Origin of the sequence: Streptomyces sp. 4N124, assembly GCF_052245395.1 — a bacterium.
Lineage (GTDB): Bacteria > Actinomycetota > Actinomycetes > Streptomycetales > Streptomycetaceae > Streptomyces.
In genome coordinates, this window is record NZ_JBQQBS010000025.1 from 1 (window position 1) to 112,085 (window position 112,085).

General features: G+C 68.8%; 104 protein-coding genes and 13 pseudogenes (1 of these 117 running past the window's edge). 56 read left to right on the plus strand and 61 right to left on the minus strand.

The window, feature by feature from the left end; translation table 11 throughout:
- From ACTWQO_RS24405 to ACTWQO_RS24425, 5 genes are all read right to left on the minus strand, one after another.
- A partial coding sequence (locus tag ACTWQO_RS24405; RefSeq protein WP_443239484.1) for a HAMP domain-containing protein occupies positions 1 to 1,161 on the minus strand: 1,161 nt, incomplete at its 3' end.
- Entirely contained in the window at positions 1,158 to 1,841 is a 684-nt protein-coding gene (locus ACTWQO_RS24410) for a response regulator transcription factor (RefSeq protein ID WP_443239597.1), read from the minus strand. The genes ACTWQO_RS24405 and ACTWQO_RS24410, both read right to left, overlap by 4 nt.
- Positions 1,842 to 1,971: 130 nt before the next feature.
- A complete protein-coding gene (locus tag ACTWQO_RS24415; RefSeq protein WP_443239485.1) occupies positions 1,972 to 2,226 on the minus strand; it encodes a hypothetical protein in 255 nt (84 codons plus the stop codon).
- Positions 2,227 to 2,981: 755 nt separating this feature from the next.
- Complete coding sequence (locus tag ACTWQO_RS24420) at positions 2,982 to 4,217, minus strand: MFS transporter (RefSeq protein WP_443239486.1); 1,236 nt, start codon at positions 4,215 to 4,217, stop codon at positions 2,982 to 2,984.
- Positions 4,218 to 4,567: 350 nt separating this feature from the next.
- Positions 4,568 to 5,563 (minus strand): alpha/beta fold hydrolase, encoded by a 996-nt coding sequence (locus tag ACTWQO_RS24425; protein WP_443239487.1) that lies wholly within the window; start codon positions 5,561 to 5,563, stop codon positions 4,568 to 4,570.
- Between the two features lie 324 nt (positions 5,564 to 5,887).
- Here ACTWQO_RS24425 and ACTWQO_RS24430 point away from each other — a divergent pair, with 324 nt between their 5' ends.
- The gene (locus tag ACTWQO_RS24430; RefSeq protein WP_443239488.1) at positions 5,888 to 6,160 is read left to right on the plus strand and encodes a hypothetical protein; all 273 of its coding nucleotides are present in this window, start codon (positions 5,888 to 5,890) and stop codon (positions 6,158 to 6,160) included.
- A gap of 606 nt (positions 6,161 to 6,766) precedes the next feature.
- Complete coding sequence (locus tag ACTWQO_RS24435; RefSeq protein ID WP_443239489.1) at positions 6,767 to 7,417, plus strand: hypothetical protein; 651 nt, start codon at positions 6,767 to 6,769, stop codon at positions 7,415 to 7,417.
- A 46-nt stretch (positions 7,418 to 7,463) separates the two neighbouring features.
- Here the strand turns inward: ACTWQO_RS24435 and ACTWQO_RS24440 are convergent, their stop codons facing one another.
- Positions 7,464 to 8,789, minus strand: a complete 1,326-nt coding sequence (locus tag ACTWQO_RS24440; RefSeq protein WP_443239490.1) for an RNA-guided endonuclease InsQ/TnpB family protein — start codon at positions 8,787 to 8,789, stop codon at positions 7,464 to 7,466.
- A gap of 26 nt (positions 8,790 to 8,815) precedes the next feature.
- Between ACTWQO_RS24440 and tnpA the strand changes: the two genes are divergently transcribed.
- Positions 8,816 to 9,247 carry an IS200/IS605 family transposase gene (tnpA, locus tag ACTWQO_RS24445; protein ID WP_443239491.1) on the plus strand — a complete coding sequence of 144 codons (432 nt, stop codon included), beginning with the start codon at positions 8,816 to 8,818 and terminating at the stop codon, positions 9,245 to 9,247.
- Positions 9,248 to 10,794: 1,547 nt separating this feature from the next.
- Here tnpA and ACTWQO_RS24450 read toward each other — a convergent pair.
- Together ACTWQO_RS24450 and ACTWQO_RS24455 are read right to left on the minus strand one after the other, a co-directional pair.
- Positions 10,795 to 11,355, minus strand: a complete 561-nt coding sequence (locus ACTWQO_RS24450; RefSeq protein ID WP_443239492.1) for a DinB family protein — start codon at positions 11,353 to 11,355, stop codon at positions 10,795 to 10,797.
- 230 nt (positions 11,356 to 11,585) lie between these two features.
- A complete protein-coding gene (locus tag ACTWQO_RS24455; protein WP_443239493.1) occupies positions 11,586 to 12,611 on the minus strand; it encodes a 6-phosphofructokinase in 1,026 nt (341 codons plus the stop codon).
- A 269-nt stretch (positions 12,612 to 12,880) separates the two neighbouring features.
- Here ACTWQO_RS24455 and pstS point away from each other — a divergent pair, with 269 nt between their 5' ends.
- On the plus strand, positions 12,881 to 14,026 hold the full coding sequence (pstS, locus tag ACTWQO_RS24460; protein ID WP_443239494.1) for a phosphate ABC transporter substrate-binding protein PstS: 1,146 nt from the start codon (positions 12,881 to 12,883) through the stop codon (positions 14,024 to 14,026).
- Positions 14,027 to 14,102: 76 nt separating this feature from the next.
- On the opposite strand, the gene ACTWQO_RS24465 is transcribed toward pstS, so the two are convergent.
- Entirely contained in the window at positions 14,103 to 14,735 is a 633-nt protein-coding gene (locus ACTWQO_RS24465) for a response regulator (protein WP_443239598.1), read from the minus strand.
- 14 nt (positions 14,736 to 14,749) lie between these two features.
- Positions 14,750 to 15,889, minus strand: coding sequence for a sensor histidine kinase (locus ACTWQO_RS24470; RefSeq protein ID WP_443239495.1), 1,140 nt, complete (start codon positions 15,887 to 15,889; stop codon positions 14,750 to 14,752).
- Between the two features lie 239 nt (positions 15,890 to 16,128).
- On the opposite strand from ACTWQO_RS24470, the gene ACTWQO_RS24475 reads away from it, so the two are divergent.
- Entirely contained in the window at positions 16,129 to 16,758 is a 630-nt protein-coding gene (locus tag ACTWQO_RS24475) for a hypothetical protein (protein WP_443239496.1), read from the plus strand.
- 237 nt (positions 16,759 to 16,995) lie between these two features.
- Here ACTWQO_RS24475 and ACTWQO_RS24480 read toward each other — a convergent pair whose 3' ends face one another.
- The 3 genes from ACTWQO_RS24480 to ACTWQO_RS24490 are packed head-to-tail and all read right to left on the minus strand — an operon-like array spanning position 16,996 to position 19,316.
- The gene (locus ACTWQO_RS24480) at positions 16,996 to 17,757 is read right to left on the minus strand and encodes an isocitrate lyase/PEP mutase family protein (RefSeq protein ID WP_443239497.1); all 762 of its coding nucleotides are present in this window, start codon (positions 17,755 to 17,757) and stop codon (positions 16,996 to 16,998) included.
- Between the two features lie 41 nt (positions 17,758 to 17,798).
- Entirely contained in the window at positions 17,799 to 18,578 is a 780-nt protein-coding gene (locus tag ACTWQO_RS24485; RefSeq protein ID WP_443239498.1) for an SDR family NAD(P)-dependent oxidoreductase, read from the minus strand.
- A 15-nt stretch (positions 18,579 to 18,593) separates the two neighbouring features.
- Positions 18,594 to 19,316 carry an SDR family NAD(P)-dependent oxidoreductase gene (locus tag ACTWQO_RS24490; protein ID WP_443239499.1) on the minus strand — a complete coding sequence of 241 codons (723 nt, stop codon included), beginning with the start codon at positions 19,314 to 19,316 and terminating at the stop codon, positions 18,594 to 18,596.
- A gap of 163 nt (positions 19,317 to 19,479) precedes the next feature.
- Here ACTWQO_RS24490 and ACTWQO_RS24495 point away from each other — a divergent pair, with 163 nt between their 5' ends.
- Positions 19,480 to 20,466, plus strand: coding sequence for a sigma-70 family RNA polymerase sigma factor (locus ACTWQO_RS24495; protein ID WP_443239500.1), 987 nt, complete (start codon positions 19,480 to 19,482; stop codon positions 20,464 to 20,466).
- Between the two features lie 77 nt (positions 20,467 to 20,543).
- Positions 20,544 to 20,960: an NUDIX domain-containing protein gene (locus ACTWQO_RS24500; RefSeq protein WP_443239501.1), complete on the plus strand. Its 417-nt coding sequence runs from the start codon at positions 20,544 to 20,546 to the stop codon at positions 20,958 to 20,960.
- A gap of 28 nt (positions 20,961 to 20,988) precedes the next feature.
- On the opposite strand, the pseudogene ACTWQO_RS24505 reads toward ACTWQO_RS24500, so the two are convergent.
- Positions 20,989 to 21,779, minus strand: a pseudogene (locus ACTWQO_RS24505) (IS5 family transposase).
- Positions 21,780 to 21,784: 5 nt separating this feature from the next.
- The gene (locus tag ACTWQO_RS24510; RefSeq protein ID WP_443239502.1) at positions 21,785 to 22,960 is read right to left on the minus strand and encodes a serine hydrolase domain-containing protein; all 1,176 of its coding nucleotides are present in this window, start codon (positions 22,958 to 22,960) and stop codon (positions 21,785 to 21,787) included.
- Positions 22,961 to 23,019: 59 nt separating this feature from the next.
- On the opposite strand from ACTWQO_RS24510, the pseudogene ACTWQO_RS24515 reads away from it, so the two are divergent.
- Positions 23,020 to 23,642 (plus strand): annotated as a pseudogene (locus ACTWQO_RS24515) (transposase); the annotation flags it as partial.
- 26 nt (positions 23,643 to 23,668) lie between these two features.
- Here ACTWQO_RS24515 and ACTWQO_RS24520 read toward each other — a convergent pair.
- Both ACTWQO_RS24520 and ACTWQO_RS24525 read right to left on the minus strand, forming a co-directional pair.
- A pseudogene (locus tag ACTWQO_RS24520) lies at positions 23,669 to 23,824 on the minus strand (transposase); the annotation flags it as partial.
- 173 nt (positions 23,825 to 23,997) lie between these two features.
- A complete protein-coding gene (locus ACTWQO_RS24525) occupies positions 23,998 to 24,195 on the minus strand; it encodes a hypothetical protein (RefSeq protein ID WP_443239503.1) in 198 nt (65 codons plus the stop codon).
- 307 nt (positions 24,196 to 24,502) lie between these two features.
- Here ACTWQO_RS24525 and ACTWQO_RS24530 point away from each other — a divergent pair, with 307 nt between their 5' ends.
- Together ACTWQO_RS24530 and ACTWQO_RS24535 are read left to right on the plus strand one after the other, a co-directional pair.
- Complete coding sequence (locus ACTWQO_RS24530; protein ID WP_443239504.1) at positions 24,503 to 25,543, plus strand: hypothetical protein; 1,041 nt, start codon at positions 24,503 to 24,505, stop codon at positions 25,541 to 25,543.
- 62 nt (positions 25,544 to 25,605) lie between these two features.
- Positions 25,606 to 26,562 (plus strand): hypothetical protein, encoded by a 957-nt coding sequence (locus ACTWQO_RS24535; RefSeq protein WP_443239505.1) that lies wholly within the window; start codon positions 25,606 to 25,608, stop codon positions 26,560 to 26,562.
- A 92-nt stretch (positions 26,563 to 26,654) separates the two neighbouring features.
- Here ACTWQO_RS24535 and ACTWQO_RS24540 read toward each other — a convergent pair whose 3' ends face one another.
- The 5 genes and pseudogenes from ACTWQO_RS24540 to ACTWQO_RS24560 all read right to left on the minus strand — a co-directional run bounded on the left by ACTWQO_RS24540 (position 26,655) and on the right by ACTWQO_RS24560 (position 29,302).
- Positions 26,655 to 26,801: a hypothetical protein gene (locus tag ACTWQO_RS24540; RefSeq protein WP_443239506.1), complete on the minus strand. Its 147-nt coding sequence runs from the start codon at positions 26,799 to 26,801 to the stop codon at positions 26,655 to 26,657.
- Between the two features lie 41 nt (positions 26,802 to 26,842).
- Positions 26,843 to 26,905 (minus strand): annotated as a pseudogene (locus ACTWQO_RS24545) (hypothetical protein); the annotation flags it as partial.
- A 67-nt stretch (positions 26,906 to 26,972) separates the two neighbouring features.
- Positions 26,973 to 27,449, minus strand: coding sequence for a cupin domain-containing protein (locus ACTWQO_RS24550; RefSeq protein WP_443239507.1), 477 nt, complete (start codon positions 27,447 to 27,449; stop codon positions 26,973 to 26,975).
- 98 nt (positions 27,450 to 27,547) lie between these two features.
- Complete coding sequence (locus tag ACTWQO_RS24555) at positions 27,548 to 28,519, minus strand: alpha/beta fold hydrolase (protein WP_443239508.1); 972 nt, start codon at positions 28,517 to 28,519, stop codon at positions 27,548 to 27,550.
- A gap of 222 nt (positions 28,520 to 28,741) precedes the next feature.
- Positions 28,742 to 29,302 carry a MarR family winged helix-turn-helix transcriptional regulator gene (locus tag ACTWQO_RS24560; protein WP_443239509.1) on the minus strand — a complete coding sequence of 187 codons (561 nt, stop codon included), beginning with the start codon at positions 29,300 to 29,302 and terminating at the stop codon, positions 28,742 to 28,744.
- Between the two features lie 78 nt (positions 29,303 to 29,380).
- On the opposite strand from ACTWQO_RS24560, the gene ACTWQO_RS24565 reads away from it, so the two are divergent.
- On the plus strand, positions 29,381 to 30,073 hold the full coding sequence (locus tag ACTWQO_RS24565) for a DUF4386 domain-containing protein (RefSeq protein ID WP_443239510.1): 693 nt from the start codon (positions 29,381 to 29,383) through the stop codon (positions 30,071 to 30,073).
- 48 nt (positions 30,074 to 30,121) lie between these two features.
- Positions 30,122 to 30,886 (plus strand): SDR family NAD(P)-dependent oxidoreductase, encoded by a 765-nt coding sequence (locus tag ACTWQO_RS24570; protein WP_443239511.1) that lies wholly within the window; start codon positions 30,122 to 30,124, stop codon positions 30,884 to 30,886.
- A 205-nt stretch (positions 30,887 to 31,091) separates the two neighbouring features.
- Here the strand turns inward: ACTWQO_RS24570 and ACTWQO_RS24575 are convergent, their stop codons facing one another.
- Positions 31,092 to 32,057 carry a helix-turn-helix transcriptional regulator gene (locus tag ACTWQO_RS24575; protein WP_443239512.1) on the minus strand — a complete coding sequence of 322 codons (966 nt, stop codon included), beginning with the start codon at positions 32,055 to 32,057 and terminating at the stop codon, positions 31,092 to 31,094.
- A 92-nt stretch (positions 32,058 to 32,149) separates the two neighbouring features.
- On the opposite strand from ACTWQO_RS24575, the gene ACTWQO_RS24580 reads away from it, so the two are divergent.
- Complete coding sequence (locus ACTWQO_RS24580) at positions 32,150 to 32,515, plus strand: VOC family protein (RefSeq protein WP_443239513.1); 366 nt, start codon at positions 32,150 to 32,152, stop codon at positions 32,513 to 32,515.
- A gap of 541 nt (positions 32,516 to 33,056) precedes the next feature.
- Here ACTWQO_RS24580 and ACTWQO_RS24585 read toward each other — a convergent pair.
- Together ACTWQO_RS24585 and ACTWQO_RS24590 are read right to left on the minus strand one after the other, a co-directional pair.
- Positions 33,057 to 33,725 carry a response regulator gene (locus tag ACTWQO_RS24585; protein WP_443239514.1) on the minus strand — a complete coding sequence of 223 codons (669 nt, stop codon included), beginning with the start codon at positions 33,723 to 33,725 and terminating at the stop codon, positions 33,057 to 33,059.
- Positions 33,722 to 34,837, minus strand: coding sequence for a sensor histidine kinase (locus ACTWQO_RS24590; protein ID WP_443239515.1), 1,116 nt, complete (start codon positions 34,835 to 34,837; stop codon positions 33,722 to 33,724). The genes ACTWQO_RS24585 and ACTWQO_RS24590 overlap by 4 nt, the downstream gene beginning before the upstream one ends.
- 131 nt (positions 34,838 to 34,968) lie before the next feature.
- Here ACTWQO_RS24590 and ACTWQO_RS24595 point away from each other — a divergent pair, with 131 nt between their 5' ends.
- The gene (locus ACTWQO_RS24595) at positions 34,969 to 36,234 is read left to right on the plus strand and encodes an alpha/beta fold hydrolase (RefSeq protein WP_443239516.1); all 1,266 of its coding nucleotides are present in this window, start codon (positions 34,969 to 34,971) and stop codon (positions 36,232 to 36,234) included.
- Positions 36,235 to 36,401: 167 nt separating this feature from the next.
- On the opposite strand, the gene ACTWQO_RS24600 is transcribed toward ACTWQO_RS24595, so the two are convergent.
- Positions 36,402 to 37,568, minus strand: coding sequence for an NAD(P)/FAD-dependent oxidoreductase (locus tag ACTWQO_RS24600; protein ID WP_443239517.1), 1,167 nt, complete (start codon positions 37,566 to 37,568; stop codon positions 36,402 to 36,404).
- Positions 37,569 to 37,714: 146 nt separating this feature from the next.
- Positions 37,715 to 38,407 carry a winged helix-turn-helix transcriptional regulator gene (locus ACTWQO_RS24605; RefSeq protein WP_443239518.1) on the minus strand — a complete coding sequence of 231 codons (693 nt, stop codon included), beginning with the start codon at positions 38,405 to 38,407 and terminating at the stop codon, positions 37,715 to 37,717.
- 121 nt (positions 38,408 to 38,528) lie between these two features.
- On the opposite strand from ACTWQO_RS24605, the gene ACTWQO_RS24610 reads away from it, so the two are divergent.
- A complete protein-coding gene (locus tag ACTWQO_RS24610) occupies positions 38,529 to 38,894 on the plus strand; it encodes a DsrE family protein (RefSeq protein ID WP_443239519.1) in 366 nt (121 codons plus the stop codon).
- A 454-nt stretch (positions 38,895 to 39,348) separates the two neighbouring features.
- Here the strand turns inward: ACTWQO_RS24610 and ACTWQO_RS24615 are convergent, their stop codons facing one another.
- From ACTWQO_RS24615 to ACTWQO_RS24625, 3 genes are all read right to left on the minus strand, one after another.
- Positions 39,349 to 39,732 (minus strand): VOC family protein, encoded by a 384-nt coding sequence (locus ACTWQO_RS24615; RefSeq protein ID WP_443239520.1) that lies wholly within the window; start codon positions 39,730 to 39,732, stop codon positions 39,349 to 39,351.
- Positions 39,733 to 40,426: 694 nt separating this feature from the next.
- The gene (locus ACTWQO_RS24620) at positions 40,427 to 41,326 is read right to left on the minus strand and encodes an LAETG motif-containing sortase-dependent surface protein (RefSeq protein ID WP_443239521.1); all 900 of its coding nucleotides are present in this window, start codon (positions 41,324 to 41,326) and stop codon (positions 40,427 to 40,429) included.
- A gap of 705 nt (positions 41,327 to 42,031) precedes the next feature.
- Positions 42,032 to 42,457: a hypothetical protein gene (locus ACTWQO_RS24625; protein WP_443239522.1), complete on the minus strand. Its 426-nt coding sequence runs from the start codon at positions 42,455 to 42,457 to the stop codon at positions 42,032 to 42,034.
- Between the two features lie 154 nt (positions 42,458 to 42,611).
- Between ACTWQO_RS24625 and ACTWQO_RS24630 the strand changes: the two genes are divergently transcribed.
- From ACTWQO_RS24630 to ACTWQO_RS24665, 8 genes are all read left to right on the plus strand, one after another.
- On the plus strand, positions 42,612 to 43,328 hold the full coding sequence (locus ACTWQO_RS24630; protein ID WP_443239599.1) for an AraC family transcriptional regulator: 717 nt from the start codon (positions 42,612 to 42,614) through the stop codon (positions 43,326 to 43,328).
- Between the two features lie 177 nt (positions 43,329 to 43,505).
- Entirely contained in the window at positions 43,506 to 43,679 is a 174-nt protein-coding gene (locus ACTWQO_RS24635; protein WP_443239523.1) for a hypothetical protein, read from the plus strand.
- Positions 43,676 to 44,662, plus strand: coding sequence for an AMP-binding protein (locus tag ACTWQO_RS24640; protein WP_443239524.1), 987 nt, complete (start codon positions 43,676 to 43,678; stop codon positions 44,660 to 44,662). The genes ACTWQO_RS24635 and ACTWQO_RS24640 overlap by 4 nt, the downstream gene beginning before the upstream one ends.
- A gap of 8 nt (positions 44,663 to 44,670) precedes the next feature.
- On the plus strand, positions 44,671 to 45,012 hold the full coding sequence (locus tag ACTWQO_RS24645; protein WP_443239525.1) for an AMP-binding enzyme: 342 nt from the start codon (positions 44,671 to 44,673) through the stop codon (positions 45,010 to 45,012).
- 45 nt (positions 45,013 to 45,057) lie between these two features.
- The gene (locus tag ACTWQO_RS24650; protein WP_443239526.1) at positions 45,058 to 45,942 is read left to right on the plus strand and encodes an amidohydrolase family protein; all 885 of its coding nucleotides are present in this window, start codon (positions 45,058 to 45,060) and stop codon (positions 45,940 to 45,942) included.
- The gene (locus ACTWQO_RS24655; protein WP_443239527.1) at positions 45,942 to 46,742 is read left to right on the plus strand and encodes an SDR family oxidoreductase; all 801 of its coding nucleotides are present in this window, start codon (positions 45,942 to 45,944) and stop codon (positions 46,740 to 46,742) included. The genes ACTWQO_RS24650 and ACTWQO_RS24655 overlap by 1 nt, the downstream gene beginning before the upstream one ends.
- 22 nt (positions 46,743 to 46,764) lie before the next feature.
- Positions 46,765 to 47,796 carry an LLM class F420-dependent oxidoreductase gene (locus ACTWQO_RS24660; protein WP_443239528.1) on the plus strand — a complete coding sequence of 344 codons (1,032 nt, stop codon included), beginning with the start codon at positions 46,765 to 46,767 and terminating at the stop codon, positions 47,794 to 47,796.
- A 284-nt stretch (positions 47,797 to 48,080) separates the two neighbouring features.
- Positions 48,081 to 48,218 (plus strand): hypothetical protein, encoded by a 138-nt coding sequence (locus ACTWQO_RS24665; protein ID WP_443239529.1) that lies wholly within the window; start codon positions 48,081 to 48,083, stop codon positions 48,216 to 48,218.
- A 532-nt stretch (positions 48,219 to 48,750) separates the two neighbouring features.
- Here ACTWQO_RS24665 and ACTWQO_RS24670 read toward each other — a convergent pair.
- Entirely contained in the window at positions 48,751 to 49,323 is a 573-nt protein-coding gene (locus ACTWQO_RS24670) for a TetR family transcriptional regulator C-terminal domain-containing protein (protein ID WP_443239530.1), read from the minus strand.
- A 202-nt stretch (positions 49,324 to 49,525) separates the two neighbouring features.
- On the opposite strand from ACTWQO_RS24670, the gene ACTWQO_RS24675 reads away from it, so the two are divergent.
- On the plus strand, positions 49,526 to 50,245 hold the full coding sequence (locus ACTWQO_RS24675; RefSeq protein ID WP_443239531.1) for a hypothetical protein: 720 nt from the start codon (positions 49,526 to 49,528) through the stop codon (positions 50,243 to 50,245).
- A gap of 145 nt (positions 50,246 to 50,390) precedes the next feature.
- Here ACTWQO_RS24675 and ACTWQO_RS24680 read toward each other — a convergent pair whose 3' ends face one another.
- Together ACTWQO_RS24680 and wrbA are read right to left on the minus strand one after the other, a co-directional pair.
- Positions 50,391 to 51,011, minus strand: a complete 621-nt coding sequence (locus tag ACTWQO_RS24680) for a TetR/AcrR family transcriptional regulator (protein ID WP_443239532.1) — start codon at positions 51,009 to 51,011, stop codon at positions 50,391 to 50,393.
- A 133-nt stretch (positions 51,012 to 51,144) separates the two neighbouring features.
- Positions 51,145 to 51,756 (minus strand): NAD(P)H:quinone oxidoreductase, encoded by a 612-nt coding sequence (gene wrbA / locus ACTWQO_RS24685; RefSeq protein ID WP_443239533.1) that lies wholly within the window; start codon positions 51,754 to 51,756, stop codon positions 51,145 to 51,147.
- Between the two features lie 292 nt (positions 51,757 to 52,048).
- Between wrbA and ACTWQO_RS24690 the strand changes: the two genes are divergently transcribed.
- From ACTWQO_RS24690 to ACTWQO_RS24715, 6 genes are all read left to right on the plus strand, one after another.
- The gene (locus ACTWQO_RS24690) at positions 52,049 to 52,762 is read left to right on the plus strand and encodes an SDR family NAD(P)-dependent oxidoreductase (RefSeq protein WP_443239534.1); all 714 of its coding nucleotides are present in this window, start codon (positions 52,049 to 52,051) and stop codon (positions 52,760 to 52,762) included.
- 164 nt (positions 52,763 to 52,926) lie between these two features.
- A complete protein-coding gene (locus ACTWQO_RS24695; protein WP_443239535.1) occupies positions 52,927 to 53,292 on the plus strand; it encodes a YybH family protein in 366 nt (121 codons plus the stop codon).
- 72 nt (positions 53,293 to 53,364) lie between these two features.
- A complete protein-coding gene (locus ACTWQO_RS24700) occupies positions 53,365 to 53,667 on the plus strand; it encodes a muconolactone Delta-isomerase family protein (RefSeq protein WP_443239536.1) in 303 nt (100 codons plus the stop codon).
- Positions 53,668 to 53,894: 227 nt separating this feature from the next.
- Complete coding sequence (locus ACTWQO_RS24705) at positions 53,895 to 54,614, plus strand: SDR family oxidoreductase (RefSeq protein ID WP_443239537.1); 720 nt, start codon at positions 53,895 to 53,897, stop codon at positions 54,612 to 54,614.
- 67 nt (positions 54,615 to 54,681) lie between these two features.
- On the plus strand, positions 54,682 to 55,431 hold the full coding sequence (locus tag ACTWQO_RS24710) for an SDR family oxidoreductase (RefSeq protein WP_443239538.1): 750 nt from the start codon (positions 54,682 to 54,684) through the stop codon (positions 55,429 to 55,431).
- A 59-nt stretch (positions 55,432 to 55,490) separates the two neighbouring features.
- A complete protein-coding gene (locus ACTWQO_RS24715) occupies positions 55,491 to 55,934 on the plus strand; it encodes a VOC family protein (RefSeq protein ID WP_443239539.1) in 444 nt (147 codons plus the stop codon).
- 63 nt (positions 55,935 to 55,997) lie between these two features.
- Here ACTWQO_RS24715 and ACTWQO_RS24720 read toward each other — a convergent pair whose 3' ends face one another.
- Together ACTWQO_RS24720 and ACTWQO_RS24725 are read right to left on the minus strand one after the other, a co-directional pair.
- A complete protein-coding gene (locus ACTWQO_RS24720; protein WP_443239540.1) occupies positions 55,998 to 56,234 on the minus strand; it encodes a hypothetical protein in 237 nt (78 codons plus the stop codon).
- The gene (locus ACTWQO_RS24725; protein ID WP_443239541.1) at positions 56,231 to 56,368 is read right to left on the minus strand and encodes a hypothetical protein; all 138 of its coding nucleotides are present in this window, start codon (positions 56,366 to 56,368) and stop codon (positions 56,231 to 56,233) included. Before ACTWQO_RS24725 ends, ACTWQO_RS24720 begins: the two co-directional genes overlap by 4 nt.
- A gap of 261 nt (positions 56,369 to 56,629) precedes the next feature.
- On the opposite strand from ACTWQO_RS24725, the gene ACTWQO_RS24730 reads away from it, so the two are divergent.
- Positions 56,630 to 58,084, plus strand: a complete 1,455-nt coding sequence (locus ACTWQO_RS24730; protein WP_443239542.1) for a dihydrolipoyl dehydrogenase family protein — start codon at positions 56,630 to 56,632, stop codon at positions 58,082 to 58,084.
- 57 nt (positions 58,085 to 58,141) lie between these two features.
- Here ACTWQO_RS24730 and ACTWQO_RS24735 read toward each other — a convergent pair whose 3' ends face one another.
- Positions 58,142 to 59,167, minus strand: coding sequence for an alcohol dehydrogenase (locus ACTWQO_RS24735; protein ID WP_443239543.1), 1,026 nt, complete (start codon positions 59,165 to 59,167; stop codon positions 58,142 to 58,144).
- A 214-nt stretch (positions 59,168 to 59,381) separates the two neighbouring features.
- On the opposite strand from ACTWQO_RS24735, the pseudogene ACTWQO_RS24740 reads away from it, so the two are divergent.
- Positions 59,382 to 59,651: pseudogene (locus tag ACTWQO_RS24740) on the plus strand (transcriptional repressor LexA); the annotation flags it as partial.
- 124 nt (positions 59,652 to 59,775) lie between these two features.
- Positions 59,776 to 60,453, plus strand: a pseudogene (locus tag ACTWQO_RS24745) (transposase); the annotation flags it as partial.
- Here ACTWQO_RS24745 and ACTWQO_RS24750 read toward each other — a convergent pair.
- Positions 60,446 to 60,851 (minus strand): annotated as a pseudogene (locus tag ACTWQO_RS24750) (hypothetical protein). The pseudogenes ACTWQO_RS24745 and ACTWQO_RS24750 sit on opposite strands and share 8 nt — an antisense overlap.
- Before the next feature lie 717 nt (positions 60,852 to 61,568).
- Here ACTWQO_RS24750 and ACTWQO_RS24755 point away from each other — a divergent pair.
- Positions 61,569 to 62,582: an RNA polymerase subunit sigma-70 gene (locus ACTWQO_RS24755; protein ID WP_443239544.1), complete on the plus strand. Its 1,014-nt coding sequence runs from the start codon at positions 61,569 to 61,571 to the stop codon at positions 62,580 to 62,582.
- Between the two features lie 46 nt (positions 62,583 to 62,628).
- Here the strand turns inward: ACTWQO_RS24755 and ACTWQO_RS24760 are convergent, their stop codons facing one another.
- Entirely contained in the window at positions 62,629 to 64,344 is a 1,716-nt protein-coding gene (locus ACTWQO_RS24760) for a DHA2 family efflux MFS transporter permease subunit (RefSeq protein WP_443239545.1), read from the minus strand.
- A gap of 213 nt (positions 64,345 to 64,557) precedes the next feature.
- Between ACTWQO_RS24760 and ACTWQO_RS24765 the strand changes: the two are divergent.
- A pseudogene (locus ACTWQO_RS24765) lies at positions 64,558 to 64,939 on the plus strand (hypothetical protein); the annotation flags it as partial.
- 917 nt (positions 64,940 to 65,856) lie between these two features.
- Here ACTWQO_RS24765 and ACTWQO_RS24770 read toward each other — a convergent pair.
- From ACTWQO_RS24770 to ACTWQO_RS24780, 3 genes are read right to left on the minus strand one after another with little or no spacing between them, the layout of a single operon-like run.
- The gene (locus ACTWQO_RS24770) at positions 65,857 to 66,330 is read right to left on the minus strand and encodes a hypothetical protein (protein WP_443239546.1); all 474 of its coding nucleotides are present in this window, start codon (positions 66,328 to 66,330) and stop codon (positions 65,857 to 65,859) included.
- Positions 66,327 to 67,742, minus strand: coding sequence for an ATP-binding protein (locus ACTWQO_RS24775; protein ID WP_443239547.1), 1,416 nt, complete (start codon positions 67,740 to 67,742; stop codon positions 66,327 to 66,329). Before ACTWQO_RS24775 ends, ACTWQO_RS24770 begins: the two co-directional genes overlap by 4 nt.
- Positions 67,739 to 68,413, minus strand: coding sequence for a response regulator (locus tag ACTWQO_RS24780; protein ID WP_443239548.1), 675 nt, complete (start codon positions 68,411 to 68,413; stop codon positions 67,739 to 67,741). Before ACTWQO_RS24780 ends, ACTWQO_RS24775 begins: the two co-directional genes overlap by 4 nt.
- Positions 68,414 to 68,626: 213 nt before the next feature.
- Here ACTWQO_RS24780 and ACTWQO_RS24785 point away from each other — a divergent pair, with 213 nt between their 5' ends.
- Both ACTWQO_RS24785 and ACTWQO_RS24790 read left to right on the plus strand, forming a co-directional pair.
- On the plus strand, positions 68,627 to 70,003 hold the full coding sequence (locus ACTWQO_RS24785) for a M1 family metallopeptidase (RefSeq protein WP_443239549.1): 1,377 nt from the start codon (positions 68,627 to 68,629) through the stop codon (positions 70,001 to 70,003).
- Between the two features lie 170 nt (positions 70,004 to 70,173).
- Positions 70,174 to 70,257: pseudogene (locus ACTWQO_RS24790) on the plus strand (LuxR C-terminal-related transcriptional regulator); the annotation flags it as partial.
- Between the two features lie 255 nt (positions 70,258 to 70,512).
- Here ACTWQO_RS24790 and ACTWQO_RS24795 read toward each other — a convergent pair.
- The 8 genes from ACTWQO_RS24795 to ACTWQO_RS24830 form a co-directional block, all read right to left on the minus strand.
- Positions 70,513 to 71,970, minus strand: coding sequence for an alpha/beta hydrolase family protein (locus tag ACTWQO_RS24795; RefSeq protein WP_443239550.1), 1,458 nt, complete (start codon positions 71,968 to 71,970; stop codon positions 70,513 to 70,515).
- A 27-nt stretch (positions 71,971 to 71,997) separates the two neighbouring features.
- Complete coding sequence (locus ACTWQO_RS24800; RefSeq protein ID WP_443239551.1) at positions 71,998 to 72,327, minus strand: DUF4387 domain-containing protein; 330 nt, start codon at positions 72,325 to 72,327, stop codon at positions 71,998 to 72,000.
- Positions 72,320 to 73,705: an acyclic terpene utilization AtuA family protein gene (locus tag ACTWQO_RS24805; RefSeq protein ID WP_443239552.1), complete on the minus strand. Its 1,386-nt coding sequence runs from the start codon at positions 73,703 to 73,705 to the stop codon at positions 72,320 to 72,322. Before ACTWQO_RS24805 ends, ACTWQO_RS24800 begins: the two co-directional genes overlap by 8 nt.
- 71 nt (positions 73,706 to 73,776) lie before the next feature.
- Positions 73,777 to 74,763, minus strand: a complete 987-nt coding sequence (locus ACTWQO_RS24810) for a phosphoglycerate dehydrogenase (protein WP_443239553.1) — start codon at positions 74,761 to 74,763, stop codon at positions 73,777 to 73,779.
- Between the two features lie 61 nt (positions 74,764 to 74,824).
- The gene (locus tag ACTWQO_RS24815) at positions 74,825 to 76,099 is read right to left on the minus strand and encodes an MFS transporter (RefSeq protein WP_443239554.1); all 1,275 of its coding nucleotides are present in this window, start codon (positions 76,097 to 76,099) and stop codon (positions 74,825 to 74,827) included.
- Positions 76,096 to 78,180 carry a hydantoinase/oxoprolinase family protein gene (locus ACTWQO_RS24820; RefSeq protein ID WP_443239555.1) on the minus strand — a complete coding sequence of 695 codons (2,085 nt, stop codon included), beginning with the start codon at positions 78,178 to 78,180 and terminating at the stop codon, positions 76,096 to 76,098. Before ACTWQO_RS24820 ends, ACTWQO_RS24815 begins: the two co-directional genes overlap by 4 nt.
- Positions 78,177 to 79,856: a hydantoinase B/oxoprolinase family protein gene (locus ACTWQO_RS24825; RefSeq protein ID WP_443239556.1), complete on the minus strand. Its 1,680-nt coding sequence runs from the start codon at positions 79,854 to 79,856 to the stop codon at positions 78,177 to 78,179. The genes ACTWQO_RS24820 and ACTWQO_RS24825 overlap by 4 nt, the downstream gene beginning before the upstream one ends.
- On the minus strand, positions 79,853 to 81,007 hold the full coding sequence (locus ACTWQO_RS24830) for a tartrate dehydrogenase (protein ID WP_443239557.1): 1,155 nt from the start codon (positions 81,005 to 81,007) through the stop codon (positions 79,853 to 79,855). Before ACTWQO_RS24830 ends, ACTWQO_RS24825 begins: the two co-directional genes overlap by 4 nt.
- 207 nt (positions 81,008 to 81,214) lie before the next feature.
- Between ACTWQO_RS24830 and ACTWQO_RS24835 the strand changes: the two genes are divergently transcribed.
- The 5 genes and pseudogenes from ACTWQO_RS24835 to ACTWQO_RS24855 all read left to right on the plus strand — a co-directional run bounded on the left by ACTWQO_RS24835 (position 81,215) and on the right by ACTWQO_RS24855 (position 88,465).
- Positions 81,215 to 82,141, plus strand: a complete 927-nt coding sequence (locus tag ACTWQO_RS24835; protein WP_443239558.1) for a LysR family transcriptional regulator — start codon at positions 81,215 to 81,217, stop codon at positions 82,139 to 82,141.
- A gap of 130 nt (positions 82,142 to 82,271) precedes the next feature.
- Positions 82,272 to 84,518 carry an MMPL family transporter gene (locus ACTWQO_RS24840; RefSeq protein ID WP_443239559.1) on the plus strand — a complete coding sequence of 749 codons (2,247 nt, stop codon included), beginning with the start codon at positions 82,272 to 82,274 and terminating at the stop codon, positions 84,516 to 84,518.
- Positions 84,519 to 84,618: 100 nt separating this feature from the next.
- Positions 84,619 to 85,338 (plus strand): response regulator transcription factor, encoded by a 720-nt coding sequence (locus tag ACTWQO_RS24845; RefSeq protein ID WP_443239560.1) that lies wholly within the window; start codon positions 84,619 to 84,621, stop codon positions 85,336 to 85,338.
- Positions 85,335 to 86,750 carry an ATP-binding protein gene (locus ACTWQO_RS24850; protein ID WP_443239561.1) on the plus strand — a complete coding sequence of 472 codons (1,416 nt, stop codon included), beginning with the start codon at positions 85,335 to 85,337 and terminating at the stop codon, positions 86,748 to 86,750. The genes ACTWQO_RS24845 and ACTWQO_RS24850 overlap by 4 nt, the downstream gene beginning before the upstream one ends.
- Before the next feature lie 177 nt (positions 86,751 to 86,927).
- Positions 86,928 to 88,465: pseudogene (locus ACTWQO_RS24855) on the plus strand (AMP-dependent synthetase/ligase).
- 75 nt (positions 88,466 to 88,540) lie between these two features.
- Here the strand turns inward: ACTWQO_RS24855 and ACTWQO_RS24860 are convergent.
- A complete protein-coding gene (locus ACTWQO_RS24860; protein ID WP_443239562.1) occupies positions 88,541 to 88,801 on the minus strand; it encodes a response regulator transcription factor in 261 nt (86 codons plus the stop codon).
- 578 nt (positions 88,802 to 89,379) lie between these two features.
- On the opposite strand from ACTWQO_RS24860, the gene ACTWQO_RS24865 reads away from it, so the two are divergent.
- From ACTWQO_RS24865 to ACTWQO_RS24915, 11 genes are all read left to right on the plus strand, one after another.
- Positions 89,380 to 90,099, plus strand: coding sequence for a GntR family transcriptional regulator (locus ACTWQO_RS24865; protein WP_443239563.1), 720 nt, complete (start codon positions 89,380 to 89,382; stop codon positions 90,097 to 90,099).
- Between the two features lie 220 nt (positions 90,100 to 90,319).
- Complete coding sequence (locus ACTWQO_RS24870) at positions 90,320 to 91,567, plus strand: MFS transporter (RefSeq protein ID WP_443239600.1); 1,248 nt, start codon at positions 90,320 to 90,322, stop codon at positions 91,565 to 91,567.
- Between the two features lie 43 nt (positions 91,568 to 91,610).
- Entirely contained in the window at positions 91,611 to 92,972 is a 1,362-nt protein-coding gene (locus ACTWQO_RS24875; protein ID WP_443239564.1) for an acyclic terpene utilization AtuA family protein, read from the plus strand.
- 3 nt (positions 92,973 to 92,975) lie between these two features.
- Positions 92,976 to 93,308: a DUF4387 domain-containing protein gene (locus ACTWQO_RS24880; RefSeq protein ID WP_443239565.1), complete on the plus strand. Its 333-nt coding sequence runs from the start codon at positions 92,976 to 92,978 to the stop codon at positions 93,306 to 93,308.
- Entirely contained in the window at positions 93,305 to 94,180 is an 876-nt protein-coding gene (locus tag ACTWQO_RS24885; RefSeq protein ID WP_443239566.1) for a poly(aspartic acid) hydrolase, read from the plus strand. The genes ACTWQO_RS24880 and ACTWQO_RS24885 overlap by 4 nt, the downstream gene beginning before the upstream one ends.
- Positions 94,181 to 94,288: 108 nt before the next feature.
- Positions 94,289 to 94,414: an alpha/beta hydrolase fold domain-containing protein gene (locus ACTWQO_RS24890; RefSeq protein WP_443239601.1), complete on the plus strand. Its 126-nt coding sequence runs from the start codon at positions 94,289 to 94,291 to the stop codon at positions 94,412 to 94,414.
- Positions 94,368 to 94,817, plus strand: a complete 450-nt coding sequence (locus ACTWQO_RS24895) for an alpha/beta hydrolase fold domain-containing protein (RefSeq protein ID WP_443239567.1) — start codon at positions 94,368 to 94,370, stop codon at positions 94,815 to 94,817. Before ACTWQO_RS24890 ends, ACTWQO_RS24895 begins: the two co-directional genes overlap by 47 nt.
- Entirely contained in the window at positions 94,814 to 95,299 is a 486-nt protein-coding gene (locus ACTWQO_RS24900; RefSeq protein WP_443239568.1) for a MarR family winged helix-turn-helix transcriptional regulator, read from the plus strand. Before ACTWQO_RS24895 ends, ACTWQO_RS24900 begins: the two co-directional genes overlap by 4 nt.
- A 68-nt stretch (positions 95,300 to 95,367) precedes the next feature.
- Positions 95,368 to 96,705 (plus strand): MFS transporter, encoded by a 1,338-nt coding sequence (locus tag ACTWQO_RS24905; RefSeq protein ID WP_443239602.1) that lies wholly within the window; start codon positions 95,368 to 95,370, stop codon positions 96,703 to 96,705.
- A 76-nt stretch (positions 96,706 to 96,781) separates the two neighbouring features.
- Positions 96,782 to 97,186, plus strand: coding sequence for a PaaI family thioesterase (locus tag ACTWQO_RS24910; protein WP_443239569.1), 405 nt, complete (start codon positions 96,782 to 96,784; stop codon positions 97,184 to 97,186).
- Between the two features lie 28 nt (positions 97,187 to 97,214).
- Positions 97,215 to 97,859 (plus strand): TetR/AcrR family transcriptional regulator, encoded by a 645-nt coding sequence (locus ACTWQO_RS24915; RefSeq protein WP_443239570.1) that lies wholly within the window; start codon positions 97,215 to 97,217, stop codon positions 97,857 to 97,859.
- A gap of 292 nt (positions 97,860 to 98,151) precedes the next feature.
- Here ACTWQO_RS24915 and ACTWQO_RS24920 read toward each other — a convergent pair whose 3' ends face one another.
- The 9 genes and pseudogenes from ACTWQO_RS24920 to ACTWQO_RS24960 form a co-directional block, all read right to left on the minus strand.
- Positions 98,152 to 98,994: a helix-turn-helix transcriptional regulator gene (locus tag ACTWQO_RS24920; RefSeq protein WP_443239571.1), complete on the minus strand. Its 843-nt coding sequence runs from the start codon at positions 98,992 to 98,994 to the stop codon at positions 98,152 to 98,154.
- Between the two features lie 607 nt (positions 98,995 to 99,601).
- Entirely contained in the window at positions 99,602 to 100,741 is a 1,140-nt protein-coding gene (locus ACTWQO_RS24925) for an XdhC family protein (protein WP_443239572.1), read from the minus strand.
- A 169-nt stretch (positions 100,742 to 100,910) separates the two neighbouring features.
- Positions 100,911 to 103,097: a xanthine dehydrogenase family protein molybdopterin-binding subunit gene (locus tag ACTWQO_RS24930; protein WP_443239573.1), complete on the minus strand. Its 2,187-nt coding sequence runs from the start codon at positions 103,095 to 103,097 to the stop codon at positions 100,911 to 100,913.
- A complete protein-coding gene (locus tag ACTWQO_RS24935; protein WP_443239574.1) occupies positions 103,094 to 104,074 on the minus strand; it encodes an FAD binding domain-containing protein in 981 nt (326 codons plus the stop codon). Before ACTWQO_RS24935 ends, ACTWQO_RS24930 begins: the two co-directional genes overlap by 4 nt.
- A gap of 12 nt (positions 104,075 to 104,086) precedes the next feature.
- A complete protein-coding gene (locus tag ACTWQO_RS24940) occupies positions 104,087 to 104,737 on the minus strand; it encodes a (2Fe-2S)-binding protein (protein WP_443239575.1) in 651 nt (216 codons plus the stop codon).
- 780 nt (positions 104,738 to 105,517) lie between these two features.
- Entirely contained in the window at positions 105,518 to 105,724 is a 207-nt protein-coding gene (locus ACTWQO_RS24945) for an HAD-IA family hydrolase (RefSeq protein WP_443239576.1), read from the minus strand.
- Positions 105,725 to 105,786: 62 nt separating this feature from the next.
- Positions 105,787 to 106,119, minus strand: a pseudogene (locus tag ACTWQO_RS24950) (transposase); the annotation flags it as partial.
- 599 nt (positions 106,120 to 106,718) lie between these two features.
- Positions 106,719 to 106,994, minus strand: coding sequence for a hypothetical protein (locus tag ACTWQO_RS24955; protein WP_443239577.1), 276 nt, complete (start codon positions 106,992 to 106,994; stop codon positions 106,719 to 106,721).
- A gap of 93 nt (positions 106,995 to 107,087) precedes the next feature.
- Positions 107,088 to 107,987 (minus strand): replication-relaxation family protein, encoded by a 900-nt coding sequence (locus ACTWQO_RS24960; RefSeq protein ID WP_443239578.1) that lies wholly within the window; start codon positions 107,985 to 107,987, stop codon positions 107,088 to 107,090.
- 20 nt (positions 107,988 to 108,007) lie between these two features.
- Between ACTWQO_RS24960 and ACTWQO_RS24965 the strand changes: the two are divergent.
- Positions 108,008 to 108,316, plus strand: a pseudogene (locus ACTWQO_RS24965) (transposase); the annotation flags it as partial.
- A 46-nt stretch (positions 108,317 to 108,362) separates the two neighbouring features.
- Here ACTWQO_RS24965 and ACTWQO_RS24970 read toward each other — a convergent pair.
- A pseudogene (locus ACTWQO_RS24970) lies at positions 108,363 to 109,006 on the minus strand (response regulator).
- Positions 108,997 to 110,727 (minus strand): sensor histidine kinase, encoded by a 1,731-nt coding sequence (locus ACTWQO_RS24975; RefSeq protein WP_443239579.1) that lies wholly within the window; start codon positions 110,725 to 110,727, stop codon positions 108,997 to 108,999. Before ACTWQO_RS24975 ends, ACTWQO_RS24970 begins: the two are co-directional and overlap by 10 nt.
- Positions 110,728 to 111,113: 386 nt before the next feature.
- Here ACTWQO_RS24975 and ACTWQO_RS24980 point away from each other — a divergent pair, with 386 nt between their 5' ends.
- Entirely contained in the window at positions 111,114 to 111,929 is an 816-nt protein-coding gene (locus ACTWQO_RS24980; protein WP_443239580.1) for a CPBP family intramembrane glutamic endopeptidase, read from the plus strand.
- Positions 111,930 to 111,939: 10 nt separating this feature from the next.
- A protein-coding gene (locus tag ACTWQO_RS24985; protein ID WP_443239581.1) for an MMPL family transporter crosses the window boundary here: on the plus strand, positions 111,940 to 112,085 show its 5' portion. 2,059 nt of this gene lie beyond the right edge of the window; 146 of the gene's 2,205 nt are visible here — the first part of the coding sequence; the start codon lies at positions 111,940 to 111,942; the stop codon falls past the right edge of the window.

Consider the following 112,085-nt stretch of genomic DNA (forward strand, 5'->3'; position numbering starts at 1 on the left):
ACGGAGCCGGACCTGGACCGGCTGGTCCGCGGGGGACCATTTGCCGGCGTTGTCGATGAGGTTGAGCACCGCCCGCTCGAGCGCAGCGGGACGCCCGCTCACCCACACAGAGGTCACGTCGAGCGCGACCTCGATGTCGGGCACGCGGGAACGTGCCCGGGTCGCGGCGGCCGCCACCACGTCGGCGAGGTCGAGCACCTCGGTGCTCTCATCGCTGACGTCACCGCGCGCCAGGTCGGTCAGCTCGGCGACAAGGGTGCTCAACTCGGCCACCTGGGCGCCGAGATCGTTGAGCAGCCGGGTCCGGCTCTCCGCCGGCAGTGCGCTGTCCAGGGTGCCGCGCCGATCCAGCCGGATCAGCAACTCGACGTTGAGGCGCAGGCTGGTGAGCGGGGTCTTGAGCTCGTGGGCGGCGTCCTCGGCGAGCAGCCGCTGGGCCCGCCGGGAGTCCCGGAGCGCGGCGAGCATGTCGTTGATCGACTGGATCAGCCGCCGGATCTCCCCACCGCCCTCATCCGGGATGTCGGCGTCGAGATCCCGGGTGTGCGCGACACGTACCGCGGCGGCGGTCAGCCGGTCGATCGGTGCCAGCCCGGTCCGCGCCACGGTCCGCCCGACAAGGGCACCGCCGACCACGCAGAGCAGCCCGATCAGCAGCATGCCGAACCCGAACTGGTTGATCGGGCTGTCGTCGGCGACCTGGGCCACCTGGACCGCGCCGTCGCCCGCCCGCAGCGTGTAGATGAGGTAGCCGTCCTCGTCGCTGTCGTTCGACTCCATCAGGTCGGCCGACGCGCCCTGCGCCACGCGCCCGGCGTGCTCGCTGACGGGGGGCAGCGCGGGTTGGCCGACCGGCGTCCGGGTCGAGCCGTCGGGCAGGATGACCCGCACCAGCCGACCGGATCCGGGATACGGCGGTAGCTGGACCTGCGCCAGACCGGCGCGCTGCGCGTTCGTCGCCAGGACGCGGGAGTCGGCGCGCAGCTGATTCTCGGCGGTGTCCCGCAGCTCCCAGCCCAGTAGTTCGCTGGCCACCTGGAAGGCCACGAACACGCTGACCGCGATGGCCGTCGCCGCGATCACCGTCAGCCTGGCCCGCAGGGACCGCCGGCGCCACCATCGGGTCAGCCGACGCGGTTCCCGGCCGGCGGGCCTGCTCACGGAGGAGTCTCCCGCAGCACGTAACCCAGGCCACGCAGCGTGTAGATCAATCGCGGCTCACCCTCGGCTTCCATCTTGCGGCGCAGGTAGCTCACGTACACCTGGAGGTTGTTGGCGGTGGCGCTCATGTCGAAGCCCCAGATCGCCTCGAACAGCGCGTCGCGGGTCAGGACCCGGGTCGCGTTGCTCACGAGGACCTGCAGCAGGGAGAACTCGGTCCGGGTCAGGCGGAGCGGCCGCCCGCCCCGCCACGCCTCGAACCTGTCCGGATCGACCCGGACGTCGGCGAACGACAGGATCTGCGACTCCTCGTCGCCCGGCGCGCGGCGGCGCAGCAGGGCCCGCACCCGGGCCAGCAACTCCTCGGTGGCGAACGGCTTGGGCAGATAGTCGTCGGCGCCCGCGTCCAGCCCCGCGACCCGGTCGAAGACCTGATCCCGGGCGGTCAGCATCAGCACCGGCAGATCCCGGCCCGCCGCCCGCAATCGCCGGCAAGTCTCCAACCCGCCGAGGCGGGGCATCATCACGTCGAGGATCAGCAGATCCGGCGCGTCGCCACCGACCCCGTCGAGCACGGCGAAACCGTTGGCGACGGTGCTGGTGTCGTAACCCTCGACCTGGAGCACCCGCTCCAGCGACTCACGGATGGCCGCCTCGTCATCCGCGATCATGATCCGCACGCCGGCCCGCCCCCTCCAGTCGATGCTTTTGCCGCTCATTCTCCCCGATCAACCTGAGGCCAGGATTAGAGCGTCGCCGCCGTGGTGCCCGCGGGCCGTGCTCTTACGGATGCCTAAGTGGTCCGCGCCGTTAGTTCGTCGGGGGTAGGGACCAGCCGGTGGGGTCGTCGAGGTAGCGGCCGCAGACGCAGTCGAGGGCTTCTTCGGGGCTGCCGGCGGGTAGGCCGCTGGGCAGGATGTTGTCTTCGTATCCGTCGCGGCTGGCCAGGTAGATCGCGAAGCCCCAGATGCTCGCCGAGCCGTTGTATCGCAGCCGGTACAGCGGCAGGATCGTCCCGTCGCTGAGGTGCCCGTCGATATAGGCGAGCACGCCTCGGTAGCGCACGCTGACAGCAGCAGGACGGGCCAGCGGGTCTGGACGTGCTGGGTCAGGCGTTGCCGCAGGCTGATCTTGGTCGACTCGGGTGGCGGCTTGGGCACGACCTCGATCCTGCCCCACCCGGGGGCGGCGTGTCGCTGCCGAGACCGGCGGCTCGTTCTGGCAGAACATGCCGATGCCTCCGTCCAGCCGATACCAGATCCAGCTTTCCATCGATGAACGAGCCGTTCTGCTCGCGTTGATGCGAAGCGGCTGCGGTGCTCGACCTGTATGCCCGGCTCTTCGACGCTGAGCCGCTCGGCCCAGGCGATTACGTGGTGTGCTCCGACGAGAAGACCTCGATCCAGGCCCGCTGCCGTTGTCATCCCACTCTGCCTCCCGGCCGGGCCAGGACGATGCGCGTGGAACACCAATACGATCGTGGCGGGTCGCTGGCCTACCGGGCCGCCTGGACGCGCACCGCGGCAAGGTGGAATCAGCCTAGCCGGAAGAGCGGGACGGTGGGTATCGACACCCTTCATTTCAGCGGCAGTTGACGGAACCACACTGGCCGATCCGGAACTCCTGGCGAGGGCGGTCGCCGCCAACGAACGTGCCATGGCCGAGTGACGGACACCACGACCCACCCCTACATCGGCTTGGCCACCTGACGGTGCACCACGAGTCGGCACCGCCCGAACCCCTGACACTGTCGTCGAGGGCCTCCCCCAGGCCGTCGGGAGTGTTGGCGATGGCGTCGTAATCGAAGAAGCAACGATTTCTTATGCCGTGAGGTTTTCAGTGGCCTGTTGCTGTGGGAGCGCTGAAGGCTCGCCGGTGCGGGTGGCGCGGAGGGTGGTGAGGGTGAGTAGTGGCACCAGGCCGAATGCGATCATGATCGTGCCCACCGTGGCCGGCCCCCGCAGGCCCAGCGAGGAGTCCAGCGCGATGCCGGCGGTGAGAGAGCCGATCGCGATGCCGAGGTTGAAGGCCGAGGCCGACAGCGCGTAGGCGAGGGTGGGCGCGTTGCTCGCGAAGCGCACGGCCAGGGTGGTGGAGACCGGCGGTACCGCTTGGCCGGCCAGACCCATGAGTACCAGCAGTACGACGGTGGCCACCGGGTTGGTGGACAGCGGAGTCTGCAGCAGGACCAGAGCCAGGAGGGCAAGCAGGGCCGCACCGATCAGTGAGGCCAGGGGCTTGCGGTCGCCGAGGCGTCCGCCGATGTTCGTACCGATGAGGGCTCCGATGCCGTATCCGACGAGGATCAGGGAGACGGCGCTGGTGGGGATGCCTGCCCGGTCGGTGAGTAGTGGTGCGACGTAGGAGTAGACGGCCATGACTCCGCCCAGCAGCAGCACGCCGGCAGCCCATGTGAGCCAGAAGGGGCCCGAGCGCAGCGCCGCGAACTGCGACCGTACGGTGGGTGCACTGTCGGTGTGGGACACGGTGGGGATGAACCGGCCGATGATCAGGGCGACGCCGCTTGCGAGGACGGCCAGGGCCCAGAAGGCTCCGCGCCAGCCGATGTGGTTGCCGACCAGCGAGCCGAGTGGGACACCGATCACGGTGGCCAGGCCGATACCGCTGATGATCATGCCCGAGGCGCGGGCGCGGGCCGTGGGGGCGACGGCGCCGACGGCCACGGCGCCCGCGACGGCCCAGAAGGTACCGGTGGCGAACGCTGTGATCACACGTGCGACCAGCACGAGGAGGAAGGAAGAGCTGAGTGCGGCCATCACATGGCCGAGAGCGAAGACGGTCAAGGCCAGTACCAGCGTGGACCTTTGGGGCAGCCGCAGCGTGGCGATCGCCATCGCGGGCGCGCCTAGAATCATGCCGAGGGCGAAGAACGTGATGAGCAGGCCGCCTCGGGAGACGCTGACCCCGAGATCCGAGGCCATCTCGGGCAGGATGCCGGCGACGATGAACTCGGTGGTGCCCATCAGGAACGTGCCGAGCGTCAACAGCCAGACGACGAACGGAAGTTTGGCGGATTTCTGCGCAGCAGAAGACATCGGTGCAGGGAACCTTCGTGGATGGCCGTGGATGTAAGTGGATGTCAGTGGATGGAAACTGTCCGATGAAGAAGCGCAGGGGTTGGCCGCCCGGACGGGCGCCGCGTCACGAGCAGTCGACGTCGGGCCATGTCCTGCACCTTTGAGACCTGTTGGGAAACCGGGCCTTGTAGCCGGTGGCGAGCTTGTCGCGCAGCGCGATGGGTGTCGCCCATGCCAGGTCCGGCTGACTTGAGGGCCCGCAGGCGGGTCCCCGTCGGCCGGGGGGCCGGTCCGAAGACCGGCCCCCCGGTTCGCGGTCAGGTCAGATACCTCGAGAGGTCATTGCCTGCGCTCGTCAAGGTTTGGGGTTACGCGAAGAAGGTGGTGAGTTCCCGCACGATGTCGTCAGGGCGTTCCTCAGCCAGGTAGTGACCCGCTCCCTTCAATTCGACGTAGCGCGCATCTGCCGCCAGTCCGTCCATCTGCGCCAGAAGGAGCTCGTAGTATTTGCCGCCGATTCCGAGCAGGGGCATGGTCAGTACCGGGTAGTTCTTGAGGTCGGCTATGTCCTGCTGAAAGGTCTGGTACCAGCCGTTCCCGCCGCGGATCGCATCCGGCGTGTTGTACGCGGCGGCATAGATGGCTCGGGTCTTCTCGCTGAAGGCCTTGGGATTCCCGCCCTGGAGGTCGATCAACCAGTCGATGACGAACCGGAAACGCCCTTCAAGGAGTTGCTCGGGCAACTGGTCGAGCTGGTTGAACGCGAACCACCACGGTGCCGGTTGGCCTGGCTGGGGCAGCATGCGCATGTCGTTGAATATCTCGGTGGGATGCCCGGCCTCCCACAAAGCGACCTTCCGGGTCGCTTCGGGGTGGTTCGCGGCGAAGCTGTGCGCCACCATCGAACCGATGTCCTCGCCTGCGATAAATGCCTGGCTGTGCCCGAGGGCGCGGAGCAACTCGTAGATGTCACGGGCCATGGTTTTCTTGTCGTACCCGCTCACGGGCTTGTCGGAGTCGCCCATGCCGCGCAGGTCCGGGGCGATCACCTGGTAGTGCCGCGCCAGGGGCGGCATGATCTTGTGGAACTGGTACCAGGTGCGTGGCCACCCGGGGAGCAGGACGAGGGGGTCACCCTGGCCCCCGGTGACATAGTGCAGCCGCGTGCCGTTGACTTCGGCGAAGCGGCTCCTGAAACCCTTGACCATCGGTGTCCTTGGCCACCGGGCCCTCGGGGCGGCGGCTGCGGTGCCGGCCGGCAGGCCGAGTAGGGCCGCTGCGCCCGTACCCGCGGTGAGGCCGAGCAGCTTGCGTCTGCCAAGTCGGTGAGAGAGCCCGGGGTTGTCGGACTTCTTGGGGCTCATATGCGGAACTCCTTCGCGTTTCAGGGGCCTTTGTCATGTTCGGTTGCGCGGAAGTGGCAATACGCAGGTAGCTATTTCGGCAGGTGAGTGCGTGCGCCGAGTCCCTCGGTAAGAAGTGGTTCTGGCCGCCGTTGACCTGGTATTCGCCGCTGGTGACGGCAGCCGTCTCGCCATAGTTCCGTCCGCGGCCTACTGCCTCCGCACACTTAAGTACCGATCGGTACTGATCGACACGGAGGTCACTGTAGCACTTCTGCACCGGTCGGTACGGAAGGCGTTGCGGCGGGGGCCGGTCGCGGCAGAAGCCACCGGCCGCCCCAGACCGTGCCTGCCGAGTCCCGCCGCGTCGCCCTCGCGCTCTCCCGGATCGCGGGCAGCAGCGCGATGATCGTGGGCGCCTCGCTGGGCGGCGTACTGGTCGCCGCGGTCGGCCCCGGCTGGGGCCTGGCCGTCGACGCGCTCAGCTTCGCGCTCGCCGCCGCGTCCTCCGCGCTGGTCCGTGTCCAGGTCGTGCCGCCCGCGCCCAGCCCCGGCCTGGTACATGAACTACGCGTCGGCTGGCAGGAGTTCACCTCCCGCAGCTGGGTGTGTGGGTGATCGTGGTGGCCCTCTGCTTCCTCAACGTCGGCATCACCGCCTCGTTCACCGTCCTCGGCCCGGCCGTCGCCGAACCACCGGGATCGGCCGCAGCGGCTGGGGCTTGGCCGTCGCCGCGGGCTCGCTCGGCACGGTCGCCGGCGGCGTACTGTCGCTGAGATGGCGGCCCCGGCGCGCGATCCTGGTCAGCTGCGCGCTGATGGGCCTGACGGCGATGGCACCGCTGCTGCTCACGCTCGCCCCGTATACCTGGGTGCTGGTCGTGGCCAACTTCGTGGCGGGCGTGGGTATCGAGCAGGCCGGCGTCGCCTGGTACTCGATGGGTGGGCGGTGGCCTCGGCTAAGACCGTCCTACCTTCTTGCTCGGGTTGAGCGAGCCATTCGTAGGGTTGGTTCGCCCTGGAGTAGTGGCTGGTCTCCCTCGTCACGGCGGCTTCCCTGGCCATGGCCATCGCCATCGCCATCGGGGTCAACCTCGGATCCGAGATCCCACGGCTGTTCCTGCGGGCGCCGGGGGCGCGGTGCGCGCGGCAGGGCGGCGGGCCGTGAAGCGGACGCAGGGCTTCTAGGCGGCCCCGCCAGACCCCAGTGCCATGATGTTGAGCCATGACCTCAGCCAAGGATGCAGAACAAGGCCGTGCAGGCGTCACGGATTCTGTCAACGCCTTATTGTGGCGATGGGCGGATCATGTCAACGGCAATCCCTACAGGGCCGTAAGCAGGCCGGAGTGGTTCGCCCGCACGGGAGAGTTGACGCTGGAGAAGGACATCACCTGGTGGGGAATGGGCAGCGACGTCCTGGCCCATGACACATTCCCCCCGGGGCTGAGCAAGGCTCCGGTATACACGGGCTTTTACTGGGTGCGCGAGGACGGCAAGCCTGCGGCGGCCCGGGCCTGCATGGTCGTTGTGCCGCTGGCGGACCCCGACCGTATCGCTGCGGCGGAGTGGGACGACGGATATAGCGACTACGTACCGGCCGCGCTGGAGGGATACGCCGTCCTGTGCAGTTCCCCCTTCGACCCGAAGCGGTCCGGCGACGAAGCCGCCAAGGCCCACCTCCGCGAGGCCAAGCGCATCATCGAGGCCGGCGACCGTGAGAGCCGCCGCGCCAACTACGCCGAGATCATCACCGATCCGGACCGCGGCGGTAACGCACTGTTCTTTCCGGTCTGCGGCGAGGACAGGACCGCGTACGAAGCGGCGGAGCCGGACGGAACCACCGTTTGCCTCGCCTTCGTCGACTACGACATGTAATTGAAGTTCTCCCCTCCCTTCGCAAGCTCAGGAAGGGGATTCCCGTCTACCTTGCAGCGACAGGCTTGACGGTCTTAGCCGCCCTGCGACCGCGCCTTCCGGCGGCCGGGACCTCCACGATGTCGTGGCCGATCCGGTACAGGTGCAAGATGTTCCTCGCTGCGTTCCAGTCGGCGTTGCACTGGAAGTCGCAGTCGGGGTTCTTGCATACGAACGTGGCCTGGTCTTCCCTGCTGCCGGGGACGGTGAATCCGCATGCGGAGCAGCGTCGGGAGGTGTTCGGGGCGGGAACCTTGACGAGCTGGCCGCCGTAGCGGGCGAGCTTGTACGTCAGTATCGTGACCGTGCGTCCCCACGCCTCTTGTGCGATGGAGCGGTTGAGACCGGCCTTGGCTTTGACGTTCTTGCCCGGCTCCTCGATGGTGCCCCGGGCGGACTTGACCATGTTCGTGATGTTGAGCTGTTCGACCACAATCACGCCGTACGTACGGGCGAGGTAGGTGGTCGTCTTGTGCTGCCAGTCCAAGGCTCGTCGCGTGGCTTTTGCTCGGAGCTGCTTGATCTGGTCGTAGGTGTGCTGCAAGCGGCGGGAGGTCTTCTCCCCCTTCTTGCGCAAGCTCTTGCGGTGTGCGGCCTGCCGTTCCAGCTTGAGGAGTTTGGCCTTCTCCTTCGGGGTGAGCCATTTGTCCCGGTCGGCGGTGCCGTCCGGCAGGCGTGGAGGACGCCCGTGGTCCTGGTGGTCCTTGTTGGACAAGGCGAGGGGGATGTTCACTCCGGCGTCGATGCCGACTTCCGGGCCTTGGTGGGGCTGCGGCTTGGCTTCGAGGGTCTGGATACGGAAGGCGATGTGCCAGCCAAGCGCATCCTTCACCAGCCGGGCGCCGGTGATCCGGTTGTCGGTGCCTGCTCGCTTGCCCACGGGGAGGTCTTTAGTCCAGCGGAAGCGGACGCGGCCGATCTTCGGCAGGTTGACCATGCCCCAGCGGCGGTGGACGCGGACGACGTTCAGGTCACGGCCCTGCGGGATGTCCACAGACATTGCTGACCGGAACCGGGCCTTGAAGTTCGGCTCGTCTGCCCGGCCTTCCCAGCAGTTCACCCAGGCGCGGAAGTACGTCTTCAGCACCGCCTGGGATGCCTGCGCGGGCAGCTCGGCGAGGAAGTCGAGCTCTTTACGGGCTTCCCGTATCGCCGCATCAGCGGCGGCGAGGGTCCGCTTGTCCTTCGGCATCATCTGCCACCAGGCGTGCAGGCAGTTCCACATAGTGCGGGCCGCGTGCGCCTGGTCGTCCATGACCCGGATCTCGGCAGGGCTGAGCGCCAGTCGGGCACGGTGCCCGAACTGCCGCTTCACCAGGCCGAGTTCACTCATGGCGATCACTGTACTACATTTGGTTTATGTCACCTCGCTGGAATCCGAATCCTGATGTCAGAACCGGTCGCCACGTCGTCTACAACCTTCACGTCCACTTGGTGTTTGTCACCAAGTACCGGCGCAAAGCATTGACCAACGAGATGATGACGCGGTGCGAAGAGATCATGCGAGAGGTCTGCGCGGACTTCGAGGCCGATCTGAAGGAGTTCAACGGCGAAGAGGATCACGTACACCTGCTCGTGCACTACCCGCCGAAGGTCCAGCTCTCCAAGCTGGTCAACTCACTCAAGGGAGTCTCCGCCCGCCTGCTGCGCAAGGAGTACGACGCGCACGTCCGCAGATACCTGTGGGGCGGACACTTCTGGTCCGGCTCCTACTTCGCCGGAAGCTGCGGCGGGGCGCCCCTGACCGTCGTGATGCAGTACATCGAGAACCAGAAGCGCCCCGTGGGCTGAGCTGAATACTGCGGACCCGTGCTCATGCGCGGGTCAGAGCAGTTCTGAGATGGCCTTCACCCCCGGCGTAAACGCCGGAGCACTGGCCAAGATCAAAGGTAGAAGCCGGGGTCGATCGGCTTCACACCGGGCGGCCTTTGGCACGTGACCAGGCGAGCAGGTAGACCGTGTCGCCAAGCAGCACGGCGTTGCGCTAGGCGTGCTGCATCCGCATCCACAGCTGTTCCGACTGCGCCCACTCCCGCAGGAGCGCTTCCCGCTTCTGCGCCGCGGTGTCCTCGTCGGTTCCCTCGATCACGATCTGCTGGGTTTCGCCGAGGAGGTGGCTCAGCGTCTGGTCGACGATCAGAGAGGCATCCCCGTACTCGCGGCGGTCGTCGCCGTCCTCGCCGAGGAGGCGGCGGCCTGGTTGGTGTCGTAGGCAGCCAGCAGCGTGTACGCGGCGAGGCGTCGGCGGTCAGCTTCCGGCAGCCACGATGAACCGACCGGGCCGGGCAGTCGCGCAGGGCGGCCCGATGCTGCCTCCTGGAATGCGGGTTTATACGCCAAGGCTCCCCAAGTATCGATGCCATCTGCCGCCAACGCCGCATACTGCACTCCCGGTTGCGGCCACATCGAGGGCAGCGCGGCCCAAGCGGACGTCGGAGTGCGTCCTGAGACGGGGGATCACATGGCGAAGACATTGCAGGTCAGCAACCTGACCTGTCGGCCGTTAGGCCAACACGCGTTTCAATGGCCCAAGCCGAACAGGGCGTTCCACGTGTCGTATCCGAAGTTGCAGGATGCCCCCGGGACCGACCACCGGGCATCATCGGGCCCCCCAGGCGCCCGGGACAACGGGCGCAGCACCGTAGGCGACGAAGCACTCCTCGCGCTCACCACCGCAGCCGCGGCTGGTTGAGCGCCATCATCAACCGGAGGTCGCCATGCCTACGCTCTACAAGCCCTTCCTGGGGCAACTACGGAATCGTTCGCTGCTGCCGTGGCGATCGGCAGGCGCGCCCCGGGGCACCCGATCCGGCGACGGACGGCACCGCCCCGCACCCACCAGAGCGATGGGTGCGGGCATCGGACCGTCCAGGCCCGACCGGGCACCCGGGGCGTGAGGGAAACCGCCCCCGCATCCCCGGACCGCGGACACGATCACCCAACACCGTACGGGGCGTTCGGCTGAGCATGAGTCCTGGCAACGGTGCCCTCCCCCACCAGGCCCTGCGGCCCGGCCATGAGGGGGCAGCACTGGGCGCGGAACTCCACCCGCACGCTCACGCTTCCCCACCCCGGCGGGCAGAACCACACCGGCCCCTACGGTCCGCAAGGAATCGCTCAGCTGATCAGAGACGCTGCGCTCATTGCCCCGCCTGTGAGACCCCGGCGGCGCATACGCAGGGCCAGCCACGCAAAAAGCCCAGGACTGCAGCAAGGCCGGCAATCAGCACCAGGAACGGTAAGAACGCATCCACGGCCGCGACTCTAATGGCCGGCCGTGGTCAAAGTGGCTTCCCGTTACGTCGCCTCAACTTCGCTCACCCAACCCTCCGCCCTTGTCACTGGCCGACCCTTCCGTCGATGCACTCGCGCAAGAGGTCGGCGTGGCCGCAATGGCGGGCATACTCCTCGATCCGATGCACCATCAGCTCCCGGACCGATGTGCCGTCCTTCCCCACACGCTCCCCCAGATCCGGGTGCTCGGCCAGCGCGGCGTCGGTCGCGGCCTGCTCACGCGCCAGATCGGCGTACGCGGCGTCGACCTGGGCCTGGTCGGCGACGGCTCCGTCGAAGTCCGCGTCGCGCTCGCCGTACAACTTCGGCAGCGGATCTCCGTCGCTGATCCAGTTACGCCAGTCCCGCTCCACCTCCGCGAGGTGCCGCAGCAGGCCGAGCAACGACATCGTGGACGGCGGAACCGAACGACGGGCCAGCTGCTCCGCATCCAGACCCTCGCACTTCATCGCCAGGGTCATGCGATAGCCCGTCAGGAAGTCCAGCAGCGTCGGCAACTCCCCGTCCGGACTGGCTCCTTCGCTGTTGCGGGGGTCGTCGTCCGGGTCAGCCCACATGTCGGGGTAGACGGTTGCCTGGCTCCAGCGTGCGGGGTGGTCATTCATGCGTGCCATATTCGCCGGTCAGGGTTCAAACTCGCTAGTGCAGCGGGCTTGAAGTGTTCACGACGCGCCACGTCAGGGTCGGGGCAGGCAACCCGGGAGGCGGTTGGATGCCAAACCGAACGGTCGTGGGCCGCTTCACCGATCCGTAGGCCGCAGAGCGCCGACGCGGTCGCTCACGCACACGGTTCTGCACCATGGTCCCACGGCGATTTGGCGAGCGCCGCGGCCAGTCAGCCGAAGAACACCTCGAACTCGTCGTACAGCGACGGGTCGACCATCTTGGGCTGTGCTGTGGCCTCGGCGAGCGGAAGGCGGACGATCCTGGTGCTCTGCAGGGCGACCATGACGCCGAAGTCGCTGTCCTTGACCGCGTCGATGGCGTGCAGCCCGAAGCGAGTGGCCAGCCACCGGTCGAAGGCGCTCGGTGTGCCGCCGCGTTGGATGTGGCCCAGGACCGTGGTGCGGGCGTCCTTGCCGGTGCGGTCCGAGATCTCCCGGGCCAGCCATTCGCCGATACCGGACAGCCGCACATGGCCGTACTCGTCCAGCGTCTGATCCTTGAGGATCATCTGTCCCTCCTTGGGGACTGCCCCTTCGGCGACCACGACGATCGGCGCATAGTTGATCTTGAATCGGCTCTTCACCTGCTCACAGACGTCATCGATGTCGAAGGGCCGCTCCGGGATGAGGATCACGTTGCCGCCGCCCGCGATGCCGGCGTGCAGGGCGATCCACCCGGAGTGCCGCCCCATCACCTCCACCACCAGGGTCCGCATGTGCGACTCGGCGGTGGTGTGCAGACGGTCGATGGCCTCGGTCGCGATGCCTACGGCGGTGTCGAAGCCGAAGGTGTAGTCGGTGCCGGACACGTCGTTGTCGATGGTCTTCGGCACGCCGACCAGATGGATCCCCTGTCGGCTCAGCTCGGTGGCCACACCGAGCGTGTCCTCACCGCCGATCACAACGAGCGCGTCCACGTCGTGCGCGGCAAGGGTGTCCCGCACGCGCTGCAAGCCGTCCTCGTGTTTGAAGGGGTTGGTACGAGAGGAGCCGAGGATGGTCCCGCCACGGGGGAGGATCCCCCTCACGCTGGAGATGTCCAGCGGCATGACATTGCCCTTGAGCAGACCGAGCCAGCCGTCCCGCACACCGACGAAGTCGAAGGCGTATTCCTGGACGCCTTTGCGGACGACGCTGCGGATCACGGCGTTGAGTCCGGGACAGTCGCCGCCACCGGTCAGAACTCCGACCCTCATGGCTTCCTCCCATCCGCAGGTCACCCCGCCTGATCGCCCCCTTCCAGCCTCCCTCCATTCGATCCGCAGTGGCCACTCGACGTGAGCAGGAGCCGGGCGGCTCGCTCGAGGGAACTCGGCCCGTACTTCGGGTCGACCCGTGTGATTACTCAAAGCGACTGACACGCTACACATGGTTATTCTGAGGGAGCGGTCATGACTGCTACCCGATCCACAGTCACCCCCGTACTGCGCCGACCCTGGCGGCCTACAGAATGGAGCACCGAAGAGTGAAGCTTCAGCGGAAGAGCGGGCTGCGCACGCTGGCGGTCACCTCGGCGGGTGTCTCCGTCGCTCTGCTCCTGACAGCCTGCGGCTCAAGCGGCGGTTCCCGGCCCTCCGGCAGTACGCCCATGGCTGCCTCGCCCGCCGCCACCACGGGTGCCGGCGGCGTCAGGTGCGGCAAGGCGGCCACTGTGTCGGCCTCCGGCTCGACTGCCCAGGAGTTCGCGATGCAGTTCTGGATCAAGAACTACATGCGGGCCTGCCCCGGTAGCCGGATCAGCTACGAAGGCAACGGCTCGGGTGCCGGCCAGACCGATTTCCTGAAGGGCAGGACCGCCTTCGCAGGTTCCGACTCCGCACTGAGCGCCACCCAGATCACCCAGTCCAAGAGCGTCTGCTCCGGCGGTCGAGCCGTCCACCTGCCGATGCTCGGCGGCCCCATCGCAATCGCCTACAACCTGCCCGAGGTCAGCAAGCTGGTCCTGGATGCCCCCACCCTCGCCAAGGTCTTCGACGCGAAGATCACGAAGTGGAACGATCCCGCGATCGCGAAGCTCAACCCCGACACCAAGCTGCCGTCGACGCCGATCCAGGCGTCACACCGCTCCGACTCCTCCGGCACGACGGACAACTTCACCTCCTACCTGAGCGCCGCCGCACCGAGCGCCTGGTCGCACGGGCACGACAAGGAGTGGATGGCCAAGGGCGGCCAGTCCGCCAAGGGTTCATCGGGCCTCGCCGAACACGTGAAGAAGACCGAGGGTGCGATCGGCTACGTCGAGTTGTCGTATGCGCTCGCCCGCACCATTCCCACGGTCGCGATCGCCACCGGCGCCCCCGCTCCTGTCGACGCCAGTGTCCTCACGGCCTCCAAGGCGCTCGCCGATGCCAAAATCGCCGGCACCGACGACGACCTCGTGCTCAAGCTCGACTACGCGACCAAGGCCCCGGGCGCCTACCCGATCGACCTGGTCACGTACGAGATCGTCTGCGACAAGGGCAACAGACCGGCGACGTGGTCCACCACCAAGGCATTCCTGACGTACATCGCCGGCGCCAAGGGCCAGGAGGACCTGAGTTTCCAGGGCTACGCGACGCTCCCGGCCACCATTGTCAACAAGGTCCGCAGCAAGATCAACAACCTGTCCTAGCTGTACTGCCCAGGCAGGTTGGTCGAGTTTGTGCTCCAGGCTAGTGGCTCGCAGAGAACTGGTTTCGCGGTGGGCTTCACAGCAGGCCCAGCTCGTGGGCGCGCAGTGCGGCCTGGGTGCGGTCGCGCAGGGCGAGGCGGCTGAGGATGCGGGAGATGTGGTTCTTGACGGTGCCCTCGCTGAGATACAGCTGCGTGGCGATCTCCCGGTTGGTCCGGCCACGCGCCACGAGCCGGAGGATGTCGATCTCGCGCGGGCTGAGGGCGACCGTCGGGGCCGGGACGGGGGCAGGTGGCGGCAGGGCGGCAGCGAGGCGGCCGGCCACCGAGGAGTCGAGCTGGGTGACTCCGGCGTGTGCCAGGCGGATCGCGTGGGCGAGTTCGTCGGCCGGCAGGTCTTTGAGCAGATAGCCGCTGGCGCCCGCCCGCAGCGCCTGGACGACGTACTCCTCGTCGTCGAACGTCGTGAGCATCACGACCCGGCACTCCGGCGCCCGGCCGCGCAGCACGGCGACGGCCTCGACGCCGTCCAACTCCGGCATGCGTACGTCCATCAGCACGACGTCGGGCCGTAGTTCCACCGCCTTCGCGACGGCCTCCCGTCCGTTCACCGCCGTGCCGACGACGGTGATGCCGGGCCTGATGGAGAGCAGCGATGCGATGCCGTCCCGGATGAGCTGCTGGTCGTCCACCACCAGCACCCGCACCATCGTCGGCTCCTCACTCACCGCTCGCCTCCGCCCCGCGGGACGACAACCGTGAGGCGCGTGCCCTCGCCCGGTCTGCTGTCGATGTCCACGCTGCCTGCCACCAGGTGCACCCGTTCCTTCATGCCGGTCAGGCCGAATCCGGCGGTGGTCGCGTCCGGCGTGAAGCCGCAGCCGTCGTCGGCCAACGCCAGCCGCGCGCCGTGTTCGGTCAGCCGGACGGCCACCGACACCCGCGAGGCTCCCGCGTGGCGCAGCGCGTTGGTCAGCCCCTCCTGCGCGGCCCGGTACAACGCGGTCAGTTCCGCCGTGCTGTATCCGTCCTCGTCGCCGGTCACCTCGACGGTGACGCACGGTCCCGTATCGCCGTCGCGCGCCCAGCTCTCGAGTGCGGCTGAGAGTGACGGGCGTGCGGCCTCGTGGCGCAGCGCGCGCACGGATTGTCGTACGTCTCCCAGCGCGAGTTTCACCGAGTGCCTAGCCTCGGTCATCGCCCGTCCGGCGGCGTCCGGGTCCAGGGTGCGGAACTCCGAGGCGATCTCCAACTGCACCGAGATCGCCGTGAGATGGTGGCCGAGGCTGTCGTGGATGTCCCGGGCCAGCCGGTTTCGCTCGGTCGCGGCGGACAGCTCCGCGACCCGCGCGGCGTACTCCTGCAGTTCACGCCGGGCCCGCTGTTCGCCGACGGCGACGGCGGCCATCGAGATCGCCAGCACCAGGCCGATGCCGAGCATGAGCAGGTCGGACACGTACTCCATGTCGCGGTACCAGCCGGGGGCGGTCAGCAGATAGCCGGTGAGCAGTCCAGCCACGCACAGCGCCGCCAGCGCGAGCGCGACCGTGCGGCCGAACGCGAAGTAGGCGGTGAACGGCAGCAGCACGAACAGCACTTGGGACAGTTCCGAGGCGTCCAGGGCGACCACGGCGGCCGTCAGGCCGAACCGGGCCAGCAGGAGCGGCACCCTGGCCTCGCTCCACCGGCGCCCCACCGCTTCCACTGCGAACAGGGCCGCGAGCCCCGCCACGAAGCCGGCCGTGCGCCAGGACACCAGCCCGGGACCGTCGCCCAGATCCGCCGCCAGGTAGTAGAGACCGCCGACGAGCACCGCGCCGTACAGCAGCGGCGACACCCACGGGACAGGAACATACGCCGCCATGCACACCCCCACCCACCCGACGCTGCCGCCAGGCTAGGCCGGGTCCGCACCCGGAGCGACACGGACGGGAAAGCTCCGGACAGGTATGGCCGAACGGCACATGCCGAACGGCACCCGTGCCGCCCGTGCGATGGTGACTTCCCGCGGCCGCTTTCGCCGCTGTGCACCTCCCTCCGCTGACGCGCCACTCCCTACCGTTGCGGCCCTGACCTGCCCCTCGACGAACCGGAGTGGCCCACATGTCCTCACCGATCAGCACCGCACCGGTCTCCACCCGGCTCACCCGTCTCGGCGCCCTCTGCGGGGCGCTGTGCGGCCTACTCATCGCCCTGCCCTCACTGGTCGAGGCGTTCACCGGGGAAACCGCCGCGACCAGCTTCCTCCTCGCCCTCTCCCCCGCGTTCTCCCTGCCGTTCCTCAGCGCGCTCCACCAGCGACAGAGCCAGGCAACCGGCCGCTTCGGAGAGACCGCCTACGTCGTGAACCTCATCGGCCTCGGCCTGTTCGGCGGGGCCGCGTTCACCTCGAATCTGGTGCTGTTCTACCTCGACGAGGACGTCATCGACGCGGAGCTTACGGGCCTCACCATTCCCACACTCCTCGGCTCGGCCGTCGTCTTCGCGGTGGGCTGCGCCCTGTTCGGGGCGGCGACGATCCGCGCCCGCAGGTTCCCCAAGGTGCCGTCATGGGCGTACGCCGTCGCAGTGCCGCTGTTCGCGTTTCTGATCGCGCTGCCCGACTCGGTGTTCACGAGCGCGCTGCACATCGTCGTCGGCGCCACGTTGATATGGCTCTCGGCGGCGCTGTGGCAGTCCTCCCCGACGACCGACCGGGCCGGCGTTCCACGAAGTGATGCTCACGCTGCCTGACGACTCCCCGCAGAACCACTGCGAAAGCCTGCGCGGGCTGATGGACGCCCGCTTCGACCGGCTCGACCGTGCGCGCCGCCGGACACGAAGATCGGGGCCGGGACAACGAGTTCGGCTGCTCCGCGAACCGCGCGTCCCCTCCGCGGTGGCTGACCCAACGGCTCACGCCGCGCACCACGACGAATGGTGCGCGGCGTGAGCGCTGCGCGGAGGACCACACGCCGGTCGGGCTCGTCGTCAGGTCAGCAGTTCCTGACGAACCGCGGCCTTCAGACCGGCCAGCGCTTGGCGGTAGAACCGAGGGCCATAGGAGACTCGCGCTACGCCCAGCGCACTGAGTTTGGCCAGGTCAAGCACATCCGGCCTGGTGTTGGCGTTGATCGGCCCGGGCAATTCGGCGACCAGGGTGGCGAGGTCCCGCTCGTCGCCGACACCGATCGGGTAGACGCAGTCAGCCCCTGCCTCCAGGTAGCGGCGGCCTCGACGGACCGCTTCCGCGACCCGCTCCTCCTCGGCCACCCCGGCTCCCGGCAGGAAGGCGTCGACGCGCGCGTTGACAACGATGGGGACCCCGGCGTCGTCCGCGGCGGCTCGGACGGCCGACAGCCGTTCGGCATGCGCACCGGCGTCGACGAGTCCGCCCGCGGGGTGGTCGGTGTCCTCCAGGTTGCAGCCGACCACACCGATCTCCAGCAACCGGTCCACCAGTTCCCGAGGCCGCAATCCGTATCCCGCCTCGGCATCCACCGTGACCGGGACCTCCACCACGCGGGCGATCCGGCCGGCCGCGGCGAACATCTCCTGCCAGGGCGCGCCCTGGCCGTCGGGGTAACCGAGCATCTCCGCGATCGCGGCGCTCGTGGTTGCCACCGCGGGGAACCCGGTCTCAGCCATGATCCTGGCGGTGGCCGCGTCCCACGCGTTCGGCAGAACGAGCATCTCATCGGCGTGATGCAGCTCGCGGAGCCTAACGGCATACGCCTTCAAGTCAGCGGTCATGTTTTTCCTTCAAGTCGTGCGGACGCACCGTCAATCGGTGATCAAACCGCCGGTGACGTTGGTGATGGCCCCGGCCATCGCGCTGCAGCGGTCCGAGGCGATGAAGGCGGCGACGTTGGCGATCTCGGCGACGGTGGCAGTTGCTTGCGCAGCGTCAGGTCGGCCATGCGGCCGCTGAACGCGTCGCGGCTGATGCCGTAGGCAGCGGCGTGCAAGCCGTACACCTCGGTCAGCTGCGGCGTTTCCGGCATCCCCGCCGCGTTCAGGCACACGACTCGGACACCGTGCGGTCCGAGTTCGGCGGCCAGCCCTCGGGACAGTGCTTCGATCGCCGCCCATGCCGGTGCCATGCCTCCCATGAGTGGGACGGCCGTCCGTGACGGGCTCGCCGTGAGCGTCACGATCACGCCTGTCCCTTGCTCGGTCATCCGCCGTGCGCCGGCTCTGGCGGTCAGGAAGTTGGCCCTGGAGTACGTGGCGATGGGCAAGTCGAAGGCGTCGGGGGACAGATCGACGATCCTGGTGCCCTGAATGCCCGTCTGGGGCAGGCTGATGGCGTTGAAGCTGATGTCGAGCGAGCCGGCGGCCTCGACCACCGCATCGGCGTGCGCTTCTACGGCGTCCTCATCCAGCGCATCCACCGTGGCAACCTCGGCGACGGCACCCGAGGCGCGGATCTCGTCGGCGATCACCTCCAGTGCGGCGCTGGTTCGTCCGGTGAGGAAGACTCGTGCTCCCTCTGCGGCGAAGGCCTGAGCGACGGCGCTTCCGACGGCACCGCCGGCTCCGTAGACGATCGCGTTCTTCTTTTCGAGCAGCACTATTGCTCCTGGTTGTCAGGTGGCCGGCACTGCGTCGAGCAGTGCCGTGTTCTGGCGCTCGAGCGCCTTGACCGCACCGGTGCGCCAGCTCTCCGCCAGCGCCGCCGACAAGGGGTCGGGGAAGATTTCGTCCTCGCCGTTCTCCACGCCGTCGGCGATGGCTTGCGCGACGGCCTGCGGAGAGGTCTTCGGGATGTCCCAGTCTCGGATCATGTCGGTGTCCACGGGGCCGGGCAGGGCGGCGTGCACGGTCACGCCCTGCTGCTTCAACAGGGCACGCAGCGACTGGGACAGGGAGAACGCCGCCGCCTTGGAGATCGCGTATGCCGGAGTGATCGGCACCGTGGCGAGTGCCGCGAGCGACAGCACGTTGACGATGGCTCCCTGAGAACGAATCAGCAACGGCAGGAAGGCTTGGGTGACGCCATAGGTGCCGAAGAGGTTGACGGCGAGGTGCTGTTCGAGTGCGGAAGGATCGCTGAGGTCGTCGGGGAGACACACGCCGGCGTTGTTGATGAGGACGTCGAGCGAATCCACGCTCTGGGCAGCTGCCCGCACCTGCGCCGCGCTGGTCACATCCAGGGTCACGGGAGTGACCCGCTCGTCCGGATGAGCCACGGGCCGGCGCGCGGCGGCGTACACCCGCTTCGCGCCTCGCCGCAAGGCTTCCTCGACCAGCGCCTGCCCGATACCGCGGTTGGCGCCGGTGACCAGAATGGTTCTGTCTGCGATTGTCATGCCGTTCTCCCGATGGATGCGGACCGTCCACTGCGGCGGCTGCCGCTGCGGACACGTTCACCAGGACAGACACAGCGCCCCCCGTAAATTGGGCACCCCAAGAGCGACCAGTTCCGCTGCCCGCCGGTGTCAGTACGACGGAGGATCCAGACGGAGGTGGCAGATGGAACTGCTCCAACGGGCGCGAGCCGGCGACCGGGACGCGTTCAGCGCCCTGGTCGAGCCGCACCGGGGCGAACTGCGGGTGCACTGCTATCGCATGCTCGGTTCGCTGCAGGACGCCGAGGACGCGCTGCAGGAAACGCTCCTGGCAGCGTGGCTCGGCGTGGACGGCTTCGAGGGGCGCTCGTCCCTGCGCACCTGGCTCTACCGCATCGCGACGAACCGGTGCCTCAACCTGCTGCGCTCGGCCAGCCGGCAGCCGGTGACCGCTCCGGTGTCGGTACCGCTGCCGGAGCCAAGCCGCCTGGGTGAGGTGCTCTGGCTGCAGCCGTATCCCGACGCCCTGCTGGAGGAGTTCTCCGATCAGGCGCCGGGACCCGAGGCCCAATACGAGACCCGCGAGGCGATCTCGCTCGCGTTCGTCACCGCGGTCCAGCTCCTGCCGCCGAACCAGCGCGCCGTGCTCCTGCTGCGCGACGTGCTCGGGTACCGCGCCGGCGAGACCGCCAAGCTGCTCGGGCTCACCGAGGACGCGGTCACCAGCGCCCTCAAACGCGCCCGCGCGACGATGAACGCGACTCGCTCCCCCGTCCCGCCACCACCCTCACCCGGTGGGCCGGAGGAACGTGCGCTACTCGACCGCTTCGTCGCGGCCTTCACTCAACTCGACGTCGACGCGCTCATCGCGCTCATGACCGACGACATCTGGGTACGGATGCCGCCTCTTCCGTTCGAATACCGCGGGAGCGACGACGTGCACCGCTTCTTCAGCGTCATCCGCACCCTGCTGGGGCGCATCGATCGGATGGTGCCCGTCCGGGCGAACGGCCAGCCCGCATGGGGCGAGTATGTGCGCGACCAGATCACCGACGGCCTCCACCTCGCCGGCGTCATCGTGGTCGGGCTCGCCGGCGACAGGATCTGCGAGCTCACCCGGTTCGAGACGGCGGTGGCGCCGTACTTCGGCCTGCCTCGGACACTCGACTAAGAAGTCGTCTCAGTTGGTCGTCCGTCGGTGGAAGATGAGTAGAGAACACTGCCCCGCCGTCGACCCCAAGGATCGCGATGGCTGCCTCGCTGAACTGGCCGGTCTCGGTCAAGGCCGTGGCCATGGACGCCCGTCGGCGCGTGCTGCTGCTGCAGAACGAGCGGGAGGAATGGGAGCTGCCCGGCGGTCGGCTGGAGCCGTCCGACGCAACGCCAGAAGCCGCCCTGGAACGCGAGTTGGAGGAAGAGACCGGCTGGACGGTCAAGGCCGGGCCGCTGCTGGACGTGTGGATCTACCAGCCGTTGCCGCAGGCGCTTCCTGAGCGCCGGGTGGTCATCGTCACCTATGGCTGCAACGTGCTTACCCCCGAGGTGGCACCCGTCGTCAGTCACGAGCACAAGCAGATCGGCCTCTTCGCGGCTGAGGAGGTGGCTGGCCTGCGCATGCCAGACAGCTACAAGCATTCGATCGCCGACTGGTACGCCCGCACCTAGCTCCCCAGCAGAGCCGGGCTGGAGGTCGTCACACGATGGTGCGGCGGTAGCAGATGAGGGTGCTGGCGATGCCGACGAAGGCGAGGAAGTGCTCCGCCCTACGCTCGTATCGGCGGTGCAGGCGTCGACATCCGTTCAGCCAGGACATGGTGCGCTCGATCACCCAACGGTGCCGCCCCAGGCGGCCGGCGGTCTCCTTCCCGCGGCGAGCGATACGAGGCACGAACTGACGCCGCCGAAGCCAGTTGCGCAGGTGGTCGAAGCCGTAGCCCTAGTCCGCGTGCAGCTTGGCCGGACGCCGACGCCTGGGCCCGTAGCGGGAGCGGATCGGCGGGATGCCCCGCATCAGCGGCACCAGGGCCTGGCTGTCGTGGAGGTTGGCGCCGGAGATCCCGATCGAGATCGGCAGCCCGTTGCGGTCACCGATGACATGGATCTTCGACCCCAACTTGCCGCGATCGGTCGGATTCGGTCCGGTCAAGGGCCCCCTTTGACCGCGTGGACGCTGACCGAGTCGATCGCACAACGCGACCAGTCCAGCTCACCGTTGGCACCGAGCCGATCCAGCACCACCCGGTGCAACTTGGCCCACACCCGAGCGGCCGACCAGTCGGTGCACCGTCTGCCAGGAGGCGCCGAAGACCGGCGCAACTGCCGCCAGGTGCGGCCGGAGGTGGCAACGAAGATGATCGCAGCAAGCACCGCGCGGTCATCGCACCTCCGTCGGCCTCCGCTCTGAGCGCGTACCGGTGGCTCCGGTCGGATCGACGGCCATGCCGATCTCGGTGCCCCTGCGCGCCTCGACCACGCGCGGGGCACCGAGATCAGGGTCCGGTTATGGAGGGCAGCAGGTAGTCGCGAATGAACGCCCTAGAGTTGATCTCCTTGTTGTTACTGGTGTTGCTGGTGTTCTCGCTGGTCACGAGCACGATGTCCGCACTGGGGATTACGTAGATGAACTGCCCGCCGTATCCCCAGGCAAAGTACATAGAGCGTCCGGAGATGGTGTGCATCCACCAACCCTCGGAATAGGCGAATGTGTCGTCGACCTGTGTGGTCCGGGCTTGCGCCGCCCGCACCGCTCCATGTGGCACGAGAGGCTGGCCAGCCCACTTGCCGTCGTGCAGGTAGAGCAGGCCGAACTTGGCCATTTCCCGGGGCGTCAGGTAGACGTTGTACCCGCCGGAGAAGATGCCTCGCGGGTCACGGCCCCAATGCTCGGCTGCGATGCCCATCGGTTCGAACAGGTACTGGTGGGCGAACTGGCAGGTGCTCATGTGAGTGGCCTTCTGCAGCACGGCCGAGACGACGTGCGTATTGCCGCTGCTGTAGTTGTACGTCGCGCCAGGGACGGAAACGAGCGAACGGCCGAGAATCGCCTGGACCCAGTTCGACGCCATCTCGACCTGGCTTTCGGTCGAATCCTCCGTCCAGTCGAGACCCGACGTCATGGACAATATGTGTCGGATGGTGATCTTTTTCTTATCCGGGGACGCGTTGCCGAAGTACTCCGGCAGATAGTCGGCCACCGGGTCGTCCAGGCTTCCGATGTAGCCCTTCGCGATGGCGATATGGACCAGCGCCTGCAGAATACTCTTCGACGCCGAGTGGACGTTATTGCTCCGCTGCGCGCCACTACCGTGGTAGTACCGCTCGGCCACGAGACGGTCGTGTCGGATGACCAGCGCGCTGAACAACGATGCGTTGTTCCCGAGCTTGGTCAGCCCCGTACGCAACAGGGCGGAATCCATCCCCTGCTCCTCCGGTGAGGCCGGCGACCAGTCCGCACTGTCGTCCCGGGGATCCGTGTACGTCGGATTGCTCTCATAGAACGTCCGGCCGCTACCTGCGATCTGGTCGCAATCGACGGTCGCCGTCCTGGCCGTCGGCGTTGCTGTCGACTTCGACGATGCCGCCTCGGTGCACCCGGCCAGCGCCAGGAGCGACAGCATCGGCACTACCCAGGTGATCCGCCGCAATCTTTGCTTTCTCAGTCTCATAACTGACTTCATTTTCCTTCATACGAAAGTGCCTTCCTGGCCTGGGACGATGAACCTTGCTGAGGGGTTCTGTTCGGTTCCAGGCGGAGGGCACTTTCTACGTGCAGGCTATCGGGTTGCGTCCCAAGGTTCAGGTCAGTGCCGACGGTTCAGGTGTGGTCAGGCATGCCGGGGCACGATTGCTGGCAGATCTTGCTGATGCCACGGGCTGACCGCCATGTGCTCCGCTGCTCTCAGGCCGCTTCGGCTGCGTGGGACCGGACATGATCCGGGCCGGATCGCCACCGATCTGGCGGTGATGCTTGCCGACGGCGGCGAGGCCATCGCGGACCTGGCCGTACTGCGGGACCAGGCGGGGGTCTTCGGCCCAGTCGCCTCGACACCGACGGCTTGGCGACTGCCCGCCAATGTCGATGACACCGCGCTCGCCTCGCTGGCTTCTGCCCGCGCTCAGGCCCGTGAAGTCGCCTGGCTGCAGGCCGCCGAGCACCGTGAGGGCATACCCGCGGCCCGGGCCACGGGACGTGTACTGACCGGTCTGGTCCTGGACCTCGATGCCACGCTGGTCACCTGCCACTCGGAGAAACAACAGGCTGCATCCACCTATAAGGGCGGCTTCGGCTTCCACCCGCTGCTGTGCTTTTTGGCCAACACCGGCGAGGCTCCGTCCGGCCGGCTGCGGCCGTAGGCTCGGCGGGTCTTGTCCCGTGACAGATCATGGACCTGTTGCGTGGTGCCGTCCGCTTCCCACTTGGCGTAGTAGTCGTACACCGTCTTGTAGGGCGGGAAGTCGTTCGGCAGGTACTCCCACGGGATGCCGGTGCGGTTGATGTACAGGATCGCGTTCACGATCTCTCGCAGATCACGCACGCGCGCTGCCGTTCACACATCGGGCAACGACCACCAGCGTCGGCAGTCACACGAACATCCCAGAACACCAACTACCTGGATCACATGCCCTCTGAGCCGACCGATGACGGGCAGGACCGTGAGACCTTTCACCCGCGGGGGCCGGCAGCGGCAGCTCATCCGTCCATTCACGGCCCTGAGCACTCCAGCAGTTGGGCGCCGCCACCCTTGCGGTCGCAGCCGTGATCGCTGGTGGCCCAGTGAGCCGCCGTGGCCGCACGGCCGCCTTGCCCGATGGTCCGCATCAGCGTCCGCAGGTCCTTGAGGGGTTCCTCGCCGGCCTGGACGACGTGCCGCAGGACGTGGTCCGGCTGACGACGGCCCACTGGAGCGCGTGGCGGCTGAGTGTGCCGCCACGGGCGAACGGCTACAGCAAGTACGCATCGATCGCCGGCCTACTCAAGATGGATCCCCGGCTCACGTAGTCGGTGCGGGAGGCGATGGCCACACGGTTCGTGTGGGAGCCAGCCGTGAACAGGCTTATGGACCTGCGGAGTTCAAGGAAGTCCGCGTCGCGGCCCGCCGCACGTTCCGCTCGGCCCTGCTACGGATCCGGGAGAACACCGACCGTCTGGCGGCCTGGCGCGCGGGCGCGATTGAGCCAGGCACCGGGAGTGGCTGGTCGGGGAGGCCGTGGACGTGCTGGCGCGCACCGGCGATGTCCCGCTGTACGAGTGGGGACGCAGGGTGCGCCGTCGGTACCGTCCGGCTCTGGGCGGCGACTCGGCGCAGCACACCTGGAAGCGGTTCTTCCTCAGCCGCAAGGAGACGGCGGCGCTGGCGGTGCTCATCGCCGCGGAGCTCGGGTTGAACTCCACGCCGATCTCGGAGATGCCCGTGCCGGAAACGCTGCCTGGCACGGCGGAGGCGGGGATGCCGGTCTACCGGCTGCGGCTGGAGAAGCGACGCCGCGCAGGTCACCGCGGCCGCTTCGAGAGCCGGAACCTCACCGATTCCGGCGCCGACTCGTCCGGGCGGATCATCAGCGAGGCCTTGGAGCGACCGCGCACGCGCGGGCTGTGTTGGCGCTACTCGGTGCGGACATCGACCGGCTGCTGGTCTGGCACCAGACCACCGAGCACGAGGGACAGGCCTACCGCAGGGCCGTCCGGCTCTCCGCTCAAGCGCATCCGCAAGACCGTGAACGTGCTGCACCGGCGCGAGCCCGGGCAGAACACCCAGGACACGCACGACAGCGTCTACGTGCTGCCGGAGCCGCAAGTCCAGCAGGCGGCCGTGCCGGTGATCGCCGACGGGGCCCTGGACGCGGTGGCTGCCGCCCATCGCACGGTGTTCGCCGCCCGCCTGACCGAGAAGTCCGGGGCCGGGGAGCGGGAGACGGCGACGGCGGGCTGCGCCGACTACGAGCACAGTCCGTTCGGCCCGCCGGGCCAGAGCTGCGCCGCCTCGTTCCTGCTGTGCACGGCCTGCCCGAACGCGCGGGTCACGCCCGCCCATCACCCTCGCCTGGCGCACCTTCACCAGGCGCTGGGCACCTTGCGCGGCGTCGTGGAACCGGCGGTATGGGACGCGGACTGGGCCGATGCCCATGCCCGGCTCACTGATCTACGCGACCGGGTCGGGAAGCCCGTGTGGGACGCCGCGCTCGCCTCGGTCAGCGGCACCGACCGTGATGTCATCGATCAACTTCTGCATGGGGACTACGACTTGTGACCGCTCTGCCCTCCGAAATGCCGACCTTGCCAGGATGGAGAACTCCGGTCACCGCACCGTCCTTGATCCTCGCGCCCGGGCCCGTCCCGATCTCGATCTACGGCGACGACGTCTGGTCTCTCGCCCCGTTGATCGCCAACCCCAGTGCGTCGCGGGTCGGCGTGGACTGGTCGAAGTTCCCGGACGCCTTCCGTGAAGAGATGCGTATGGCGGCCTGGATGATGATCAATACGGCGTTGCCGGCGAGTGTTCTGGTCGGTCACCCAGCCTGGCACTCCCGCCTGGGACCGCACGGGATTTACGACACCGTGCGGCGGTGGCAGCGCTTCGCCCACTGGCTCACCGCCCAGGGGACATCCGGCCTCGGCGCGTGCACGGCCGAGACCTTCACCGCGTACGCCGCACACCTGGCCCGCCGGCCCGGAGCCACCCGCAACGACGGTACGAAGGAACTGGTCGCGTTGAACCGCTTGTGGGCGTTCGACGCCGCGAGCGCCCATCCGGCCGGACTGGTGAAGCCTCCCTGGCACCGGTATGGCGTTGACGACTACCTCCCTGCCACGCCCGGCCCTGGTCCCGGGGAGAACAGCCGTGAGCCGATCGCTCCGGTCACCATGGGGCCGTTGCTGATCTGGGCATTGCGCGTGGTCGACGACTTCGCCGACGACATCGTGTCCGCCCAGGCGGAGATGCAACGCCTGACCGAGCAGGCCGAACAGACCGTCGGCACGTGGGAGTCCATGAGGCGGCTGAGGAGCTATCTGGATCAGCTCGTGGAACGTCGCGCACCCGTACCCACTCGATGGCACAAGGGCGAGCACCAGATCAGCATGACCTACATGGCCGCCCTGGTCGGCTGCTCCCCGAAGCAGATCAACAGCCAATCGCACGGCCGTGCTCCGTCCGCTGCCCTCTCAGCGTCAACCAGAGGTCTCCCACCCGGAAAGCAGGCGACCCGACACCAAATTCGAGCGGTGAGGAGCAGCCCCTGCCTGAGAGGGCGGTTCGTGAGTCTTTGAGGAAAATGCCGTCAGGCGATCGCCCGGCGGTGTTCGTCCGCGAACTGCGACAGCCGCACAGGAGGGTCCGCACGTCGAGATGCCATGCGTCGTCAACCACGGTCGGGGGTCGGGCTCAGCCGCACGACAGGGATGTCCCGGTCGGTCTTGCGCTGCATGGCGGCGTCGCTGCCGTAGGCGGCGACCAGCTTCGGCCACACTTCCTTCTTCTTCTCCGAGGACAAGATGGCGGCCCGCATGGGACCTCCTCGCCACCGAGGTTCAGGCGCACTTCAGGGTTGGCGGCGACGTTGCGCAGCCATGACGGGTGGTTTGCCGCGCCGGTGATCGTGCGGGTCAGCAGCCGGTCGACGGCTGCGGGGCCTGCGCGGGCGGTTCCGGGGCTCGGTGGCGCGGATCGTCTCGGCGAGTCAGAGCCAGTGGGTGTCGTGGCGCAGGAAGAACTCGGCCTTCTCGTCCTCCGTCAACTCGCCGAGGCCGGCGAGGCCCTCGAAGTACGCCTCGCGCGGCGCTCCAGGCGCGAACAGCAGAAGCATGGAGGCGGGCTGACCGGAATCATTTCGGAAGGCGTGCACGCCGCCCTCGGATACGTAGAGGAAGTCGCCCGGTGTCGCGTCGATCCAGTGGTTGCCGTCGAACAGCCGTACTGTGCCGGCGAGTATGAAGAACGACTCCGAGATGGATCGGTGGTAGTGCGGTGCCGGGCCGCTGGGAGCACCGGTGAAGTCCCATCGGTACAGGCCGAATTGGCCATGGCTGCTGGCGCCGGTGGCGAGGTAACTCGCGGCGCCGGCCTTCATCGGCAGCTCAGGCGGTTGCCGGGCGACTCGGTAGGCGGCGCTGGTCCTGCCACCGGTGCCGTGATATTGAGCGGGCGGGTACGACATCGACTGCTCCTCTTGTTCGATGCGGCCTGCGTTCGGCCGGTCAACTCGGCTCGCCTGTTGTCTGCGGGATTCTCCTGGGGAAGCTGTGGGCTGGGGGGCTACCGCGTCCGGTCCAGGCCGTTGAGGAAGGCGATCAGCTGATCGTTCACCTCGTGGGGCCGCTCTTGTTGGGTCCAGTGGCCGCAGCCGGGCAGGATGACGATCGCGCGTAGATCCGTGAGCTGGGCCTTCATCGGTTCCAGCGTGCCGAGCCGGTAGGCGGAGTCCATGTCGCCGGTGATGTAGACGGCGGGCTGGGTGATGGTGCCGGTGCCGAGCTCGGGCACGTCCGACCAGTCGGCGTCGATGCTGCGGTAGCGGTTGAGGGTGCCGCTGAAGCCGGTGCGCTCGTACTCCGCCGTGTAATGGCTCAAGTCGGCCTCGCTCAGCCAGTACGGCAGCCGGTCCGGCTTCGGAAGCGCGTCGAGGAATCCGGCACCCTCCGGGGTGCCCGTGAGCCATGTCGGCACCAGATCCGGGTCGGCGTCGCCGGACTGTGCGGTGAACACTCGCAGCAGCGTGTCGCGCACATCCGCCTCCAGCTCCCGTTCCGGGATGTGCGGCTGCTGGAAGTAGGTCACGACGTTGAATTTGCCCTGGCGGTAGGCGGCCAGCGCCTGCGTGAGCGGCATCGGCGGCCTGGGGTGGTACGGCACACCGAGCGCGGCGATGGCTCTCACTCGCTCCGGGTGCGCCTCGGCCAGTGCCCATGCCAGCAGTGCGCCTTGATCGTGACCGGCGACTACTGCTTCGGCCACCTCCAGCGCGTCCATCAGGCCGGTGATGTCGGCCATCATCGTGCGCATGCCGTACGCCTCCACCTCCGCGGGGACGTCGGTGCGTCCGTGACCGCGGATATCGGGGGCGATGGCCCGATACCCGGCTGCCGCCAGGGCAGTCAGCTGATGCCGCCAGGAGTACGCGAGCTCCGGAAAGCCGTGCAGCAGTACGACCGCAGGCCCCTCCCCAGCCTCCGCCAGATGCATGCCGATGCCGTTGACCATGAGTGTGCGCTGTGCGATTTCTGACATATCGAGCTTCCTGGTTCGTCGAACGCAATTGCATGTGTGGGGCTGCCGTTCCCCGAAGCGTCTTCATCACATCCGGCCGGTCCGCGGTCACGGGGAGGGCGAGGAGGCGACACCCAGGTGGACGTCTCCGTCGGTGGCACCCGGCTGCCTCGTAGGTGGCGAGCGTGGTCCCGGACTTCTCCCAGAGGCGGCGCGGCCTCTCCCGCGCCCCTCCCTCGTGGTTCAGTCGGTTCCGCTTTGGCCCGGGGTGGGTGATTCCTCGGGGGTGAGCGGTGCGCGAGGGCGGTGCATGCGGTCGGGCCTGATCCATCGGTAGCCGGGGTGGATTCCGGGGCTGAGTCCCTGCTGCGCCGCCATGCGATGGAGCAGCGCGCGCAACTGCTCGTGCTCGTCGGGGGTCAGTGCCTGGCAGGTCTGCTGCTCGTGAGCTGTGGCGACCTCTCTGAGCTCGGACAACAGCGTGACGCCCTCGTCGGTCAGGTGCAGTGCGTACAAGCGCCGGTCGCTGGGATTCCTGCGGCGCTCGATCAACCCGCGTTCCTCCAGCTCGTCGGCGAACGGGACGAAGCGGCTCGGCGGCATCCCGAGTTGGTCGGCGAGTTCGCGCTGGCTGCGCCCTGGAGTGCTGGCCAGCAGGCGCAAGACCCCTGCCTGTGCGGGGGTCAGATCGAGCCCGGCGATCCGTTCCGCGAACCGGGCGGCCGCGTGCGCTCCGAGCTGGGCCAGCAGGAAGGCCGCACCTCCCTCGGGCCTGGACCCGCCATCCTCACGATTCGTACTCATGGTGACACCATAGCTCCTTGACAATCGTTTCGCTTTGTAATCATTATCGCGAGTATAGAAACGACCGAGGAGCAACCCATGACCACCGCCCCTGCCTCGCAGCCCCCCGAAACCGCCGCACGCCGGCGGCAGTCAGGCCCGCCCCTGCTGGCCCCCGTCCTGGCATTCGCCGTACTGACCGTCGCGTACGTCGTCGCCAACCGCTCCACCCCGCACCCCGACGCCTCGGGCCTCACGGTCCTGGACTACGCCCAGGCTCACAGCACCACAATCAAGGTCGGTGCCTTCCTGCTGTTCTCCTCCGCGGTGCCCCTGGCGATCTCGGCAGCGGTGCTCTACCGCCGGCTGCGCGCGCTAGGCATCGCCGCGCCAGGTTCGGCGATCACCCTGGTCGGAGGGGTACTGGCCGCAGGCGCACTGACGGTCAGCGCCATGTTCGCCTGGACCGCAGGCCGACTGCCCGCGGACGCGAGTTTCGGTCTCGCACGCGCCCTGGCCGACCTGTCGTTCCTGTCCGGCGGCCCCGCGTACGTGGTGATGTTCGCCTTGCTCATCGCCGGAGTCTCCGTGCCGGGCCTGCTGGTCGGCCTGCTGCCGCGTGCCGTGGCGTGGAGCGGACTGGTGCTCGCCGCCGTCGGGATGGTCTCCACGCTCACCCTGCTGGCATTCGGCTTCAGCTATCTCCTTCCCGTCGTGCGCTTCGGCGGCACCGTGTGGCTGGTCGTCGTCGCAGTCCTGATACCGCAGACCCGCCGCACGCCGCACCGGTAAAGACCCGCACGGGCCCCTACCGCCGCCCGCCTACAAGGAGCCCCTCACATGCTCAGCAACTACCCGGACCTGCAGGGCAAGACCGCCGTCGTCACCGGCGGATCACGCGGCATCGGCGCGCGTACCGCGCGGGCCTTCGCTGCCCAGGGCGCCGCGATCTGCGCGGTCGGACGAGACCATGAGGCCCTGGACGCGGTCATCGCCGACATCACCGACCGGGGCGGAACGGCCCTCGCCGTCGTCGCCGACGTCACCGACTCGGCAGCGCTCAACCGCGTGCGCCGGCAGGTCGAGTCCCACCTCGGCCCGGTCGACATCCTCGCCGCCTTCGCCGGAGGCCAGGGACACCCCACCGCCTCCACGGAACTGACCGAACAGCGCTGGCACGAGGTCCTCGACTCCGACCTGACCTCCGCGTTCCTGACCATCCAGGCGTTCCTACCGGGCATGCTCGAACGCGGCCGCGGCTCGATCATCACCATGTCCTCGGCCGCCGGCCGCCAGCCCAGCCAGGCCAACCTCGCCTACGGCGTCGCCAATGCCGGACTGGTCATGCTCACCCGGCACCTGGCCGCCGAGATCGGCCCCCGCGGAGTCCGCGTCAACTCCATCGCGCCGTCGTCCATCCGCACCGAGAAGGTCGAAGCCAATATGCCGGCCGACATCCAGCAGAAGGTCGCGGCCATGCATCCGCTCGGCCGCATGGGTACGACCGAAGACGTCGCCCAGACAGCCCTGTTCCTCGCATCCGACGCCGCCGCCTGGCTGACCGGCCTCACGGTGGACGTCACCGGCGGCCGCATCACCAACTGAGGCATGCCGGCGCACGCCGCCGACAGCCAGGAAGCAGTAACCGGCGCCGCAGCCAGCACCCCTGCCTCAAGCATCACTTGGAAACGGACATCAACCCACGAAACGCCCTCTGAGAGCTGCAGTCAGGAGCTCTGCGAGAAACTCGAAGGCGCCACCCGGCATCGCCCTTGCTCTCCGAGCCAGTGTGATCAGTAGTTGTTGCGGGTCAGGACGTTGGTGACGGCGCATAGTGGTGGGCAAGATTGGTGGCGAGGTCGCGAAGGTGAGCCCTGGCTTCGGTGGGGCCGTGCACAGTGATGGCGCTCCCGAACGGCAGTAGTGCTCGCACGTCCTCCAGATGCAGGAAGCGGATCGTTACCTTGTGGCCGGTGGCGGATTCTTCATGGTCGTCCCGGACGAGTCGTAGGCCGAAGATCCGTTGCGCTCGCTCGATCTGGGTCTGGTCGATGGTGGCGCTGACCTCTATCGCGTGGTGGTATTCCCACTGAGCAATGAGCGCTGCAGCGACGGTGGCCAGGGTCTGGCTCTCGCGGATCCGTCGTGGCTGGTCGACTTCTTTCCACGTCGTGATCCGTTCGAGTCGGTACATCCGTGGCACTCGGGCGGAGTCGGCGACGAGGTACCAGTTGCCGGCCTTGGCGAGCAGCCCGTAGGGATCCACGACCAGGTCACGGGGGCATGGCTCGCGTGGGCTGTCGTACTCGATCCGTAGCCGGCGACCGCGCCGCACCGGGCCGATCAGCGAAGCCGGAGTCGTGCCGTAAGTACGGGCCTGGAGCCAGGGACGGCTGTCCACGTGCACTACATCGGTGAGCGGCAGGAGCTCATCAACTCGACGTGGCTGTGCAGCGGCGATCTTGGAGAGCGCGCGCCGGCTTTCGACCGATGCGTCGAGCTCCGCACGTTGCTTCTCGTCCAGCCCGGTGAGCGACAGATGATCACGCTCGCCGGGTGTGAGTCGCGTGAGGTCGAGCCCGGACCCGGGCAGCATGGTCACGCCTCCGAGGCGGCCCCGTTGCGCGGTCACCGGCAGACCGGCGTCGCGGAGCCAGTTCAGGTCCCGGGTGACGGTTCGAAGGGACACCCCCAGCGCCGAGGCAAGTTCCTGTGTGGTCACGGCATTCCTCGATGCCAGGAGCAGCATCAGGGAGAAGAAGCGGTCTGGGGTCACACACCAAGCTTTTCAGGAATTGCGACATGATGCGGCGCATATCCCGGCCAGGCTGGCGGATGCGTACCTACCACCTGCGAGAAGGAAGAACCATGACCACATCCGTCATGTCCATCGTCTACGTGAACAACGCTCCCGCCGCAGCGCGTTTCTACGGAGACCTCCTCGGCATGAGCCCGTCGTTCGAGACTCCGGGATACATCACCTTCGACCTCGGGCCAGGCGCTGACCTCGCTGTGTGGTCCGGCCAGTTCGAGGATCTGTCAGCGGACGTCCCGCGTACCAGTGAGGTGTGTCTGGCCATCGACAGTGGGCCCGACGAGGTCAACGCGATCTTCAAGCAGTGGCAGTCCAAGGGCGTCACGATCCTGCAGGAGCCTCATGATGCGGGGTTCGGGCTGACCTTCCTCGCAGCCGATCCTGACGGGAACCGTATCCGCGTCGCACCGAGGGACTGACAGGCCGCAATGCGGCGGGCGCGCCCGATAGGTGTCGCGCCTGCCGTCGTCCGACTTCGAGAGGACGACGAGTGCCCCACGCGAATGCGCCCCTGAGCGTCGAGGGCCGTAGGCGGCTCCCTGGTTCGGTTCAAAGGTGGTCAGCTCCGGCTCAACACGCTGGACTTGACAGAGAAGTCTTACGTTGCGATCGTGCGGAGCTTGTCCAGCTGCTCCTGCCACGATCGAGAGTCCCAGGCCGCTGCCCCCGGGCAGGCCGCGTGAGTGGTCGCGCGGGACCACCACGCCACCCTCGTCACCGCCGCCCACGCATTCCTCACCCACCAGCGACTGTGGCCTGTTCGGTCCCACCCGGCGGCGGCCCTGCTGCCTTACGATGGCATCGCCTGCTCACTCATCCGCCATCGGCGGACTGCATCCTGTTGTGTGCCCGCAACAGATTCACCGCCGGGCGGTGGTCGTGCGTGCCCGGCGAACTGAGCGACTGATCGTCGGACTCGCCCTCATACGACAAGTCCAGTGAGTAGATCTCAAGCACGGCCTAGCTGCCGGGCCGTACAAGTCCGTGGTCGAAGGCGAATACCACCGCGTGGACGCGGTCGCGCAGGCCGAGCTTGTCGAGGACGCGGCCCACGTGGGTCTTCACCGTGGCTTCGCCGACGTGGAGACGGGCGGCGATCTCCGCGTTGGACAGGCCGCGGCCCAGCAGGAGCAGCACCTCGCGTTCGCGGTCGGTCAGGCGGGACAGGCGGTGGACGACATCGGGCGGGGGCGCAGCGGGGGTGGCACGGGCGAACTCCGCGAGCAGGCGGCGGGTGACCGAGGGACCGAGCAGTGCCTCGCCCGCCGCGAGCGTGCGGATGCCCTCGATCAATGTCTCGGGGGGACTGCGCTTGAGCAGGAATCCGTTGGCGCCCGCACGGACGGCAGCGAAGACGTATTCGTCCAGCTCGAAGGTGGTCAGGACCAGGACCTTGGGGCTGTTGTGCACTGCCGTGCCGACGATGGCGCGGGTCGAAGCGATCCCGTCCAGGACCGGCATACGGATGTCCATGAGGACGATGTCGGGTGTGGCCGCTGCCGCGAGCCGTACCGCTTCCCGGCCGTCGGCCGCCTCGCCGACCACGGTGATGTCCGGTTGGGTGTCCAGCATCATCCGCAGCCCGGCGCGCATGAGATCCTCGTCGTCGGCCAGCAACACCCGGATCACGGCAGCTCCTTCAGTGGGATCAGGGCGGTCACGTGCCAGCCGCCGTGCTCCGCGGCACCGGCCTCGAAGGTGCCGCCCAGGCGGGCGACGCGCTCACGCATGCCGGTCAGGCCGCGGCCTCCGGGAAAAGAGCTGGGCTCGGTCGGCGTGCCGTCGTCGGTGACCGTCACTCGTACCGCACCGGCGACGACATCGACGCGTACGACGGCATGGGCCGGGCGAGCGTGCCGTACGACGTTGGTCAGTGACTCCTGGACCACGCGGCGCACCGTCTCCGCGACAGCGGGAGCCAGCTCGCGCAGCCGGGCCGGGTCCGGCGGCAGCCGCAGATCAGCTGTGACGCCTGGTGGCAGTTGGTCGACCAGTGCGCGGAGCGTCCCTTCGAAGTCGTACGTCTCGGTGAGCAACCCCAGCACTCGGTCGAGGTCCGTCATCGCGCCGCGGCCCACCTCCTCGATACGGGACAGCGCCTCCCGCACCGGCGACCGGTCCTCGCCCAGGGAGAGGCGGGCCGCGCCCGCGTGGGTCACCATCACGGTGACCGCGTGTCCGACCGCGTCATGCAACTCCCGTGCCATCCACGTCCGTTCAGCGGTCACGACGCGCTCGCGGTCGCGGGCCCGCAGCGCCTGCACAGTCTCCCAGCGCGACCTTCCGGCGCGCCCGACGAGCCAGGCCACCGTGTGCACGGCGACGGCCGGGACGAACGCGTCCGAGTCGTCGGCCAGGACGGCGAGCACGGCGGCGACCGGCAACACCGCGATCTCCAGGGCGCGTTGGGGCGGACGGCCCTGCACGACCAGGGTCAGGGCGAGCGCGGTGGCCAGCGAGACATTGGTGACGGGCGCCCCGGATGCCGACGCCGCCACGGTGGCCGATGCCGCGGCCCACAGCGCGCATCCGGGTGCGTAGCGGCGACCCGCGATCGCCACGAACCACACCACCGCGCAGGTCCGTTCGACCACAGGGCCGCTCAGCATCGACGCGGTGTGGTCGGACGGCCCGATGGCGATGACCGCCGAGAGGTACGCGGTGATCAGGTCGAGCAGCATCCACAGCGGTCCGCGGTCGACGTCATGGTCGGGCCGCCATCGCGTACGTATCTCCCCCACGCAGGCCACGCTACGGGCGCGAGCGTGCGCGGCCGTCCCCCTCGCGGTGGACTTCGGGTCCACCCGTACGGGGACCGGCCCGCCCGGACCGGCTGACGCGCCTTGTCGTGTGCCGGGCCGAGCATCGCCGTATGACGACAACAACCCAACTTCCTTACCAGGCAGTGCCGGTGAAGCCCAGGCGACGCCGTGTGCTGCTGGCCGTTGTCCTGATCCCGCTGGGCGTTGTGCTGGGACCGGTCGCCGCGGCCGCCGCCTTTCTGGTCACCGCCACGGCGACACCCCGTATCCCGCTCCTCGTGGCCGCGGCGCTGGCGGCGCTGATCGTGGCCTGTGGACTGCCGGTGTACGGGGCCGTGCGCCGACGGGGCGTGACCGCCGCCGTCACCGCGGCCGTGTCACTGATCACCTCGCTCGCCGCATTTCTGACGGTGTTTCAGCCCTTCGATGTGGCTGCGCCGCAGCCCCGGTCCGAACCGACCGGCTACTGGAACCTGCCGACCGGATCACGGCTCGCCTATACGCTCCAGCGCGCCCAGGGCACCCCGCACCCCACTCCGGTGATCGTCCTGCACGGCGGCCCGGGTACCCCCGGAGACGGCCCCGATTCGGTGGAACGCGCCCTCGCCGCGCGCGGCTACGACGTATACGCCTACGACCAGCTCGGTTCGGGCCGCTCGAACCGGCTGGCCGACCCGACCGGCTACACGGTCGCCCGTCAGGTCGCCGATCTGGAGGCCGTACGAGTGCGGATCGGCGCCGACCGTGTCGTACTGCTCGGCGCCTCCTGGGGTGCGACGCTCGCCGCCGAATACCTGGCCGCGCACCCCGACCGGGTGACCCGGATGGTGCTCACCTCCCCCGGCGTCCTGTGGGCACCGGCGTGGCAGGACCGCGACGAGGGAGACATCTGGGACCGGCTCACGCCCGCGCAGGAACGCGGGATCGACGCCCTTGAGGCCAGTTCCCGCCTGGCGGCCTGGTCGCTGCTCATGGACGCCGATCCGCGCGCCGCCCACGCACTGGTCCCCGACGCCGAACTCGACCCCGTCTTCGCCAAGCTGTTGGCCATCGCCGCCCCGGCGGCCACCTGCCATCCCGGCCGACCGCTCAAGAACCTGCCGGCCTCGCTGCCCGGCTTCTACTCCAACCAGCTCACCACCGATGACCAGCTCACCGTCCCCGACCCGCGTCCAGCGCTGCGCCGCCTGAGCGTCCCGGTACTGATCCTGCGCGGCGCCTGCGACTACAAGAACCCCGCCATCGCCCGCGAGTACCGCGACGTCCTCCCGAATGCCACGCTCCGGACCATCGCGGGAGCGGGACACATCATCGACGCCGAACAGCCCCAGGTGTACCGACGAGCGGTCACCGGATTCCTCACCGCTCCCCCATGAGCGGCTCACTTCAAGCGAACCGGGATGTCGATGCGGACTCTGCGGCGCCTGATCCGGCTGTTCGGCCTCAACCGACACGACCGCGATGCGCTCGCTCAAGGCTGCCTATCCCGAGCGCACCGCCACGATGCCGCGGCAGGACCGTGCACACGCGTCGCTGCTGTCGGCTACTGCTCGCCCAGACCGGTGGCGTGTTGATCCACCTCGATGTCCGAGCGTCGTACGCCGGTGAATCGTGTGGGCCGGAAGGCCCCAAGGAGGTCCTGCTCCTGATCGGTTGAGATCTCGGCCGCGACCAGCCGTCCCAGAATCGGCGCCAGGGTGACCCCGCTGTGCGAGACGAGGCAGTAGACGCGGGACCGCGTGGAGGCATAGCCGGCGACGGTGTGGCCGTCCGCGGGCAGTGACCGCAAGCCGATGCGCAGGTCGATCTCCGGTGCCCGGCCCGGGTCGGGCAGCAGTGCGGAGAACCGCTGCGCGAGGGTGCGCGCGATGTCCCCGTCCGCGGACGGAGGGTCTGCCGGATCGACGTCGGCGTTCAGATCGAGAGCCTGCAGGACGGTATGCCCGCCGGCCTCGGGACGGAGGTTGAGGCCGGGGCTGTGGATCACACAGCGCAGGTCGAGTTGTGGTGACCTGGCGTACCCGAGCAGGCCGACGGTCTGCGCTCCGCGACCGGCATCCGCCACCATGGGAACGTCGATCCCAGCCCGTGCGGCGAGCCGTTCTGTCCAGCGGCCTGCCGCCAGGACGACTCGGTCGCCCGTGCGGACCTCGCCTCCGGCCAGGGTGACGGATACTTCGTCAGGCCTGTCGTCGATGGCTACGACTTCGCCGATCGCGCACGTGGCTCCGTGCTCCTCGGCGTCCGCCAGCAGGTTGTTCACGAAACGGTCCGGCAGAACGTATCCCTCGCTGGGGAAGTGCGCGATGGACGTGATGGCCGCCGGGATGCGGACGGCGCCTGCGATCCGCGCCGCTTCGTTGGGGGTGACCCAGTGTGCGGGGTAGCCCAGCGCCTGCAGTCGTTCCACGTTGTCGGCGAGCCGCCGCTCGTTTGCGGCGTCCGCCCACTGCAGCGCCCCGCTGGGGAAGTACGAGGGTGCGCCGTCCAGTTGCGCGGCGAGCCTGGTGTGCTCCTCCATCCCCGCGAGGTTCAGCCGGTGGTAGTCCGGGTCGGGCTTCCGGCTGGAGTTGGTCCAGGCGAAGGTGGTCGCGGTCGTACCGGTGCCGGCTCCCCGCTGATCGAGCAGGAGAACGTCCTCGCCGGCAATGGCAAGCTGCCTCGCGACGCTCACGCCCAGCACGCCGGCACCGACGATGATGACCTTCATTGTGTGCGCATTTCCTTTCTGGCAGCGGCACGCTCGACGCTCGCGAGGACCTCGCCGGTCGGCCGGGACCGCGCGACGCAGGCCACTAGTGTCGGAGCCGCGGGAGCGCGCTCGCTGGAGTCGTCGAGTCCTTTCCGGCGGTGCCGTTATCGGGGCAACGAGACCGCCGCCCGCTCGACGGCGGCGAACGGGCTGAGGTGGAGCCACTTCGGCAGGGCACGGCAGGCGGTGTGGTCGCCGGTCATGCGCAGCGCTTCGTCGCGGAGAGCCGCTGACCAGCTCATGTCGCCCATCCAGATGCGGGTGAGGGTCGGCACGTCGGTCTCCAGCCACACACTGATGGGGAATCCGGGGTCGGTGTCGCACACGTCCGCACCGGCGGACCGGGACAGGACCAGCCACCAGAGCTGCTGACCGGTGGGCGCGTCATGGAATTGGAGCTGTACTGTAGCTGCGCGCTCGGGCATGCGTGCCGGTCGGGAGTCCCGGCTGATGTCGAGCATCAGGAGTACAGGGTCGAACTCGTCCGGGCGCAGCTCCTGCATCCAGCGTGCGCCCCACGCGCCCATCTGCTCCAGTAGCGGCCGCAGTTCCTCCCCGGCCGGGGTGAGGCGGTAGCGGGGCTCGTCGTCGATGAGGTGGCGCTGTACGAGACCGGCCCGCTGCAGCTCGCGTAGCCGTGTCGCCAGCAGCGACGGCGACACCCGGGGCAGGCCGCGATGGATGGCGTTGAACCGGTCCTCGCCCCAGAGCAGTTCACGGATGATCAGGAGCGTCCACCGTTCGGCGAGGACCTCTGCGGCCCGGGCGACCGGGCAGTACTGGCCGTAGCGCTTCATTGGGGCCCCGTCCTCTTCGCGCGGTTCGGACGTCGCCGCTACAAAAAACGTACTAGGCCGGCGGTGGCGCGTCCCCCAGTCTCAGGAATGGCTACAGAACACGCCCCCGAGGAGGAGCTACATGCCTGGTAAAGCGGTCATCAGCCTGACCACCGGCCTGGAGGACCCCGAGCGGGTCACCGTGGCGTTCCTGGTGGCCGTCGGTGCGGCGGAAATGGGGCGTCCCACGCTCATGTTCCTCACGAAGGAGGCCACCCGGCTGACCATGGACGGCGTGGCGACCGGCGTCGCCTGCGACGGCTGCCCGGCGCTGGCAGAGCTCGTGGCCCGGTACGCCAAGGCGGGTGGGCGCTATCTGGTCTGTCCCATTTGCTTCGACGCGCGCAAGCTCGACAAGCAGTACCTGATCGAAGGGGCGGAACTGGGTGGAACCGTCCCCATGTGGCAGTGGATCGGCGACGAGGGCGCGACCACCTTCAGCTACTGACGGGGCGGATTCAAAACGACGCCACGGACGCACCGGAGCCGCTGACCGTCTCCGACGGAACCAGGGGCAAAGCACGAGGGGGACGAGTACTACTCCAGCGAGAACATCGCCGGCAGCAAGCACTTCGGCGTATGGTCGCTCTCCCAAGCCGCCCGGCGTGCTTCGGAACCACAGAATGGCCAACCGACCGAGCGGTCCCACAAGCGTCCATCGAGTTTGAAGTCGCCAACGAGGCGGCTGACGCGGCTGCGGGCAGGGAACTCGAGGAGCGTGGGTTCCCGCTGCCGCACCCGGCCTGCACCGAACCGTGGGGCCAGACGATCGCGCGGACCCTGAGCGAGGAAGGACTGATCATCGGGGTGTCCTACGCGCCGTGGCTGCACGACACGTGACGATGGCGAAATTGGGAGTCCTTGTTAAGAGCTGTGGATGGAGTGACGCGCGTTCCAGCCGATCATCCCTCGTCCAGGCACAGGCAGAAGGGGTGTCCGGCCGGGTCGAAGAGCACCCGGACGCTCTCCTGCGGCTGGAACTCCGCCAGCGTGGCGCCCAGGGCCACCGCCTCGGCGACCGCCGAATCCAGATCGCCGACCTGGAAGTCCAAGTGCATCATCGGGCGCTGTCCGCCCTCGACCGGAGGCCACACCGGAGCCCGATAGCCGTCCGCCTGCTGGAACACGAAGAATGGCCCCTGCGGAGAGGCGGCGACGATGGCCGTGCCCGGCTCCTCGTGCCCGATGTGCCAATCGAGGAGTTCGGCGTAAAACTTCGCCAGGCCGCTGGGGTCCGGCGCCTCGATCGCTGTTCCCCACCACATACCACCGGTTCGAGATCTCATTCCGGCAGCCTGCCTCATGATCCCGTGCTTGTCGTGCGTGAAGGGTGATCAGGCTGCGGTGGCCTCAGGGCGTTCGACTAGGCGTCGCCGAGATATCGCTGCACCAGACTCCACTGCTGGGGCCGCGCTGTCCCGACTGCATACTGGATCGCTTCTGTCAGATGGCCGATGGCCGTCCCAGAGCCCTCGCCGAGCACCATGACGGCACAACTGGCTGCGAATCCACCGTGATGCAGCCAGTGGCCGCGAAGGCGGAGGAGTGGTAGCCGTCCCGTGGTGATGACCGGCAGTCCGCGAGCGGGAGGGGGCAGGGGTCGAACCTGCACAGCCGAAGCGGGGTCTTTACAGGGCCTTGGGCTCGCCGACGCCCAAGACGCATGGCTCGGCCACCTCGATCCGGCTGGACCACCGTGACAGGAAACAGTCAGTAATCAGGAGCCGGACTCATCCGCTGAATACGCACCCCAACATGCAAGCTCACCAGTATCAGCCCCCGTTCCAGCCGGCCGTCTCACTCCCCACGTCCAGGCACTTGCCGATGTGCCGGGCACAGTCTGGTGAGTAATCGTCGCCCGTGCCCTTGAACTCGGCACACCGACGGCTCCGCCTCGATCGTCGACGGCACGAAAGTGCCGACCGAGGGCGGAGTCGTCGGGTGTGGGCTACGGCACGAAGGTGGTCCGGTATGGCCCCGTCACGAGCGACGCGTGCGGCGGCTCGCCGCGTACATCGCCCCGGCGCCGAGGGCCACGATCAGGGCCGCACCAGCCGCGATCAGACCGGTCGGCGCGCTCGAACCCGTCTCCGCCAACGGCGGTGTGCTGTCGCTCGGCGTCGGCTCCGGGGTGGTGGGCGGCGTCGACTCCAGCGGGGGTACGTCCGGGGTCGTGGGCGGTGTCGCGGAGGGCTTCGGAGTGGTCGGCGGGGTCGTCGCCTCGGTCGGGGGCGGGTTGTCCGCGGGAGTCGTGGGGGTGGCGGGAGCGCTCGGCGTCGGCTCCGACGGGGTAGGGGTGGGCGAATTGGGTGTACTGGGGGTGCACGGCTTCTCGCCACCGTTCCACGCGGCTATGAGGTGGTAGGGAGTGATGACGCCGTCGGGCTGGTAGGGAGCGGGGCCGTGCCCTTCGCCCGTCCCGCCGTCGTAGGTGATGTCGTCGCCGTACAGATCGATCTGGCCGTAGCAGTCAGGCGTCTTCACGGTCAGCTTCTGCCAGGCCCGCTGGGCATCGTCCGGAGCCGCGACGTCGGCGGCGGTCAGGTAGACCGTGGCCTTGTCGACCAGGGACTGTCGGCCGGAGGTGTACCAGTTCGCCCCTTCGGCCGTGTATTCGGCAAGGGAGACCGGGTACTTGCAGCCGTCCCCGACGCTCTGGCCCGGAGCCAGCCGGACCTCGACGGTTTCGGGGACGGTGTCCCAGGCGTGGAACCCGCCCTGGGAGGTCCAGTCGGCACCGACGACATTTCCGTCGACGCCGACGATGCGGTACTGAACCGTGGCGGATTGACACCCACCGGACGGCGTGGCGCTTGCCGCTCCCGCCCCGATCACGGGGACCGCGACGGTGAGAAAAGCGGATGCGGCGAGCGCTGCCATTGTCCTGGATTGTTGCGAACGCGACAAAGTAGGCCTCTGTGGATCGAAATGTGTGGGAGGTGGCTGAGCGCGAGCGCCGACACGCACGGGGACGCATTGGATCCGCGTGACCGAGCCGCTCGCGCCACTTCGCCCACTTCAAGTACGGCGAAGCAAGCTGAATTCTCCTCACCTTTCACAACTCCCGCCACTCCTCTACGAGTTCAGCACGTTTCGGATTGATCACGATCGTCTCTGACGGGATGACGGAGGGGTGAAAAGCGGTGGGCCCCACAGGAGTTCGTTCAGCCGGTCGTTGTCCGTGACGTCAAAGATGCTGAGGTTCGTGTACTACCCGGCGCAGCGCCACGAAGAGCGTGGCGGCCCCCTGTCAGCAGACGAGGTCGAGGACGAAGTGCTGCGCCCCGGGCCTGTTGCCTGGTTTCACGCTGCTGGCGCGTTGCGGAGTTCGTACTCCACCGGGGCTGAGCATGGACTCCGGCACTGCTTGACTGAAGATGCGCTGCTCGGGCGTTGCCTCCACGTGCAAGCCGGGTTGGCCAGCATCTCGACAAGGGCCAAGAGGTGAAAAAGGGATGCGTCAGCCGAGGACGAGCAATTCGCCCCACCATCTGCGATCAGCTTCAGCTTCCCGCCCGGCGCTGCACCCCTCGTCATCTCCTGCGCCGCCCAGAGTCAGGCCACCACACGACGATCGCCTATCGGCTACTGCAACTCTTCTCTGCCGCGTTCACATAAGTCGTCCAGGCACTTGCGCTCGATATCCGTGAGCTGCTCGGGCCGACGCATGATCCAGTCGGTGACACGGTAGACGGTCAGCTGAGGCACAGGGGCATCCCTCGGGATCACTCCGGTGCGATAGGGCCGTAGGCGGCGACGGACGGTGTTGACGTCACCGCGGTAGCCCAGTTTCTCGATCTCCCGGGTCAGCGCGGAGGCGTTGGTGCAGCGTTCCATCCAGCGATGGTGCAGGTAGAGCCGGTACTCGTCGATCAGGCTGGGGCGGGCGCGGGCGACGAGGGGACGCGGTCGTCCGCGGACGTCCAATTCGGCGAGGGCGGAGGCCGCAGGCGAGGAGATGCGGAATGCGGCCGACCGGCCGGAGCGCCGGCCCCGATACGCCTCAGACATGAGCGATGCGGAGTGGGCCCTCACGGGCGGCGCGTTACGGGATTTGTAGTCTCCTATTCTGATGGCCCGCCAACGCGAGCTATGCTCTCTGCTGATGACTGAGGTTGCGCAGCAGGCAGTGTTCTGGACCGACGACTCGCCGGTCTGCGAGCCCATGGCGCACGGTGAGGACATCGCCGCACACTTCCATGACTACGGCCAGCTGAGGTACGCCGCCTCCGGGGCGCTCGTCACGACGACCAAGGTCGGCACCTGGGTGGCGCCGGCGAACCGCATCACGTGGGTGCCGCCCTTCTATGTCCACAGCAGTCGCTCCTACGGCGAGACCGATGTCCGCGTGCTCCCGGTTCCGGCAGCGCTGTCCGAGGAACTGCCGCCCGAGCCGTCGGTCTTCGTGGCCAGTGCGCTGCTGCGCGAGGCATACCTGGCGATGAGCAGCGAGCACGAGCCTGCCGCCAGTGAGCGTGGCCGTCTGCTGCTCGCAGTGATCGGCGCGGAGCTGATCCGCGCCCCGCAGGAGCCACTACGGCTGCCGGAACCGAGCGATCCTCGCCTCAAGGCCGTCACCGACCTGCTGCACGCCGACCCGGCCATTTCGGCGACGCTGGCGGAGTTGGGACACCGAACCGGCTCGAGCGAACGGACTCTCAGTCGGCTGTTCGGCAGCGAATTGTCGATGAGCTTCCATCAGTGGCGCACGCTGCTTCGGATTCAGCGAGCGCTGCTCGAACTGTGTGAAGGCACCTCGGTCACCGAGACGGCGATGCGACTTGGCTGGGCGAACCCCGGCAGCTTCATCACCGCCTTCACCGATCTCGTCGGCCAGACTCCCGGTCGTTACCGCTCCACAGCGGGTGCAGCTCACAGCTGAGCGCTACCTCCGTCGACCTGGCGGGTTATCCCAAATTCGGGGCGGAACATCGGTGGCACGCCCGCCCGCTCGGCGGCCACGCTTTGAGGCATGTCTCACCACCTTCCGGGTCACGGCGCTGCGGCTTCGGCAGCCGCCACGACGGCATCCTCCGGAGTCACGCTAGGTGACCTGATCATGCAGGCGCTCAGCCGGCACAGCTCGTCCGAGGCCTTCGTGGCCGGTGATCGGCGACTGACCTACGCGCACGTCAGGTACCTCCTCTCGCAGTACGTGGCCGCGCTGGCCCATCGGGGAGTGGGGCTCGGCGTGGGGGTCACGATGCTCAGTCCGAACATGCCTGAATCGTGATCGTCCAGGCCGCGACGTATCTCTTGGGCGGCCGCTTCACCGGGCTGCAGACCCTGGCCTCGGTCACGGACCACATCACCGTCTGCGAGGACGCAGAGGCCACGGTGCTGGTGGTGACCGCGCCCTTGGAGGAGCACGGACGCCAGGTCCTCGCCGAGGTCGACTCCCTGCGACACCTGATGGTGATCCCCGCCGCCGGTGGTCTGCCCGACGGCGAGCCCTCGGCGGTTCGATCGCTCGACCGTGGTCCGGCGACGGAGATGGATGTCGCCTGGCTGCAGTACACCGGGGGGACGACCGGCAGACCCAAGGGCGTGATGCAGCCTCATCGGTCGATGGTGCAGATGGTCTATGTGCACATGGCCGACTTCGAGCAGCCACACCTCCCGCGGTACCTGGCAGCGGCCCCGCTCACCCACGCGGCCGGGCTGGCCGTCATCCCGTCACTGCTGCGTGGCGGCACGGTCGTGGTCGAGCAGGGCTTCGAACCCAGCCGGTTCCTCGACGTCATCGAGGCCGAGCACATCAATTGTGTGAACGGCCTTCCGACGATGATCTACACCTTGTTGGACCAGGAGCGTCCGGAGCCCAGAGACCTCTCCAGCCTTGAGGTCATCTGGTACGCCACCGGACCGATGTCGCCGGTGCGCCTGGCGGAGGCTCGCGAGCGGATCGGTCCGGTCTTCGCCCAGATCTACGGGCAGACGGAGTCGGCCGGTATCGGGACGGTCCTGACCAAGGCCGCACACGAGACCGCGAGCCTTGAGCAACTCGCCTCCTGTGGCCGTCCCGTGGTCGGCAACCGCATCAGGCTCATCGACGACGACGGCGACGACGTTCCTTTGGGCGAGGTGGGCGAGATCGCCATGCAGAGCCGCGGGGTGATGCAGGCTACAAGAACCTCCCCGCCGAGACAGAAGCGGCACTCGAGGGGGGATGGCTCCACACCGGAGACCTCGCCCGCCAAGACGCCGAAGGCCTGATCTACATCGTGGACCGCAAGAAGGACATGATCATATCGGGCGGTTTCAACATCTACGCCAGCGAAGTCGAGGCCGTTCTAACAGCGCACCCTTCGGTGGGCTCAGCCGCCGTCATCGGCGTGCCGGACAGCCGCTGGGGCGAGATCGTCACCGCGTTCGTGGTCCCGCGACCGGGGCGACAGGTCGACATTCCCGCGCTCCAGTCCTACGTGAAGCAGGTCAAGGGCTCGATGTACGCGCCCAAGAAGGTCGTGATCGTGGACTCACTTCCCGCCACGCCGGTGGGAAAGATCGACAAGAAGCGCCTGCGCGCGCCGTTCTGGGCCGACTCGACCCGCAATGTCAACTGACCATCCCGATGCCCTTCCCACGGCCATTCACGAAAGGCACTCAGTGTGAACGTACCGCCAGCCCGACTGATCGACTTCCACTCCCACTGGGGCACGGAGCGAGGATGGAAGGGAAGCCCGTACGAGACCGCCGAGGATCGCGAGGCCCTGCAGGGCTACTTCAAGTGGGACATGAGCTTCGTCAGCGACGAGGAGCAGGCCGTCCAGTTTCGCCGCGCCAACGTCAAGGCAATGCTCGACTTCGCGTTCACCCACACCATGGACGCCGGTGCACTACGCGACCAGCATGACTACGCCTTCGACTATGCGCGCAAGCACCCCGACGTCGTACTGGGCAACTGGGTCGGCATCGATCCCACGCAACCAGCTCATGTCAAGGCACTCGAGCGTTGCCTGAGCGAGGGGACGGGACTCGTCGGACTGACGGTCCACTCGTTCACACCGGCCGGGACACCCGACCAGCCGGAATGGGAGACCTGTCTGAACATGTGCATCGACGCCAACCGTCCCGTCCTGATCCATGTCGGCATGTCGGCCACTGGGGCCGGTACCCGCGGAGGCATGGGCATCACCCTGGAGGGCTGCCACCCCCGTTACGTCGACCGCGTCGCGGCCAAGCATCCCGAACTGAACGTGATCGCGGCACAGGTGGCGTGGCCCTGGCAGTCGGAGATGATCGCGGTCGCACTGCACAAGGCGAACGTGTGGATGGAGCTCCACGGTTGGTCACCGCGCTACTTCCCCGACGAGCTCAAGCGCGAGATCGGCAAGCGGCTGCGCAAGAAGGTCTTCTTCGGAGCCGACTACCCGATGCTCGCCCACGAGAGGCTGGTCGAGGAGTGGCGCGAGGAGGGCTTCTCCTCCGACGTCCTCGATGACGTGTTCTCCGGCAACGCCGAGTCCTTCCTCACCTCGATCGGAGTTCGGTGATGGACGTCGGACTGACCGGCAAGGTCGCCATCGTCGGCGGTGGCAGCGACGGCCTGGGGTACGCCATCGCCGATCGTCTTCTCAAGGAAGGCGCCAATGTCACGATCTTCGCGCGACGCGCGGAGAAGATCACAGCCGCCGCGCAACGACTTGCCGGCGCATACGGCGAGGAGAAAGTCCTCGGGCTGGCCGCCGACTGCTCGGCCGACACCGACATCGAGCGCGTCACCGCCTCGACCCTTGAGCGGTTCGGTCCAGCCGTTCACGTTCTGGTCAACAACGACGGCGGACCGCCGATCCGGCGCGTCTCCGAGCTCACCGACGAGGTGTGGCTGAAGGCCTTCGAGCGCCACTTCTTCTACGTCGTCAGGTCTGTGCGAGCCACCTTGCCGTACATGACCACCGAAGGCGGCAGCATCCTCAACGTGGTCTCCGGCGTCGTCGAGCGCCCGGCCGTCGGCATGGCGGCGTCCGTCGGCGTGTGGTCGGCGGTGATCGGCTACGCCAGGACCCTCGCCCTGGAGGTCGCCAGGCAGGACATCAACGTCAACACTCTGTTGTCCGGATTCTTCGACACCGCCCTGCTGGGCGGAATGCTGGAACGGCAGCCAGAGCTGTCCAAAGCCAGCCTCGGGAACGGGGTGCCGATGGGACGCATCGGGGAGCCCCGTGAGTTTGCCGACCTGGTCGGTGCGCTCGTGTCACCCAACTTGCGATTCGTCACCGGCGCGGTGATCCCGGTCGACGGTGGCGCCGGCATCGGCATGGGCGCGAGCTTCGACTCGCCGACTTCGAAGTGAGGCACTGTTCATGAAGCGGACCATGAAGATCTCGACGATGCTCACCTACGGCACCGACCCGAGCGAGGCCGCTGACCACATCACTCGACTTGAGGCGGCCGGGCTCGACACCGTCTGGGTCGCCGAGGGGTACGGCTACGACTCGCCAACCCTGATGGGCTACCTGGCGGCCCGCACCTCAAGCGTGGAGATCGGCGCAGCCATCCTCAACGTCTACTCCCGCACCCCGACCATGCTCGCATCGACCGCGGCCGGCCTCGACAGCGTGTCCGGCGGTCGCGCCATCATCGGCCTCGGCGCCTCCAACCCGAAGATCATCGAGGGGTGGCACGGCATGCCCTTCGTACGGTCGACCGGCCGTACCAAGGAGACCGTCGAGATCATCCGCGCGGCCCTGCGGCGCGAGACGGTCGACTACAGCGGCCGCTCCTTTGAGATCCCTCTCCCAGCCGGTCAGGGCACCGGCCTTGGTGAGCCGCTGAAGATCATGACCAAGCCGCTACGCCCCTCGGTTCCGCTGTACATCGCCGCGCTGGGACCGAAATCAGTCGAAGGCGCGGCGGAGTACGCCGACGGCTGGCTGCCTTTCCTGTACTCCCCCGAGGGCGCCGCCGGGGTATGGGGCGACGCGCTTGCCGCGGGAACCGCGAAGCGCTCCAAGAACCTCGCGCCCCTGGAAGTCGTCGCCGGTGGCATCGTCGCTATCGGCGAGGACGTGAAGGAGATACTCGACCTCGCGCGGCCGATACTCGCGCTCTACATCGGAGGCATGGGCGCCCGCGGCAAGAACTTCTTCAACGACCTCGTCCGACGCTACGGCTACGAAGCCGAGGCCAAGGAGATCCAGGACCTCTACCTCGACGGCAAGAAGAAGGAAGCTGAGGCCAAGGTCCCATTCCAACTCCTTGAACAGATCAACTTCGTCGGCACAGCCTCTTACGTTCGGGAGCGGATCGAAGCCTTCCGCGAGTCCGGCGTAACCAATCTCCAGGTGACCCCGACCGGCGACGACCCCGCCGGACTCGTGCGCCAACTCAAAGAGTGGGTGGCCTGACTTCCGCTTCTGCCCAGGCAACACTCCTTGCAGCGCTTGACGGTTAATGGCCCCGAGGTGGTGGACTCCCGGCCTCGGGATCGCTGAAGCGACTCGCCCCGTCCAGTCCCGCCGAGTCGAACAACCGGTCAAGGACCCGGCCCCGGCGACGGATCCCATCGCGCCCGGGCCGGGTTCTGCGAGGCATCAGCGATCATGGTCGAGTCGACCCAGGACATGAGAAAAGGCCATCCCTGGGACTTGAGTTCTAGTGGTCGTTGCAACACCCCAGTTCAAGGGATGCGATGGACTTCGAGATCCGCAAGAGCAAGAGCCGGGGCCGGGAAGCTTCCGCCGACGACATGATCTCCAACTACCCGCGCCGCGGCCGTCACGGCATCGCCTGCCACACGCCCTATCTCAACCAGCGGTTCCCCCGTTGACCTGCTGGAAGACCGGGAAGCGGACACCTTCGCCCGATGACTTCCAGCGCAGCGACGCCCAGTTCGAGATCGTCGATCTGCTGGACTGCTGGACTGCTGGACTGCTGCAACGTACGAAAGCGCCCGCTTCCGCCCTCGAGAAGCAGCTTCGTCGGCGACGAAGGCAACTCGCAGGGATCGGCCACTCGTTCTGCTGCCTCGGCCCACCAGCGGGCCGTCGGGGGTGCGGTCCGTTGTGATCGCCCCATTGCTGGAGGGCGCCGGGACCACCATGAGGTCCCGCCCGGCGGGAGTCAGGTGGCAGGCCATCTGCGGGCGGCTGCCCGCCTCGCGGCAGGGTTGCTTGTCCAGAGCTCCCCCGTCCACCAGGAACACCGAGCCGCTGGGTCAGGACGTCACTCGCCACATGCAGACGCTCTCGGAAGTCGGAGAACCGGGTGGCCCCGCGGCGGTCATGCCTGCGGCGGCGTTCACCACGCCGGAGGACCGGGGCGCCGGCCATGACCAAGAGCGCCGGTCTCCCGCCTCCGACTCACCGCAGCAACACCCCGAAGACAACCGTGAAGAAGGCTTCGAACGACCGAGCCGAACGGTCGGCCCGGGCACTGATCAGTGCGCCTTCCCACGCGTTCAGCACGAAGCGCGCCAGGGTGGACGCCTCCAGCGTCTTCGCCACCTCGCCCGTCTGCTGGGCATCCGTGATGGCGATGGCGAGGGCGTCGGACCAGGCCTGGAAACTGTCGTGCACCGTCGCACGCACCGAATCGCTGTGATCAGCGACCTCGACGGCGAGGTCACCCACGAGGCAACCCCGGTGGAACTCGGCCTTGATGTTCTCGTCGCGCAGGAACTCGAAGTGCTCGCGCAGCCGGGTCAGCGGAGCGACCGACCGGTCATGGAGCCTCTCCAGCCGCCGAGTGGCGCCGTACCGGTCCAGCGCCACGACGGCCAGGGCTTCCTTGCTCGGGAAGTGGTTGTAGAAGGACCCTTTGGGGGCCCCGGCAGCATCGGTGATGTCCTTCACCCCCGTCGCCGCGTAGCCCCGAGCATGGAACTGCTCGACCGCCGCAGCGACAAGGTTCTCCCGCAGACTCGCTCTGGGCACCGCTGGACCTCCTGGTTCTCCTTGTTCCCGCTTAAGACGATCGGTCACATTCGACGATACCAGGCCCACTTCCCCGTTGTCGGTCGATACACGCAGGACAGCGGGATTCCGTGAGCAGAGACACGGACAGTACGCTTGCCTCCTTTAAGACGACCGGTCATTATCAAACGAAGCAATGACCACCACACAGGGAGACAACGACATGAGTGATCTCACGACCAAGGTCATCGAGGCGCACGGCGGCCTGGACCGCTTCTCACGCTACGAGTCGGTCACGGTCGACTTCCGCTCCGGAGGGGCGCTGTGGGCGATGAAGGGCCAGGAGGGCGTTTTGGACCGTGCTGCTGTACGAGTCGACCTGCATCGACAGCATGCGAGCCACTACCCCTTCACCGCGCCGGGCCTGCGCACCTCCTTCACCGCCGAGCGCGTGGCCGTGGAGAACGACTACGGCGAGGTGCGGTCCGAACGCCGGTCGCCCCGCGACGCCTTCGCGGGTCACACCCTCGAAACCCCCTGGGACGACCTGCACGTCGCCTACTTCGCCGGTTACGCGATGTGGACTTACCTGACGTCCCCCTTCACCTTCGTCTCGCCCGGTTTCCGAGCCGAGGAGCTGCCTGCCGTGACCGAGGGAGGCGAGACCTGGAGCAGGCTCAAGGTCACGTTCCCCGACGGCGTCGCCACGCACAGCCGGGAGCAGGTCTTCTACTTCGACAAGGACGGGCTGCTCCGCAGGCACGACTACACCGCAGAGGTCCTCAACGCCGGACCGGCCGCGCATTACACCTTCGACCACGCCGAGTTCGGCGGGATCATGGTGCCTACCAGGCGCCGCGTCCACCCACTCGGGGACGGCGGCGTGGTGGTGCGCGACATCGAACTCGTCACGATCGACATCGAGGACGTCAAGTTCGCGTGACGCCGCCCCGGCCCGGCCACCCGCAGCACTCACCCCTTGGCCTTCGAGAGGCCAAGGGGTGAGTGCTGCGACCAGTCGAGCGGACGGCCCCGCGGCCAGGCCGTCGCGTGGGAGCGGCTTGAGACTCGATGCCGTGCGACCGCGGTCAGACCGCGGCCACGCCCCGTTCCGGGGCGCGAGCTCCCAGGAGAGCGAGACAGTTCAGCCAGAGAGCATCGAGCTGGGCGGTGTTGTTGTAGAGCTTCGCGAACAGCACCTGCCCCTCCAGTTGGGCGACGACGGAGCGAGCTGCGTCACCGGTGCCGGCGACCGTCACGTCACCGCGCTCGAGAGCGGCCGCGATCACCTCTTCGACCATCTCGACCTGGGTGTCGAAGATCTCCTGCAGACGCTCCCGGATGGGCTCCGTCTGGTTGCTCAGCTCCAGCGTGAGGTTGCCGAACATGCACCCGGACACAGTTCCGCACGTCGCCTGGCCTGCGCGCTGAGCGGCCGCGGTGTCCTCGAACAGCTGCCGGAGCCGCAACAGGGGTTCCTGGTCGCTTCGCAGCGCACGGTCCCAGTCGCGACGCTGAGCAGCCCACTGCTCATCGAGCACGGCCAGCGCCAGGGCCTCCTTGGACTCGAAGAAGTAGTAGAAGCTGCCCTTGGGCACCCCTGCCGCCTTGCAGATCTCCGCCACGCCCAGTGCCGAGTAGCCCCGCAGTTCGATGAGTGACTGCGCAGCACTGAGGATCTTGCTCCTGGCATCGCTCGATCGTCCCATGCGGCAAGTATACGACCATTCGACTACTCAGGGAAGCAAACCGGTCGTCTAGTAACTCCGCCGGACACGGACGCAGGTCGGCGCCGCTGTTCGAGCAGCGACGCCGACGTGCGCGTCAGGCAGACTTGTCCGGCTACGCGGCAGCCTTCAGCTTCGCGGCGACCTGCACGACCCGCTCCGCCTGATGGCGTGCGGCAGCGCGCGTGGTGTCGTTCACCGGCTGGGTGCCCTGCCCATCCACATGGGAGGTGCCGTAGGGGTTGCCGTCCGCGAACTTGACCGAGTCGGTGAAGCCGGGAGCGACGACAATGCCTCCGAAGTGATGGACCGAGGTGTACAGCGCCTGGAGCGTGGTCTCCTGCCCCGCGTGGGCGGTCGCGGACGACGTGAAGCCGCTGTAGACCTTGTCCGCCAGCTTGCCCTGTGCCCACAGGCCTCCGAGCGTGTCCATGAACTGCTTGAGCTGGGCGGACAGATTGCCGAAGCGCGTCGCGGTGCCGAACAGGACCGCGTCGGCCCACTCGATGTCCTCCACGGATGCCTCCGGGATGTCAGCCGTGGCGGCATGATTGGCGGCCCACGCCGGGTTCGACTGGATGGCTTCCCAGGGAGCGAGCTCCGGCGCCTTGACCAGGCGGACTTCGGCGCCGGCCTTGACCGCGGCATCGCGCAGTTCCTTGGCGATCTCGGTGATGGTGCCGGTGGAGGAGTAGTAGACGATTGCGACGTTCACGGGAGTGGTCACGGTCGTGACCTCCATTCTTGGGGTGAGTGAGTGAAGGACCCGAATCAGTAGCCGACCGGTCTAGTAGAAAGTAGATGACCGGTCTATAAACAGCAAGACCACCCCATGTCTCCCCCGTCACAGCCCGCCGCGCCACTCTCGGCCCGCATCGCGCTCTCACAGGAGCAGTGAGGTCTGACATCGGCCCGGCGTCCCAGATCGCAGGCTCTTGCGTTGACCATTCTCGACCGGTCATCTACTTTTAGATGACCGGTCGGCTAGGGCCGCTTTCATCACCCGCAGGGAGGCCATCATGAACACCCAGGGACAGAAGGTCGCCGTCATCACCGGCGCATCACAGGGCATCGGCGCGGGGCTCGTCACCGCCTACCGCAAGCTGGGCTACGCCGTCGTCGCCACCTCGCGCACCATCGAGGAGTCGCACGACGTCGACGTACTGGCCATCCAGGGGGACGTCTCCGACCGCGCCACCGCCGAGCGCGTCATCGCGGCTGGCCTGGAGCGGTTCGGTCGCATCGACACGCTCGTCAACAACGCGGGGATCTTCATCTCCAAGCCGTTCACCGAGTTCACCGAGGACGACTACGACGCGGCGATGGGCGTGAACGTCAACGGCTTCTTCCGGATGAGCCAACTCGCGATCGAGCAGATGCTCAGGCAGGGCGGCGGACACATCGTGCAGATCACGACCAGCCTCGTCGAGCACCCCAACTCCCACGTGCCCTCCGTACTCGCCTCCCTGTCCAAGGGCGGGCTCCAGGCCGCCACCAAGGCCCTGGCCATCGAGTACGCCTCCCAGGGGATCCGCTCCAACGCGGTCGCCCTGGGCACGATCAAGACGCCCATGCACCCGGAGGAGTACCACGCGACCCTCGCCGAACTGCACCCGGTGGGTCGCATGGGCGAGATCAGCGACATCACCGACGCGGTGGTCTACCTGGAGGAGGCCCCCTTCGTGACCGGTGTGATCCTGCCCGTCGACGGTGGGCAGAGCGCCGGGCACTGACCACGCCGAGCAGTCCCGCCCTGGCCGCGCCCGTGCCGGGTGGTCCGCAGGTAGGTCCGCTCCGGCGACCGTCCGAGGCCTGGCGCTTCGAGATCAGGGGCGGAGTCGAAGAGCGGACCATGAATGACAAGGGCCATGACCGAACAAGAAAGAGGAGCAGGACCATGAGCCACCCGATGCACGACGTGCTCGACCGATGGAAGGCCGCCTTCGACAACCACCAGCCGGACGTGATCGCGGAGTTGTACACGAAGGACGCGCTCTTCCAAGGCTTCGGACCGACGGTCGTGGCCGGCCGGGACGCGGTACGCGCGTACTACGAGGCAGTCGACGCCGACCGACGGGCCAATGTGACGGTCCTCCACACCTACAGCCTCGGCGACCACGTCGCCGGCGGCTTCGCGGACGTCACCTTCACCGGCGCGGACGGATGGGAGGCCAAGGTCCACTTGTCCCTCGTTCTGCACCGCGAGAACAGCGACTGGAGGATCCGCCAGTACCACGTCTCCCGGTTCATCGCCCAGGACTGACGGTCCATGTCCCTCTCGTTCACCCCTCGATCATCGGCGTCCATGACGCCTTGGCCGAAATGGAGAAAGACCATGCGTGAATTCCTCGTCGAACTCACCACCACCGTCCCCGAAGGCACCGACCCGGCCGAGGTCGACCGGATCCGCGCTGCGGAATCCGTACGCGCCAGGGAACTCACAGCCGGCGGACACCTCGTACGCCTGTGGCGCCCTGTCGGGGAACTGCGCAGCATCGGCCTGTGGCGCGCCGACGACGAAGCCGAGCTTCGGGAGAAGGTGCTCGGCACCCTGCCGCTGTGGCCCTGGATGACCGCGGCCGTCACCCCTCTGCAATCCCACCCCAATGACCCCGGCAGGGCCGGCACAGCCGCCTGATGCTCTTACGGCCACCTCTGACCGACCCTGCCAGAAGGGTTCGGTGAAGAGGCAACGGCCCTTCCCCGCCCGGCCCGCCGCCCGATCCGGGCTGCCTCCGGAGCGCGGGTGCTTCGAATGGTGGCGGACAACCGAGCGCGGTAGCTTCGAGGAGGCCGGGCACGCTGTTGCACCCCACCCGAACGATGATCCATGACCGTTCTGTCCCCGTACCGGGGGAGGTCTCTGTGAATCTGCAAGGATGCGTCGCGTTCGTCACGGGCGCCAACCGAGGACTCGGCGAACAGTTCGTACGGGCTCTCTTCGAAGCCGGAGCGGCCAAGGTCTACGCCGGGGCCCGCGACCCCTCGAAGGTCGCCGTAGCGGGAGCCGTCCCGATCGCAGTGGACATCACCGACCACGAGTCCGTCAGTGCGGCGGCCCGTCAGGCCCAGGACGTGACACTGCTCGTCAACAACGCCGGTTCCACCACCCGCGCGGGCATTCTCACGGCCGACCTGGAAGCATTCCGGCTGGAGTTCGAGACGCATGTGGTCGGTACGCTCGCGATGAGCAGGGCCTTCGCCCCAGTGCTCGCGCGCAACGGCGGCGGCGCCATCGTCAACGTACTCTCGGTGCTCTCCTGGGTCTCCATCCCGGTCAGTGCGGGATACGCAGCGGCCAAGGCCGCCGAGTGGTCGATGACCAACGCCTTGCGCGTGGCCCTTGCGGAACAGGGCACGCAGGTCACCGCTCTGCACGTCAGTTATCTCGCGACCGACATGGCGGCGAGCGTGCCGGGGCCGAAGTCCGACCCCGGCGAGGTGGCTCGCGCAACCCTCGACGGTGTTGCGGCAGGCCATCACGAGGTGCTGGCCGACGACGTCAGCAAGCAGGTCCGGGCCGCCCTCCCCGGAGGACCGGCCGAGTTGTACCCCGAACTGCGCGGTGGCCGGTCACTTGTCTGACGCACGACAGCGACGGCCCGGCCCTGCTGAGCCGTCCCCGCTCGCTCAGCGATCACCGGAGGTGCAGATGCCGGGCAGCATCCCGCATCACCCCCGCGACCTGGCGGACCAGACCGTGGTGGTGATCGGCGCAAGTTCAGGGATCGGACTCGCGACGGCGCGTCACGTACGGGACTGCGGCGGTCAGGTCGTCATGGTCGGACGCAACCGGGAGCGGCTGGAGCAGGCGGCGGCCGAAGTCCGGCCGGTGCGGACCGCGACCGTCGACGCCGCTGACTTCGACCGCCTCCAGCGGTTCTTCCAGGACCTGCCCGGCCCGGTCGACCACGTCATCTCGACAGCCGGCTCCCCGTCATACGCGCCCTTGGCCGACATGGATCTCGAAGAAGCGCGCCGCCACTTCGGCGAACGCCTCGCCCTCACTCTGGGAGTCGCCAAGTACAGCCGGCCCGTGGTCCGCGCGGCGGGAACGCTGTTGTTCATCGGCGGCACCGGTGGTCGCCGCCCCGGCGTCGGCAGAACCGTCACCGCCGCACTCACGGCAGCCCTGCCCGCCCTGACCGCCAACCTGGCCCTCGAACTGGCGCCGGTCCGAGTGAACCTCATCGCCGCCGGATTCGTCGACACGCCTCTGTCCGCCTCGCTCCTGGGCGATCAGCTCGAAGCGCGGCGGGAAGAACTGCGGGCCACGCTCCCGATACGGAGGGTCGTCGGTCCGGACGACGTCGCCGCTCTGGCCGTACACATCATGGTCAACGAGGCACTGACGGGCGCCACATACGACATAGACGGCGGCCAGCAGTTGCTGCCCGCCTGACGCCACGACGGCCCCCTGAGAGGCGCGGCGGCCGACGATCATCCCGGAAAGGATCCATCATGGACATGAAACTCGAAGTCGTGGTGATACCGGTGGCCGACGTCGACCGGTCGAAGGGCTTCTACGAAGGGCTGGGATGGCGGCTGGACGCCGACTTCACCGCCGATGACGGCCTTCGTGTGGTGCAGCTGACACCGCCCGGTTCCGCTTGCTCGGTGATTTTCGGTGACGGGGTCAGCTCGGCCGCTCCAGGGTCCGCCGAGGGGCTTCACCTCGTGGTCTCGGACATCGAGGCGGCACGGGCTGAGCTGGTCCGCAGCGGGGCCGACGTCAGTGAGGTCTTCCACGATGCCGGTGGAGTGTTCCATCACGCGGACACGAAGGCCCGTGTGTCCGGCCCCGATCCCGAGCGGCGCAGTTACGCCTCGTTCGTCTCGTTCAGCGACCCGGACGGCAACGGCTGGACCGTGCAGGAGATCACCGAACGGCTTCCGGGCCGCTGAAGCCGACTCGCACTCACCGAGGCGCTCACCTCAAGTGGCCACGTTCCGCAGAGCCGCCGCGAGTTACTCGAGGTCCAGGCCCGCCAGGTGGTCGAGGAAGTGGCGGCGGACGGAGGCCAGGTTGGAAGGCCGGGCCTCCTCTGACCGGGCCAGTCCGGCTTCGGTGAGAAGGGCGTTCCAGCCGCGGGCGTCTGCTTCCGACCTGACCCGTCGGATGAGTCCCTGACTCTCCGGCCGGGCGGCCGCCAGACGCGTCGTACCGCTGAGCGACATCTCTATCGCGGCGGCGAGATCGCTCACGCACAACTGTCGGTCCGGGCCTCGGGCAGGTTCATCAGCGCCAGACACTCGATGAGCGACAGCCGCTGCTCCAGCGCCATGTCGGCGTCGATCGCGCGAGGCAGGGCGTGGATGAGGCGACTGAGTGACCGCACAACGGCCTCTTCTTCCGCGGTGAGAGGTTGCGGCCGTCGCTCGGTGCAGTCCGGCTTCCGCGCGACGCCTGACGCATCCGGACGGCGCCGGTGGCGCTCCGCCGGTCCTGGCTCCCGCCGCGCACCGGGCGGCGACCCGGCCGCGGTAGCACACTGGAAAAGCGCTGCCGAGACGTCGAACGAGTGCCATCGTCACACAGTGACCCTCCCGTTCCGGGCGCCCGTCAGCCGCACCAGGCACAACAAAGGACGGGAGCAGACATGGACGGCACTTCCGGCGCCTACGACATGGTGGTTCTCGGCGCGGGTCCTGCGGGAGAGAATCTCGCCGAGCGCACCCGTGCCGCCGGGCTCACCACAGTGATCGTGGAGAACGAGTTGCTCGGCGGAGAATGCTCGTTCTGGGCATGTGAGCCGAGCAAGGCCCTGCTGCGCCCCGTGGTGGCGCGTGCCGACGCCCGCCGGGTTCCGGGGCTCAGGCGAGCGGTCGAGGGCCCGCTGGACGTTCCCGCGGTCTTTGCCCACCGCGACAAGATGTCCGCCTACTGGCAGGACGACGACCAGGTCGAATGGCTCAATTCGGTGTCCGTGGACCTGGTGCGCGGCCACGGCCGGCTGGACGGGCCACGACAGGTCGTCGTGGAAACGGCGGACGGGGAGACCGTGCGCCTGACCGCCCGGCACGCCGTCGGCGTGTGCACCGGGACCGTCACCGCCTTTCCCGATCTGCCGGGACTGGAACAGGTGCGTCCCTGGACGAACCGTGACGCGACCGCCGCCCGGCACGTGCCGGACCGGCTCGTCGTGGTGGGAGGCGGAGTGGTGGCCGTCGAGATGGCCACGGCGTGGCAGGCGCTCGGCTGCCAGGTGACCATGCTGGTCCGCGGGGACAAGGGACTGCTCAACCGGATGGAGCCGTTCGCGGGCGAGATGGTGGCCGACGCCCTGCGCGCCGCCGGAACCGATCTTCGCTTCGGTACATCGGTGACCGCAGTCGCCCGGGAGGACGGCGCGGGAAGTCCCGTACGCATCACGCTCGATGACGGAGAGTCACTGGTCGCGGACGAGATCCTGTTCGCCACCGGCCGGGCGCCGCACACCGCGGACATCGGCCTGGAGACCATCGGCCTGCCCCCCGGCGACTGGCTGACCGTGGACGACTCGTACCGGGTGACGGACATCGCCGACGGGTGGCTCTACGCCGTTGGTGACGTCAACCACCGGGCCCTGATGACACATCAGGGGAAGTACCAGGCGCGGATCGCGGGCGCCGTCATCGGAGCACGCGCCAAGGGTGAGCCACTCGACGACGGCCGGTGGGGCAGGCACGCTTCGACGGCCGACAGTGCCGCCGTGCCGCAGGTGGTCTTCTCCGAACCCGAGGTGACCAGTGTCGGGCTGACGACGCGGGAAGCGGAGCGCACCGGGCGCCGGGTCGACGTCGTGGACTACGACATCGGCCGCGTCGCGGGCGCGGTCCAGTATGCCGACGGCTACCGGGGCAGGGCACGGGTGCTGATCGACGTCGATCGCGGCACGGTCGTCGGCGTGACCTTCGTCGGTCCCGGGACTCAGGAACTCCTGTACTCGGCGACCGTTGTGATCGCCAGTGAGGCGCCGGTGGAACGGCTGTGGCACGCCGTCCCCGCCTTCCCGACGATCAGTGAGGTCTGGCTGCGCATCCTCGAGACCTACCGGGATCGGCCGGGCAGGTGACCTGACGCCCCCAGGTCGGGCCGTGGCGCCGGAACCGCTACGGCCCGACCTGCCGGGTCAGCCGGTGGTGAGCACCATCCGGAAGCGCGCGCTGCCGGAGAGCATCTTCCGATAGGCCGTGTCGGCCTCGCTCAGCGGCACGGTCTCCACCATGGGGCGGATCCTGTGCAGGACGCTGAACGCCATGGTGTCCTGCACGTCCTGCGCGGTGCCGGACGGGTGGCCGCGCACGGTCCTGCCCCGCAGGATCAGCTGGAACGGGCTGATTCCCAGCGGGTCGGGGCTCGCTCCGATGACGACGAGTTCGCCACGATGCGTCATGCCGTCGACCGTTGCCGCGATGGCGTCGGCGCTTCCGGCCGTGGCCAGGACGGCCCTGGCACCGCCCAGGGACAGCAGGGACTCCGCGACCGGTGTCGTCCCCGTGCTGTCGATGTAGTGGTGCGCTCCCAGTTGCTTGGCGAAGTCGGCCTTCTCCGCGCCTCGGGCGATGGCCACCGTCTCGAAGCCCATGGCCACCGCGTACTGCACCCCCAGATGGCCGAGACCACCAATGCCCAGTACGGCCACCAGATCGCCCGGCCGGGCGGAGCTGCGCCGCAGGCCGTTGTACGTCGTGACGCCCGCGCAGGCCATGGGTCCCGCGTCGGTCACCGCCATGGCTTCGGGGATCCGGGCCAGGGCGTCGATCGGCGCGATCATCGCTTCGGCGAAGCCTCCGTCGTAGGCGTAGCCGGGAATCTTGAGGTTGTCGCAGACGATGAAGTCGCCCTGGCGGCAGGGAGTGCAGTGACCGCAGCTGCCTCCGAACCAGCCCACCGTGACCCGGTCTCCCACGTTCCAGTTCCCGGCCTCGGTTCCTTCGCCGAGTTCCTCGATGCGTCCGGCGACCTCGTGTCCCGGAACCAGCGGGAATCGCACGCCGGGCATGCCGGCGCTCACAAAGAAGTCGTCGCTGTGGCAGATTCCGCACGCCTCGACGGCGATCCGTACGTGACCGGGGCCCGGACGGGGTATCTCGCGCTCGACGATCTCGAAGGATCCGTTCGCGGTGGCGACCTGCGCGGCTCGATAGGTGTTCATACGTGTCTCCGGAACCAGGGGCGGCGGCCCTCGGCGCAGTGGATGGCTGCGGGGCAACCGCACGCTGAGAAGGGGGTTGAGGGACAGTCTCTGCGCCTGACCACACGACTACGGCCGTCCGGTCGGGCAGTTCGGGTGTGGGCAGACAGGCATCGCCTGGCGGTCACCTCCCCCGCAGTCGGACACGAGAGCACACCCATCCCACCACTGCCCGATGGGCTTGGCAACACGTGCTGCCAGGGGCTCCGCGTGTGTTGAGGAACCGAGCGGCGACTGCGTCGCCGACGCACGTCGCCGACGCTCCAGAGGGCAGTCCGGCCCGGGCACCGAGGACACTGCTCCTTCGGCCGAGGCCGCCCTGGGGGATCGGCAGCGGCAGGTCCTCAATTTCATCCGCCAGGCAACGCAGCTGCGAGGATTCCCGCCCTCGCTGCGGGACATCGGCGATGCGGTGGGACTGGCCAGCACTTCGACCACCGCCTACCACGTCAAACAGTTGGAAGAGAAGGGAATCCTCGCCCGTGACCCGGGCCGCCCCCGCGCGTACCGCATCGTCGGAGACTCCCTGGTCCGGCGCGGGCAGCAGCGCCGCGAGTCTCGCGCCCGGCATCGCCGAGCTGCAGATGATCGTGGGCTTCGACGACGACCTGGCGGGCGAGGCCACCCGCATTTCCAATCGGCTCCGCGGTCTGCTGACCCAGATCCACCCGTCGCTGGAGCGGGTCCTGGGCCCGCGCGTCCAGCGCCCGGCCGTGCTACTGATGCTCGAACGGTTCGGCTCTCCGGCCCAGTTGAGGAAGGCCGGGCGCCCCCAGCTGGTCGGCCTGATACGCGCCAAGGCCCCGCGGATGGCCGAGCGCCTGGTCGACGACGTCTTCGCCGCGCTGGACGAGCAGACGGTCGTCGTCCCCGGCACGGACGCGGCAGCGCTGATAGTCCGGAGCCCGGATCCTCATCGACGTCGGCGACGGCACCAACTTCCCCACCGCGCCCACCTGGCCTCCTACACGGGCCTGGCTCCGACGACCAGGAGTTCAGGCTCCTCGATCCGCGGTGAACAGCCCTCCCGCCACGGCAACAAGCAGCTGAAGCGGGACTTCTTCCTCTCCGCGTTCGCCGCCCTGGCCGACCCGGGATCAAGGGCCTGCTACGACAAGAAGATCGCCCAAGGAAAGCACCACACCCAGGCCCTGCTCTGCCTCGCCCGCCGCCGGGCCGACGTGCTCTTCGCCATGCTCCGAGACGGAACCTTCTACGAACCGCAGCCGGCATCAGCGATCAGCTGACCGGCGGTTCAGCCAGGAGAACGACCCGATCGGCTTCAACATCGAACCCGAGAACCGGGTGCCCGTAATCGCCCTCCGGATCCATCAGCACCGGCCTGCCCAGCCGTCGCCCGATCGCCCGCAGGAAGCCGCAGAATCGCCAGCACGTCTGCTGTCGGCCAGACCCGCAGGTCCGGGCACTCGGCGTCAGCCGGCCGGGACAGCACTGCCTCCGCCCGGGGCACCGGCATCACAACCTCGCCCTCGGAGTACTGGCACTTCCAGGCACTCGCGCTGATCAGGTCGAGAACCGCCTGCCAATCCTCCACCGAGGTATGAGGGACGCGCACGTCCGGCAGCCTCCCCATCTCATTCAAGTCGAAGACGTACTGGACGTCGTCCCACAGCAGATCAGACACACCGCCATGCTGCCTGTGCTCACGTCTCTGATGCAGCCCGATTTCCTTGACGAACCACATAGGGGCACCCCGCCCGTGCAAAGGGTCGTCGTCGCCGAAGGACCCCAAGAAGGGCGGCAGGGATGCCGCGATCTGGCTTTCAGCGGTCGAGTACGCGGACAATACTGCTGAGTACGCTCGCTGCTTCCCGTCCCGCCGTCCGCCGCCTTCCCCAAGGGTTTATTCAACTACTAAACGTGGCCTCTGACCTGCAGAAACGTAGAGCGGCAGACGAGCAGGGCTGTACGCCGGGTTCTGTATGCAGACGGATGGGGCTGGTAGTGACAGCCACCGCGCAGCATGAGGCCCTGGAAGCGAGCATCAGACCCCTCCGAGGTCCAGTCGGCGCCGTAGGCGAGCCGACCGAGAGCGACCGCGCACGCTCGGCCGACCGCTGGTAAGCCAGAACCACCATGCTTCAGCACGTCGACCGGCGCATGACCCGGACACTGGAGGCACCTCGCCGACAGCGGAGTCGGCCCCCGGAATCCACCCACCCCACGCGGACGCGGAACATGCGCCGCGTCGGACCTCAGACCAAGATCCGGAGCATTCCCGGGCCATCGGCTCGCCAGCCGCATCAAACGCTCAGCCATGCCGACCGACCCCAGTGATGAGTTTTCGCGCCCGCACCCGTCACACCTACGACGGGACTGGACGAGGCGGAAGGATGACGTGATGAGTGCGGACACGCGGCTGGAGGAGTTGGGCGTGAGCGGGTTGGGCGAGAGTGGGCTGGGCGAGGTCGACGAGCCGGCGTTCTCGGAGCTGGCGGAGCGGCACCGGCGGGAGCTGCACGTGCACTGCTACCGGATGCTCGGATCGTTCGATGATGCCGAGGACACCGTGCAGGAGACGTTCCTGCGTGCCTGGCGGCGGCGGGAGACCTTCGAAGGGCGATCGACGTTCCGGGCCTGGCTGTACCGGATCGCCACCAACGCCTGCCTGGACCTGCTCGCCAAGCGCCGCCCGGAGCCCGCGACCGGCGGCGAGGTGCTGTGGCTGCAGCCCTACCCCGACCGGCTGCTCGACGAGCTGCCCGCGGGCGACGCGGACGAGCCGGAGGCCGTCGCCGTCGCGCGGGAGACGATCGAGCTGGCGTACCTGGTCGCCGTCCAGCACCTCGCGCCGCGCCCGCGGGCCGTGCTCATCCTGCGGGACGTGCTCGGCTGGCCGGCGAAGGATGTCGCGGAAGCCCTCGGGGACTCCGTCAACTCCGTGAACAGCGCGCTGCAGCGGGCCCGCGCCGGCATGCGGGAGCACCTACCCGCCGAGCGGCAGGACTGGACCGGCGGCGAACAGGACGCCGGCACGCGCGAGCTGGTGCGCCGCTTCACCGACGCCAGCGTGGCCACGGACATCCCGGCGCTCGCCGCGATGCTGCGGGACGACGTCCGCTGCTCGATGCCGCCCACGCCGGGCCTGCACATCGGCCGCGACACAGTGGTCAACAACTGGGTCGAGGACGGCTTCGAGGGCATGAAGGGCCTGCGCGCCATCCTCACCTCCGTGAACCGGCAGCCCGCCGCCGCCTTCTACCTCTGGCAGAAGCAGGAGGGCGCCTACCTGCCGCTGACGATCGACGTCCTACGCGTCACCAGCGGGGCGATCACCGAGATCGTCACGTTCCACGAAGACCAGTTCCCGCGACTCGGGCTGCCCGAGCGCCTGCCCGCTGACGGCACGGAGTAGTCCCGGTGCGCACGCTGGCGCTTCGCGGTGGCGCGCGTGTGGGTTGCTACGGATTCGCACGCGTGAACTCGGGCTCCTTCTCCAAGGGGGCCGAGGTCATGTCTCCTTCACCGGGCCTGGATCCACGCTCCGCCGCTGTGCCCGCCGCTCTGCCCTTGCCCGGAAGCAGGAAGGCCACGGTCACGGCGCCCACCCCCAGGATCGCCGCGCCCACCAGGCTGGTGTGGGCTACCGCGTCCGCGAAGGACGAGCCGACCGCGTCCGCCATCTGGTGGGCGCCGTTGGTGAGTTGGCCGGCCTGCTCGTGGAGCTGTGCTGCCTGCTGCGGGTCGGTCGCCCGCGCTGCTTGTTCGGTGAGCTGTCGTGCCTGGTCGCCGATGCCCTCGGCGACGCCGTACCCGGCGGCGACCGAGTCCTGTGCCTGGCTCAGCGCGTCGGCCGGGAGCTTGCTGCCGGCGGTCGCGTCCGACAGGTTCGACGAGTACGAGGTCGACAGCAGCGAACCGATGATGGCGATGCCGATCGCCCCGCCCAGTTCCTGCGAGGTGTCGTTGACCGCGCTGCCCACGCCCAGCTCCTCCTCGGGGAACGCACCCATGATCGCGTCCGTGCAGGGCGAGAGCGCCAGGCCGATCGCGAGCCCGAGTGCGACGAGGGGTGCCACGAAATCGCCGTACGACGACGACTTGTCGACCTGGGTGAGCAGCGCGAGTGACGTCGTGCCGCCGAGCATGCCCGCGACGATCGTCGCCTTCATGCCGATGCGCGGGGTGAGGTAGCCCGTCAGCGCGGAGCCGGCGAAGACCGCGCCGGCGAGCGGCAGCATGCGTATGCCGGTCTCCAACGCGTCGTATCGCAAGACGAACTGGAGGTGCTGGGTGAGGTAGTAGAAGGCGCCGAAGACCGCGAGGAGGAACAGTACGACGGCGATGTTGGCGCCCGTGAACGCGCGGTTCGCGAAGCGGCGCGGGTCGAGGAGGGGGTGCGGGTGGTGCAGCTCCCAGAGAACGAACGCCACGAGCCCCACGACCGTGACGACCGTGCCCGTGAGGGCCTTGGCGTCCCAGCCGTGCGGGGCCTCGATGAGCGTGAAGACCAGCGCGGCGATCCACACCACCGACAGCAGTCCACCGACGTAGTCGATCCGCGGCGCGTGCGTGGCCTTGGACGGCGGTACCAGGGCGAAGGTGCCGACGATGGCGAGGGCGATCACGGGAACGTTGATCAGGAAGGTGGACTGCCAGCTGAAGCTCTCCAGCAGCATGCCCGCGATCAGCGGTCCGGCGGCGATGCCGATACCGGCGGTGCCAGCCCACAAGGTGATGGCCTTGGTCCGCTCGACGCGCGGGAAGGTCGCGGCAAGGAGGGAGAGCGTGGCGGGCATGATGAGCGCCGCGCCGACGCCCATCACGGCACGGGCCGCGATGACTCCGGCCGCGCCGTCGACGAGTGAACCCCCTATTGCTCCGCCGCCGAACAGGACGAGCCCGAGAACGAGTGCGCCGCGTCGGCTGTACTTGTCGCCGATCGCGGCGAACAGCAGCATCAGGGCGGCGTAAGGGACGGTGTAGCCGTCGATGACCCACTGCAGGTCCGTGCTGGTCAGGCCGAGGTCCTGGGTCATGGAGGGGGCCGCGACCGTGAGGGCGGTGTTGGCCATCACGATCATCAGCAGGCTCAGACAGAGCACGAGCAGCGCCCACCAGCGCCGGGCGTAGGGCCGGTCCATTCTCTCGACCGGTTCGTTCATGAACACACGCATGGGAGGGCGGTCCTTTCGTGAAGGGGGTCCGGGCAATGCCCCCGAGGGCAGGGGCGGGTGCACGGAACGAAGGGGAGGCAGCGAGCTTCCGTTCAACGGACTTTATCACTCGACAATGTCGGAGGATCTAGTCAGGTAACGCAAATCAGTTGTGAGTTGGGTCGCACGGCGGGGGTTGCCTTCCGGACCGCACTGGAGATCTTGCGCCGGTGCCGTCGCAGCCCCTGCGCCACCTGCGGAGAAGACATAGGCCGCGTTGCCTTCACCCACGCCTCGAACCTGCTCCTGCGCATCCTCGACACCATCGGCCCCGGCAGCCACCACCTCGTCTGCAGCGTCTCTGCTGCGCCCGAACCCCCCGTCGCCGTCCTGCACGCCGACGCCAATGCCGAGGTGAGAGTCAACTCGACGAGACCGAAGCGCTGGAATTCACCACAGCCCTCGCCTCGGCATCGCGACACACAGCGCCGGGGGGCTCGTGATGCGCACCAGCGCCCCCGGCACGACCGACCGCGTCTACGGGTGGCGACTGCGCAGAGACAGACTCCAACCCCTCACTGCTGGCGAGGTGTTCGACGCCTACTGCACCGACGTGGGTCAGCCGGGCGGACACACGCACTGAACGCCAGAGGGGCACCCCAGCCGCTGGGGGTCGCCCTCGGATCACCCCGCCGGTCCGGCAGGCCCTCCGGTCCGACCATGACGGGTACTTCCCCGACACCGACCGGTGCCGCCTGCCCATAGACGCACAGCCTGCTGTGAACGGCGGGGGCGTGGGGTCATACCTGCCCACAGCGTGCCAGACGGGTCGTCGCAGCAAAGCTCCGAACGCCGGACACCCGAGTGAAACAAGCTCCAGCAGCACGAGCCGCCGGCCGCCGGCAGACTGGCGGCGTGGGCCGTGTCCCCGACGAACTCGGTACAGATTTTGTCGAGGGCCCAGGCGGGCAGCGCCGCGCCGGGGATGGGAGCGGCGTTGGGCTCGTCCGGGCCGGGGAGCCAGATGGTCGTGGGCAACGGGTGGGCGGTGCGAGGGCTGGGAGCCGTGGAGTGCGACATGGGCTGAACGGCGCCCGGGAGCGAGGGTCCGGCTGTGCTCGTGCTGACGTGAAGTGATAGGGAATCGCCAGCTGATCTTTGCCATCGCTCGCGCGTGTTCGACCTGTGGGGCGGCTGCTCCGCGCAGGAGACGAGTTCCTCCGGCCTTCCCCGCCGTGAGGTGCGTTTGCGCAGCTCATCGTGTATGTGAGCCGGTCTCGAGCCACCGGCGAGCCATCATCGGGCCACTGCCATCGGTGTCCCCTCCGGCACACGGTGGTCCAGGGCGACCGGGTGCCTCATCTGCTCTACCGAGTCCGCCACCGGCGAGCGACGTGCTGGTGCATCGGTATGCCCCGGGGCTGATGGAGTCGGGTTGCTGAACGATTGACCGTCCAGCAACTCTCGGAGGCCGTCATGCCCCGCGGCTATCCGCCCGAGTTCCGCCGAGCAACAGGCACCGCCGCAGAGCAGTCACGTGAACAGTGGGCAGGTCCGCTTCTCCGCCGACTCCGGTGTCGGCTGGACGAACTGGACCTGCGCCTTCGTGTCCTTCGACCCGCCGCTCTGCACGTGAACTCCCAGCGCCGTGCACACGATCTGGTCAATGCCGCGCGGGGTCACCTCATCGACGGTGAACGGCACCATGAGCCGGACCGTCGCCGAGGCGGTCGTCACCACCACCTGCCTCGTCCCGGCCGGGGCGATCTCCGTGCGCAGCCCCGAAGCGCCCGGTCCGCTCAGCAGCAGTGACACCGCATCGGAGATCGTGCCCAGTCGCGCTGTCCGCCGCAGCCGCGGCTCAAGATCGCCGTCGGCGCCGACGAAGTAGAGCGTCACACCGGGAGCGACACCGGTCGGCGGCTCGCCCGCCCCGATCACTCCGGAGGGCTGGATACCGCAGCCCGTGAGCAGCACGGGCAGCAGCATCCACCAGATCCGTCTCACGGCTCCTCCCGGTTCCGGGGCAGTGTCAGTACGAAGCACGCGCCGCCCTCGGCCGTCGAACCGGCGGTGAGGTCGCCCCCGTGCAGGCGGGCGTTCTCTCGGGCGATGGCCAGACCGAGCCCGCTGCTGGGAGTACGGGAGCGGGCGGTATCGGCCTTGTAGAAGCGGTTGAAGACGTGCGGCAGAACGTCCTCGGGCAGCCCGGGGCCGGCGTCGGTGACAGTGGCCGTGACGTGCCCGGAGTCGGCGGCGAGGTGTACCCGCACAGGTGGGCCGCCGTGCCGGAGGGCGTTGCCGACGAGGTTCGCCATGACGACGTCGACCCGGCGCCGGTCCACGCGCAGGCAGATCTGCTCGGGCGTCACGACGTCGACCTGGTCGAGCCAGCCTCGCGCGCGCAGGCAGTCACGCACGGTGGCGGCCAGGTCGACGTCCTCCATCCGCAGCCGGGCAGTACCGGCGTCGAAGCGGGAGACCTCCATCAGGTCCTCGACGAGACGGACAAGCCGGTAGGTCTCGTCGATCGCCAGCTGCGCGGACTCCTGTGCGTCGGGATCCAGCGCGTCGTCGGCGGTGGTCGCCAGTACCTCCACGACGGCCGTCAAGGTGCTCAGCGGCGTGCGCAGTTCGTGGGACACGTCGGCGGCGAACCTCTTGGCGTCCGCCTGCATGCGCTCCATCGCGTTCATCGACTGCTGCAAGGACTCGGCCATCTCGTTCACGGTCCCGCTCAACTGGGCCAGTTCGTCGGCGCCGACCCGCGGCGACCGCGCGGCGAGGTCGCCGTCAGCCAAGCGGCGTGCGGTGTCGCGCAGTTCGCGCACCGGCCGCAGCACGCTGCGCGCGGCGAGCAGTGCCAGCAGCGCCGCCAGCGGCAGCGCCAGCGCGGCGGTCCGGGCGGCGGAACCGGTCAGGTCATCGATCTGTCGCTCGATGCCGCCGAGGTCGCGCACGGCGTACACCTCGATACCCGAGGGGGTGCGCGTTCCGTCCGGGGCGGTGGTGAGGACGGGCATGCCGACCAGCAGCCGCGTCCGGCCGTCGGTCTTGATCCTCTGGGTGACCAGCCGGTCGTCGGCGTTGACGGCGGAGCGGGTTGCGTCGGTCACCAGGCCGTCTGCGGGACCGTCGACCGACCGTAGATCGCGGTAGGTCACGAGGGTGTCGGGCCCGACGGCCGCACGCAGCCGGTCGAGGGCGTCCTGGTCCGGTGGATACGTCAGCTCCGGTGCGACCGCTTCGACCCGCCCGGTGACGGTCTCGGTGAACCGCTGCTCGCTGGAGGCGACGAGCGCGCTGCTCGCCGACCGGGCGCCGGACCACGCGGCCACGGCGGCGCCGACCGCCGTCACCAGCACGAACGCGACGAGCAGCCGGGCACGCAGCCCACGCAGCCACCGCGGTCCCGTCATGCCGGGCCGAACCGGTAGCCGAATCCGCGCACGGTCTGCACGTACTCCGGAGCCGCGGGATTCTTCTCGATCTTCGCCCGCAGGCGTTGGACGCAGTTGTCGACCAGCCGGGAGTCACCGAGGTGGTCGTGCTCCCACACCTGCTCCAGCAGTTGCTGCCGGGTGAAGACCCGACCTGGAGCCCTGGAGAGCGTCAGCAGCAGCCGCAGCTCGGTCGGGGCCAGCGGCACCGGGGCGCCGTGCAGGTAGACCGTCAGCCCGTCCGTGTCGATCCGCAGGTCGCGAAAGGTCCGCACGCCGTCCGGAGCGCCGCCGCTGCGGCGCAGCACGGCACGGATGCGGGCGTCGAGCACCGTGGGCTGGACCGGTTTGACGACGTAGTCGTCCGCGCCGGCCGCCAGGCCGGTGACCACGTCGAAGTCGTCGCCGAGTGCGGTCAGCATGATCACCGGGACCTCGCCCGACAACCGGATGCGGCGGCACACCTCGAAGCCGTCCATCCCGGGCAGCATCAGATCGAGCACGACGAGATCGGGGCCGGACTCGACCAGCTGACGCAGCCCTTCCTCGCCGGAGTCGGCTGTGCGGACGTCGTGGCCGTGCCGGCCCAGCGCGAGCTGGAGCCCGCGCTGGACCCTGGGATCGTCCTCGATGAGCAGTAATGCGGACACCCGATCATTATGGGCTTCCCTGGAGCGTCCACCGGCGGTCGCGGCGACCTGCGACATGAACGCGACATTGCCGGGACGTGGGTCGGACACCGCTGGGCGACGGTGATCGTCATGACACGCATCTCGAATCAGCATTCAGCCGGGACTCCGCACTCCAGGGCTGCGCCTCGGCGGCACGCGCGCGACGGTCGGCGCAGGAGGCGACACACGGGCATGGCCGTGCTCGCGCTGGCCGGCGTGGTGACGGTGACCGGCACGGCCGTCGGCGTTCAGGGCGGCGACGGCGCCTCTGGCCCCTCGGGGACGAGCAATGCCTCCGACGTCACCGAGTACGACATCACCGACTACGACGTCACCGAGTACGACATCACCATGGACTACAAGCCGGATGGCGGGAAGCTGCGCGGCGTCACCGTGATCAGCGCGAAGGCGAAGGGGGCTCTGAACAGCCTCACCCTCCAACTCGCCGGGCCCCAGGTCCGATCGGTCGAGGTCGACTCGGAGAAGGCGCACTTCGCACGGAAGGGCGACAAGGACCTCGCCATCGAACCCGCGAAGACGATCCGCGACGGCGCCGTGTTCCGGGTGCGCGTCGAATACGACGGAACTCCCGGACCGGGGTGGATGCCCACCGAGTCGGGCGGCGCGAGCGCGCTGTTCGGCAGTGCCAGCGCGTGGTTCCCCGCCCATGAGGACGCCCAGGACAAGGGGGCCTTCCGCCTCACGGCGACCGTGCCCAAGGGCTGGGCCGTGGTGTCCATCGGGCGGGAAACCCCGTCCTCCGGCCCGTCGGACAGCACGTTCCGCTGGTTGGAGCCTGCCGTCGACCCCGCCAATGTCGCCGTGACCCTCGACCGCCTGACCGTCGAGCGATCGAAATTGCCCGACGGCACGCCCGTGGTCAACGCGTACGCGCCGAAGCTTCGGGAGTCGACCAAGCCCCTGGCCGACCGTCTCCCGGAGATCGTCGACTTCCTCTCGGACAAGTTCGGCCCGTACCCCTACTCGTCGGCAGGCAACGTCTTCGTGCACGTGAATGACGATGGCCCTGGAACCGCGCCGCAGACCCGGCCCGTCTATCTCGGCGCCGGCAACTCAGAGTTCATGACCCTCGACGTCGTCGTCCACGAGCAGGCCCACCAGTGGTACGGGAACGCGGTGACCATCGCCGAGAGCGAGGACTCCTGCCTGAGCGAGTGTGTCGCCTCCTACTCCACCTGGCTGTGGGACGAGGAGAAGGACGGCGCCGATCTCGACTCCCGCTACCGCGAGCAGGTGGAGGAGAACAAGGACGACGCCGACTGGTGGCAGAGGCTCTACCAGCCCGGCAAGCCAGCAGCGATGAGTATCTACACCAACGGACCGCTCGCGCTCCACGCACTGCGCCATCAGGTCGGCGACACCGCGTTCAACCGGATGATCAAGGAGTGGCCGCAGAAGCAGCGGGGCACGTACGCGAGTTGGCCCGACTTCGAGTCCTTCGCCGAAAAGACCAGCGGCCAGGACCTCACCGGTTTCTTCAAGGCCTGGTTCCACGACGAGGGGGTTCCCGCGGACGAGTACCTGTGGCCGGGCGAGCTCAAGCCCTAAGAGGTCCCCCCAACCTGCCCCAGGCTGACGGCGATCCGTGTCGTGGCGGCCGGCGAGTCCGTCGCCGCCCCGCGCATCACCCGGCAGTTCCTGAACCGGTTCGCGGGCAAGCCAGAGTCCTCTGCCGCCACGACGAGCGGCTGAACCTGCTGCCCCTGCGCGAACCAAAGGTGCTCGAACTGGTCACCGAGGGCCTGTCCAACAGCGAGATCGCCTCCCGCCTGTTCCGCGCGGAGGCGACCGTGAAGACCCACTTGGGGATGGTCCTCACCGAGCTGGACCTGGGCGACCGCGTGCAGGCCGTCACCTTCGCCTACGACTCGGGCCTCGTCAGCCCGCCGTCGTACTCCCGCCCTCTAACTTCGCCGCAAGGGACACTCCGATGCCGAGCAGAAATGCCAACCACACCACCACGCGTGCCCGCTCTCCCGCACCGCGAGCCGAGGCCGGCAGCCCGACCGTCGCCAGCAGCAACAACCTGTCAACTGACAACGGCCACAGCGTGGCACTCACAGCATTGCGATGCCCACGCCGTCGATGCGGCTCCACACCTTTTCCTGCGCGGCGGACATGGCGGGCCAGTGGAGGCCACCGGGCCGGGGCCGGACCTTCGTGGCGAACGGCGCGGGGCGGAACGCCGGTTCGTAGAAGCAGCCACCTCCGTAGATGGTGTCGAACGCGCTGCATGAACGCGCGATCGAACTGGGGGTGGGCTTCCGGCCGGTGCGCGCCCATGTGTCCAGAGCCGACAGGGAGTTGGCGTACTCGGCGTTGCTGAGCGTGCTGTGCTCGCTCTCCCTCGTGAAGGTCTGGACGAGGTTCTCGCCTCGATCGGCGGCCTGGACCGTGGCGCGATAGGCCGCCTCGTGCTCGACGAAGACTTGTGGGTCGTCGATCGCGTGCAGCGTGAGGACCGGGAGTGCGGTCCGTCCGGTGAGGTCACTGTCGTAGGAGAGGTCGCGGCGTGCGGTGGGGTCGGCCGAGAAGCGTGCCACGCCGGCGTTGAGTGCCTTGTCGTCGCGCGAACCGTCGTAGCGAACCCCACGGTTGCTGAACGGGTTACGGCCGTCGAGCCGGTTGGACACGATGTCCTGGACGAGGAAGGCCGCGTACTGCATGTTCGTGGCCAGGGAGTGTTCCGGGATGCGGGTGACTGCCAGGATGTCGTCGAGGTTGCGCCGCTGCTTCGCGGTCCGGTCCGCCGGGTCGGAGTCGATGCCGGTGCACTCCTGGAGTCGGCCGTGGACGTCGTCGGGTGTCATCGTGGAGTGCGCGGGCAGTCCTTGCCACAGCGGGTACTGCGGCTCGGTGGGACGGGGAAGGTTGCGGCAGTAGTACTGGTAGACCGTCCGCAGGTCCACGCGCGTGTCGTAGCCGCGCGAGCCACCGGCCAGGAAGCCGTTGGTCAGCAGGACTCCGTCGTAGCTACCGCGCTTCCCGCCGTGGGTCTCGGCGGCCTTGGTGGCGACATTGCCGCCCCAGGACTGACCATGGAGGTAGGTGCGGTCGGGGCGGCCGAAGTGGTGGACGAACAGGCGGCGTATGTTCTCCGTGTCGGCCGCGGCCATCCTCACTCCGTAACCGCCACGGCGGTACGAGGAGGCCACCCAGGCATAGCCCTCGTCGACCATGACCGCCCAGCGCTCCAGGTCCTCGGTGGTGGTGGACTCGTCGTAGGAGAAGTCAGGACCGCCGTGGGCGTGGACGACGAGGGAGCCGTTCCAGTGTTTCGGGACAGCCATCGTGTAGTACGCGCCGTTGGCGTCCCGGCCGGTGTAGCAGCTGGCCTTCCCCACCAGGCCGGCCGGACAGATGGCGGCAGCGGGCTGCGCGGTGTCGGCCGGGGCGGCGGGCGCAGTGCCGAGCGTGCCCACGGCCGCGGCCGCGAGCAGCGCCCTCAGCGTTGCCGAACGGCGTCCGCGGGACCGAGGACGGGTACCGGATTCGGGCACGGCAGGTGTGTTCAAGGAGCTGCTCCTTCAGGTGGGGCGGTGTCAGGTGGTGGGCACCGGCAGTTCCGCCAGCGGCACATGGTGCTGACCGGAGTGGACGTCACGGTCGCGCAGCGACGCCTGGCTGACGGGACGCGGGAAAGAGATCTTCACGACGTTCAGGGACGGGATGCGGAACATCTGCACGTCGGTCTCGTCGAGTCCGTAGAGCCGGGCGACCGTGGCCTCGTTGAGGAACGTCTCGTCGGCGGCGATGCGATAGCCGTCCGCGTCACGCATGAACAGTTCCATGGTCACCCAGAAGGGTCCGGCGTTCTTGGACCGGACCTCGTACGCCAGGTCGCCCAGGGTGGTGGGGGCGGTCTCAGCCATGGAGGGAGGTCTCCTCGATCTCGGTGCGGAACATGTCGGTGGGGGTAGTGGTGTCGACGACGTGGTTGAGCACGAACTCGTAGGCGGGACCGCGTTCGACCTCGGCCGGTGAGGTGGCGAACGCCAGGCTCGGCAGGTAGTCCATGTCGACCGTCGGCAGGTGAAGCATCAAGGGGTTGGCGATCTTCGCGACGGCGGTGGCGGTGCTCTGGTCCGGCGCGTTGACGAGGAGCATGACTCCCACCTCGCGAGGCGGGCCCGCCGCCGGATCAAGATCCCCGAGAATGGCGTTGTGGCCGTACAGGCGCAGGTCGAAGGCGTACTTGTCCTCGCCCAGGCCTATCGTCTGCTCCACCCGCTGCCGGATCATCGTGCGCATGAGATCGGCCCAGTCATCGATGTTCGCGAGGATGTGCGGATCCCGGATCGCGCTGAACGACATCGTCTCGTAGCCGGTGATCCGGGCGCCTTCGAGCTTGATGGTGTGCTGGTCGGCGACATGGAACCGCGAACCCTCGACCCGCACGGTGCGGTCGTCCAGGGCGGTGTAGACGGACTCGCGGACGTCCAGGGTGCCGTCCGGCTCGCGCATCTCGAACGGGTTCACCGTTTCGTAGAGCATGTGGGCGGCGACCAGGATCGGTGTGCAGGCGACCGTCGGATCGAGCGGTTCGATGGTGAAGCCGTCGGCGTCGATGGTGGCCAGCACCCCACCCGCGCGCGGATCACTGGTGCACTGCCCGCCGCATTCAATGATCTTGGCGGCGTGCCATGTCGGACCGGCCGGCATCCCCTTCATCAGCGGGTAGGCGGCGGCGATGGCGGTGTCAGTGGCGCGACCGGCGAGCACGACCTGGGCACCGGCCTCAAGCGCGGCGACGATCGGCTCGTGCCCCATCGCGCCCACGATGTGCGTGCAGCTTCGCAGCGTCTCCGGCTCCAGTTCGCCCAGCGGGGGCAGGGCATGGATCCGGCCCTCGTCCAGGCGCTCCAGGAGCGCGTCGGCGTTCTGCTCGCTGTAGATGCGGGCCACGCGGAGATCGAGGCCCTCGGCTGCCAGGACGTCGGCGACGATACTGGCGACCCAGTCGACACCGGAGTCGGTGCCGCTGGTGCCACACGAGCCCACGATCAGCGGTATTCCGGCACTGGCCGCGGCCTTGAGCAGCATGCGCAGGTCACGGGCGACCGCCGCGCGGGTGGTCTTGGGCTGCGACGCGCCGAGATAGTGGGGACCGGAGTCGGTGCTGCCCCCGTCGACGGAGATGACGTCGGCGCCGAGCGCCAGACCGCGCTCGATGGTGGCTTCGGGGAAGCCGGCTCCGAGCATGCCGGTCGGTGCCATGACCTTGACCTGGTCAACCCGTTCGTTTTCCATGTTCCTCTTCCTTGTCGGTGCCGGGCATGTGGCGGGTTCCCTGTTGCTGCCCGGCAGGTGGCGGGCGGGTGTCACCCGTCGACCCGGGCAGTGGGGGTGTCGGGCAGCAGGTGGGCGTTCACCGCGAACCGGGGGCGGCCCGCGAGGGCGGCCACCACCTCGGCCGCCCCCTCAAGACCGGCGGCGGCACGGGCTTCGGCGGTCTGGCCGGCGAGGTGGGAGAAGACGACGATTCCCTCGACGTCCCGCAGCGGGCTGTCGGCCGGGAGCGGCTCCTCGCTCACCACGTCCAGGGCCGCCGCGGCGATCTCGCCACCGCGCACGGCGTCGGCGAGGGCCCGTTCGTCGACGACGGCGCCCCGCGCGGTGTTGACCAGCACCGCCGTCGACTTCATCCGCCGGAAGGCGGCGGCGTCCAGGAGACCTCGGGTGCGGTCCGTCAGCGCGGTGTGCACCGACACGTAGTCGGATGCCGCCAGCAGCTCTGAAAGCGCGACGAACCGCACCGACGGATCCGACCGCTTGTCCTCCGGCACACCGGTCGTGCAGAGCACCTCCATGCCGAAGGCCTGCGCCAGCGGCACCACGGCGCGCGCTGCCGCCCCGTATCCGATCAGGCCGAGCGTCGACCCACGCAACTCGTGACCGTCCTCCCTCGGCCACCGGCCGGCCGCGACGCCCACCGCGCTCTGCACCAGTCGCCGCGCCGCCGCCAGCAGCAGGCCGAGGGTGTACTCCGCCACGGCGTTCGCGTTGATCCCCGGCAGGTTGCTCACCGTGATGCCGAGCCGGCCCGCGGCGACGGTGTCGATCGAGTCGTAGCCGACACCGGTGCGCACGATGGCGCGCAGGCGGGGAGCCTCGGCGAGGACCTCAGCGGTCAGGGGCTCATGGCCGACTAGCGCCGCGTCGATCCCGTCGAGGGCGGCGACGAGCTGCTCGGCACCGCGTCGGCCGACCAGGGGGGCGTGCACCGTCGTGTGGCCGTGCGCCCGGAGATAGTGATCGGCCTCGTCGCCGGGCCGCAGGTAGTCCGTGGTGATCAGGATGCGGGGCACGGTTCCTCGTCTCTGGCGGCGCCCGTCGCTGGGCTCGCGCCGGGCTGCGGGGATGGGCTGGTCACTTGGCGAGCGTCAGGGCGGTGCGCCGCTGTAGCACGCTGATCCTGACCACGACGATGATCGACAGCGTGGCGACTATGGCGATGTCGGTGAGCATCAGGGGCCAGCCGGTGATGTCGACCATCCCGCCGACCACCGCCGGGCCCAGAAAGCCGCCGCCGGCCCAGCCGACGGTGTACAGACCGGCGTAGGTCCCGAAGACCCGCGCCGAGGGTGCGAGGTTCCACAGGACGACCACCGCGTTGACCAGGAAGCAGGTGGCGCCGGCCGCCGCGAGGCACAGGGCCACCGTGGCCCCCATCGGGGTCTGGATGAGCGTCCCCAGCACCATGGCACCGGCGAAGACCGACATGCCCACGGCCATGACCCTGAGCCGTCCGTAGCGCTCGGCGAGCACGGCCGCCGGGTAGGCCGCGAGGATGAACGCGATACCGCTGGGCAGGGTGAGACCGCCGGCGGCCCCCTTCGACATGTCGAGGGCTTCCATCCCGTACGGCGTGATCAGCGACCGGGACGCGGCCCACGCACTGCCGAAGAGGAGGATCGCGACCAGGAGCAGGAGCCGACTGCGGTCGCTGTCCTTGAGGATCTCGACGAAGCTGTCCCGGACCCGTGGCTCGGGGCGCTCGGCGCTGTGCGTCTCATCGCTCTCGGCCACCGCTGACCGGTAGGCCGGGGACCGGCTGTCGCGCACGGTGGCCGCGAGCACCCCGATCGAGATCAGCATGATGATCGCGGGGATCGCGAACGCGAGATTCTGGTGGTTGTCGATCAGGAAGATGCTGATGAGCGCGGCGACGATGGCCGTGATGCTGGAGGCGATCTTGACCGCGGCGTTGGCCCGGCTGCGTCGCTCGGGTGCGATGAAGTCCGGTACGAGCGCCTCGGCGATCGGCTTGAAGGTGTTGGCGACGAGCGCGTAGGAGAACATCACCGCGATCAGGAGCGGCAGGGACGCCGCGCTGTGCGGGATGAGGATGAACAGCGCGGCGGCGATCGGCATCCCGACCACCAGGTACGGCATCCGTCGTCCCCAGGAGGTCCTCGTCCGGTCGGACCGGTTGCCGATCCACGGCTGGATGAAGATGCCCAGCAGGTTGTCCATGCCCATCAGCAGGCCCACGACGGCCGTGCTGGCGAGGTGCTCCCGCAGGAGCGGCGGAACCTGAGATTCGTAGAAGTTCCAGGTCGACTCCTGCGCGAAGACCGCGAGAGCGACAAGGAACGTGATGCGTCGGGTCCGTGTGCGCCGCCCTACTGACGTCGTCGTCATGAGGGATCGTCCCTTCGCGTCACCTCGGCCACGAGGGTCAGGTCGTCGGTGATCCGGATCCGGCAGTCCGGCCCGAAGGAGCAGGAGGATTCGCGTTCTTCGAAGATCGCCGGACCTTCCAGTTCGGTTCCTGGCGTGAGTGCACAGCGGTTCCAGACAGTGGCCTCAAGCAGCCCGTGGCCGGGGAAGTAGACCGGCCGGACACCGCGGCTCGCGTCACGTCCTCGCGCATGGCCGCCCTCCGTTGACATCTCATGACCGGGCAACTGCATCGAGAGCCGCCAGTTCACGACCTCAGCGGCCCCGTCGAGGGAACGACCGAACATGGAGCGGTACGTGGCCTCGAAGGCGGTCCGGATGCGCCCGAGACCGGCCGGGCCGAGGTCCTGCTCGGGCACGCCGACCTCGATCTCGAAGCCCTGGCCGAGGTACCGCATGTCGACCGAGCGGCGGACATGGACCAGTTCCGGATCTGACGGCTGGAGTGTTTCGGTGGCGCGGGTCGTCATCTCGTCGTACAGCGCGGCGACCTGGTCCCAGTCGACATCGGCGAGAGGCGACGGCAGGCTGCGGACCTCGTCGACCGTCGGAGCGGCGGACAGGAGTCCGCAGGCGGACATGACTCCGGCGCGCATCGGCACGATCACTCGGGAGATCTTCAGCGCCTTCGCCAGTCCGTAGGCATGGGCGGGCCCGGCTCCGCCGAAGGCCAGCAGCGCGAAGTCGGCGGGGTCCTTTCCCTGCTCGGACAGGTGCATGCGGGCGGCGGCGGCCATGCTTGCGGTGACGACCTCGACGATCCCGGCGGCGGCGTCGGTGGTGTCGAGTCCCAGAGGGCCTGCCACCTCACGCGTCAGCGCCTTGTGGGCCTCGCGGGTCCGCAGCCTCATCTCGCCGCCGAGGAAGTTCTCCGCGTCGAGATGGCCGAGCACCAGGTCTGCGTCCGTCACGGTGGGCCGCTCGCCCCCACGCCCGTAGGCGACGGGGCCGGGCACCGAACCGGCGCTGCGCGGTCCCACCTTGAGCAACCCGAGTGCGTCGGGTGCCGCGATCGAGCCGCCTCCCGAACCGATCTCGATCATGTCGACGACGGTCAGGCGCACCGGCAGCCCCGAGCCGGGCTTGAACTTGTCGACCCGCCCTGCCTCGAAGTCGTGCTTGAGCCGGGGCCTGCCCCCCTGGACGACGGCGATCTTCGCCGTCGTGCCGCCCATGTCGAAGGAGACGACGTCCTCCTCCCCCAGCGCCCTGGCGACGGTGGCCGCGGCGATGGCACCGGCCGCGGGTCCCGACTCGAGCAGCCGTACGGGGAACAGCTTGGCGTCGTCCAGGGTGGTGACGCCGCCGCCGGAGAGCATGATGCGCAGGGGCACGTCGATCCCCATGGCGGTCAGGTTGTCCCGCAGGTCGTCGAGATAGCGCGACATCAGGGGCTGCACGTACGCGTTCAGGCAGGCGGTGCCGGCCCGCTCGTACTCGCCGATGACCGGAGCCACAGCGCTGGAGATCGTGACGGGGAGGTCGGGGTGGGTCCGTGCGACCAGGTCCCGGACGCGGTGCTCGTGCCCGGCGTTGCGGTAGGAGTGCATCAGCGCCACGGCCAGGGCCTCGATGCCCTGCTCCGCCAGGTCCCGCACAGCCGTGAGGATGGCGCGGTCGTCGAGCGGTTCGAGTTCACGGCCGTCCGCGGCGATCCTCCCGGGTATCCCGCGGCGCAGGTGGCGCGGTACCAGCGGCTGGGCCGGTCGGGCGAGCAGGTCGGTGGTGTCGAACCTCGTCTCCCGTCCCATTTCGAGGGAGTCGCTGAACCCGCTGGTGGTCAGCAGGCCGACGACCGCTCCGGTGCGTTCCAGCAGGGTGTTCGTCACCAGCGTGGTGCCGTGCACGATGCCCGCGACGTCGCCGGGGGCCGTGGACGTCTCCTCCAGCAGGCGGGCGATCCCCGCGGTGATGGCCTCGTTGGGAGCGTGGGGCGTGATGGGCAGCTTGCCGGGCCAGGCCAGTCCCCGGCGGGGGTCGTGCAGCAGCAGATCGGTGAACGTTCCGCCGACATCGACGCCGATCCGGACCGTGCGGCTCATCGGACCACCTCCTCACGTGCGCTCCCGCCCGCCGTCCGGGCTGTGAGCGGGTCCTGCTGACGGGCTGGGACGGTGTAGGCGGCGATCGCGTCGGCGATCAGGAGTTCGGGCTCGCGCTCCTCGGCCGGGCCGAACCCGCCGCCGCCCGCGAAGGAGATGACCACCGAGGCGCCGGGGGCCAGCTGTGAGATCGACTTCAGCGGGACGCGTTCGCCGGAGTCCAGGACGACCTGTGCGGTGGCACCCGGTTCACCGCCCGCCAGGCCGAGCGCAGGATGCCGCTCGCGGTCTCCGAGCAGCACCATCTGCACCGGTCGGCTCGTCGGGTTGCGGACCTCGATGGTCTGGCCCAGCCCTCCGCGGCGTCGGCCCCGTCCGCCCGATCCGGCTCGCAGCTCCTTGCGGAGGAAGTGCAGCGGTGACGCGGCCTCCAGGGCCTCGATGCTGCCGCCGCCCGAGTTGGTCGGGAAGGCCGTGGTGGACAGCCCGTCCGACTCCTTGGCCGCGCCCATGCCCGCGTTGGCGAAGAGCATGAGGCTGAAAGGCCGGCCGGAGTCGTCGACGCCCGCGAAGCGGACCCGCAGGGCGGGGGCGCCGCCGCTGTCGGCGATGACACGGTCCGGCAGCACCGGGGCCAGTGCCTGGTACACCGCGCAGGACAGGAGGTGGCCGGTGAGGTGCCGTGCCACCACGGGCGCGGGAAACCTCGGGTTGACGATCGTGCCCTCCGGCGCGGTGACCTGGATGGACCGGTAGGAACCCCAGTTGGTCCGCGTGGCCGGGTCCAGCAGGATCTTCAGCGGATACATGGAGTAGGCGCGGGTGTAGTTCAGCGTCGAGTTCGTCGCGAAGGGGACTTGGGGGGAGCTGCCGGTGTAGTCGATCCCGACCTCCTCGCCGCGCACGGTCACCGCGCACTCGATGTGCGTGGGGTGGCCGTCGACGCCGTCCGCGTCCAGGGCGGCGCGGTAGACGCCGTCGGGCAGGTCGCGGACGCCCGCCCGCATCGCGGCGTCGGTCACCGCGTGGACCTGGGCCGCGAACGCCTCGAAGTCCGGCTCACGGAAATCGGTGAGGAATTCCTGGGCGCGCCGGCAGCACACGGCGTGCGCCGCGGCCTGCGCCTCCAGGTCGCCCCACACCTGGTCCGCCAGTCGTACGTTCGCCAACAGCAGGTCCTTGACCCCCTGCTCGACCCGTCCGGCCCGGAACAGGCGCAGCGGAGGAATCAGGATGCCCTCGGAGATCAGCTCGGTCGCGCTCATCGAGGGTGTGCCGCCGATGTCCGGTGAGTGCGCCACGGTGCCCGAGAACGCGACGAGCCGTCCTCGGTGGAAGACCGGGGAGATCATGGCGATGTCGGGCAGGTGCCCGGTGGCGATCCACGGGTCGTTCGTGATGACGCTGTCGCCGTCCTGCCACTCGCCCGCCGGGAACCGTTCGAGGACCAGCGCGGTCAGCGAACTCATCAGGGCGGCGAAGGCGGGGATGCCCGCCCGTGACTCGGCCATCGTGCGGCCCGCGCGGTCCATCAGGACGACGGTGTAGTCGTTCGACTCACGGATGATCGTGGAGAAGGCCGTGCGCAGCATCGTGGAGGCCGCCTCGTCGGTGGCGGCGGCGAGCCGGTCCCAGCGCACCTCGAGACCGACCGGGTCGCAGACAGGTCTGATCATGACGCCGCGATCTCCTCTTCGACCGCGCCGGCGGCCGGGTCATCTGCCGCTGTGCCGCTGCGGCCGACGCGTGAACTCGCGGTGATCCGGTCGGCGATGGCCTTCCCCAGCCCCGCCGTGGTCCCCGTGCCGCCGAGGTCGGGGGTGACCACACCGGGCTCCTCGTCCAGGACGCCCTCGATCGCGGCCACGACGTGCGCGGCCGCCTCGTGCTCGCCGAGGTGGGTGAGCATCATGGCGCCGCTCCAGATCTGGCCGACGGGGTTGGCGACACCGAGACCGGCGATGTCCGGCGCCGATCCGTGCACCGGCTCGAAGAGGCTGGGGAAGGAGCGATCGGGGTTGATGTTGGCGCTGGGGGCGATGCCGATCGTGCCGGTGCAGGCCGGGCCGAGGTCCGAGAGGATGTCGCCGAACAGGTTGCTGGCGACGACCACGTCATACCGGTCGGGCTGGAGGACGAACTTCGCGGTCAGGATGTCGATGTGGTCCTTGTCGGCGGTCACGTCCGGGAACCGGGCGGCCATCGCGGTCGCGCGCTCGTCCCAGTAGGGCATGGAGATCGAGATCCCGTTGCTCTTCGTCGCCCAGGTCAGGTGCCTGCTCGGACGGGACGAGGCAAGTTCGAAGGCATAGCGCAGGACACGGTCGACGCCGGTGCGTGTCATGACCGTCTCCTGGACCACCGTCTCGCGATCGGTGCCCTCGAAGATCCGGCCGCCGATGCTGGAGTACTCGCCCTCGGTGTTCTCCCGCACCACGTAGAAGTCGATGTCGCCCGGCTGGTGGTCACGCAGCGGACTGCGTACGCCGCGCAGCAGCCGGACGGGACGCAGATTGACGTACTGGTCGAAGCCCCGCCGCAGCTGGAGCAGGCTGCCCCACAGCGACACATGGTCCGGGACCACGTCCGGCCATCCGACCGCGCCGAAGAAGATCGCGTCGAACGCACCGAGCACGTCCCGCCAGTTCTCGGGCAGCATCGTGCCGTGTTGCAGCCAGTAGTCGGCGCTGGCGAAGTCGAACTCGGTGACGTCGAGTTCGAAACCGTGCACCTCGGCAGCGGCCCGCAGGCACCTCAGGCCCTCCGGGACGACCTCGCGGCCGATCCCGTCGCCCGGAATCGCTGCGATGCGATAGCTCTGCGGCACGAATCCACTCCCCAGTCCAGGTGATCGATGCGCTCGTCCGGCGGTGAACACGCTCTCCAGGAGAGGAGGCGTTCCGGCCCACGGCGCGACTGGGTCCACCTTGGCCAGCGACGACACCCGTTACAAGGCCGTAACTGGCAAGGTACGTTTTCCCCCGTGGAAAGCCCCCGGCGTTCTGGTCGCCCCTGGTCCAAAAGCCGTTCAGCCGTGGACGACCTTCAGTTCTTCCATGTGGTCGCGTCGAGCGAGACGCTGACGGCCGCCTCGCGAGAACTCGGTTGCTCACTGCCCGTCGTCAGCAAACGCCTCAGCGCGCTGGAGCGCCGTCTGGACGTCCGGCTCGTCCAGCGCGGCGCCCGCCGACTCGTGCTGACTTCGGAGGGTGAGTTGTACGCGGCGCGTGTGGAGGCGATCCTCGACCAGGTACGAGAGCTGGAGGACACGATCACCGACACGGCCGCGGGGGTGCGCGGATCCCTGGTCGTCGAGGCCACGCTCGGTCTCGGCCGCGCCCACATCGCGCCGCTGCTCGGCGAGTTCGCCGCGGCCCATCCGGAGCTGCACGTCCGGTTGCAGACATCCGCGCTTCCGCTACGGCCCCACCAGCGTGAGTTCGACGTGGCCGTCCACGTCGGCATACCGCCCGACTCCTCGCTGCGCATGCGGCGGCTGGCCAAGAACCGGCGCGTGCCCTGCGCGGCACCGTCCTACCTCGCCGAGCACGGCACCCCGGCCGGCGTCGAGGATCTGGCCCACCACAACTGCATCGTGCTGCGGGAGAACGAGAGCGATTTCGCGCTGTGGCGCTTCGGGGACGCGGACCGTCCCCGGCATGTGCGGGTGCACGGCAGCCTGTCCAGCAATGACGGCGACGTGGTGACCGGCTGGGCGCTGGAGGGCCGAGGCGTGATCATGCGCTCGGAGTGGCACGTCAGGCCGCATCTGGACCGTGGCGAACTCGTCCGGGTCCTGCCGCACCTGTCGACACCGGCCGCCGACATCTACGCCCTCCTCGAGGAGGACGGGCATGTCCCGCGACGTGTCAGCGCGCTCATCGACTACCTCGCCGCGCGGCTCCCGCTACGGCTGGGGCACGCGAAGGACCGGTCCGGAGCCGGGCGGGGCGTCGGCTAGGGCCTGTCGAGCGTACCTGACGGTGCCGGAGTCGAACCGTCAAAAAACCCTCAGGTTCCCCGTGAGGCGGTCGTCAAGTCCACTCAGAAGGATGTGGCGGGTCGTCTTCCTAGCAGTGAGGGAATCATTGATGGCTACGCTCTTGTACCGGCTGGGCGCGTGGGGTGCTCGGCGGTGGCGAAGGATGTTGATCGGGTGGCTCCTCACCCTCGGTGCGGTGGTCGGTCTCGGGCTCTCCTTCGCCGGCTCCTTCACGGACAGCAGCTCCATTCCCGGCTCACCGGCCCAGACCGCCCTGACCACGATGGAACGGCACTTCCCCGAGCCGGACGTCCAGTCGGCGCAGATCGTGTTCCAGGCGCCGGCCGGCCGCAAGGTGACCGAGGCGGATCTGCGTACGCCGCTGGAGGCTGTGGGCCGGGTCCCCGGGGTGAGTGAGGTCAGTGACCCGTCCGAGAGCGGCACCGTCTCCGAGGACGGACGCACCGCGGTGGCTGAGGTCACCTTCACCACCAAGGAGGCCGACGACGTGCCGCAAGGCACGTTGGACGCGGTGAAGGCCGCGGGGGACGAGGCCCAGCAGGCCGGCCTGAGGACCATCTACGGCGGTGAGCCCTACGAGACCTCGCATCCGCCCGTGGGGCCCAGTGAGCTGGTCGGACTGGGTGTGGCCCTGGTCATCCTGGTGATCACGTTCGGGTCGCTGCTCGCGGCGGGTCTGCCGCTGCTCACCGCCGTTCTCGGGATCTTCGGCACGATGGCCGCGATGATCGGTCTGGCCACGACCTTCGACGTCTCCGACAACGCGCCCACCCTGGCGATCATGCTGGGTCTCGCCGTCGGTATCGACTACGCCCTGTTCATCGTCTCCCGGCACCGCGCCCAGCTCGGCACCGGAATGCCGGTCCGGGAGTCCGTCGCCACGGCCACCGCCACCGCGGGCAGCGCCGTGATCTTCGCCGGAGCCACGGTCCTCATCGCGCTGTCCGGTCTGTCCGTGGCCGGTGTGCCGATGCTGACCTCCATGGGCCTGGCGTCCGCCGGAGCGGTCGCGGTCTCCGTCATCACGGCGGTGACTTTGCTGCCCGCGCTGATGGGAATGGTCGGTCACAGGCTCACGCCCAAGGCACCCCGGTCCGCCACCCGACGCCGCCGGTTCCTGCCCATGAGCCGTAAGCGCCGGGCGCGGCAGGCAGCGCACAGCGGCCCGACGGCCACCATGGGCGTGCGCTGGACCGAGAGCGTCCTGCGCCATCCCGTACGCAACCTGATCCTGGGCACCGCCGCGCTCATCGCCCTGGCCATTCCCGGCATGGAACTGAAGCTGGCGCTCACCGACGAGGGTTCCGCCGCCACGAGCAACTCCAGCCGCCAGGCCTACGACGTGATCAGTGATGCCTTCGGTCCCGGCGCCAACGGCCCCCTCGTCGTGCTCGTCGAGAAGGACGACGCGGCCGCCGTCACCTCCACGGCCACCGCTGTCGAGGACGAGTTGCGCGGGGTCGACGGCATCGCGGACGTCAGCGGTGTCGACATGGCCGAGGACGAGACGGCGGCACGGATCCAGATCATCCCCGAGACCGGCCCGCGGTCCGAGGAGACCAGCGACCTCGTATCCCGGCTGCGCACCCAGATGCAGCCACTGGCACAGTCCAGTGGCTCGTACGTCGCCGTCACCGGTATGACCGCGGTCAGCATCGACGTCTCCGACAAGCTCAGCGGCGCACTCGTGCCCTTCGTGATCGTCGTCGTCGGCCTCTCCCTGCTCCTGCTGATGATCGCGTTCCGGTCGATCGCCATCCCCATCAAGGCCACCATCGGGTTCCTGCTGTCCGTGGGTGCCGCCTTCGGAGCCACCGTCGCGGTCTTCCAGTGGGGATGGCTGGCCACCGGGCCCTGGCTGGGCGTGCCCAGCCAGGGCCCGGTGGCCAGCTTCGTGCCCATCATCGTGATGTCCGTACTCTTCGGACTGGCCATGGACTACGAAGTGTTCCTCGTCTCCGCCATGCGGGAGGACTACAACCGCCACGGCGACGCCCGCACCGCCATCCTCAACGGAGCCCGCAACGCCGCCCGCGTGGTAACTTCTGCCGCGCTCATCATGGTCTCGGTGTTCGTCAGTTTTCTGTTCGCCCGCGACGCCGACATCATGCCGATCGCCTTCGCCCTGGCCTTCGGAGTCATGGTCGACGCCTTCCTGGTCCGTATGACCCTCGTGCCGGCGATCCTGGCGCTCCTCGGTGACCGGGCCTGGTGGCTCCCGCGACGTCTGGACCGCGTACTGCCCCAACTCGACGTCGAGGGCGAGAACTTCCACGCTCCCCAGCCGGCGGCCCCCCACGCCCCCGTCAAGGAATCCACCCCAGTAAACCTGTGACAACGCGATGATCAGCAGAGCCGACACCGGAACCACCGAGTTCGCCGCACCGGCGGCAACGGCAGACATCGGTCAGCCGATGCCGCCACCAGGAGCACACATGAACGCCGTCAACACGCCGGGCACCGCCGACCGCGTCCTCGTCATCGACGACGACCCCGGCATCAGGCGCCTGCTGATCTCGGCACTCCAGTTCGCCGGATTCGAAGTCGACGTGGCGGGCGACCTGACCGAAGCCCTCGACCAGGTCGCCCGCCGCCCCCCGAACGTCATCGTGCTCGACGTGATGCTCCCCGGCGCCGACGGCTTCGAGATCCTCCAACTGCTGCGCGCCCGCGCCATCGACGTACCCGTCCTGTTCCTCACCGCCCGCGACGCCGTCGAGGACCGGGTACGAGGACTGCGCCTGGGCGGCGACGACTACGTCACCAAACCCTTCAGCGTCGTCGAAGTCGGCGCCCGCTTGCAGGCATTGTTGCGCCGTGCTCGCAGCGGAACTCCCGCCGCCGAGGAGACACGCCTGCGGTGTGGCGACCTCACCCTCGACGACCCCCGCCACGAAGTCCGCCGAGCAGGCCAACTCATCGACCTCTCCCCCACCGAATACCGTCTGCTGCACTACCTGCTGAGTCACCAGGGGCAGGTCCTCTCCCGCGCCCAGATCCTCGAGGCCGTGTGGCAGTACAGCTTCGGCGGGGACTCCGTCGTCGTCGAACGCTTCATCTCCAACCTCCGACGCAAGATCGACCATGGCCGTACGCCGCTGCTGCGCACCGTGCGCGGCGTCGGCTACACCCTCCGAGAGCAGGACGACTCGTGACACTCCGCGGCCGTCTTCTCTGGGCCTTCTCCAGCGTCCGCCTGCGTCTGCTCGCGGGGCTCGCCGTGCTCCTGGTCGTCGGCCTGGTGGTCAGCGCCGTCATCAGCGCCCTTCTCCTGGATGACTTCCTGGACAAGCGAAACCAGGACACCCTCAAGGCCAACGCCCAGCGTTTGACACAGGTCATCGGTCAGGGACCGCAAACCGCCAACGCCGACCAGCTCGGCGCCCTGCTCGGCTCGCCCCTGGGCACGGTGGCCGTCGACGAGGGCAACAGGGTCCTGCTGAGTACCGGTTCCGCATCCCGGGCCGCGGACGAGCTGGCCGCGCTCAGCGTGACGGCACCCACGGGAAGCGTCGTCACCTTGGAGGGGGGCGACCTCAGCGCCGTACGCATCCCCAGTCCCGGCCTGGTCATCGACCGCGGGCCCGCCGAAGGCACCGTGACACCGGCGACTGTCATCCTCACCATCGACACCTCCGTCGACGACGCCACCACCGACGCCCTCATCGGACGGCAACTGGCTTTGATCGGCGGCGCGTTGCTGGTGCTGCTGGGGCTGTCCGTCATCGTTCTGCGCCTAGGTATGCGCCCGCTCGCCCGCATGGCCCGCAGCGCCGACGCCATCGCCGCGGGCTCCCTGACCGAGCGGCTGCCCACCCATCGCAACGGCAGCGAAGCCGACCTGCTGGCCAAGGCGGTCAACCGGGCGTTCGACGCCCAGGCCCGCGCGGAGGCGACCGTGCGCTCGCTGGCCGCCGACACCTCCCACGAACTGCGCACCCCTTTGTCCACCATCTCCGGATGGCTCGATCTGCACCGCCAAGGAGGCCTGTCCGGACCTGGCCTGGAGACCGCACTCGAGCACATCGAGAACGAAGTGGGGCGGATGCGCCTGCTCGTGGAGGATCTCGCGCTGCTCGCCCGCCTGGACGCCGGCCGACCCGTCGAGCAGGACGACGTGGACCTCACCGTCCTGGCCGCCGGCGTCATCGAGGACGCCCAGATCATCTACCCCCAACGCGACATCGCCATGGCACCCGCCCTGCCCGCACCCGTCATCGGGGATGCCGCCCGTCTCCAACAGGCCCTGCGCAATCTCGTCGGCAACGCCGTCCAGCACACCCCGGCTCAGACCTCCGTGCGCGTCGAGGTCACCCTCAGCCGAGACACCGTAGAGCTGAGTGTCATCGACAACGGTCCTGGAATCTCCCCCGAGGACCTGCCCCGCGTCTTCGAACGGTTCTGGCGCGCCGAGGCCAGCCGGAGCCGCGCCTACGGAGGTTCCGGTCTCGGCCTGGCCATCGTGGAGGCCATCGTCCACGCCCACCACGGACAGGTGGCCGTGTACTCGGACCTGGGAGTCGGAACCACCGTCACCATCCGGCTCCCGCGCGGCCATCGGCCGTGATGACTCACGCACGGCACCTGACCGGCTGACCCGCACCTGCCGGGGCTCCCACGCCCGCCATCCCCCGGTCAGCACATGCCCTGTGCGCGACTGCACCACCGCAGCACCGCACCACAACCGATGTGTGCCGCGGTCTGACCACACCGACCGCAGCCCTACCGATATCCGGAGGATGTCGTGCACGACACACAGACACCCGTTGGGAATCGTCCACCTTCCGTCGCGGGACTCTTCCTTGAGCGCGTGGCGGCCACACCGGACGCCGAGGCCTACCGCTACCCGGCACCACCGTCCTCCGCCGGGGGCCCGGCCGACTGGAAGTCGCTCAGCTGGGCGCAGGCCGCCGAGCGGGTGTACAACATCGCGGACGGCCTGATCGAGTTGGGCGTGCGGCCCGAGGAACGGGTGGCGCTGGCGTCCTCGACCCGGATCGAGTGGATCCTCGCCGACCTCGGCATCATGTGCGCGGGCGCGGCGACCACCACCGTCTACCCGCAGACCAACGCCGACGAGTCGGCGTACATCCTGTCGGACTCCGGCAGCCGGGTGCTCATCGCGGAGAGCGCCGAGCAGTTGGCCAAGGCGGTCGAAAAGCGCGCCGAGCTGCCCGAACTGAGCCATGTCGTGGTCATCGATCCGACCGCCACCACAACCGGTGAGGAGTGGGTCCTCGGTCTGGCCGAACTGGAAGCCCGGGGCAGGGCGCGCCTGGAGAAGGACCCGGAACTGATCAAGGATCGGGTCTCCGCCATCACCAAGGACCAGCTCGCCACCCTCATCTACACCTCCGGCACCACCGGCCGCCCCAAGGGCGTCCGGCTCCCGCTCGACAACTGGTCGTACATGGCCAAGGCCACCGCCGCCACAGGCCTGTCAAGCACGCGGTCGCCGACCGGCTCGTCTACGCCAAGCTCCGCGAGGCCCTGGGAGGGCAGCTGCGTATCTGCGTCTCGGGTTCGGCGTCCCTCGCCCCGGAGATCGGCTACTTCTTCGCCGGCGCGGGCGTCCGCATCCTGGAGGGCTACGGCCTCACCGAGTCCTCCGCCGCCGCCTTCGTCAACCCCGACGACGCCTACCGCACCGGCACGGTCGGCAAGCCGCTGCCCGGCACCGAGGTCCGTATCGCCGACGACGGCGAGATCCTTTTGCGCGGCCCCGGCATCATGCAGGGCTACCACAAGCTTCCCGAGAGGACCGCCGAGGTCCTGGAGCCCGACGGCTGGTTCCACACCGGCGACATCGGCGAACTCTCGAACGACGGCTATCTGCGCATCACCGACCGCAAGAAGGACCTCATCAAGACGTCCGGCGGCAAGTACATAGCCCCCGCCGAGGTCGAGGGGCAGTTCAAGGCGGTCTGCCCGTACGTCTCCAACATCCTCGTCCACGGCGCCGACCGGAACGTCTGCACCGCCGTGATCGCACTCGACGAGCCGTCGATCCTCCAGTGGGCCCGGGAGAACGGCCTGGAGGAGAAGTCGTACGAGGAGGTCGTCGCGGCGCCCGCCACGGTCGAGCTGATCGACGGGTACGTGCGGCAACTCAAGGCCGGGCTTCAGCGGTGGCAGACCATCAAGAAGTTCCGGCTGCTGCCCCGCGGCCTGGATGTGGACCGTGGCGAGATCACCCCGAGCCTGAAGCTGAAGCGGTCGGTGGTCCAACGCGCATACCAGAACCTCATCGACGAGATGTACCAGGGCACACGCGAGGCGTAGGGCCTGTGCGAGAGCTGTACCGGACTCATCTGGTGTGACCTGCCGGCCCTCCTCACCTCTGTGCCGTCGATCCCCTTACGAGGCCGCTTGCAGCCGGTTCGCGATGAAACTCGTGTGGGTCATGCCGGGCACGATGAGCCCGCTCTCATAGGCGAAGGCGATCAGGTGCCCGCGCCGGCGGAGTCCGAGCTTGCTGAGCATGTGCGTGATGTGGGTCTTCACGGTGAGCGGACTGAGGTCCAGGTCGCGGGCGATGGAGGCGCTGTCCTGACCGCGCGACAGCATGGTGAGGATCTCGCGTTCTCGGAGGGAGAGATTGCGGGTGAGTTCGGGCATCACCCGTGCCCGTGTTCACAGCCGGAGCCGTGCCCAGGGCCACGACGAGCCCACCCCGGCTTACGGTTTCCAGGGCCGCGATCAGCTGTGACGCGCTGACGTCGACGGTGAGAATGCCCGTGGCGCCGGCGCGCACCTGGGCGTCGACCTCCTGAGCACTGCAAGCGCCGAAGACAACGGTCCGGGCCACGGCACACGTCTCGCTGATCAGAGCGGTGAAGTCGTCCGGCTCATCCACCTGGATGGAGCGGTCGAGCAGGACGAGGTCCGCATCGACGCCGCCATGGAGCAGGTCTCTGAGGTCGTCGCTGTGCACGGCGGCGCCAGCCACCCTCATGGAACTACTCGAATCGATCACCTTGGTGAGGGCGGCCCGCACAAGGGACGGCCCGCCCGCGACAATTGCTTGGTTCACGGGTCCTTCTTCTGCCCCACGGACCGGGATGACCCGACACATCATTCACACCGCACTTGACGGTCGGCCCGCAATCAGCCTGAGCGTTTCTTGACGGGTGCCTCAGGAATTCGTCCGCCCGCAACCGGTTGACAATTCTGCTGTAGCAAATACCGTACTTGCCATGGGACAGCTTCCGCAGCTCACGGTTTCCGCGACCTTGGGTGACCAGGCGTACTCGGCGATCCGTGAGGCGATCGTTTCGGGCGTCCTCGAGCGGGGTCAGAAGGTGACCGAGCGGGGGCTGGCCGAGTCTCTCGACATCAGCGCGACACCGGTACGCGAGGCGTTGCGCCGCCTGGAGCAGGACCGGCTGGTGGAAAGGACCGGACCGCGCTCCGTGCGCATCGCGAAGTACGCGGAGGACGAACTGCGGGAGTTCTCCATGATCGGCGACTCACTCCGTGCGCTGGCCGCGCGGCTGGCCGCGGAGAAGTCAACCGCGGCACAGAGACGGCAGATGCGTACCGTCCTCGACAAGGCCGACCGCCTGTGCAGCCAGACAGTCGGGCTCAGCCCCGGCAGTGCCGACGAGCGGAAGCTGATCGAGGAGATCCTGCACTGCATGCGACAGTTCCATGAGCTGGTGGACCAGGCCAGCGGGAACGCGACCTTGCTGCAGATGCTGCACATGGTCGACGCCTTCGGCGCGGACGAACGACGCAACAGCGTCCTGTCCGAGCTCAGCGACGAACGGCGCAGCGCCGTGGATGCGCGCTATCACCAGCACCGTGCCATCTACGACGCCATCGCCGCCGGAGACGGCAGGCGGGCGGAGGAGCTGATGAACGCGCACAGCCAGTCATCCAGCTCCTCCCTGCTCACGGCGCGTTTCTCGCACTGAAAGCCGCCTGAAGGGGTCACTCGCTCGCTCTTCTCCAAGAAGCTATAGCAAATAGCTCTCGGGGGCGGTGAGCCCTGCTCCCCACGCCCACAACGTACGTGCTATGGCATATGGCAAAGGAGCCTCCATGCCCAACATCGCACCTCAGCCCGAGCCGCTCGAGGACATCTCCGCGCCCGTGGAAGAGCGCTCCGACGGAAGGTCCACCGCCCCGCGGCGAATGAGCGCCGGCACCGTCCTGTGGGTGACCCTGGCCGTCTTCGCCCAGGAATCGGTGTGGAACTTCTACGACGCACAAGTCCCCTCCGAGCTGCGGCAGTACATCGCCTCCGCCGGCCTCGTCGGGCTGATCATGGGTGTGGACAACGTCCTCGGGGTCCTGATCCAGCCCTGGATGGGATTCCTGTCCGACCGTCGCGCTCGCGACGGCAAGGGCCGTTGGGCGATCATCCTGACCGGGGCCGCCCTGGCCTCGGTGCCCTTCGCCCTGATCCCCTGGACGCACAGCCTTCCGCTGCTCATGCTCTGCGTCGTCGGCTTCGCGGCCATGGCCAACGCGTTCAAGGGCATCACGGAGACCCTGGTCTCCGACTACGTCGCCCCCTCCCACCGGGGCAAGGCCCAGGGCTTCGTGAAGGCCGGGGTCAGTCTCACGATCGTCGTCTCATCGCTGATCAGCCTGCTCGTCATCGACCGCAGCAGCACCCTGGCGTTCGCCATCCCGCCCGCGCTCATGCTGCTGTTGCTCACCACGTCCTGGTTCTTCCTGGGCCGCCGACACCACGCCGCCACGCTGTCGCACGCCGGTGAGCCTTCCGCCCCCGAGACGCACCCCGCCGCGGAACCACCATCCGCCGACTTCGCCTCACCCTGGGCGGTCATCAAGGACATGGTCCGCGATCCGTCCCGCGCCCGGACCCTGCTCATGCTCGGCACCTTCTGCTTCGCCGGTATGTGGTCCGCTCTGCGCTCGCTCATGACCCCGTACGGCACCGAGGCACTGGGCCTGTCCCGCGGCTCGGCGGGTGGGCTCGCGCTACCCGGCGCCGTCGCCTTCCTGGTCTGCGTCGTCCCGCTCGCCTACGCCTCGTCCCGGCTGGGCCAGGCGCGCGCCATGCGCTACGGCGTCGGCGTGTTCATCGTCGGCCTGCTCATCGGCTTCTCCGTCCCCACGGTTCCCGGCACGGTCATCTCCATGGTGATCGCCTCCGTGGGCTACGCGGCCTTCGCCGTCAACGCGCTTGTCGCGTTGTGGAACCTCGCTCCCAGCAGACACGTCCTGGGCACCTACACCGGTCTGTACACCGTCGCCTCGTCCACCGGTGCGGCACTCGGCCCAGCCCTGCTCGGCCTCACCGTCGACGCGACCGGATGGCGCTTCATGCTCCTGAACGGCGCGGTGTTCGCCACGATCACCTTCGCCGTGTTCACCCGCCTGGCTCGCCGTATCACTCCCCCCTCGCCCTGACCCGTCGCCCCATACCCCCTCATCAGGAAAGACAGAGAACCCCATGGAGTTGCGCATCCTCGCTCCCACCGGAGCACTCGGCGCCGGCTTCGACGCCGCCGCGTTCCAACGCGGCGTCGCGGCCCGCCCGCACGTCATCGCGTGTGACGCCGGATCGACCGACTCCGGACCGGCCGCGCTCGGTTCGGGAAACCCCAAACTCTCCGACCAGGCCGTCAGCCGCGACCTGCGCCTTCTGCTCACCGCGCGCGACGAACTGCGCGTACCGCTGATCATCGGATCCTGCGGCACCAGCGGCCGGGACACCGGAGTCGACCGCGTCGCCGCCCTCGTACGCGGCATCGCCGCGGTGGAGAACCTGCACTTCAAACTGGCTCTGATCTACTCCGACCAGCCGACCGAACGTCTCCAGCACCTCTACGACGCCGGCCGCCTCCAGCCGCTGCAGCACGCCCCCGAGATCGACCGGGAAGTGTTCGCCCGCAGTCACACAGTCGCCATGATGGGTGTCGAACCCATCCAGGCGGCCCTGGACGCCGGCTGCGACATCATCCTGGCCGGACGCGCAAGCGACACCGCGCTCTTCGCAGCACTCCCCCACATGCTCGGCGCCGACCCCGGCCTGACCTGGCACATGGCCAAGACCATCGAATGCGGCGCCGCCTGCGCCATACCCCCGTCCGCCAACGGCCTGCTCGTGCACCTGCGGGACGACCACTTCGATGTCACCACGCTCGCCGAAGGCAGCCGTCTCACCCCCCGGTCCGTCGCCGCCCACACGCTGTACGAGAACGCCGACCCGTATCGCGTCGCGGAGCCGTCGGGCACCCTCGACACCAGCGACGCCACCTACGAGGCGATCGACGAACGCACCGTCCGGGCGCGCGGAGCGCGCTTCGTCCCCGCGGACGGCTACAGCAACAAACTCGAAGGAGCCGAACTCGTCGGCTACCAGACCGTCATTGTCGGAGGAGTGCGCGACCAGGTGGTCATCCGGCGCCTGCCCGACCTGCTCCCCTTCGCCAAGAAGTACTTCGCGGACAAGATCCTCGACGTGTTCGGCGGCGTCGTGGACCCCGACGACGTCGACATCGACTTCCGCCTCTACGGCGACGGGGCCGTACTGGCCACCGCAGAACCGGAATCGCTGCACCCCCGTGAACTCGGCGTCCTCATCACGGTGACGGCACCCGACCAGCCAACGGCCCACGCGGTCGCCACCTTCGTCGCGCACGCCAGCAGCCACCTGCCCATACCGGAATACGACGGGCTGGTCTCCACCCTCGCCTACCCGTACTCCCCGCCCGAGATCGACCGCGGCCCGCTCTACCGGTTCACCCTCAACCACGTCGTCACCGGAGTCAGTCCCACGGAACTGTTCCGTACCACCACCGAGGAGCTGTAACCCATGACCACCCTGCTCGACTACTGCTCCCTGGTGCGGTCCAAGAACGCCGGTCCCTTCACGCTCACCTTCGACTTCATGTGCCACGACCAGGCCGCCTATGACGCCCTCGTCGCCAGCGGCTTCCTCAATAGGAGGCTCTTCGCCGACCTCTACGGCGCCGACCCCGCCGACATCCTGCTCGTCAACCACCCGCTCGCTCTCGCCGTGAAGGTCTCCCTCCCCCGCCCGACCGTCCAAGGCGACCTCAGCGACAGCGACTGCTACGCGGGCCAGCAGTACGCCCCCCTGATGGACCTCGCCGTGAGCGACGTGGACGAGGAGCACCGCGCGTGACCGCCGAACGCCCTCTGGCTCCTTGGGAACTGCCCGCCGGGCACCCTGGCATCACCTTCCTGACCGGCCCCACACCCTTCTTCGCCCTCGCCCGTGACCCCCGCTTCTCCTATTGCCTCTACGTCCCCACCGACCACACCCCCGCCGGTCCATCCCTCCCCCTCGTGGTCACCGTCCACGGAACACGACGCCGCGCTGAAGCACTCCGTGACGCCTTCGCCGACTTCGCCGACCGCCACAACTGCGTTGTCCTCGCCCCGCTTTTCCCCGCCGGAATCACCGGGCCGAACGACGTGGACAGCTACAAGCTCCTCTCCCCTGCCGGATTCCGCCCCGACGAAGCCCTGCTCGACATGGTCGACGAAACCGCGGCCCGCTGGCATGTGCGCGCCGACCGATTCCACCTCCACGGCTTCTCCGGAGGAGGCCAGTTCGCCCACCGCTTCGCCTACCTCCATCCCGACCGCATGGCGTCCCTGTCGGTGGGCGCCCCCGGGCGCGTCACCCTCCTCGACCCCACGACGACGTGGTGGCACGGCACGGCCGACATGAAGGAACAATTCGGGACCGACGCCGACCCGGCAGCTCTGCGCGGTCTTCCCGTGCAGCTGGTCATCGGCGAGAACGACACCGACGCAGCCGAACTCGCACCAGACGACGCGCGCCGGCCCGTGCCCGTGGGAACCAACCGCGTCGAACGCATCAACGCGCTGCGCGCCAACTGGCGCGAACACGGCATCGACGCACGCCTCGACATCGTGCCCGGCACCGGCCACAACCACTTCGCGGTCCTCCCCGCGGTCCGGCAGTTCCTCGGAACCCAGGTGTCCGCGTCCCCGCGACCCCGTGCGCCGGAGGTCCCGCAGCCGTGACCGACCATCGACTCGATCCACTGGTTGCCCTGCTGATGGCTCACCGCGAAACGCGCAGGCGGGCCGGTCCGCCCCAACCTTCGCTCGCTGCGCACGTCAACCAGCACCCTGGCCGGTGCCGACCGCGCGGCGCCGCGAGCAAACGACCGTCTCGCGCCCGAGCACAGGTTCCCGTGCGCCTACGACGATGCCGTTGACGCGGTCCAGTGGGTGCGGGCAACGCGGCCGCGCTGACTGGCCATGCCTCACGGTCCGTCAGAGTCGCGGTCGCCGGTACCAGCGCGGGACCGATCTCGCCGTCGGCGCCGCACTCGCACTGGCGCGCACCCCATTCGCGGAGGGATACGGTCTGACCTCGCAGGCGATCGAGTGGTTCATCGGGCAGTACCTGACCCATCCCGATCAGCGCCAGGACCCGCGCTTCGCTCCCGTCCTCTCACCTGACCTCGCCACGCTTCCGCCGGCCGTGCTGGTCGGCGCGTGCGGGTGCTGTCCTTCGAGGAGCCGACCCTGCCGCACGGGTTCTGGATGTGCGCGCCACTCGACGGCACCGCCGACAGACCGGCTTTGTGAGAGCGACTCAGATAGGCAGCCAAGGTTGTACAGCCTGGGCTGTCTATCTACCATCAGGGCATGATGCCAGCCGATGAAGTGCCCTTGACCGAGGCCGCCGTTCAGGCAGCCGGCGACATCTGGGTGGTGTTCGGCCGGCTCCGCCGCAAGCTGCACACCCTGGAAGCGGCCGAGGAACCGACGGGTGGAGACGGGGGCAGGGAGAAGGAACCGTCCCCGTCGCAAAGTTCCGTCCTGCGCCGCCTCGCCAGGAACGGCCCCGCCTCCGCCAGTGATCTCGCCGCCGCCGAGGGCGTACGGCCTCAGTCGATGGCCAAGACCGTCATCGCCCTGGAAGAGGCCGGGCTCGTCTCGCGCAGCCCGGACCCCGATGACGGGCGGCGGCAACTCGTCTCACTCACCGACCGGGGCCGTGAACGGCGCAGGGGCGAGCGCCTCGCCCGTCAGGCGTGGCTCGCCCGGGCCCTGCAAGAGCACGGCACCGAGGAGGAGGTGCGGGCGGTCATCACCGCCATGGCGCTGCTCGACAAGGTGGCGCAGGCGTGACTCGGACAGCCGCGCGCAGGCAGCGCCGGGCAGAGAAGGGCGGCTTCGACCGGCGCCTGATCGCACCGATGATCCTGGGCTCGATTCTCAACCCCATCAACTCCTCGATGCTCGCGGTCGCGTTGATCCCCATCGGCCGCGCCTTCGGCGTGCCGCCCTCGCAGACGGCATGGCTGGTCTCCGGCCTCTACCTCGCGACGGCCGTCGGCCAGCCGGTGATCGGCCGACTTGTTGACGCGTTCGGTCCGCGTCGGCTCTATCTGCTGGGCACCGCGCTGGCCGGCCTGGCCGGACTGCTCGGCACCCTCGCTCCGAACCTGTGGGTGCTGGTCGCCTCCCGCGTCCTCCTCGGATTCGGAACCTCGGCGGCCTTCCCGGCGTCCATGTCGCTGCTGCGCTCCGAGTCCGAGCGCACCGGCCGCAAGAACCCGAGTGGCGTCCTCGCCGCGCTGTCGATTTCCAACCAGGTCATCGCGGTCGTTGGCCCGGCCCTCGGGGGCCTGCTGATCGGCACGGGTGGCTGGCACCTGATCTTCGGCATCAATGTGCCGCTGTCGCTCATGTGTCTTGCCCTGGGCGCACTGTGGCTGCCACGCGCGACGCCCCCGGGCAGGATGGCGCGCATCGATGTGTCGGGCATGCTGTGGTTCGCCGGATCACTGACCGCGTTCATGTTCTTCCTGATGAACCCGGCAGTCGCACACTGGTACCTGCCAGTGCTGGGCCTGGCCACGGGCTCGTTGTTCGTCCGCCGCGAACTCCGCACCGACCAGCCGTTCATAGATCTTCGGGTCCTCGGCGGAAACGTACCGCTGCTTGCCACGTTCACCCGGCAGTGCCTCGCCTACACCACGTCGTACGCCTTCTTCTACGGCTACAGCCAGTGGCTCCAGGAGGGCCGAGGACTGAGCGCGTCGCAGGCTGGTCTGCTTCTGCTGCCGCTGTCGGCGACGGCCATCGGTGTCACCGCACTGACGGGACGCCGTAGCCAGGTGCGGGGCAAAATCGTCGTCGGCGCGCTCTTCCAATGCCTCGGCTGCGCAGCGTTGTTGGTCCTCAGTGCCGACACTCCGGTCTGGCTGCTCGTCGTACTCAGCGCGGTAGTCGGCATCCCTCACGGGCTGATCGGGCTGGCCAACCAGAATGCCCTGTACGCGCAGGCCGATCCGGCCCGCATGGGCTCGTCCGCGGGACTGCTGCGCACGTTCATGTACATCGGCGCACTGTTTGCGGCGGCGGCGAGCGCCGTGTTCTTCCACGATGGCGCCACCAGTTCCGGACTGCATGCCATGGCCTGGCTGCTCATCGGCGTGGCTGCATTGTTCCTGCTCCTCTGCATCGCCGACAGGTCATTGAGTGGTGTCGGCAGAGCACCCAGCGACGCTTCCCTCGCCGGAAGCGGCTGACCGGCCGGAAGTACCGCGTTGACGAAGTGAGTTAACGCCGATAACTTATCGCCATTCACTCAGATGGGAGCAGCCCATGCCCACGCTCGCAGCCGAAGACGTCTACGCGCTCGCTCCGTACGCCAAGACCCTCGGAGTAGTGTTCGACGAGATGACGGCAGCAGGCGTTCGAGCCACGCTGGCGCACGATCTCTCGCTGTCCACGGTGGGCGGTGGCCTCCACGGAGGAGCGTTGATGGGACTCGCCGATGTGAGCGGCGCCGTATGCGCCGCCCTGAACGGTCCGGCCGGCGCCGCACCGGCCACCGTGGAGTCGACCACGCACTTCCTCCGGCCGGCACACACAGACGTCGTCGCGACAGCTCGTCCCCTGCGGGTGGGTCGCAACACCGTCGTCGAGGTCAACGTGCATGACGCCCAAGGCGAACTGTGCGCCCGGGTCACGCAGGTGGTCACCACCGTCAAACCGAAGACATCCTGATATCGCTCTCCCCCGAAGGCTCCTCTCTGTGACCGGCTCCCGCGTTCGCGCCGCCAAGGGCCAGGGCGGTCTGCTCCGCGACCAGCTTCTCGACATCGCCGATCAACTACTCGAAGACGGTGGCGCTGACGCTCTGACGATTCGCGCGGTAGCGACACGTGCGGGCGTCACCCCGCCGGCCGTCTACCTCCACTTCGCCTCGAAGCGGGAACTCGTCCACGCCACGTGCCTGCGCGTGTGGGACTCACTGTTCATCGAGTTGGAAACGGTGTCCCAGGGGATCTCGGATCCTGTGACAGCGCTCTACGAAACCTGTGTCGCATACATCGCGTTCGGGCTTCGCCATCCCTCCCAGTACCGACTGGTGATGGACGGCGAGGCCACCGAAGCCAGTCGCCAGAACGAAGACGCGTGCTTCCGCTATTTCCGGGACAAGGTCACGGACTGTCTCGATGCCGGAATGCCGGTGGAGAGCAGGACCGAAACCGCCAGACTGCTCTGCGCCAGCGTGCACGGCGCGGTTTCCCTCCTGATCCACCAGGAACGTGACGCATGGCCTCCCGACACCGCTCGCTATGCCACGCGGGCGGCGTCCTCGGCCGTCCACGGCGCTCTTCTCACCGCGGCTCACGCGTCCAGACCCTCGATATCTGATGTGCTGCGGTCGGACTGAACCACGTTGGCAGACGGATCCTGGTTCTGGACGGCTCGCGGCGCCCAACTCAGCGGGGCCGCAGCGTACTTCGTCCGTTCAGGTCCAGAGGGCTCCGGTGCGGTTCACGCAGGGCGGTTCTGCCGCATCCTTAAACGAGACGGACTTCCAGCAGCAGAAACGAGCGAAACGGATGGCCGACTCCGAAAGGTGAGAGATGAAGAAACATGCATGCCACTCGAACCGCGGCAAAGCAAGGCGAGCTTGCGAGAGCCGCTTTCTCGGCTAAAGCTACGTAAGCGCCCTCTCAGTGCTACTCCTCGAGGACCTTCTGTGTGCCGATCACGGCAAGCAGCTCCAGTTTGGCGACCGAGTCGGTTCCAACGGCCGGTGTGAACCAGAGCAGTCGTTGCCGTCCGTCCTCGCTGAACAAGTTAAGGCAATTGACCTCAAGTAGCCCGAGTTCTGGATGTATCAGACGTTTCCTGTCGTGGCGTCGGAACTCGACATCATGTCGTGCCCAATATTCGCAGAACTCGGGGCTGCGCGCGGTCAGTGCCGTGATAATTGCGGTGACTTCGGGGTCGTCGCCGCGCCGGGCCGAGGCCGCACGCAGGTCGGCGACAAAGGATCGGGTGTGCCTGATGTGGTCCTCGGGCGGGTAAAGCGTCCGCGCCGCTGGATCGGTGAACCACCGGTACAGGAAGCTCGCGGCCCATCCGGCCGTGGACGGTGGTGGGCCGAGCAACGCACGGGCCAGCGGGTTCTGTACGAGCATGACGCGCAGGTCGGTGACCACTTGGGCCGGTGTGCCGTCCAGGCGGTGCAGCAAGTCCAGCATCCCCGGGTGGACGTGGTCCGTCGAACCTCCGGGCGGGGGCACCAGACGGCCCGCCAGGGCAAAGAGGTGATCGCGCTCCTCCCGGCTCAGTCGGAGTGCCCGGGCCAGCGCGGCGAGCATCTGCTCGGAGGGTCGGACGCCCGCTCCGCGCTCCAGCTCGATGTAGTAGTCAACCGAAACACCGGCCAGCTGAGCGACCTCTTCACGGCGAAGACCCAATACACGCCGGCGTGGCCCGGTCGGTAAGCCGACATCCGCGGGTCGTATGCGATCACGGCGTGACTTCAAAAAGACGCCCAATTCGGAAAGGTTCACACCGCCACTCTGATCTGACCGCACCTCGCTTGCCAGGGGTTGCCAACCCCTGAATCAGAAACCCATGGTTGCCGGTTACTGATCTCCGCAACTCCGGCGTGCTGCGCCCTGACACTGACCTGGCGTGGGCTCGCCGTGTCTATTACGCCCTCATTCACGAAGCGGCCCAGAATCGCTCGGACGAAGCCGACGAAGTTGACGAACTGGCAACCCTCGTGGTCGACACGTTGTTGCGTGGCATGGGTCGGCAGGGCAGCTTCCTCAGCCCATGACGAGGTCTGGAAGGAGTACTTCGACCACCTGCCGGTCCGGTGGCCGAGTACGACGCGCTCAAGGCTTGGATCATCGCCGACGGATGATCGCTTAGCCGAGTGACGCGACTCCCGCCTCGCCTCGGTCTCCAGCAGCCGGGGCTCCTAGGCCAGGTCCAATCGACGTCCTCGTGGCCGTCGGCGTCTCCAACGACACCATCGCCGAACACCGCCACGTCTCACCCTGGACCGCCAAGGCCCACGTGAACGGCATACGCCACCGAGGGCGACGCCCTCTGGATCATCCCGGCCCACTCCGGTCGCGGTGGGAGCGCGTTACGGCGTCTGTGCGGGAGTTAAGGCGCCGTCGCCAAGCGGTACAGAGGCTGTGCGGGATGGTGGATGGGGCCGGTGCCGTGCGAGAGGGGCAGGCCCATGCCGCGGTTGGTGTGGGCGATGATCTCCGCGGTGATGGATATGGCTGTCTCCTCGGGAGTACGGGCACCGAGGTCCAGGCCGATCGGTGAGTGCAGACGGGCCAGTTGCTCCTCGGGAACGCCGGTGTCCCGGAGCAGGTCGATGCGGTGGCCGTGGGTGCGTCGGGAGCCCATGGCGCCGACGTAGCCCACGGGGAGGGCGAGGGCCAAGCGCAGTAGGGGGATGTCGAACTTGGCGTCGTGGGTCAGGACGCAGACGGCGGTGCGGGCGTCGGTCTTGGTGACCGCGAGGTAGCGGTGGGGCCAGTCGGTGACGATCTCGTCGGCATGCGGGAAGCGGGCCTGCGTGGCGAAGACGGGGCGGGCGTCGCAGACGGTGACGTGGTAACCGAGGAAGCGGCCGGCCTGGCTGAGGGCAGCGGCGAAGTCGACGGCACCGAAGATCAGCATGCGCGGGCGGCGTGCGTGGGTGTGGACGAGGACGGTCAATTTCTCGGGGCAGGTGTCGGTGTCGCCGCCGACCTCGATGCGGGCGGTACGGCCCGCACGCAGGAGCGCGCGGGCGTGCGCGACGACCACTTGGTCCTCGATCTCGCCGCCGAGCGTGCCTTCGTGGGGATCGCCGTCGGGGATATGGAGGGTGCGGCCAAGGAGTTCGCCGGGGCCGTCGAAGACTTGGGCCACGGCGCAGGAGCGGCCCGCGACCACGGCTTCGAGGGCAGCGACAAGGTGGGGCTCGGCGGCGGGGTCCACGCGCTGTACCAGGACTTCGATCTCGCCGCCGCAGGTCAGGCCTACGGCGAAGGCGTCGTCGTCGGAGTAGCCGAAGCGGGTGCGCACGGGTGGCCCGCCGTGTGCAAGGACGTGCTGACACAGTTCGTAGACCGCCCCTTCGACACAGCCGCCGGAGATGCTGCCGACCGCGGTGCCGTCCGTGTCGACGGCGAGGGCGGTGCCGACAGGCAGGGGTGCACTGCCGCTGACCTGGACGACGGTGGCGAGGGCGAAGGGGCGGGCCTCGCGGCACCACTGGCACAATGTGTCCGCGATGTTCAGCATGGCGGGCTTTCCGTGAGGTGGGTGACTTCAGGGGACCGCCGCCGCGCCTTGGGGGAGAAGGCTTGCGGCGGCGGCCCTGGTGTCCGGCGGTGTGGCGTCGCCAGCCGCCGGACGCTTGGGAGGCCAGGGGGCCCGGGGGCCTGGTGAGTGCACCGGTCCCCCGGAGGGCTCAGAGCAGTGCTTCGGCGGTGATGGGCAGTTCGCGGATGCGGCGTCCGGTTGCGTTGAACACGGCGTTGGCGATGGCGGGCGCCACTCCGACGACGACGACCTCACCGAGCCCCTTGACGCCGATCGGGTCGGCCTCGTAGTCCTCCCCGTCAATGTAGATCGCCTTCATTTCAGGCATGTCGGCGTGGGTCGGCACGAGGTAGTCGGCGAGGTTGGCGTTGACGATCCGGCCGTCGCGGTGGTCCGTGACCGTGTGCTCCAGCAGAGCCTGACCGATACCGCCGGTCATGGCCCCGATGGCCTGGCTGTCGGCGAGTCTCGGGTTGATGATCCGGGCGGCGTCGTACACGCCGACCATGCGCCGCACCCGTACCAGGCCGAGGCGGGCGTCGACGGCCACTTCCGCGAACGTCGCGGCGTAGGCGTAGAAGGAGAACCGCTCCGATTCCGGCGCCCCGGCGTACGAGCCGAGCGCTTCGAGGTGGGTGCGGTTGTTACGGGCCAGGAGCCGCTGGTACGTCTCCCCGCGCGCGGGGTTGTCCTTGACGTGCAGTCGGCCGCCGCGTACGACCACATCGGCGGGGTCGACGCCGTACAGCGGTGAGTCCTGGTCCTTGACCGCGAGCGTGATCGCCTGCTCGCGCAGCTTGTCGCAGCCGTCCTGGACGGCGGATCCGATACTGGCCATGGTCCGCGAGCCGTGATGGCCGGGGGCTGAGGGCAGAATGGAGTCGCCGAGCCGGAAGGTGACCTGGCGCATGGTCAGGCCGAGCGCGTCGGCGGCGACCTGAGTCATGGACGTGGCCGTGCCGGGGCCCATGTCGCTGGTCGCGGACTGCACCAGGGCGGTGCCGTCGGCATCCAGCCTGACCGAGGCCTGGGCCTCGCTGCGCGCGGTGTCGTAGACACCGGCGGCCATGCCCATACCGATGAGCCAGTCACCGTCACGCGTCGAGCGGGGCTTGGGGTTGCGCCGGTGCCAGCCGAACTCGCGGGCGCCCGCGCGGTAGCAGTCGCGCAGGCGGCGGGTGGAGAACGGCAGATTGGTGGACTCGTCGTCGGCGGGTTCGTTGCGCAGCCGCAGCTCGATCGGGTCCAGGCCCAGTTCGTGGGCGAGTTCGTCCATCGCCGACTCGACGCAGAACGCGCCGCTGGAGTAGCCGGGGCCACGCATCCATGTCGGTGTGTTCACGTCCAGCGGTACGTGCTCGTACACCTGGCGGACGTTGGGCGTGCTGTAGAGCATCCGGCCGGCAGCGAGAACGTCTTCGCTGTGCGTTTCGTAGCGGGACGACTCGGTGCGGACGTCGTGTACCGACGCGGTCAGCCGGCCCCGCCGGTCGCTGCCCAGCCGCAGTGCGTACTCGTATGCGGGCCGGTATCCCACGCCGAAGTACGTCTGCCTGCGGGTGAGGACGAGTTTTACGGGACGTTTCACCTCGCGCGCGGCCAGGGCCGCGATGGAGGTGTGCACCCAGGTCCGGCCAGCGCTGCCGAATGCGCCACCGACGGCCGGCGAGATGACGCGGATGCTGTCCGGCTCCATGCCGAACTCGGCGGCCATGGTCTCCACGGTGCCCTGCACATGCTGGGTCTTCTCCCAGAGGGTGAGCTGGTCACCGTCCCAGCGGGCCACGGTCCCGGCCGGCTCCATCGGGTTGTGGTGGTTGCGGGCCATGCGGTACGCCAGGTCCAGCTTGACGTCGGCGGCGTCCAGGGCCGCGTCCGCGTCGCCGCGCGCATAGGTCTCGGGATCGTCCGCGGGATCGGCGGCGCCGATGTCGGTCGAGGGAGGCTGGGCGTCGTAGGAGACCTTCACCAGGCTCGCCGCGTGCTGTGCCACCTCCAGCGTGGTCGCCACCACGACCGCGACGGGCTGTCCGAAGAACCGGACGCGGTCGTCCTGGAAGGGGCGCAGCGCCTCACCCGGCGGGAATCCCCCTTCACGAGGCGGCAGTTTCGGTGCGTTGAAGTGGCTGATCACCTTCAGGACGCCGGTCTCGGCTTCAGCGATTCGGCTGTCGATGCCGGTGACACGGCCGCGGCCGACGCCGCTGTCGACGATGACCGCGTGCACGGCCCCGTCGGGGTTGTTGTCTCCGGCGTACTTCGTTCTCCCGGTCACCCTCAGTCGTGCGTCGACCCGGGGCGCCGCCGCACCGACTGCTGCCTGTGGCTGGCTCATTTGGTGCCTCCTACGGTGCGCAGCTGGCGTTCGACCGTGCGTTTGAGCAGCTCGGCCTTGAAGCCGTTGTGCTTGAGGACGCGCGCCCCGTCGATCGCGTCCTCGGCGGCTTCGGCCCACAGCCGGTCGGAGGGGCGTTCGCCGATGAGGTGGCGCTCGACGGCGGGCAGCTTCCACGGCACGGTGCCGACCCCGCCGGCGGCGACCTTCGCCTCGCGGATCACGCCGCCGCGGATGTGCAGCGCGACCGCGGCCGAGGTGAGCGCGAACTCGTAGGACTGACGGTCGCGCACCTTCAGGTAGCCGGACCTCAGTGGGCGCGGGTGGGCGGGCATCTCCACGGCTGTGATCAATTCGCCCGGGTGGATGGCCTGTTCGCGGTTCGGGGTGCTGCCCGGCTGAAGCAGGAAGTCGGCAAAAGGCATGGTGCGTTCGCCGTCCGGGCCCAGCAGGTGCACGGTCGCCTCCAGCGCCGCGAAGGCCACGGCGACGTCGGAGGGGTGCGTGGCCACGCAACTGTCGGAGGTGCCCAGGATCGCGTGGCTGCGGTTGTAGCCGTCCCGCGCCGCGCACCCGGAGCCCGGCTGGCGTTTGTTGCAGGCTGCGGTCACGTCGCGGAAGTAGGTGCAGCGGGTGCGCTGCATGATGTTGCCGCCGATCGTAGCCATGTTGCGCAGCTGGGCCGAGGCGCTCAGCTCCAGCGCCTGGGAGATGACGGGATACAGGGAGCGCACCTTGGGATGAGCGGCGGCCTCGGCCATGCGGACCAAGGCGCCGATGCGCAGGCCCCCGCTCTTGGTGACGGTGACCTCGCTCAGCGGCAGGGTACTGATGTCGACCAGCGCCTCGGGACGCTCGACGGTCTCGCGCATCAGGTCGACCAGGGTGGTGCCGCCGGCAATGTAACGCCCGCCGCGCCGACCGGCGTCGAGGGCCTCTCGCGTGTCCGCGGCCTTGGTGTAGGTGAAGGGATACATGGGAATCGGTCCTCACTTCCGGCCGGCGGCCTGCTCGACAGCGCGCCCGATCTTCACGTAGCAGCCGCACCGGCACAGGTTGCCGCTCATCCACTCCCGGATCTCCTCCGTGGAACCGGTGTGACCCTCCTGAATGCACCCGACGCCGGACACGATCTGCCCCGGCGTGCAGAAGCCGCACTGGAAGGCGTCCTGGTCGATGAACGCCTGCTGCAGCGGGTGGAGCCGGTCGCCCTTCTCCAGGCCCTCGATCGTGGTGACCTCGGCGCCCTCCAGCCGCACCGCCAGCGTCAGGCAGGAGTTGACCCGACGACCGTCGACCAGGACCGTACAGGCGCCGCAGGCACCGGCGTTGCAGCCCTTCTTGGAACCGGTCAGGCCCAGGCGCTCGCGCAGCAGGTCGAGGAGCGAGGTGCGGTTGTCGATGGCGACGGTGTGCCGGACGCCGTTGACCGTCAAGAAAACCCGGCTGCCGGGCGCCGCCTCGGCAGCCACCGCCGCCTCGGCGCCGAGCGGAGGCGGTCCGGCGACCAGGCCACCGGCCACGACCGCTCCCCCGACGGCCGTGCTCGCGGCGATGAAGGTACGCCGGGACGGCACGGAGGGGGGCCCAAGGGGGTCGACGGGGGAAGTGACTGCTGGGTCGGGATGTTCGGTGGACATGTCCACGCTCCCTCGGTGTGGGTACGGGTGGTGGTGAAGGGGGGTGGCGTCGGCCATCAGGGCGGACTCGGCGGCCAGAGGGTGTCGAGCAGGGCGGGCTGGTAACTCCGGCTGGCGCGGGCCGGTCTCGCCGGTCTACGGCTGGGGAAGTCGGCCTGCGTCCTGGGCGCCCAGTCCGCTCATGACCAGGCGGTTGTCGTGGGGTGGATTGGCCTTGCGAACGGCGCGAGGTCCTCACGCGTGCCGAGACGTGCGCATGAGATCCAAGGCTCCGTCGGCCATGGGCAGTTCGAGGGCCAGGTCGTCAAGCCGATCCGCCCGTCGGCCATCAGGACGAAGTCACTGTCGCCGGCTGGGAGGCGGGCATGGGCGGCACCGCCGCCCGAGGAGCCACCGGCGATCAGAGCAGGAGTTCGGGACACCCGCTCAGCCTTCACCACCTGACTCACAGTCATCCAGAGGTTGTTGCACCAAGCATGCTTATATCTGCCCCGGCGGACATGCTGAGGAGAGCCCGGCGTGTGGACCTCTCCGTGGGCCCGGCAGCGCGGGGAAGCCCGTGCCGTCGCCGACGGTGACCAGTTGCGGTGGCCGACGGTGACCAGCAAGGAAGCGGCGATCCTGACCGCGACTCCCGGATTCGAGACACCCGATGCGGAAGAACTGTCAAGCAGGAGCGCGTCCGGTGGTTCCGCGCGGGGAGTGCCGCAGCCGGGTTCAACTGCTCCGGTGGGCCCGGTCGTTGACCCGACGTACCTGCCAGGCGGGGAGGCCGGCACGTCAGACGATGCTGGGCAGGCCGGTGATCCGGCTCAGGTCGTGGAGTGCCTGGGCGTTGTCCCGGAAGTGCACGGCCTGCCAGCGCTGGTCCCGGGCGGCCTCGCAGTTCTCGGCGAGGTCGTCGACGAGGACGCAGTCGCCGGCTTCGATGCCGGCCGTCTTCGCCGCCAGCTCGAAGATCCTCGGGTCCGGCTTGCGGACGCCCACTTTGCGGGAGTCGATGAGGCAGTCCGCCTCCCCGGCCGGCGCAACGCTGGGCAGCCAATATGGTCATCGACCGCCCAGGCATCCGGGCCGATCAGCGGCACCATCCGCTCCGCAATCCGCCGCCGCACCGGCACCGGATCCCACGTCGACTGGTTCACGAACTGCTGCAGGTTCTGCTCGTTGCCGTCCGGCAGGCGCTCCGCCACCGGCTGGATCGACTCCCGCCGCCCGTCCAGCATCAGCCCCCGCAGATAGCAGTCACCCTTCGCCCGCTGATCCCTGCGCGGCACCGACGCGAAGACGTCCGCGACGAATAACGCCAACTTCGCCCGAGCACGGTTCACTTCATGTCCATCCGCACCCCCAACATGCCCCCAAACAGGACCACGAGACAGACCTAACGGAGCCCTACTAGTCAGCGTCAAGGCACATCTGCCGCGTCACGCACTGGTCCGACGTTGCTGTGTCGGCTCGCACCACCACGCCTTCATCGCAGGCTTCGGTGACGGTGTGTCCGAGCTGGACCAGCAGCCCTGTTACTGCAGCCTGCACGAGCACTCTCATACTGTCGCCGCTCCCGGCGCGTCTGGCTTGGTCACGGGCCAGCGAGGTGAACCTGTCCGAGCCCGTCGAGCGGACCAAAGCGCCTTCGGGCACCTCGGTCACACGCACCCCTGGGACACCGGTGTCCCCGCGTCGCCCGACACCTGGAAGCCGGCCTGGACCAGGGCAGAACTCACCTGCGAGACGAGCTCAGCAGGCACGTGCAGCACCAAAGCCGCCTGCCCGCAAGAACGCAGATCATGCCAACGACTCCTGACCCCGGCCGCCGCACCGTCGGCGGCCCTGGCGCGGCGACCTCTCCCGGCGGGCGACACCAGCGAGTGCGCCCCGATCCCCTCGCTCGCTGCCCGGGACCTGACCCACCCACCACCCACCTTCCTTTTCCTTGTTCTTCCTGCTGTGGGCGGGGTCCGGGGGCGTAGAGGGGATGTCAGCGGCCCAACCACGCCCGTACGGTGGGGGTGACCTGCACGGATGCGGCGGCGTCGGCGAGGCTCGCGCCGCCGGGCCACCGCGTCAGCTCGGTGGACAGGGCAACGCCGTCGTCGACTTCTTCGGTCCGCCAGCCGTGGATGTCCAGCAGCAGGCCGTCCAGCGGTCCGCCGACCACTTCGGCATACGTCAGGTGCGGGAGCGGGCCGGGGTTGGGGTCGTCGTGGTCGTGGCCGTACACCCGGCCACGCAGCAGCCGCTCGTCTCCGTTCATCCGACCAGCGTTCCAGCCGCCACCGACAACGAGGGTGCGGGCGGCGGGCCCGGCCCGAGCCTCTTCATCCAGGCCGAGCCGGGCTCGCCGTGCTCACCACGCCTTCGGCAACGCATCCAGAGAGTAGCGGTCCTCCCCCACCCCGCAGCCGGCCACGCGCCACACCGGCTCATCGGGGCCGTGCCTGGTCAGCTGCCTCAGCGTCGTAGTCGCCACGATGATCCGGTAGTTCACGCCGTGGACATGCTGGGCGCGCTGGTGGAATGCCGCTTCCCTGGTGGCCGGGGCCGCGCGGCGCGGGGCCGGGGCGAAGACGAACAGCACCGGCGGGAAGGGCCGGTCCAGGGACGGCCCGGCGTAGGTCTCCTGCCAGTGGCTGCGCGGGGCCCGGGCGGCCTTGCCGCGTCCGGACGGCGGTGCGTTGCGGTAGGCGTCGTAGCGCTCCAGCTTGGCGACCAGGCGGGCGTAGGACATCGTGCGGCCGATCTCCACGAACACACTGGAGCCGTCGGCCAGGAGCACCACACCGTCGGACACCAGGTTCCCGGCTGGAGTGGCGTGGGCGACTTCCACCTGCCAGTCGGCGCAATCGGCCACCTTCGCCTGGTGGAAGGCGACGACGGTGTCGACCAGTGCGAGGCCGTGTTCCCGAAGACCCGTCTTGCTGGCAGCGATGCGCTTCCCGGTGGTCCGGCCGGCCCTTGGCGCGAGCTCACCGGAGGCGGCGGCTTCGGCGAGGCCCGCCGGGGTGCAGTACCAGTAGCTCTGCTGGGCGCGGTGGGTCCGGCCGACCAGGGCTGGCGATTCGGCGAGCAGGTTGCGCAGCGCGCGACGGACGTGGTGGGTGTCCTGCTGGGGCGGCAGCAGTAGCGCCTTGAGCCGGCGGGGCGTGGCCAGGCGCAGCTGGGCGAGGGTGAGCAGGACCTCGCTGCGGATGTCCGCGCCGGCCTTCGTCGCCGCCGCGTTGCGGGCCCGGGGCGCTTCTCCAGGCACATCAGTGCTGGGAGAAGAGGGCCGCGGACGTCTCACCGTGGCTGCGGTCGGACGCCAACACCTGCCCTGACCGGTCCCTCTGCCACACCTTCGGTCGAGGTGAGGGCAAGCACCAAATGATCCCGGGCTGGCCGTACTCGATCGTCGCCGCGCTGGAGACCCGTCGGACGTCGTGGATGGCGGTGCTGGACGCTGTCCGCCTGGAGCCAGGCGCGGACGTTGCCGCGGTGACCACGGTCCCGATCCGCGAGCTGGTCGAGCGGCTCATCGCCGCCGAGCAGTGGAAGCCGGGCGATCCGGAGGTTCTGGTCGTGCTGGACGCCGGATACGGCAGCTAAGCCAAATGAAACAGACAACCGAGAACCAAACGCTCACTCACGTCCGCAGGAACATCAGCACGGCCAGCACCCGGCGGGACTCGCTGCCCGTGGCCGGGAGGCCGAGCTTGCCGAAGATGCTGGAGACGTACTTCTCCACCGCGCGCAGGGTGATCACCAGCCGGTCGGCGATGCCCTGGTTGGAGTTGCCGGCGGCCATCAGCTCCAGCACCTCGCGCTCCCGCGGCGTCAGCCGGTCGAGCGGGTCGTCGCTGCGCCGCCGCGACAGGAGGATGGAGACGATGGTCGGGTCGATGACGGAACCGCCGGCGGCGACCCTGCGGACGGCGGCCAGGAAGTCGGGCACATCACTGATGCGGTCCTTGAGCAGATAGCCGACGCCCTCCGCCGAGTCGGCCAGCAGTTTCATCGCCAGGCCGGGCTCGACGTACTGGGACAGCACGAGCACCCCGACCCCGGGATGGGCCGCGCGGATCTCCACCGCCGCCCGCAGACCCTCGTCACTGTGGGTGGGCGGCAGCCGGATGTCGACGACGACCACGTCCGGCAGCCGGGTCCGCAGCAGAGCGAGCAGTTCCTCGGCGTCCCCACAGCGCCCCAGCACCTCGAATCCGGCGTCGCCCAGCAGCCGCGCCAGACCTCCCGGAGCAGGACGCTGTCCTCGGCGATGGCTACCCGCACGGCAACTCCGCTTCCACTCGGGTGCCGGTGCCGCGCGACGTCCACACGCGCAGCCTGCCGCCGAGCGCCTCGACCCGGTCGGCCAGCCCCCGCAGTCCGCTGCCGCCTTCGGTGTCGGCGCCCCCGCGGCCGTCGTCGAGGACCTCCACCACGAGCCGGCCGTCGGCCTGGGCCACGCTCACCGTGGCCGTGGTCGCCCGGGCGTGCTTTCCGATGTTGGCCAGGCTCTCGCAGACCACGTAGTAGGCCGCGACCTCGACGGCCTCGGCGAGTCTTCCGTCGAGCCGTACCGTCAGCCGGACCGGCACCGGCGCCCGCGCGGCCAGCGACTCCAGGGCGACGGCGAGCCCGTGCGCGCTCAGCACGGCCGGGTGCAGCCCGCGCGCCACGTCCCGCAGCTCCGCCAGCGAGGTGGCGATCTCACCCCTGGCCTGGGACAGCTGGGCTCGGGCGGCCGGGGCCCCGCCGAGACTCGCCTCCAGCATGGCCAGGTCGAGGGAGAGCGCGATGAGCCGCTGCTGGGCCCCGTCGTGCAGATCGCGCTCCAGCCGCTGGCGCTCCTTCTGGCCCGCCTCGATGACCCGGGCCCGGGAACCGCGCAACTCGTCGACGTGGGCGCGCAGTTCGGCCTGCAGCCGGCCGGTCTCCAACGCGATGGCCGCGGCGGCGCCGACGGCGTCCAGGAGCTCGCGTTCGTCGTTCAGCGCCGCGTCGTGGACGAGGGCCGCAACCGGCGCGCCGTCCCGCTCGATGAGGGTGGTCGCCCGGCCCGGACCGGCTGGCAGATCGAGCGGTTTGCCGTCCTGGTCGGCCCAACTGGCGAACTCCGGCAGCCAGTAGATCAACATCAGTGACGGGTCGCCCAGCGCCCGGGCCAACGGGGCCCGCAGATCGGCCGGTTCGGCCCGCAGTTCCATCACGAGGCCCGCGACGGCGGTACGGGCCAGCCGGGCGCCCAGCAGGCCGGCGAGGAAGGCGACCGGGGCGAGACCGATCACCGCGAGGCTCACCCGCTGGATCAGCGGGAACGGCGGCCCGCCGAACACGCCCACCAGCAGCAGGACGGCGATCATCACCAGGCCGAGCCCGAAGGAGTCGATCAGCAGCCCCAGCGACCGGCGCAGCGGCCGTCCGTCGGCCCGCCGACGGGCCGCGAGCAGGGCGACCCCGGCGAGCGAGAGGACGCTGATCGCGATGAGCTCACCGTCGTACAGCACCCTGGCCGCACCCGGCGCGTCGACCAGCCGCAGCGGGTGGTCCGGGCCGAAGCCGCCCAGCATCATCACCATCGGCTGAGCACCGGCCGCGGCGACGTAACCCAGGCCGACGAGCAGCCGCGTCGGCCGTCCCGTCAGCCGTCCGGCCGGGAACGCCAGGAACAGGTGCAGGATCACCACCATCGGCAGCAGGTCGAACAGTTGACCAACGGTCTGTACGGCGGTGTCGCCCGACCACGTCAGAGCCGAGAGGAAGGTCGCCACCCCCGCGAGCAGCATCAGCGGACCGATGTGGCTGGCCGCCTGGTGCCACCACGCGACGAGTCCGGCCGCGGAGTAGGACACCGCGATCCAGATGATCAGCCCCGCATGGATCGCCGGCGTGCCGCCCGTAACGGCGAGAGCGGTACACCCGGCGGCCGCGGCCGGCACCAGGCCCGCCAAGCCGATCAGGAGCACCGGCCTCCGCGTGCGAACCGGCGGATCCGCCGAGGTCGTTGGCATCACTCCCCCTTCCCGATCATTGCCGTCGGCCGTGACCGGGGCGCGACCGTCCACAAGGGGCCCGCGTACGACCGGACATGAAGGGAGGCGTCGCTCGCACGCTACTCCCGGCACCGGACCGGCGCCAGGGTGGCCCGGTGCCGGCACGGGTCGCCGGTCCCCCCTGCGGACACACCAGAAACCCGCCCCCCGAACCGCCAGTGGCCCGCCTTACCCGCCGCACCGCTCGCTGCCAGCGTGAGGGACACCCCCGAACCCACCGAGGAGCCGTGATGAAGACCCGGGTCATCCAAGAGGAACCGGAGGAGCCTCGCCGGGGCACACTCGACGCATCCGCCTCGAAGGACCCGGGTACGCCGCGACTCCGCGCCCCGAGGGGGAAGCTCATGGCTCGTCCCGCCGCATGGGTCCAGGCCCATCCACTGGCCGCGTTCTTCGTGCTGGCCTACGCCCTGAGCTGGGCCGCCGTACCGTTCGGCAGCTTCTTCGCCCCCGGCGCCCTGATCGCCGCCCTGATCGTGGTGTCCGTCGCCGAAGGGACCGCGGGGCTGAGGGAGTTGGGCTCCCGGCTGATCCGCTGGCGGGTGCACTGGATCTGGTACGTGATCGCGATCGCCGTACCGCTGGCGGTCCACTTCGCCACCATGGGCGCGAACATGGCGCTCGGCGCACCCGCCCCCTCGACCGACGACTTCACCCCCGTCTACGGCATCGCGCTCGCCATCGGGATGAACATGGTCAACCCCCTCGGCGGCCCGTTCAGCGAGGAGCCCAGCTTCCGCGGCTTCGCCCAGCCGCGCCTCCAGGCCCGCCGCAGCCCGCTGGCCGCCACCGCGATCCTGGCGGTGCTGATCACCGGCTGGCACGCGCCGCTGTTCTTCGTCTCGTCCTTCGGCCTGGAGCCGTACGAGGCGCTGACCACCGTGGCCCTCACCTTCTGGTACGGCTGGCTGTTCAACCAGGCAGGCGGCAGCACCCTGTTGACCCTCCTGGCCCATGCCACCGAAGGCACCATCAACACCGAGGACCTCTGGCCGTCCGGCGCGGACGCGACCCGCGAGACCTGGCTCTACGTCCTCATCTGGTCCGCGGTCGCCCTCGGCCTGGTCCTCGGCCACCGGCGCTTCTGGACCGCCAAGGCCCCGCCCGGCGCCGCCGAGCCGTCCGCGCGCCCCGCCCCCACACTCGCCACCGAAACCTGAGAGGCACCCCATGTCCCGACTGCTCTACCGGATCGGACACTTCGCCGGCCGGCACCCATGGCGCGTCATCATGACGTGGCTCGTGATCGCGGCCGCCGCCTTCCTGCTCAACCAGTCCTACGGCGGCACCGCCGACGACAACTTCAAGCTGCCCGG

Bases quoted from the DNA above. Each gene is read 5' to 3' on its own strand.
- ACTWQO_RS24910 (WP_443239569.1), top strand. From the start codon at position 96,782: ATGCCCACGCTCGCAGCCGAAGACGTCTACGCGCTCGCTCCGTACGCC.
- ACTWQO_RS24475 (WP_443239496.1), top strand. From the start codon at position 16,129: ATGTCCTCACCGATCAGCACCGCACCGGTCTCCACCCGGCTCACCCGT.
- tnpA (WP_443239491.1), top strand. From the start codon at position 8,816: ATGTCACCTCGCTGGAATCCGAATCCTGATGTCAGAACCGGTCGCCAC.
- ACTWQO_RS24680 (WP_443239532.1), bottom strand. From the start codon at position 51,011: ATGGGACGATCGAGCGATGCCAGGAGCAAGATCCTCAGTGCTGCGCAG.
- ACTWQO_RS24900 (WP_443239568.1), top strand. From the start codon at position 94,814: ATGATGCCAGCCGATGAAGTGCCCTTGACCGAGGCCGCCGTTCAGGCA.
- ACTWQO_RS24550 (WP_443239507.1), bottom strand. From the start codon at position 27,449: ATGTCGTACCCGCCCGCTCAATATCACGGCACCGGTGGCAGGACCAGC.
- ACTWQO_RS24420 (WP_443239486.1), bottom strand. From the start codon at position 4,217: ATGTCTTCTGCTGCGCAGAAATCCGCCAAACTTCCGTTCGTCGTCTGG.
- ACTWQO_RS24695 (WP_443239535.1), top strand. From the start codon at position 52,927: ATGAGCCACCCGATGCACGACGTGCTCGACCGATGGAAGGCCGCCTTC.
- ACTWQO_RS24805 (WP_443239552.1), bottom strand. From the start codon at position 73,705: ATGGAAAACGAACGGGTTGACCAGGTCAAGGTCATGGCACCGACCGGC.
- ACTWQO_RS24465 (WP_443239598.1), bottom strand. From the start codon at position 14,735: ATGGTGCGGGTGCTGGTGGTGGACGACCAGCAGCTCATCCGGGACGGC.
- ACTWQO_RS24865 (WP_443239563.1), top strand. From the start codon at position 89,380: ATGGGACAGCTTCCGCAGCTCACGGTTTCCGCGACCTTGGGTGACCAG.
- ACTWQO_RS24570 (WP_443239511.1), top strand. From the start codon at position 30,122: ATGCTCAGCAACTACCCGGACCTGCAGGGCAAGACCGCCGTCGTCACC.
- ACTWQO_RS24930 (WP_443239573.1), bottom strand. From the start codon at position 103,097: ATGAGCCAGCCACAGGCAGCAGTCGGTGCGGCGGCGCCCCGGGTCGAC.
- ACTWQO_RS24735 (WP_443239543.1), bottom strand. From the start codon at position 59,167: ATGAACACCTATCGAGCCGCGCAGGTCGCCACCGCGAACGGATCCTTC.
- ACTWQO_RS24665 (WP_443239529.1), top strand. From the start codon at position 48,081: ATGGACTTCGAGATCCGCAAGAGCAAGAGCCGGGGCCGGGAAGCTTCC.
- ACTWQO_RS24775 (WP_443239547.1), bottom strand. From the start codon at position 67,742: ATGACGGGACCGCGGTGGCTGCGTGGGCTGCGTGCCCGGCTGCTCGTC.
- ACTWQO_RS24880 (WP_443239565.1), top strand. From the start codon at position 92,976: ATGACCACCCTGCTCGACTACTGCTCCCTGGTGCGGTCCAAGAACGCC.
- ACTWQO_RS24975 (WP_443239579.1), bottom strand. From the start codon at position 110,727: ATGCCAACGACCTCGGCGGATCCGCCGGTTCGCACGCGGAGGCCGGTG.
- ACTWQO_RS24940 (WP_443239575.1), bottom strand. From the start codon at position 104,737: ATGTCCACCGAACATCCCGACCCAGCAGTCACTTCCCCCGTCGACCCC.
- ACTWQO_RS24785 (WP_443239549.1), top strand. From the start codon at position 68,627: ATGGCCGTGCTCGCGCTGGCCGGCGTGGTGACGGTGACCGGCACGGCC.
- ACTWQO_RS24825 (WP_443239556.1), bottom strand. From the start codon at position 79,856: ATGATCAGACCTGTCTGCGACCCGGTCGGTCTCGAGGTGCGCTGGGAC.
- ACTWQO_RS24760 (WP_443239545.1), bottom strand. From the start codon at position 64,344: ATGCGTGTGTTCATGAACGAACCGGTCGAGAGAATGGACCGGCCCTAC.
- ACTWQO_RS24875 (WP_443239564.1), top strand. From the start codon at position 91,611: ATGGAGTTGCGCATCCTCGCTCCCACCGGAGCACTCGGCGCCGGCTTC.
- ACTWQO_RS24870 (WP_443239600.1), top strand. From the start codon at position 90,320: ATGAGCGCCGGCACCGTCCTGTGGGTGACCCTGGCCGTCTTCGCCCAG.
- ACTWQO_RS24895 (WP_443239567.1), top strand. From the start codon at position 94,368: ATGCCGTTGACGCGGTCCAGTGGGTGCGGGCAACGCGGCCGCGCTGAC.
- ACTWQO_RS24610 (WP_443239519.1), top strand. From the start codon at position 38,529: ATGCCTGGTAAAGCGGTCATCAGCCTGACCACCGGCCTGGAGGACCCC.
- ACTWQO_RS24675 (WP_443239531.1), top strand. From the start codon at position 49,526: ATGAGTGATCTCACGACCAAGGTCATCGAGGCGCACGGCGGCCTGGAC.
- ACTWQO_RS24635 (WP_443239523.1), top strand. From the start codon at position 43,506: ATGCAGGCGCTCAGCCGGCACAGCTCGTCCGAGGCCTTCGTGGCCGGT.
- ACTWQO_RS24495 (WP_443239500.1), top strand. From the start codon at position 19,480: ATGGAACTGCTCCAACGGGCGCGAGCCGGCGACCGGGACGCGTTCAGC.
- ACTWQO_RS24730 (WP_443239542.1), top strand. From the start codon at position 56,630: ATGGACGGCACTTCCGGCGCCTACGACATGGTGGTTCTCGGCGCGGGT.
- ACTWQO_RS24595 (WP_443239516.1), top strand. From the start codon at position 34,969: ATGACGACAACAACCCAACTTCCTTACCAGGCAGTGCCGGTGAAGCCC.
- ACTWQO_RS24815 (WP_443239554.1), bottom strand. From the start codon at position 76,099: ATGACGACGACGTCAGTAGGGCGGCGCACACGGACCCGACGCATCACG.
- ACTWQO_RS24425 (WP_443239487.1), bottom strand. From the start codon at position 5,563: ATGAGCCCCAAGAAGTCCGACAACCCCGGGCTCTCTCACCGACTTGGC.
- ACTWQO_RS24560 (WP_443239509.1), bottom strand. From the start codon at position 29,302: ATGAGTACGAATCGTGAGGATGGCGGGTCCAGGCCCGAGGGAGGTGCG.
- ACTWQO_RS24435 (WP_443239489.1), top strand. From the start codon at position 6,767: ATGACCTCAGCCAAGGATGCAGAACAAGGCCGTGCAGGCGTCACGGAT.
- ACTWQO_RS24565 (WP_443239510.1), top strand. From the start codon at position 29,381: ATGACCACCGCCCCTGCCTCGCAGCCCCCCGAAACCGCCGCACGCCGG.
- ACTWQO_RS24710 (WP_443239538.1), top strand. From the start codon at position 54,682: ATGCCGGGCAGCATCCCGCATCACCCCCGCGACCTGGCGGACCAGACC.
- ACTWQO_RS24620 (WP_443239521.1), bottom strand. From the start codon at position 41,326: ATGGCAGCGCTCGCCGCATCCGCTTTTCTCACCGTCGCGGTCCCCGTG.
- ACTWQO_RS24555 (WP_443239508.1), bottom strand. From the start codon at position 28,519: ATGTCAGAAATCGCACAGCGCACACTCATGGTCAACGGCATCGGCATG.
- ACTWQO_RS24625 (WP_443239522.1), bottom strand. From the start codon at position 42,457: ATGTCTGAGGCGTATCGGGGCCGGCGCTCCGGCCGGTCGGCCGCATTC.
- ACTWQO_RS24755 (WP_443239544.1), top strand. From the start codon at position 61,569: ATGAGTGCGGACACGCGGCTGGAGGAGTTGGGCGTGAGCGGGTTGGGC.
- ACTWQO_RS24580 (WP_443239513.1), top strand. From the start codon at position 32,150: ATGACCACATCCGTCATGTCCATCGTCTACGTGAACAACGCTCCCGCC.
- ACTWQO_RS24480 (WP_443239497.1), bottom strand. From the start codon at position 17,757: ATGACCGCTGACTTGAAGGCGTATGCCGTTAGGCTCCGCGAGCTGCAT.
- ACTWQO_RS24470 (WP_443239495.1), bottom strand. From the start codon at position 15,889: ATGGCGGCGTATGTTCCTGTCCCGTGGGTGTCGCCGCTGCTGTACGGC.
- ACTWQO_RS24500 (WP_443239501.1), top strand. From the start codon at position 20,544: ATGGCTGCCTCGCTGAACTGGCCGGTCTCGGTCAAGGCCGTGGCCATG.
- ACTWQO_RS24690 (WP_443239534.1), top strand. From the start codon at position 52,049: ATGAACACCCAGGGACAGAAGGTCGCCGTCATCACCGGCGCATCACAG.
- ACTWQO_RS24935 (WP_443239574.1), bottom strand. From the start codon at position 104,074: ATGTATCCCTTCACCTACACCAAGGCCGCGGACACGCGAGAGGCCCTC.
- ACTWQO_RS24605 (WP_443239518.1), bottom strand. From the start codon at position 38,407: ATGAAGCGCTACGGCCAGTACTGCCCGGTCGCCCGGGCCGCAGAGGTC.
- ACTWQO_RS24840 (WP_443239559.1), top strand. From the start codon at position 82,272: ATGGCTACGCTCTTGTACCGGCTGGGCGCGTGGGGTGCTCGGCGGTGG.
- ACTWQO_RS24630 (WP_443239599.1), top strand. From the start codon at position 42,612: ATGGCGCACGGTGAGGACATCGCCGCACACTTCCATGACTACGGCCAG.
- ACTWQO_RS24700 (WP_443239536.1), top strand. From the start codon at position 53,365: ATGCGTGAATTCCTCGTCGAACTCACCACCACCGTCCCCGAAGGCACC.
- ACTWQO_RS24955 (WP_443239577.1), bottom strand. From the start codon at position 106,994: ATGAACGGAGACGAGCGGCTGCTGCGTGGCCGGGTGTACGGCCACGAC.
- ACTWQO_RS24660 (WP_443239528.1), top strand. From the start codon at position 46,765: ATGAAGATCTCGACGATGCTCACCTACGGCACCGACCCGAGCGAGGCC.
- ACTWQO_RS24820 (WP_443239555.1), bottom strand. From the start codon at position 78,180: ATGAGCCGCACGGTCCGGATCGGCGTCGATGTCGGCGGAACGTTCACC.
- ACTWQO_RS24540 (WP_443239506.1), bottom strand. From the start codon at position 26,801: ATGCGGGCCGCCATCTTGTCCTCGGAGAAGAAGAAGGAAGTGTGGCCG.
- ACTWQO_RS24655 (WP_443239527.1), top strand. From the start codon at position 45,942: ATGGACGTCGGACTGACCGGCAAGGTCGCCATCGTCGGCGGTGGCAGC.
- ACTWQO_RS24450 (WP_443239492.1), bottom strand. From the start codon at position 11,355: ATGAATGACCACCCCGCACGCTGGAGCCAGGCAACCGTCTACCCCGAC.
- ACTWQO_RS24715 (WP_443239539.1), top strand. From the start codon at position 55,491: ATGGACATGAAACTCGAAGTCGTGGTGATACCGGTGGCCGACGTCGAC.
- ACTWQO_RS24455 (WP_443239493.1), bottom strand. From the start codon at position 12,611: ATGAGGGTCGGAGTTCTGACCGGTGGCGGCGACTGTCCCGGACTCAAC.
- ACTWQO_RS24860 (WP_443239562.1), bottom strand. From the start codon at position 88,801: ATGCCCGAACTCACCCGCAATCTCTCCCTCCGAGAACGCGAGATCCTC.
- ACTWQO_RS24440 (WP_443239490.1), bottom strand. From the start codon at position 8,789: ATGAGTGAACTCGGCCTGGTGAAGCGGCAGTTCGGGCACCGTGCCCGA.
- ACTWQO_RS24615 (WP_443239520.1), bottom strand. From the start codon at position 39,732: ATGAGATCTCGAACCGGTGGTATGTGGTGGGGAACAGCGATCGAGGCG.
- ACTWQO_RS24980 (WP_443239580.1), top strand. From the start codon at position 111,114: ATGGCTCGTCCCGCCGCATGGGTCCAGGCCCATCCACTGGCCGCGTTC.
- ACTWQO_RS24905 (WP_443239602.1), top strand. From the start codon at position 95,368: ATGATCCTGGGCTCGATTCTCAACCCCATCAACTCCTCGATGCTCGCG.
- ACTWQO_RS24510 (WP_443239502.1), bottom strand. From the start codon at position 22,960: ATGAGACTGAGAAAGCAAAGATTGCGGCGGATCACCTGGGTAGTGCCG.
- ACTWQO_RS24800 (WP_443239551.1), bottom strand. From the start codon at position 72,327: ATGGCTGAGACCGCCCCCACCACCCTGGGCGACCTGGCGTACGAGGTC.
- ACTWQO_RS24845 (WP_443239560.1), top strand. From the start codon at position 84,619: ATGAACGCCGTCAACACGCCGGGCACCGCCGACCGCGTCCTCGTCATC.
- ACTWQO_RS24925 (WP_443239572.1), bottom strand. From the start codon at position 100,741: ATGCTGAACATCGCGGACACATTGTGCCAGTGGTGCCGCGAGGCCCGC.
- ACTWQO_RS24490 (WP_443239499.1), bottom strand. From the start codon at position 19,316: ATGACAATCGCAGACAGAACCATTCTGGTCACCGGCGCCAACCGCGGT.
- ACTWQO_RS24600 (WP_443239517.1), bottom strand. From the start codon at position 37,568: ATGAAGGTCATCATCGTCGGTGCCGGCGTGCTGGGCGTGAGCGTCGCG.